This window comes from Streptomyces sp. NPDC058231 (genome assembly GCF_042882275.1).
Taxonomy (GTDB): domain Bacteria; phylum Actinomycetota; class Actinomycetes; order Streptomycetales; family Streptomycetaceae; genus Streptomyces.
Genome location: NZ_JBHVWN010000018.1, coordinates 1 through 114,011, shown reverse-complemented (window position 1 = coordinate 114,011; position 114,011 = coordinate 1). Strand labels below are relative to the sequence as shown.

The following is a 114,011-nucleotide window of genomic DNA, read 5'->3' as shown; positions in this document are numbered from 1 at the left end:
AGTCGCGGCTGCCACGGCAAGGCCGACTGCCATTTCAGCCCACCACATCGCCTGTGCCGGTCGAGTCGTCATGGCGTTGTTGTACATCGCGCATCTCGCTGCTGTACAGCAGCGAGGTACAGCAACCATCGCGACCGGAGTCAACCGCCAGCAGCCCCGCATGACCGTCGGACCAGGCGAGCAGACCTCAGTGACCGTGGCGCCCATACTTCGGGACGAAGATCATCAGAGGCCGGCGGATCGATGAAGCAGCCGTCCTCCACATCGAGCGCCAGGTCCACGATGTGCGGCGCGCCTGGGAGCGACCAGAGCTTCGCCGTTCATCGCGCGTCCACCACGACGTTGAAAACTTTCGCGAACAATGACCGATATGCGGCACCGATTTGATCAGATCGCGACCTGGCCAGCCTTGACGCGCACACGGGCAGTTGCAATCGTCAGCAACGGCGCTGCCGAATCGTGCGGCCGCCTTGAATTGACTGACTCTCACGCGAGGTTGTCGCTTTATGCCCGGCCCACTACTCACTCCTGCTTCGCCTACATGTGCAGCTCCGTCGGCACACCTCAGGCTCGCATACCGGAGCGGTTGCGCGCCAATCATTTTCTGACCCACCGAGGATCCGCACGTCCTGTCCGAGCGCTCGCGAACCGGCGCCCGGTCAACGCGGCCAAGAGTCCAGTCACTCACCGGATTTACGGGCCGACAGGCCCATATCACGAAAGGCCGGCTAACGGTGCTGCGTTACATCGCCCGCAAAGTAGTCGGCTGGTTTTTGATGATCACCATCGCGACCAATCTCACGTACTTCCTCGCTAACGCATTCCTCAAGCCTGCGTCGAATTACACCGCGTTGCGACCGCCTCGAACTCCAGCCCAGATCAACCATTCGCTGGCGCTTTACAACCTCAATCCAGACAGACCGATCATGGATCGGTGGTGGCACTGGATATCTCAGATCGTGACTCACTTCGATTGGGGCCAGTCGCCGACCGGGGGCAGCGTCAACGACGAGGTCTCCTACCGGATTTTCGTCAGCGGCCAGCTGGTCCTGGGCTCGACGATCCTGTCCATCATCATCGGAGTCGGGTTGGGCGTCTACACCGCGTCGCGCCAGTACAAGGCTGCCGACCGGGTGTGGCAGGGGCTCTCCGTGCTCTCCTTCAACACGCCCTCCGCGGTGGCCTCTCTTGCGGTGGTGCTCATGGCCATCGCGCTGAACCAGGCCCTGGGCAGCACGCTGCTGCCTGTCGCCGGAGCGCAGAGCCCCGACGTCGCCGGGTTCTGGTCAGTTCTCGGGTCCAGAGCGACGCACGCGATCCTGCCCACGGTCTCGCTCACGTTCATCTCCTATGCCGGATACCACCTGTTGCAGCGATCGCTGCTGCTGGACCACATCAACTCCGACTACGTCCGTACAGCACGGTCCAAGGGGTTGACGCGGAAGCAGGCCATCTACCGGCACGGGCTACGGACCTCGATCATTCCCGTCGCCACTCAGGTCGCGTTCGCGATGCCGGCGCTGTTCACCGGCGCGGTGATCACGGAGACGGTCTTCGCCTGGCACGGAATGGGTGAGTACTTCACCAAGACCATCAGCACGAACGACGTGCACGGCGTCGTCGCTGTCGCAGCCTTCGGTGCCCTCATGACGGCCATCGGTGCAATTCTCGCCGATCTCGTCGTCGTGGCCCTCGACCCCAGGATCAGGGTGAGCTGACGTGGCCATCAACATGCCCGGTGCCGGACCCGGCGCCGAAGAGGTGCGCCCCGTCAAGGCTGAAGCGCAGGAACCCGGGAAGGCCGGCCCCGGTGGCAAGCGCCTCTCCTCGTCCAAGCTCTACATGCGGCGCTTCGCGCGCAACAAGGCGGCGCTCGGCGGTCTGGTCCTCTTCGCCCTCCTCATGTTCTTCTCGCTGTTCGGCCGGTACCTGACCCACTGGGACTACGAGGAGGCGGACTTCACCGCGCTCACTGTCTCCCCGGGGGTCGACGGTCACCTGCTGGGCACCAACGGCGCGGGCAACGACGTCTACGCCCAGCTCGTGCACGGCCTCGGCAGGTCGCTGATCATCGCCGTGACGGTGTCGCTGCTGACCACCGCCATAGCCGGGCTGTTCGGCACCACCGCTGCCTACTTCGGCGGCAAGGTCGAGCGGGCGATGCTCGGTTTTGTTCACTTCCTGCTCATCCTGCCCTCGTTCCTCATCATCGCTCTGGTCGGTACGCACTACCGCGGCGATTGGCAGGTTCTGGTCGTGGTCCTCACGCTGTTCGGCTGGATGCTCACCGCCCGGGTGATCTGGTCCCTGGCCACCTCCCTGCGGGAGCGCGAGTACGTGATGGCGGCCCGCTTCATGGGGGTCAGCCCGATGCGCACCATCGTCCGCCACCTGGTACCGAACATCGGGTCCCTGCTGATCGTGACGTTCACCCTCGGTGTCGCCTCGACCGTGCAGGCCGAGACGGCGCTCTCCTTCATCGGTTTCGGCGTCAAGCAGCCCGATGTGTCGCTGGGTTCCATGCTCGCCGACGGGCAGAACACCCTGTCCACCGCTCCCTGGCTGTTCTACCTGCCCGCAGCCATGGTGGTGCTGCTCACCGTGGCGATGGCGCTCATCGGCGACGGTCTGCGGGACGCCCTCGACCCCACCTCGCACTCTGGAGGCCGCGCATGATCGAGCAGCGCGCTGTCACGACCGAGCACGACACCCAGCAGCCCCTGCTGTCCGTGCGTGACCTGAAGGTGGCCTTCCCGTCGGAAGCAGGCCGGGTGGACGCCGTCCGCGGCGTCTCCTTCGACCTGCACCGCGGCAAAACCCTGGGCATCGTGGGCGAATCGGGATCAGGCAAGTCCGTCACGTCCATGGCACTCATGGGGCTGCTGCCCGACTACGCCGCGGTCACCGGCGAAGTCACGCTCGACGGGGAGAACCTCCTCGACCTCGACGACCGACGGATGTCGAGGGTGCGCGGTCAGCGCTTCGGCATGATCTTCCAGGACCCGCTCTCGTCGCTCACTCCGATCTTCAGCATCGGAGCCCAGATCGTCGAGGCCCTCCAGATCCACCAGGACATCTCGTCCGCGGCCGCCTGGAAGCGGGCCGTCGAACTGCTGGACCTGGTCGGCATCCCCAACCCCGACCGCCGCGCCAAGGGGTTCCCGCACGAGTTCTCGGGCGGCATGCGGCAGCGGGCCGTCATCGCCATGGCGATCGCGAACGACCCCGACCTGATCATCGCCGACGAGCCCACGACCGCTCTCGACGTCACCGTGCAGGCGCAGATCCTCGATGTCCTCAAGACCGCCCAGCGCGAGACCGGGGCCGCGGTCATCATGATCACCCACGACCTCGGGGTGGTGGCCGGTTCTGCCGACGACGTCATGGTGATGTACGCCGGCCGCCCGGTCGAGCGTGCCGGGGTGGACGAACTCTTCTCGCGACCGCGCATGCCGTACACCATCGGCCTGATGAGTGCGATTCCCCGCCTGGACGACCGCGCCAGGGACGCCCTGATCCCGGTTCCGGGGACCCCGCCGCTCCTGGTGGATCTTCCCGACGCCTGTCCCTTCGCGGCCCGTTGCCCCGTGGTGCAGGACGCCTGCCGGGAGGCTGAACCGCCCCTGCTGGCAATCGCCGAGGGCGACAACGGCAACGAGCACTCGGCCGCCTGCCGGCGTGCCGAGGAGATCAACGACGGCGCCATCGGCGGCGAGCCGATCTACCCCGTCCCGGTCTCCAGAGAGAACAGAGCCACGGCCGTCCCCCGCGAGGACCGACCGAAGGTCCTGGAACTCTCCGGTGTCACCAAGACCTTCCCGCTCACCAGGGGCGGCCTGCTCAAACGCAAGGTGGGCACCGTCTTCGCCGTCAACGGCATCGACCTGGACATCCGCGAGGGGGAGACGCTCGGACTCGTCGGCGAATCGGGGTGCGGCAAGACCACCACGCTGCTGGAGGTCATGGGGCTGAAGGTGCCCGAGCAGGGCAGCATCGCCATCTGCGGCAAGGACACGGCGGACCTGAAGCGGAAGCAGGACATCCGCTCCGTCCGCCGCAACATCCAGATGATGTTCCAGGACCCCATGGGGGCGCTGGACCCCCGCATGACGGTCTTCGACATCCTCGCCGAGCCCCTCCGCGCGATCGGTGAACGCGACAGGAAGGCGCTCGGCACCCAGGTGGCGGAGCTCATGGAGCTGGTGGGACTCGACCCCGAGCACCGCGACCGCTTCCCCGCGGCGTTCTCCGGCGGGCAGCGGCAGCGCATCGGCATCGCCCGGGCGCTTGCCACGAAACCACAGCTGCTGGTTCTCGACGAGCCGGTCTCGGCTCTCGACGTCTCGGTGCAGGCCGGCGTCATAAACCTGCTCAACGACCTCAAGGCCGAGCTGGGCCTGTCCTACCTCTTCGTCGCCCACGACCTGTCGGTGGTGCGCCACATCTCCGACCGGGTGGCGGTGATGTACCTGGGGCGGATCGTCGAGATCGGCACCACCGACTCCGTCTTCGACGACCCCAGGCACCCCTACACCAGGGCGCTCCTCTCCGCGATCCCCCTGCCCGATCCGGTCGCGGAACGCACCCGGGAACGCGTCCTGCTCAAGGGCGACCTTCCCAGTCCAACCGACGATCAGCCGGGTTGCCGGTTCGTCACCAGGTGTCCGCTCCACTTGACGCTGTCGGAGCCGCAGAAGGAGCAGTGTCGCAGGGTCACTCCGCAGCTCACTGGGAGGGGAGACCGGGACCACCGCGACGCATGCCATTTCGCGGACACGATCACGTCTGTCGACAACTGAGCTGAAAGGCTGTCATGAGAAAAATTGCTCTGAGCGGGCTGGCGTTCGCCGCCGCCGCTTCCCTCGCCCTCTCCGGATGCAGCGGTGGAGACACCGACAAGTCCGGGCAGAAGCAGTCCAAGGGCGCCACCTCGGAGAACGAGGTGCTGACCTCGTACAACCCCCAGCCTGCGAGCAACCTGCAGCAGGGGGGCAAGATGACGCTTCCCATCGTGGAGATTCCCGATCAGCTCAACCCCCTGAACGGCAACGGATCGCTGTACACATCGAGGATCGCCTGGTTCTACCAGCCGCAGCTGTCCTTCAACGACCCCAAGGGCAACGTCACCTTCAACAAGGACTACCTCACCGACGTCAAGCAGACGACGGTGGACGGCAAGACTCAGGTCACCTACGACATCAACCCGAAGGCCAAGTGGAACGACGGCCAGGACATGGACTGGACGATGTTCCGGGACACCTGGAACGCGCTCAACGGGAAGGACAAGGACTACGTCGTCAGCTCCACCGACGGCTACTCCAGCATCGCCTCGGTCAAGAAGGGCAAGGACGCCAAGCAGGCGATCATCACCTTCGACGGCCCGTTCGTGTACTGGAAGTCCCTCTTCTCCCAGGTCGTCAACCCGCACATCGCCAAGTCCGATGCCTTCAACAAGGCTTACGTGAGCAAGCCCCACCCGGAGTGGGGTGCCGGCCCTTACGCCATCTCCAAGTTCGACGCCAAGGGTGGCACCGTCTCCTACACGCCCAACCCCAAGTGGTGGGGCGACAAGCCGCATCTGGACGAGTTCACCTACGTGCAGATGGAGGAGAGCGCATCCATCAACGCCTTCAAGAACGGCCAGATCGACGCGACGGACGCACAGGACGCCGAGCAGCTCAACCAGGTGAAGTCGGTGAAGGGGGCTGACCTTCGCCGCGGCACGACCACCTCCAACAACCTCATGGTCTTCAACAGCACCTCGCCGCAGTTGAAGGACCCGGCGGTGCGCAAGGCCCTGATGGAGGGGATCGACCGTTCTCAACTCGCAAAGATCGCGTTCCAGGGGCTCGACTACACCGAGCCGCTGCCTGGGTCCTTCAATCTCTACCCCTTCCAGAAGGGGTACCAGGACAACTTCGGCAAGCTCGTGAAGTTCAGTACTGCCGAGGCCAAGAAGGACCTGGACGCCGCAGGCTGGAAGGCCGGCTCGGACGGTGTGCGTGCCAAGGACGGCAAGAAGCTGGAACTGACCTTCCCCACCATCGGTGACAGGTCCACCACCAAGGCCCGTGCCACTGCTCTCGCCCAGATGATGAAGGACATCGGCGTCAAGCTGGACATCAAGGCGCACCCGTCCGCCGACTTCAACAAGGTGTTCACCCAGCGCGCCTTCGACATCTTCGGGATGGGCTTCACCTCGAGCGACCCGAACGGAATGCTCTACATCTGCCAGATGTACTGCTCCGACTCCACGCTCAACGTCTCCCGCTCGGTGCCGAAGAGCATGGACGAGGAGACCAAGGCCGTCACCAACCTGCCGACCTTGGACCAGCAGCTCGACGCGGGCAACAAGGTCGAGCTGAAAGCCATGGCGACCTACGGCATCATGCCGATCCACAACGGCCCCACCATCTGGGCCGTCAAGAAGGGTCTCGCCAACTTCGGGGCGGCCCAGTTCTACGGCAACTACGGTGTCATGGGCCCGCCCGAGCTGATCGGCTGGCAGAAGAAGTAAGCCGGCCTGCCGGGGGCTCCGCCACAGCGTCGATGCGGCGGAGCCCCCGGCCTGTGCTGCAGCCGTGAGCCGTATCGGGTGGGGCTGTAGCGCGTCGTCCTCGGTGCGACGACGGGCCGTGCGGTGCGACCAAGCTCAGAGCGCGAGTTCGATTCTCGTCACCCGCTCCATGCAAAAGCCCCAGGCCGACGGCCGGGGGCTTTTTCGTTGTGTATCGCTGTGGTGGCGGCGGCCGCCCTGGAGCTCGTGTGGAGGTGGGTCGACCGCCGCTTTCCCGCGTAAATCCGTTACGGGCCCCGCGTCTACGGGGCCATGGGCTACTTCACGTCGACGTAGTCACCCGCGGCGCTGACCGTCGCGGTGGACGCGATACCCACGTAGGTGAAGCGGTAATAGCCGTCGGTGGACGCCGTGACCGTGGTCTTCAGCGCGCCGCCCGTGGTCGACTTGATGCCCTTGACGTTGGTGTAGTTGGTGGTGCCCGCCTTGCGGAACTGCAGCACCACCGACTGGCCGCTGAGGCCCACGTACTTGTTCGATTCCCAGTCGGCACGGGTCAGCGCGCCGGTGACCGTGATGGTCTTGCCCTTCACCACCGGCTCCGGGGCCGCGTTGACCGTCAGCTTCGACATGCGCTGCAGGCTGAAGCCCTTGGCGTTGTCCTTCTGGACGTAGTCAGTGTCCGTGCCCTGAGCGATCGCCCAGACCTTCCAGCCGCCGGCCAGCTTGTTCAGCAGGTCGTGGTTGGCGTCGACGGTGAAGGTGTGCTTGCAGGTGGAGGTCGTGTCGTTGACCTTGGTGCAGACGGCCTCGTCCTCGTTGGGCACCGCGCCGCCGTCGAGGTTGTCGAAGGTCGAACCGTGCCACAGCACCGCGGTCGCCCACTCGATGCCCGAGTCGTCCGTGGCGGTGAAGCTGACCGTGAAGGTCTTCTTCGTGGTCGCGCCCATGACGACGGCCTTGCCGCCGTTCACGACCACGTTCGAGATCGTGGTGTCTCCGCTGACGTCGTCGGCCGGGTCGACCGCCGCGTCGGTCTCGACGCTCCGCGTGAACGAGGAGACGGTGTGGCTGTCATCCGCCTGCGCCGCCGGGACGGCGAGGGCGGAGAGGGCCAGGGCGCCTGTCACTGCGGCGACAGAGGCACGAATGCGCATGTGTTTCCCCACGTCTGAAAAAGGGGCGCACGGGACAGCTCTGTTGCATGCTTCCGCGGCGCCCGATCCAGTCAGTCTCTGAAGTCTGCTGACTCCAGTGATCAGACGTGGGGCACCAGTGAATGGTTGCGCGACTCCGTGAAAGTTTTTCGAGTACGCGTTTAAGCGGGCTATTACGGAGTCCGCTAGACATGGCCCTCAACCGACCGTGGGCAACGAATCGGGAATTACACATTGCGGGTTATGGAATACTGCACGTCGACTTGATGAACGTCGAGTTGCTGCACGTCCACGTGGCTCCTCGGCCAGCGATGCGATCCCCGGCGAGGACGTGGCGATCACCGAAGAGGCCCGCAAGGAAGCCCCGACCGAGCCCGGGACCGCGCTCGTCGGCCCTGTTGACCGCCGTTGACCGCACAGTTGGCGTATAACTACATATTGTGACCTGTCGCCTTTATTCGCGAGCCCATTGTTGATCTCTGAGCGGACCTCCACGATTACGTACTTCTTCGCGTCCACGGCGAAGTCGGCGACCATCGGCTCCTGCATCGCTTCACCCCAATTCGCCACCCACTGGCGCCTTTGCCGTCGGACGAAATCTTCGCCAGACCCTTTTCGTCGTGCTTCTGAAGGCGTACGAGTGCCTTCTCGACAACGGCCAGGGTTTCCTAGGACGGCCGCCCGGTCACGGACGGGTCGAGGCCATCCCTTCCGTCCTTGACGTGCGGAGGCGTGTGGTCGGCCGTGCACGCCCCGAGCAGCAGCGTCGCCGCTGCCACCGTGGCCGCCAGGAGCCCGCGCTCCCTGGCGATCAGTCTCTCGCGTCTCGTGCGGAGCGCCGCCGCCGAGACCGCGCCTGGAGGCGCTCAGCTGCGGGGTGGCATAGCGTTTCCGTGACGGGCCGGGGCCGACAGAAGTGATACGGAACGGCGGATCAGCAGTGGAGCGGCGCGAGAACAGGGCTTCCCGTCACGCGGATGACGGATGGTGGTCGGGCCATCTGCATGAGCTCTGGCGTGTCGCCGACACGGCGACGGACGTAACAGGGCTGGCCGATCCTCTTTACGGCATGCTGCTTCGCATGCCCGGTGTCCTGGCCGTCGTGGGCACCAGCTGGAGCGGCGGGCTGCTGCACTATCTGCGGAGTGTCACCCTGGCGGAGCCGACGCTTTCGTTCATGGAATTCGAACAGGATTTCGGCGAATCAGGCGCTGCCGGGACGCCGGACGGCGATCCGACTGTCACGGTTCACGAGGTGTCGGAGCTCGACGGCGCCATGCCGCATGTCCAGGTTCTGGCGGCAGCGGGCGTGCGGAGCGTGGCCGAGTGTGCCGTGCCGCTGGGGCAGGGCGGCTGGGCGTCGTTCATGGTCGGCACCGCAGACAGGGACGCGATCGATGCGACGCTGCGGACCCGGTTGAAGCAGGTGGCCGAGGTCGCCATGGTCTCGGACAGGCGCATCATGGCGCGGCGCGACGACGAGCTGCGTCAGGTGAGTGACGCCTTCCTGGCGGAGGCGTCGTTGCAGATGGATTCGAGCCTTGATGTGGAGAGGACCGTGCGCCGGGTGGCTCGCACGGCTGTTCCCGCCGTCGCCGAGGGGTGCGTCCTGCATCTGCTTCTTCCCGGCGGACTGACCCTCGTGTCCTCCGCACATATAAACGCGGGTGAACAGCAGTGGCTCGGCAGGATTGCGGCCGAGGACCTCTGGCTTACGGATGTGCTGCACCGAGTACTCGACAACGGCCAGGGGCTGGTGCTGAAAGGTGAGGGGCTGGAAGGGGGGCCCTTCGGGCCCGCCTCGTCCGGGGCGGGCCGTGCCGTGTGTGCGCTCACCGTGAATCCGCTCAAGGCTCGGGGCCGGGCCCTGGGCACCCTGACGTTTCTCTACCACCGGGCGATCATCGCCGACGGAGCCTCGCGGTTCCTTGCGAATCTCGCCGACCGGGCCGCGCTGGCCATCGACAGCAGCGCCCTGTACGAACAGCGGCACCGCCACGTGGTCTCTCTCCAGCGACATCTGCTCCCGAGGGAACTACCGCGGATTCCGGGGCTCACGCTGAGTTCGGCATACGAGGTGGGCGACGTCTCGCTCGATGTGGGCGGTGACTTCTACGACGCCGTCCCGGGGTCACAGGGTGGTGTGACCCTCCTCATCGGTGACGTCTGCGGTCGTGGGGCGGAGGCAGCGGCACTCACGGGACTGGCCCGCCATACCCTGCGCACCCTTCTCGACGACGGCAGTACGCCCGAGCACGCGCTGGGACGGTTGAATCAGGCCCTGGTCAGGGAGGGCACGTCCCGTTTCGTGACAGCGCTCGTGGCGGTGCTGGTGCCCGACGAGAAGGGATTCCGTCTGCGCTATTGGAGTGCCGGACATCCGGCGCCTTTGATACGGCGTGAGGACGGCACCGTGGAGGAGCTCCCGGCCCACGGGGATCTGCTGGGTGTGCTGGAGGACATCGAGTACGGATCCGGTACGGCGCACGTCGCACCGGGGGACACACTGGTGATGTTCACCGATGGAGTGACCGAGGCGAGAGCGGCCGACGGGACGTTCTTCGAATCACGTCTGCGCAACGCGGCGGCGCAGCAGGGCGCCGGTGAGGCACTGGGGTTCGCCGAGCGCCTGGCAGAGGCTGTTGTGGAATTCCGGGCGACGGGCGCCGACGACCTCGCCGTGCTCGCCGCACGGGTGGAGGTGATCGGATGAGCGGGGCTGCCGGGGGGCACAGGATCGATCACGACCTCGTCTGGGTGGTCGAGGATTCGCCGGAGGACACCGAGGCCATTGCGCGGGCGCTCGGTCGTACCCACCCCGGTCTGACACTGGAGTTCACCGACCGGGGAACCGGATTCGTCGGGCGGTTGCTGGAAGCCGCACGCCGACCGGGGCTCGTCCTCCTGGACCTGAACCTGCATGGTCTCAGTGGAGGCGCAGTGCTGCGATCGATCCGCTCCCGGTCCGAACTGAACGACGTGGCCGTGGTGGTCTTCACCTCGTCCACCGAACCGGACGAGGTGGACACGACCTACGCGGCAGGCGCCGACAGTTACATCTACAAGCCGGTCAACTTCGAACTCTTCCAAACGGTGCTGAAGGGGGCTGTGGACTACTGGCAGGGAAAGGCGAAGGGCGGGGACGAGGGCCCTGCCGCTCAGCCTCCTTCCTGACCCAGGGTGAAAAAGAAGGCAGTCCCGCGGCCCGGTTCGCTGTCGAGCCACAGCTCGCCGCCGTGCCGCTCGACGACCCGCTTGACGACCGCGAGTCCCACGCCGGTGCCGCCACCGCGCTCGCCCGGCCCGTGCAGTCTGCGGAACAGCTCGAACACCTCGTGCTGCTGGTCGGACGGGATGCCGATGCCGTTGTCGCGGACCACGACGGCCTGCTGCGGGTGCCCGCCCGACGGTGGACGGAGCATGTCAACCCGGACCTCGACCGTGCGATCGCCCTGGTCCGCAGCGTACTTGGCCGCATTCACCAGGAGGTTGACCAGGACTTCGTAGAGCCGGTCCTCGTCGGCGTACACCTCGGGCAGGTCATTTCTGACGACCCGCACGTGGGCCTCGGCCAGGCGTTCCCCGGCCACGTCGAGTGCGGAGTCCAGCACCCGGTCCAGTGGGACACGGGTGCGGTGCAGTCCGCCTCGGCCCAGTCGGGCGAAGTGCAGCAGCGAGTTGAGCAGCTCGTCCATCCGGCCGACCAGTCGCCGCATGGTGAGCATCCGGCGGACGGTGGTCGCGTCGAGCTCCGCTGCGGCGTCCTCGATGACGAAGGTCGCGGCGTTGGAGATGCCCCGTAGCGGCTCCTTGAGGTCGTGAGCCGCCGCATGGGCGAATGAGTCGAGGTCGGAGTTGGTGATGCGCAACTGTTCGTTCAACGCTGCCAGTTCTGCCTCGTGCCGGAGTACGAGTCCTGTCAGCGTGCGCCAGAGTTCCTGTGCGGTGGCGCGGTCGGTCGGCGTCCAGGGCAGGCTGCGTCCGCGTACCACCGCGCGGAAGACGGCACCTGAGCCGCGAGGGGTGAGCCGTTCGCCTCGCGGTCCGACCTGGACGGGCCTGGAAGGGTCGGTGGCCCATTGGCGGGCGGCCGGACGGGCCCTGCGGAACCAGGCGAGGAAGTCACCCGAGCGGCTCAGCGACACCATCAGAACCCCCGCCGGACCGCTTTCCGCCAGGTCGTCGGGTCGGTCCGGCTCCTCGGAGAGACGGTCCGTACTCCAGACCGTGCCGGGTGCCGGCCCAGCCGCTCGGGCCCGGAGGGTCTCCAGCAGAGCGGGTGGAACACTTATCCCGCTGATGGCGCTGCGACCGCCTCGGCAGAGCACCGCGCCATCGGCGTCCAGCAGTGTTCTGAGGGCGTCGTCGCCTGCCAGGAGCGAGTCCTCCAGGTCTGACGTCACCCGGGAGGTGATCCGACCGAGGCGCTCGCGGGATGCGGTGAGCGCCTCGGCCTGCTCTCGTTCCTCGATGACCGCGAGTTGGAGGGAGAAGGCCACGCCGAAGAACTCACATGCTGCCCGCAGTTCCGGAGGGATGGTGACGGCGTCGTAGCCATGACAGGCGATCAACCCCCAGAGCTCACCCTCCCGGAGGACGCTCACCGACATCGACGACTTCACACCGATGTTCCGCAGGTACTCCAGGTGAAAGCCGGACACGGTACGCAGCACAGAGTTCGACAGGTCCAGTGGCAGGCTCGAATCGGCTCGGAGCGGAGGGTGCAGGCCCACGCCGGCGTCGTCCACGTCGGCGATCGCCCGGATCCAGTTGTCGCGGTAGAGCCGCCTCGCCTGGGGCGGGATGTCACTGGCGGGGAACCATAGCCCCAGCCAGGGCTCGTGGCCGGCGGTGAGTTCCTCCGCGACCACCTCTCCCGGCCCGTTCTCTCCGTCGAAGCGGTAGGCGACCACCCGGTCGAAGCCGGTCAGCGCACGGATCTCATGGGTGGCCTCCTGGTAGCACTCAGCCGCTGTCCTCGAGGACCGCAGACGCGTCAGGGCCTGCCGGACTCCCTGGTAGAAGCGTGCGAAGTGCGGCGCCGCGGCGGCGCGCGGCTCGCACTCCAGGACCAGTAAGGGCCCCTGCCGGTGCGCGGTCACATCGAGCATCCGGGGGGCGCCCGCCACCTCGATGGCGAGAGGGAGAAGCAGGCTTGCCGCCTCATGCTGAGCGCCGATCTCGAGTGCCTCGGCCCACTGCTCGGGGGACAGCACTCGCGTGATGGGCCCCCCGACCAACTCCTCGGCCGCGATCCCCAGCAGGCAACCGGTGTTCAGGGCTGCGGTGTCCACGGTGCCGGTATCGGCCTCCACCGCGAGCAGGGTGCCGTGGGACTGGATCCTGCCCAGCCGGTGAATGGGCTCCTGGGCGCATTCACTGAGGTCGAAGCCGATGGCCGCTGCAGCCTCGGCCTCCCGTCCCGGGTCCGGAAGGGACATCTCTTCTCCCACGTTCCGAGTCCGCGATCCGGTCCAGTCGGCCCGACGGCTCGCCGTGATCCTTCCACGGCACCCCGCGGCGGAGGGGCTGTTGCGGGTACGTGTCGTCGCTCCCGGCGGCGGCCACCTGCCGCCGGGGGTGCCGGCCGACCCCCATCGTCACTCTCCGCTTGCGCTCGATACTTCTCTTCATGAGAGTATCTTGAACAGAAGCATCATGGGCTGTGCCGTGGAGGTGGACTGCCGTGAACGGATTTATCGGGCGCCGCACCGAACTCAGCCTTTTGGACGACCTGTTGGAGCCAGTGAAGACCGGCGGGCGCAGCGGACGGCCCGGGCGGGCCGTTTTGATCCGCGGACGCCGCCGGGTGGGCAAGTCCCGCCTGGTGGAGGAGTTCCTGGAGCAAGTCGGGCTGCCGCATGTGTTCTTCACCGCCGTCGGTGGCTCCCGCGAGGAGGATCTGGCGGGCTTCGCCGCCGAGGTGACGGCCTCCCGGCTACCCGACGCGGCGCGGTTCAGTGATTTCGCCGCCCCGCTGACCTGGGACGCCGCGCTGACCATGCTCGCCTCCGCGCTTCCCACCGACTCCCCCAGCGTGGTGGTCCTCGACGAGATGCCCTACCTCGTACGCGAGGACCCGAGCTTCGAGGGCGCACTGCAGAAGTCATTCGACCGGACGTTGTCGAAGCTGCCCGTTCTGCTCATCCTCATCGGCTCCGACATCGCCATGATGGAACAGCTCAATACCTACGGGCGGCCCTTCTACCAGCGGGGCACCGAAATGGTCGTGCCACCGTTGAATCCGGCGGAGGTCGCGTCGATGCTCGATCTGCCGCCTGCCGACGCCTTCGACGCCTACCTGGTCTCTGGGGGACTCCCGCTCATCCTGGAGGAATGGCCACAGGGCGCCGGACTGTGGGAGTACCTTGAAATGGCCCTGCGCAGACCGACCTCCGCCCTGTTGGTCAGCGGCGAGCGGTCCCTGGCTGCCGAGTTCCCCGTCGAGGCGCAGGCTCGCACCGTCCTGGGCGCCATCGGCCACGGCGAGCGCACCTTCACCCTGATCGGCAGAGCCGCCGGCGACCTCAACCCCAGTTCGGTATCCCGTTCGCTGGAACTCCTCACCTCCCGCCGCATGGTCGCCGCGGAACTACCCCTATCCGCAAGACCCAGCCGTGAGACCCGCTATCGCGTCGACGACCCGTACCTGCGCTTCTGGCTCTCCTTCATCGGCCCCGGCATCCCCGCGGTCGAACGTGGCCGTGGTGACCGCGTCCTCGACACCATCCGTGCCAGTTGGACGTCCTGGCGGGGCAGGGCCATCGAGCCCGTTATCCGCGAAGCCTTGTGGCGACTGGGTTCCGACGAAGGGCGGCTGCCCGCGGGCACCCATGCGATCGGCGGCTACTGGACCCGCACCAACGACCCGGAGATCGACATCGTCGGAGCCGACCGCTCCCCCATCGCCAAGAAGATCACGCTCGTGGGTTCGGTCAAGTGGCTGGAGAGGAAGCCCTTCGACAACCGCGACCTCGCCCGCCTCATCACCCACCGCTCTCAGCTTCCCGGCGCCGACGACACCACCCCCTTGCTCGCCGTCACCCGCAGCGGCTGCACCGCCGACGGCGTCCCCACCCTCACGCCCGAGGACCTCCACGACGCCTGGTCCTGAATCCGTGACCGGCCGTGCCACTACGTGCCGGTCGGGCGGTAGGCGGCGGTCAGCAACGGCCGCCCAAGGGGGCCGGAGATTTCGCGCATGGCCGTGCCTTCGCAGGTCGGACCGGACATCGACTCCGAGCACCGGTTGATTCCCAAGCTCGGAGCGCGACTCCTTGTCGTCCGGACCGGTTCAGGGGGCCCGCACCAGAAGACCCCTCTGAGCCACCTACCCGCCGACGGGCAGCGCCGATCGACCTGTACACACCTGATCGATCACCTAGGCCGCTCCTCGCCAGATCGTCAGGTCACCCTGGACGAAGCCGATATCCGGCACAGCGGTCGACTTCGTCGTGATCACGAACAGCCCGATGTCCCCCGAGGCGCCCTTGATGCAGATTTCGCTCCCGTTCGCCGCACCGGCGAGCGGGAGGCGGTGGTTCTTTACGTGCTTGAGCAGCTGACGGCACTCGTCGAGGGTGCCGCCCGGCTGGCCGTACAGCTGGAGGAACACACTCGTGTCGCTCTCCAGTTCGCAACCGACCGTCCGGCAGCCGAACCGGATGTCCCCCGTGCGCCCCTTCGCATCCTTGTCCGGGTTCTTGAGGTTCACCGAGTTCTCCGGGTGCAGCATTACCAAGGGGTACGGCTCGGGCCGCGGCTCCCTGGGCGAGGCCGAGGGGGACGACGAAGTCCCGGCCGCATCTTCACCGGTGCCCGGAGCCGCCGAGCCCGAGGAGCCCGACGAGGACCCTCGCGCGGAAGCCGACGACCGTGCGGCCGATTCCGTGGCGGACGCAGATGAGCCGCCGGTATCCCGGTGATCACTCCGGCTCTTCACGTCCAGTACCGTCCAGACCAGGGCCGTTACCAGTAGCGCACCCCAGGCCAGACCGGCGGCCGTGATCAGCACGGTGCGCCGCCTGCGAACCTTCCGCTCCGCCTGCGTCGGCCGCAGCGCCGCGGCCGGGGGCCGCGTATACCCGATCAGCGGCTGCGGCTGCACCGGGGTGAGGTCGGGCACCGGTGGCGGAACCACGACCTCCTGCCCGCCGATCTCCCGCCACACGGCCGGCGCCCCGCCCGCCGCGTCGGCATCCGTTCCCAACCGCTGCCGGCACCAATCCAGGACCTCTGCCGGAGTGGCCCGCTCCGCCGGATCGGCGGCCAGGCACCAGGCGAACAGCGGACGCAAGGGCTCGGGCAGCAGAGACAGATCGGGATCGGAGTGCACAATGTTGTACAGCACGTAGACACCCGGGCCGTCACCGTAGAGCGACCTGCCCAACACCGCGAACGCCGCCGTCTGGGCAAGGGCGAAGACATCGGTCGCCGCCGTGACCTCTTCACCGAACGCCTGCTCCGGGGCCATGTACGCAGGCGTGCCGACCGCGTGTCCCGCCGCCGTATAAGAGGTTCCGTCAGTTGCCACCGCGATGCCGAAATCGATCACGCGCGGCCCGTCGGCGGCCAGCAGCACGTTCGACGGCTTCAGGTCCCGGTGCACGATGCCCTCGGCATGGATGGCCTGCAAGGCCTCGGCCATCCCCGCCATCAGCCACAGCACGGCAGGCACCGACAGCGGACCGCGTCGGGCCACAGCCTCCGCCAGGGACGGCCCGGGCACGTACAGCGTGGCCAGCCAGGGTGGTTCACCATCCGCGTCGGCGTCGATCAACTCAGCGGTGTACGCCCCACGGACCCGCTGGGCGGCCCTGATCTCCCGGCCGAATCGCCGCTGGAAGTCCGGGTCGTCCGCCAGCTCCGGGCGTACGACTTTGATCGCCACCGGCCGGCCACCCGGCGTGTGCGAGAGGTAGACCCGGCCCATGCCACCCGCGCCCAGCCGGGCGACAAGCCGGTAGCCACCTACCACAGGCGGGTCGGCCGCCTGAAGTGGTTGGAAGACATCCGTCACATGACTCATCGGCCCGCTCCCCCACTCTGATGCATTGGCCAACGGCAGCAGCCTACGTGGTAGGGCCATGAAGTTGTGTGGTTACGGGGTCCGACTGCAAGCCGATGGCGATGATCCGGAAGTGCGCCCCCGCGGCGACGACAGGCCTCCCGCACGTAAGAGGTGATCTTGGCGAAATCACGTGATCCAGGCCACCGGTGCGCCGCCGTCTGCGGAGAGCGTGGAGCCGACCGGGACCAGAGCCCTGTGCGCCAGGAGGAACCCTTGAGGTAGAGGGCGAGGTAGCCCCTTTCGAACTCCGGCCGTTCCGCTCCACCGACCGTCAGTGTCGGCGTACCTCTGGCGCTGGAGTTCTGAAAGGCAGACTCGGATGCGTCGATGAACGCTTGGTACTTCATCGTCCGAACCGCTGTGTCGAAGCGTGGCCCGCGCAGGCCCTCGACGCGGGACGCCATCTTCAGGATGAAGTCGTCGGTGTAGCCGTCGACGGCTTCGTCCGGCTGGTGCGCGTAGAGGACTTGGTGGTACTCGACGAACTTGCCTTCTGCCAGTGCGGCGCGCAGCGCGTTCACGGCCTTCCTCGAACCGTTGCCGCCCAACCTGTCGTCGAGGAACGACGCAAGTGTGTAGTGAATCTGCACCGAACCGTGCTGAGCCAGGCTGTGAAGCTCGGCCCCGGCGCCCTGTGTCTCGAACTCCTCGCAGGCTGGGCAGCGCAGATCCTCGTAGAGCTGGACGGTGGTATCCGCACGCTCATCGCCGACCACTACGGTCACCCCGTCCGAACCGAGCGACTCCGGTATGTCAGCGTCGGTCGCATACCCCGTACGCGTTCCGCACGCCAGAAGGGACAGCCCTAGGACGGCAGCGATTGCCGCTCCCCGGATCCTGCGCTTCACCTGCATGAATGCCCCTCCCCAGTGGCGAATTGCCCGGAGTCTACGTGGCGGCCCGCGAGGCGGATCACCGGTTCCGGGGGCACGGGCGCGGACAGGATCGAGAGGCGCTGTTTCTCGTGGCCGGAGCCACCGGAACGCGCATCACGTCGCACCACCTCCGCACCATCTGCGGCGGACAAACGCGGTCGGCGGGGATGCCTGGTCATCCACTGCTTCGCGCCGAGCCGGTCGACGCCGGCCCCGACCTGAGCGCCGAGCGGATCGTCGATCGCGATTCGTGCTCGATCGAGGCCGACTTCGACGAGATCAAGACGGTGTCACGGGAGGGGCGGCGACGTCCCACCACGGTGCGCGACCACCACCCACCCTCATCCCCCACCCTTGCTTCACCTATCGATATTCGATAGATTCCCATCGCAACTCGATGGAAGGATGGGCCATGGGAAAGCTGACAGTGCGTGCGCTGCGCGCCGTGCTCGTGGTGGTGCTCGCCGGCACCGTGTTCGTACAGGCAGGGATGGTGTGGGCGTTGGTCAGTGGGAGCGACCCGGAGGACGGGACACTTCCGCTGACCCCGCTGCGCGTGATCACGATCCTGGGCATGGTGTCGGTCCAGGTCGCCCTGGTCTGTGTATGGCGGCTGGTGACGATGGTGCGACGCGGGACCGTGTTCTCCCACACCGCCTTCCGGTACGTGGACGGCGTGATCGGCGCCATCGTGGCGGCCTCCCTCGTGTGGTTCGCGGTCACGGCTGTCAACGCGCCGGGCCAGCGGGAAGACCCGGGTGTCACCGTCATCATGGGCGGGGTCGGCGTGGCCATCCTGGGGGTCGCGCTCATCGTGCTCGTCCTGCGGATGCTGCTCACCCAGGCCGTCGCGCGCGACGTCGAAGCGGCACAGATGCAGGCCGAGCTGGACGACGTGATCTGATGCCGATCGTCGTCGACATCGACGTGATGCTGGCCAGGCGGAAGATGTCCGTGGGCGAGCTCGCGGACCGCGTGGGGATCACGCCCGCCAACCTGGCGGTACTCAAGAACGGCCGCGCCAAGGCGGTGCGCTTCGCGACACTCGGCGCGCTCTGCGAGGCACTCGAGTGCCAGCCGGGCGACCTGCTGCGCTGGGAGGACGAGGACGGCGCAGACGAATGAGGTGCCCCGGACGGACGGGAAAACGCCTGTCGGAGGCGGGAAAGTCCGCCGCGCGCCGCTCCATGTCCCTCTGCCGGCGCCCGGGGGGCCTGGTTCGTGTCGGTTCGGGCGATCCTCATTCACCGCACGGGGAAGCCGAAGGAGTACCCCTGCTGCTTCAGCCAGGGCAGGATCTCGCGCAGAGCGGCCAAGGTCTGGGAGCGATCCCCTCCCGCGTCGTGGAAGAGGACGGTCGGCCCGTTGGAGATCTCTCTCTTGACGGTGGCGACCATGGTGTCCACACCGGGACGCTCGAAGTCTTTGGTATCGACGTTCCAGCCCAACGGCCGCATCCCCCGGGACGCGGCGAGCTGCCGGCTGTACGGGGTGAAAGCACCGCCCGGGGCCCGGTAGTACTGCGGCCGGACACCCCCGGACGCCTTGGTGATCATGCGTTCGGCATCCAGGATCTGCTGGGACTGGTAGGCCTCGGACCGGCTGTCCATGGTGGTGTCGTGCGAGACCGTGTGGTCACACAGCCGGTGCCCGGCCGCCACCACGTCCTTGACCAGGTCCGGGTACGCCTGGGCCTGCGTGCCCACCATGCAGAACGTGGCCTTCACACCGCTGTCCTTCAGCAGTTGCAGCACCTGCGGCGTCCAGACCGGGTCCGGTCCGTCGTCGATGGTGATGTTGACGCCCCGCGCGCCGCGGTCCGATGCGTGCGCGATGTCCGCCGCCACCTTGGCCACGGTCCCGTCCTGGTGCCGGGCGTCCGGCGCTGAGACGCGCGCCTGCGGCTGCCGGCCTCCAGCGGTGTCGGCCTGCGCGGTCCACACCGAGGTGGCGGCGGCCACCACTGTCACCCCGAGCGCCGCCGCGAAAAGCCGGCTGTGCCATCCCCTTCCCTTGTGCCTTGCCATGTCCCGCCCCTTTGCTGTCTCCGCCGATGCCCTGCCCTCATCAAGACATACGAACGCCCGCGCAAGATCCCCCTGTTACCAACCGCAGACGAATCCGCTGGGGACCGGCGACAAACGCCGGAGCTCCGGAACGGTTCCCGAGCGGAGGAAGCAAGGACTCGGCTGGTTCCGCCGCTCCGCAGGGTGACGTGCGCGGGGCCAAGGACGCTGGTGGGCCAGGACTGCGCGCGACATCGGGACTGCCCCTCGGCCGCGAGGAGGGTGCGAAAGCCCCAGACGTGATCGGCCGGACACGGCCGGAGGCGCCGGTCCACCCCCGCACGAGAGCTGCACCGGACGAGCACCGGAACGAGCGGTCGACCACGGTCACCGCCGGATCGCGGACATCGAAGCCGTCCTCCCGGGTCATCAGCTCCCGGCGCATCAGCTCCCGGGTGCCGGCTCCCCGTGTGCCGAAGGCTGTGGAATTGCAGCGCGGCCATGAGATCCGTGACCCCTCGATTCCCACCGTGCGACGGTCCTCACGTAGCCGTAGATCACTGAGGCCATCGCCAGCACGAGAAGTGGTCCGGACACCCACGGATGCCTCGCCATCTCCAACGGCAGATAGCGATAGGACACCAGGAGTGCGGCGAAGACGGTTGAGCCGCAAGCGACCAACTGGATCCCCGATCGATCCCAGCCGCGGTCGAACGAACGCAGAGCCGCCTCGATCGTGAGCGTGAACACCACGCCGGCGATGAGATCCGCGCCGTAGTGGTAGCCGAATCCCAGCGTTGCCGCGAGCGTGGCCATCAGCCAGAACGTGCCTGCGAACCGCAGGAATCGTGGGCCCTTCCGGGAGTGGATGAAGATCGCGGTAGCCCACGCCGTGTGCAGGCTGGGCATGCAGTTCCGGGGGGTGATCCCGTCGAATGGCATGTGGTGCGGGGCATCGATCGGCGGCGGCGTTCCCGGCCACAGGTCGGCTACCGCCCACTGCTCGCTGGGCGGCGCGTCCGACCACAGGCTGACCGTCGCCCAGTGCTCGGCGCCGGTGCCGTAGGCGAAGACCGGTCCGACCACCGGGAAGATCATGTAGATGGCGGGCCCGAGCATGCCGATGACCAGAAAGGTGCGCACCAGATGATGGACCGGGAAGCGGCGCTCGACCGCCACATGACGCAGCTGATACAGCGCGACGACGACTGCGGCCACCGCGAGTTGACCGTAGACGATGTCGAGAAAATTGAAGCCGATCGGGCCGGTGGCCGTGACGAGCCGGCCTACCAGCCACGACGGGTTGCCCAGCGCGTGATCGGCGGTTGCCACGTACTGGTCGAGCACCGATGGGCGGGCCTTGGATGTGATGAGCAGCCAGGTGTCGCCGGTCTTGCGGCCGGCCACCAGCAGCAGCCCCAGTCCGACGCCTTTCAGCAGCAGGACACGTTCCTGGCCGGTACGGCGAGTGAGAGCGATGACCGCATAGCCCAGAATCACCCACAACGCTCCGTTGCCGAAGGGGTGGCCGTCGGTCGTCCTGGCGTCGACCGCCCACCGGACCACGAAGAGGGCGACATCGATACCGATCGCGACACCAGCCGCGACGAACCGTTGCCGCCAGGTGAGCACCACCATCATCAACGCCATGCCGGCGTACAGCAGGAAGCCTGATTTGGGGGCGAATATCACCTCTCGCGCCTGGTTGGTGATCGGCCCCGGCAGGCCGTAGCGACGTGCGGCGATCTCCAGCGCGATGAGGAATCCGAGCGCCACGACACCCGCCACGGCCCAGAGTCTCGCCCGCGGCCGGCGCCACACGGAGAACGCGGTCCTGCTGGTTATTCGCGAAAAGACCCGCAATGGTGCATATCTCAATTTTCGGCCGATTTTCTAGATTTTGGTTGAAGGTCAGGGTGGGTTTCGCTCGCCCCCTTCCGGTCGGGTCCGCTTCTCCCCTCACCAGGAGCAGCCCGCCCGACGGGGGAAGACGGGAAGATCACAGTCCGGGTTCCGCCCCGTCCTTGTTGTGGCATGAACGTGTCGCCCAATTGTTCGCTCCGCCTCGGCGAGGCGAACACGGATCCTAAGCTGTCGAGGCCGGCGTCCCGCCGCCGGTACGTCCCTACGACCTCAGTGCGGGAATCGACCTGGATGACCGCGGCATCCGACGCCCGACCGGCTCGGGCCATCGGGAACGCGCCGGCCGCCCGTCCGATCTGTCCTCTCCGGAGGTGAACGCATGACCAGGTGCGGAAACGGCACGATCTGGCGAAACGGCGAGTGCCGGCTGACAGGAGCTACAGCGGCCTACACGTACTCCGTGACCCTGCTGCTCGGGATGGGCGCTGTCGCCGTGGGCATCCATCTTCGACGACGCATCAGGCAGGCCCCCGTTCCCGTCGGACGCGGGACGGACAGACATGGCCGCCGGGCGACTTACCGGATCATCGACAGGGCCACCCCCTACTTTTTGATCTTCTGGGGGTCCACTTTCCTCCTGGGCACCGTCATTGCCGTGATCGACCGGTGATCTTCCCAAGTGCGCAGCACCAGCACGGCGCTTGTGACGACAGTCGATGGCATCCGGGAGGGCAGGGTCCCGAGCGGCACGGCTCCCGACGCCCGCTCCGTGCCCGGTACGGATCCTCCCACCGGGGCTCAACCCGGAGTACCGGCTGCGGCGGACCGGTGCGGTGGCCCGAAGAGACCTTGCCCACATCGGGTCCGGGGCAGGGATGCCGGCGTGACGTCCCGACGTTGGCGACTGGAGGACCTGCCCGACCCGATGAACAGGACTTGATGTGACTGACGAGAATGCCGGACGCGCAGCAGACACTCTCTCGCGCCCGTTCGCGATCCGCGGACTGACCTCGCGCAACCGGATCGCCATGGCGCCCATGACCCGGCAGTTCTCTCCGAACGGTGTTCCCGGCCAGGACGTGGCGGACTACTACGCCCGCCGCGCGGCCGGTGGCGTGGGGCTGATCATCACCGAGGGCACCTACGTGGACCACCGCTCGGCCGGCACCAGTGGCAGGGTCCCCCGGTTCCACGGTGAGGACGCGCTCGCGGGCTGGGCAGGTGTCGCGGACTCCGTGCACCGGGCGGGCGGCACGATCGTCCCGCAGCTGTGGCACGTGGGTGTCACGCGCACGGAGGGTGCCCCGCCGGTGGCGGACGCGGAGCCGGTCGGCCCCTCCGGCGTGTCCCTGACGGGCGAGCCCAAGGGGCGCGCGATGACACAGCAGGACCTCGACGACGTCGTCACCGCTTTCGCCGACGCGGCGGCCGCCGCCGAGCGCCTCGGCTTCGACGGTGTCGAACTGCACGGTGCGCACGGCTACTTGATCGACCAGTTCCTGTGGTCCGGCAGCAACCGCCGCACCGATGCCTACGGCGGCAACATCGTCGCGCGGACCCGTTTCGCGGCCGAGATCGTGGCGGCTTGCCGCGCGGCCGTGTCCGACGCCTTCCCGCTCTTCTTCCGGATGTCCCAGTGGAAGATGGATGCCTACGAGGCGAAGCTCGCGCAGACGCCCGAGGAACTGGACGCGCTCCTCACGCCCTTGGCCGAAGCCGGCGTCGATGTGTTCCACGCGTCCACCCGCCGCTACTGGCTGCCCGAGTTCGAGGGTTCCGACCTGAACCTCGCCGGATGGGTGAAGAAGATCAGCGGCAGGCCGACGGTCACCGTCGGCTCGGTCGGCCTGGACAGTGACTTCTTCGACGCCTTCCAGGGCAAAGGCTCCTCGGTCACCGGCATCGATCAGCTGCTGGACCGGATGGAGCGCGACGAGTTCGACCTGGTCGCCATCGGCCGTGCGCTGATCGCAGACCCGGAGTGGGCGGCGAAGACCCTGAGCGGACGCGCCGAGGACATCACGCCGTTCGGCGCGGAGATGCTGAAGTCCCTGCGCTGACCAGGCCGTGGCGGTGGGCACGGCATCGTGCCCACCCCCGCGCCCACCGGATCGGGCACGGCGGTCCCGGCACGGGCGGCGGGGCGGCCTGGCCGCCCGCACGGCCCGGCCCGGCCCGGCCCGGCCGCAGCATTAAACCGCGGTCAGCGCTTGCTCAAGGCCGCCTTAAGGACCGTCCGTACGCCACCGACCAGTCCCTTCCGCGTCCGCGGCGGACCTAGGTTGGCGAGGTGACGATCGAGGCGGCCGAAAGCCGCAGCACCCTGCCCACGCCGCCACCGCGGATTTCGCCCCGGCTGCTCCGGGGCGCGGTCGCGGGCGGCGCCCTGGGAGTCGTTCTGCTGTGGGCCGTTCAGGCCGAACCATCGGCTCGCCTGGACGCGCTCTTCGCCACCGGCGCATACCTCAGTGGGCTGCTCGCCGGGTACGGCATCCTGGTCATGCTGCTGCTCATGGCGCGGGTGCCCGCGATCGAGCACGGCGTCGGCGCCGACCGGCTCGCCCGGTGGCACGCGCGGGGCGGCCGGCACGTCCTCGGCCTCTGCCTCGGGCACGCGCTGTTCGCCCTCTGCGGTTACGCCGCCCACACCGGCACCGATCTTTTCGAGGCCACCGCGGAGCTCCTCGGTTACGGCGGCATCGCGGCCGCCACAGCCGGATTCGGGCTGCTCGTCGCCGTCGGAGCCGCGTCCGCCCGGGCCGTACGCCGCCGGGTACGCCACGAGACCTGGCGGGCCGTGCATCTGCTCACCTACCTCGGCGCGGCACTCGCCTTCGCGCACCAGCTGTCCGGGCCCGACATCGCGGGCAGCGTCCTGGCCGGGTGGGTGTGGGCGATGCTGCACACGACCGTCGCCGTCCTGCTGCTCTGGTACCGGGGAGTCGTCCCCGTACGGCAGGCGCTGCGCCACGGTCTGCGCGTCGTGACGGTGCACCGGGAGGGCCCGGACGTCATCTCCGTCGTGATGCAGGGCACCGGGCTCGACGAACTCCACGCGGAGGCAGGCCAGTTCTTCCGCTGGCGGTTCCTGCAGCGCAGGCTGTGGCACACCGCCCTGCCGTTCTCGCTCTCCGCGCCCGTCCGCGACGACACCCTGCGCGTCACCGTCAGGACGGTCGGCGACCACACCCGCCGGATGCGTCGACTCCGGCCGGGCACACGGGTGTTGACCACCGGGCCGTTCGGGGCGATGACCGCGCACCGCCGCACCCGGCGCAAAGTGCTGCTGCTGGCGGGGGGCGTCGGGATCACGCCGCTGCGGGTGCTGTTCGAGGCGTTGCCCGGCGCCCCGGGGGACCTCACGCTCCTGTACCGCGCCGGAAGCGCCGCCCAGCTCGTGCTGCGCAGCGAGCTGGAGGAGATCGCCCGGGTCCGCGGAGCGGCGCTGCACTATCTGCTCGGCCCGTCCGACGCCGCCTTCGACCCGCTCGCCCCGCAGGCGCTGCGCCAACTCGTGCCCGGGCTCGCCGAACACGACGTGTATCTGTGCGGGCCGCCCGGCATGACGGAAACGACGACCGCTGCGCTGGTGCGGGCGGGGGTGCCGGAGAGCCGGATCCACAGCGAATGCTTCACGTTCGCCTGAGGGCCGGTCCGTGGCTCGGAGCTCCTCCCTTGTTCCGCGCGTCGCCGGCATCCCACACCAGTACTCCCAGGAGCCCACCCCGTGGCACGTCATCGCAGACCGAACCGCCGTACCGACGCAGAGGCCCGTCGCCGTCTTGCCGCCACCCTCGCCGTCGCGAGCGCGGTCGCCGCGACCCTGCTCACCGTGGTGGTCCGGCCGGCCGCCCCGCCCGCCCCCGACCGGACGGCCTCCGGCGGCACCACCGACCTGGCGCAGCCCGGCCGGAAATGACGGACGGCGCACGGGACTGACGGTGTGAGCGACGTCCGCCGCGCCGCGGAGGATCAAAGCCGTCGGCGCTCGTGCGAGTTGCCGTGCGGCGGGAGACGGCCGAGGCGGCGGCCCGCACCGGATCCGGGTCCGACGACGCCGGCCCGGGGGTCCGCGCGCCCGTCGCAGCCGCGGTGAGAAGTCCGTCACGCCCGCGCAATGAAATGTGCCGGAAACGCATGGGTGTTCATTTCGAAACGCGCCCCGGTCACCCTCACTGTCGCCGGATCCCCCACGCCGCCCCTAGGAGGGACTCCCTCTTGACCCCCGTGACCCTGTCCGCGGCACACCTCGACGCGGGCGACACCGCCTGGCTGCTCGTCGCCACCGCGCTCGTCCTGCTGATGACCCCCGGACTCGCCCTGTTCTACGGAGGCATGGTCCGTACGAAGAGCGTCCTCAACATGCTGATGATGAGCTTCGTGTCCATCGCGCTGGTCACCGTCGTCTGGCTGGGCGCCGGCTATTCGCTGGCCTTCGGCGACGACGTGTCCGCCGGTCTCATCGGCGACCTCCACCACCTGGGCATGGCGGGCATCGGTCCGGACTCCCTCACCGGCAGCGTCCCCACCCTGCTGTTCGCCACGTTCCAGCTCACCTTCGCCGTCATCGCGGCGGCGCTGATCAGCGGTGCGATCGCGGACCGCATGAAGTTCGCGGCCTGGCTGGTCTTCGTGCCGGTGTGGACCCTGCTCGTATACGTGCCCGTGGCGCACTGGGTCTGGGGACCCGGCGGCTGGATCACGCACTCCCTCGGCGCCCTGGACTTCGCCGGCGGCCTCGTGGTGGAGACGGCGTGCGGTGCGTCGGGCCTGGCACTCGCCCTGGTGGTGGGGCCGCGCGCCGGCTTCAAGAAGGACGCGATGCGTCCGCACAACCTGCCGATGGTGATGCTCGGCGCCGGTCTGCTCTGGTTCGGCTGGCTCGGCTTCAACGGCGGCTCGGCTCTCGGCGCCAACGGGCTGGCGGCTGCCTCGATCCTCAACACGCTCGTCGCCGGCTCCACCGGACTGCTCGGCTGGCTCTTCGTCGAGCACCGGCGCGACGGTCACCCGACCACCTTCGGCGCGGCGTCGGGTGCGGTCGCCGGCCTGGTGGCGATCACACCCGCATGCGGCACGGTCGACATCGCGGGCGGCGCCGCGGTCGGACTGACGGCGGGTGTCGTCTGCTCGTACGCGGTGGGGTGGAAGTTCCGCTTCGACTACGACGACTCACTGGACGTGGTCGGCGTGCACCTCGTCGGAGGCATCGTCGGCACGCTGCTCATCGGTCTGTTCGCGACGGCCACGATGACCGGTGGCACGGAGGGCCTCCTCCACGGCGGCGGACTCGGCCCGCTGGCCAGGCAGGCCGTCGCCGTGGTCGCCGTGGTCGCGTACACGTTCCTCATGACCTACGGAATCGGCAAGGCGATCGACCGGCTGATGGGGGTGCGGGCGTCCGCGGAGGAGGAACTCACCGGCCTGGACCGGACGGTGCACGCGGAGAGCGCCTACGATCACGGCACCCTGGGGCACGCCGCACAGCAGCCCCCGGGCCTCTCGACGTCTCTCTCCAAGGACAGGAGCCCTGCCGCATGAAGCTCATCACCGCGGTCGTCAAACCGTTCCGCCTCGACGAGGTGAAGACCGCGCTGCAGGAGCTCGGCGTGCACGGGCTGACCGTCACGGAAGCCAGCGGATTCGGGCGTCAGCGCGGGCACACCGAGGTGTACCGGGGCGCCGAGTACCGGGTCGACCTGGTGCCGAAGATACGCATCGAGGTCGTCGTCGAGGACGCGGACGCGGAACCGGTCATGGACGCGGTGGTCCGCGCCGCCCACACCGGCAGGATCGGCGACGGCAAGGTGTGGGCGGTGCCCGTGGAGACGGTGGTCCGGGTCCGTACGGGCGAGCGGGGCCCGGACGCGTTGTAGCGCGGCGCCCCGGCGGAAGGCGGTGTCGTCCGCCCCTCCGCCGGGACCCCTCGTGCTCGGTGTTCGCGCCGGCCGGCCTTCCGGCCGTGGTCAGCCGCCGACGTACTCCGCCAGGTGTTCGCCGGTGAGGGTGGAACGGGCGGCGACGAGGTCGGCGGGTGTGCCCTCGAAGACGATCCGGCCGCCGTCGTGGCCGGCGCCGGGACCGAGGTCGATGATCCAGTCGGCGTGTGCCATGACCGCCTGGTGGTGCTCGACGACGATGACGGACTTCCCGGAGTCGACGAGCCGGTCGAGCAGGCCGAGCAGCTGCTCGACGTCGGCGAGGTGCAGGCCGTTGGTGGGCTCGTCCAGTACGTAGACCCCGCCCTTCTCGGCCATGTGGGTGGCCAGCTTGAGCCGCTGGCGTTCGCCGCCGGACAGCGTGGTGAGCGGCTGGCCGAGGCTGAGGTAGCCGAGCCCGACATCGGCGAGCCGGTCGAGGATGCGGTGCGCGGCCGGTGTGTGCGCCTCGCCCGAGCCGAAGAACTCCTCGGCCTCGGACACCGACATCGCCAGCACCTCGCTGATGTCGCGGCCACCGAGGTGGTACTCCAGCACCGACGAGTCGAACCGCCTCCCCTCGCAGTCCTCGCAGGTGACGGCGACCCCGGCCATCATCGCCAGGTCGGTGTAGATGACGCCCACGCCGTTGCAGGTGGGGCAGGCTCCCTCGGAATTGGCGCTGAACAGCGCCGGCTTCACGCCGTTGGCCTTGGCGAAGGCCTTACGGATCGGGTCGAGCAGTCCGGTGTACGTCGCCGGATTGCTGCGTCGCGAGCCGCGGATCGGGCTCTGGTCGACCGACACCACACCCTCACCGGCAGGGATCGACCCGTGCACCAGCGAGCTCTTGCCTGAGCCGGCGACGCCGGTGACGACGGCAAGCACTCCGAGCGGGATGTCGACGTCGACGTCGTGCAGGTTGTTCGCCGCCGCGCCGCGGATCTCCAGCGTGCCGGTGGGCTTCCGCAGGGTCTCCTTGAGGGAGGCCCGGTCGTCGAAGTGACGGCCCGTGACGGTGCCGCCGGTGCGCAGCCCCTCGACGGTGCCCTCGAAGCACACCGCGCCGCCCGCCGCACCGGCGCCCGGGCCGAGGTCGACGACGTGGTCGGCGATCGCGATCGTCTCCGGCTTGTGCTCCACGACGAGCACCGTGTTGCCCTTGTCCCGCAGCCGCAGCAGCAGGCCGTTCATCCGCTGGATGTCGTGCGGGTGCAGTCCCGCGGTGGGCTCGTCGAAGACGTAGGTGGTGTCGGTGAGTGAGGAGCCGAGGTGGCGGATCATCTTCACGCGCTGCGCCTCGCCGCCCGACAACGTGCCCGCCGGCCGGTCGAGCGCGAGATAGCCGAGGCCGATCTCCACGAACGAGTCGAGGGTCCGTTGCAGCGCGGTGAGCAGCGGCGCGACCGACGGCTCGTCGAGACCGCGGACCCACGCGGCCAGGTCGCTGATCTGCATCGCGCAGGCGTCGGCGATGCTGATCCGCTTGATCTTCGACGAACGCGCCCCCTCGCTGAGCCGGGTGCCGTCGCACTCGGGGCAGGTGGTGAAGGTGACCGCTCGCTCGACGAACGCCCGGATGTGCGGCTGCAGCGCTTCCTTGTCCTTGGACAGGAACGACTTCTGGATCTTGGGGATGAGCCCCTCGTAGGTGAGGTTCACGCCCTCGACCTTCACCTTGGTCGGCTCCCGGTGGAGGAAGTCGTGCATCTCCTTCTTGGTGTACTTGCGGATCGGCTTGTCCGGGTCGAGGAGACCGGATTCGGCGTAGACCCGTACGGTCCAGAAGCTGTCCGACTTCCAGCCGGGGATGGTGAACGCGCCCTCGGCGAGCGACTTGGAGTCGTCGTAGAGCTGGGTGAGGTCGATGTCGGAGACGGTGCCGCGGCCCTCGCAGCGCGTGCACATGCCGCCGGTGCGGCTGAAGGTCGCCTTCACCGCCTTCTTGGCACCGCGCTCGACGGTGATGGCGCCGCTCGCCCGGACCGAGGGGACGTTGAAGGCGTACGCGCCGGGCGGGCCGATGTGCGGCTTGCCGAGCCGACTGAAGAGGATGCGCAGCATCGCGTTGGCGTCGGTGGCGGTGCCGACCGTGGAGCGGGGGTCCGCGCCCATCCGCTGCTGGTCGACGATGATCGCGGTCGTCAGTCCTTCGAGTACGTCGACCTCGGGCCGCGACGGTGTCGGCATGAAGCCCTGCACGAAGGCGCTGTAGGTCTCGTTGATCAGCCGCTGCGACTCCGCGGCGATCGTGCCGAACACCAGAGAGCTCTTGCCGGAGCCGGAGACCCCGGTGAACACCGTCAGCCGGCGCTTCGGGAGCTCGACACTGACGTCCTTGAGGTTGTTCACACGCGCGCCGTGCACGCGGATCAGTTCGTGGCTGTCTGCGGCGTGCTGCGACTGCGTGTTCTTCCTCGTGGCCATGCTCTGCGTGTCTCCATCTGTTGGGCGGCGGCCGCCTACGCGGTCTCCGTCGGTGTCACCCGGCTCGGTCCGACAGCCTTCGGGTCAGCGCCTCCGGTTCTCGTCCGCTGCGGCGCGCCGGCCCGCAGCGGGCATCCCGTTCACCTCGCACCCGGCGTCCGGGGTGCGAGGTGAACGGGATGATACGGAACCGGCGGTACGGCGCGTGGCGAACCGGTCACCCGCGGGGCGCGGAGCGGGAGGCCGGCGCTCACCGGTCCTGGAGCAGCCCGAGGACGTTGCCGTCGGCGTCGGTGAAGGTGGCCACCAGGCGGCCGCCACCGACGTCGTGTGCGGGCTCCTTCACGGTGGCGCCCGCGGCGGTCACCTCGGCCAGCTTCGCCTCGATGTCCGGCACGTGCCAGTAGGCCACCGGCGCGGACATGCCCTGCGGTCCGCCGCCCGGCACCAGCCCGATGTGCTGGCCCTCGGCCTCGAAGCCGACGTAGTAGTCCGAGTCGGCCTGCGGCTCCACGCCGAGCAGGGCGGCGTACACCGCCTTGGCCTTCGCGAGGTCCGACACGGGATGCAGCACGGTCTTGATGCCCTGGGTGGAAGAGCCGGTCATGGTCGCTCCTGAATTCGTGGGGTCTGGCAGTGATCGTCCGCCCGGAGGCGAACGGGGTCCGGCAGATCGGCAGAGCGATCGCCCCGGAGGGGGATTCCGCCGCCGGCCGTCCCTCCCGACCGGGACCGGCCCGCGGGAGGATCACCGGGACCACCTCCGGGCGGTTACGGGAGGAGGCCGGGGATGCGTCCGGGGTGTCGCGAGGGGAAGCTCGCGTGACCGGCGACATCCATGGCGGCAACGCTAGCCGCGGCCCGGGGGGTCGCGCTTCTCGAATCCTGATCGGTCCGTCCTCCCCCCGCCGGGCCGCGCCGCCGGACGGTCGTCCCTGTTTCTCCCCGCCGGTCGCGCACGCTGTGGGAAAATGACCGGGTGAGAAGCCAGGACCTCGACGACCTCGTCAGGCTGCGGCGGACCCGCGACCGGATGGACCGCGACTACGCCGAGCCGCTCGACGTGCCGGCGTTGGCCCGCGACGCCCTGATGTCGTCGGGTCACTTCTCCCGCAGTTTCCGTGCCGCCTTCGGCGAGACGCCGTACAGCTACCTGATGACCCGCCGCATCGAGCGGGCCAAGGCACTGCTGCGGCGTGGCGACCTGTCGGTGACCGAGGTCTGTTTCGCGGTGGGCTGCACCTCGCTGGGGTCGTTCAGCTCGCGCTTCACCCAGCTGGTCGGCGAGAGCCCGAGCGCCTACCGGGCCCGGAGCCACGACGACGGCGCCGCCGTCCCCCCGTACATGGCGAAGATCTACACGCGGCCGGTCAGGAACAGGGGGGCGGGCCCCACCGCCCGGCCGTAGCGTGGCCGGCATGGACATCAGGCTTTCCCAGTGCTTCATCGCCGTCGACGACCACGACAAGGCGATCGCCTTCTACCGGGACGTGCTCGGCCTCGAGGTGCGCAACGACGTCGGGTTCGAGGGGATGCGCTGGGTGACCGTCGGGGCGCCCTCGCAGCCGGACGTGAACATCGTCCTGGAACCGCCGCTCGCCGACCCGAACGCCTCACCGGCCGACAGAGAGGCCATGGCGGTGCTGATGGCCAAGGGCATGCTGCGGGGCGTCATCTTCGCGACGGACGACTGCGACGGCGTCTTCGCGCGCATCAGCACCGCGGGCGGCGATGTGCTCCAGGAGCCGATGGACCAGGCGTACGGCGTCCGCGACTGCGCGTTCCGCGACCCGGCCGGCAACCTGCTGCGTTTCACCCAGGTCCTCGGGAAGAAGTGAGCCCGTGCCGGGCCCGGACGGCGCCCGCCGGATCACCGTCGTGGGGCGGACCGATCCGTCCCGCGCCGGATTCCACCCCGACGTGTGAAGGGGGCGCCCGCGGCCCCCTTGCGGGAGCGGGACCACACGGCGAAACGGTCGCCTGTCTGCACTAACCCGGCGCGCGCGGCGCCGCTGCTGCCGCAAAGCTGTCGGCGTACGTGCTCCCGCCGTCACCTCGGCGAAAGACGAGGAAGGTCTCCCGTGCGTCTGTACCGAACAGCTCTGTGGCTCACGGCCCCCCTGGGCGCCGCGCTGGTAGCGGCGCCGGCCGGGGTGACGACGGCCGGTGGCGTCGCCGGGACGATGCCCGGGAGCCCCCTTTCGGTGTGGACGGCGGGAGCCGCCCCCGAGACGACGGTCGTCGACGCCTCCCGGCCGTTCCCCGTCCTCAGGGTGATGACGGTGGCCCTCCCGCATGCGGCGCCCAGGCCCACCATCGTGTCGCGCACGCAGTGGCGGGCCGACGAGACCAAGCGTGACCCCCACGCCCACTACGCGAACGGGGTGACGGCGATCTTCATCCATCACACCGACACCCCGAACGACTACGACTGCGCCGACGTCCCGCGCACCCTCCGCAATCTGTACACCGGCCAGACCCGGGACCGGGGGTGGGGCGACCTCGGCTACAACTTCCTCGTCGACAAGTGCGGCACCATCTACGAAGGCCGCGCCGGCGGCACCGACCGCGCCGTGGTCGGCTCCCACACCGTCGGGTTCAACCAGGGCACGACGGGGATCGCGGCGATCGGCACCTACGGGCCGGGAGTGAAGGTGCCGGCGGCCATGGAACACGCGATCGCCGCCCTCGCCGCCTGGAAGCTCGGCCTGCTCGGCATCGACGCCGCCGGCAAGGTACGGCTCACATCAACGAACGACAAGAGCCGCTACGCGAAAGGCACTTCGGCCGTCTTCGACGCGATCTCCGGCCACCGTGACGCCTATATGACCAACTGTCCCGGGGATGCGCTGTTCAACCGGCTCCCCTCGATCCGGGCCATGGCCGCCGCCCTCCAGGGCAGGACCGCACAGGCCCCCTCCGTCACCGCCGTCCCCACGGCCTTGAGCAGCCTCCCCCCGACCACCCACTGACTCCGTCGTGGTGCGGCGCGCGGCGGCCGGGAAGCGGCTTGAACAGGCGGCCGCGTACGGTCTGGCCGATGATGGAAGCTCCGAGCGATGTTCGGGGGCTGACCCATGGCTGTCTGGCATGTCCGGGATTTCACCCCGGACGATCTCGAAGCGGTGGTACGGCTCGATGCCGAGAGCGCCACCACCGACCGGCCCGCCGTCTTCCGCCTGTCCGAGGTGGTCGCCGCGCTGCAGGCGCAGAACCCCAGTGTCGTCGCGGTGGCCGACGGACATCTGGTCGGCGCGGCGGTGGGGCGGGTGGACGGCGACCGGGCCTGGGTGCTCCGCATCGCCCTGCACCCCGCCTGGCGGAATCTCGGGCTGGGCACCGCGCTGCTCTCCGGCCTGGAGCACCGGCTGCAGGGCGTCGGAGCCAAGGTCGTCGCGGCGGTGCTGCCGGACGAGGAGACGGGCGCCACGGCGCTCGGCAACTGCGGCTTCCGGCAGCACCGGGGGCTGACGTACTTCGAGAAGGTGCAGCCGGTGACCGCGCAGGGTTCCGCGGTCCTGTCCTCGCTCGGGGCGACGGTGCCGGCGGCCGGTCTCTGGGACACGCTCTCCGGGATGGCGCAGGAGAAGCGGCTCGTCGAGCGCCGGCTGGTGCTGCCGCTGGCCAACCCCGAGCTCGCCGACCGGCACGGTGTCGAACCGCCGCAGGCCGTCGTGCTGTTCGGCCCCCCGGGGACGGGCAAGAGCACCTTCGCCAAGGCTGTGGCCAGCCGGCTCGGCTGGCCGTTCGTCGAGCTCTTTCCCTCCCGGCTCGCGCTGGAGGAGGGGCTGGCGAACGGGCTCAGCCGCCGTTTCGAGGAGATCGCGCAACTCGATCACGTGCTGGTCTTCATCGACGAGGTCGAGGAGGTCGCAGGCACCCGTAACCTCGCCGACCCGACCTCGGTCGGCGTGGTCAATGAGCTCCTCAAGTCGATCGTGCGGTTCCGCGACCGTGACGGCAGACTGCTGATCTGCGCCACCAACACGGTCGCCGCCCTGGATCCGGCGTTCCTGCGCCACGGCCGGTTCGATTACGTCCTGCCTGTCGGGCCCCCCGACCACGAGGCCCGCAAGGCCCTGTGGGCCAGCTACATCGCCAGGGCCGGGGCCGAGGCCGACACGGCCGTCCTGGCCGATGCCAGCGAGGGGTTCACCCCCGCCGACATCAAGCAGGCCGCCCGTACGGTCGCCCAGGCGGTCTTCGAGCGCACCCTCGACACCGGGGAGCGGGCCCGGCCCACCACCGAGGAATTCCTCCACACGATCAGGCGCACCCGCCCCACCGTCACCGACGACATGGCGCTGGAGTTCGCGGACCACACCACGCGGTACGGCCGCACCTGAACTCCCGTCGCCGCCGGCCCGGTCCGGGCCGGCGCGGGACCGGCCTCAGGAACCGCCGCTCGCGTTCTCCTGGAGGATCGCGGCGACTTCGGCCACATCGTTCCCGATGGCCAGGACGCCGTTGATGCCGGGTGCGGAGGCACCGTTCACCCCGACGAAGAACACGTCGTAACGCCCCTTGGCCGTCTCCAGGTATCCGGCGGCGGTCTCCGCGCCCACGGCCAGCCGGTTGTTCACGAGGTCGCCGCCCGCAACGGTGCCCGTCTTGGCGGAGACCCGTCCGCGGGCCGGGCAGCTGCGGCAGTTGTCCGCGAGGCTGCCGTCGACACCCAGGGTGGGCAGCGCCTCGCGGAAACGGTCCGCGTCGGCGGTGTGCTGCCAGTACGTCAGCATCTGGGTGACGGCGCGCGGGGTGACGCGGTCGGCCGGGTTCCCGCCGCGGCCGTCGGCGAGCTGTACCGCCCGGGGGTCCACCTTCGCACTGCCCAGGAACTTCGCCAGTACCGGAAATCCGTCCGGACACTGGTGACTTCCGGTGCTGACGGCCATGAGGCAGATCCCCAGGTTCGCGCCGAGGTTGTGGCTCACCTTGAAGATGAGCCGGGCGTACTGCTCGTACGGCGGGGAGGTGTACTTGGCCACCGTGGGCGCGCTCCGGTAGGAGCCGGGGAGCCGGCCGGCCGGGTTGGGACCGGTGGCGGCCGCGGTGACCTCGACCCCGGCACGTTTCAGTGCCTCGATCAGGGCGGTACGGCCGAAGGCGTTCGGGTCCCGGATCGGCGTCACCCGCAGCACCGGGTCGGAACCCGCGGCGATGGTGCCGGTGATCCGGATGCGGGTGCCGTCGGCGGAGGGGGTCACCTTGATGTCGGTGGGCTTGCCGGCCGCGACGGTACGGACGGCGGACGTGACGCTGTACGGGGCCACCTGCGGGCGCCAGTCCAGCCGGGCGGGCGAGCCCGCTCCCGACCCCGGGGTGGTGAGCAGATCGATGAGGTTGTCGTTGATGATCAGTGGTGACGGGGCCGGATCGAGGTCCCGGTCGGTGGCGAACAGCCGTGCGTCCACGATCACGTCGCCGTCCACCTTGGTGATCCCGGAGGCACGCACCTGCTGGGCCAGTTCGTCGATCCCGGCGAGCGGGTTCTGCGGGGTGAGGGTCGCTCCGGGGATGTCGTCGGCGTAGGTGTGGTCGATGTTCGTGAAGGCGACGGTGCCGTCGGGGCGCGTACGGCCGCCGAGGGTCAGGTCGCCCTGCGCCACGAGGTCCAGGTCGCCCGCGAGGGTCGAGCCCCGGCGCTCCCCGACGGCGTGCACCGGTGTGACGAAGCGGTGCTCGCTGCCCAGGGTGTGCCAGGCGCCGCTGACACCGAAGAGTTTCGCCACGGACCCGGGGACGAAGAACTGGTCGGGGTAGGTCGACTGCACCACATCGCCGTTCTCCGGGTTCTGCTGCAGCAGTCCCCACTGGGCATGCGGGTAGTCGGGCTTGTGCATGATCGAGGCGATACGCGGGTCGAGCTCGCCCGGGTCCTTCGACGGGGTCACCCAGGCGATGCCGAACGTGGCGACCGCGGCGGCCAGCAGGAGACCGAGGAGCGTGAGGACGCGCCGCCGGTTCCGGCTCGGATTCGGGTTCTTCGGGACGGCTGGCGACATGCGGACTCCACCGGTGGTGTGCGGTGCGCGGGACCGGAAAAGGGCGATTTGAGGGTACGGCTCCCGGTGTGCGGAGACGGGCGCAGAGGTGCGGCGTGGCGGGCAGGTCCCCCCGGACGGTGGCGGGGGAGCGCCGAGACGGGCGCCGGAGCCGGGGCGCCGGAGCCGGGGCGGGAGCGGGCCGGCCGGCGCTCGGCGGCCGGGGCCCCGGCTCAGCGGTCCAGGAGGAGCCCCGGGAGGTCGGCGAAGGAGTCGAGGACGTGGTCCGGGGTGCCGGTGGCGGAGCGGTGCGTCACCGGCTGGTACTTGCCGGTTCTGACGAGTACGCCCGTGATACCGAACCGCTGGGCGGCCAGGACGTCGGTCTCGATGTCGTCGCCCACCATCACCGTCGCGGACGCGGCGGCGCCGAGCCGGGCCAGCGCGGTGGCCCAGAACGCCTCGGCGGGCTTGCCGGTGATCTCCGCCTCGGTCCGGGCGGCCTGTTCCAGCCCCGGCAGGAAGGCCCCCGTGTCCAGGGCGAGCCCTTCGGCCGTACGCCAGTAGAGGTTGCGGTGCATGGCCACCAGCCGGGCGCCGCGCTGGAGGTCGCGGAAGGCCGCGTTCAGCGCCGCGTAGTCGAACGCGTCGCCCGCCCCTCCCACGACGACCACATCCGCCGGATCGCTCGCCCCCGCCTCGACGAGTGTCACGCCCGCCAGGTCCGCGCGGATGTCGCCGCTGTTGAGCAGTGCGCACCGGGCGTGCGGATGATGTGCCCGCAGATGGGCGGCGGTGACGGCGGGCGCGGTGAGGATGTCGTCCTCGTCGACGGGGAAGCCGGCCCCCGACAGCTCGGCGGCGATCCGGGCGCGGGTGCGTGAGGTGGTGTTGGTGACCAGCGCCAGCGGGAGCCCGGCCGCACGCAGCCGTTCCATTGCCGCCACCGTGCCGGGCAGCGGCTGCCGGTCCACCGTGAGCACGCCGTCGATGTCGATGAGGACCGCGCCGATCTCTTCCATGCCCTCGACCGTCGCCGACTTGCGCGAACGCCGCAAATGGGGTTGCTTCGAAGTAGGTGTCGGCGAGGTCTCCGTCTCCCCTGGGCCGGGGGTGAATCCCTGTGCAGTTCACCGATCGCGCGGATGCGGGCGAGCGGCTCGCCGAAGCGCTGGAACACCTCCGGGGGGAGAGTCCGGTCGTTCTGGGACTGCCCCGTGGCGGGGTCCCGGTCGCCGCGGCGGTGGCCACGGCGCTCGGCGCGCCCCTCGACGTGATCGTGGTCCGCAAGCTGGGCGTCCCGTACCACCGTGAGCTGGCGTTCGGTGCCATCGGTGAGGGTGGAGTACGGGTCATCAACGACGACGTCGTCCGGCGGGGCGGGGTGAGTCCTGGGGACATCGCCTCCGTCGAGCGCGCCGAAACGGCTGAACTCGCGCGGCGGGCCGCACGGTTCCGGGGCGACCGGCCCCGGTTGGAGCTGGCCGGCCGCACCGCGATCGTGGTCGACGACGGGATCGCCACCGGCGCCACGGCCTCGGCCGCCTGCGAGGTCGTGCGGGCGCAGGGCGCGGCCCGCGTCGTGCTGGCCGTGCCGGTGGCTCCCGAGGACGCGGTCGCCCGACTGCGTACGCAGGTGGACGAGGTGGTCTGCCTGTCGACGCCGGTCCTGTTCTCGGCCGTCGGCGAGTGGTACCGCGACTTCTCCCAGACGCCCGACGAGGAGGTCGTCGCCCTGCTGAAGGGCTGAGGACCGCCGGGAGGAGCCGGAGCGCGCCCCGCACCGGGTCAGCGGCGCTCCCCGCCGAACCGCAGCTTCCAGGGCGCCAGCGCCGACTCGATCTGGACCCGCACTCCGAGCTTCGACTCGCCGTCGACCCGCTCCTCGAATCTGATCGGGACCTCGACGATTCCCAGTCCGCGCGCGACCGTGCGGTAGTTCATCTCCACCTGAAAGGAATATCCGTTGCTGCGCACGGAGGGCAGATCGATGGCCTTCAGAGTGTCCGCCCGCCACGCCTTGAACCCGGCCGTGGCGTCCTTCACGCGCAGTCGCAGAATCGCGTTGACATAGAAATTCGCCCAGCCGGAGAGCGCCTTGCGGTGCCACGGCCACTCGGCGGCCACCGAACCGCCTTCCACATAACGGGATCCGATCACGACACCGGCGTTACCGGCGAACAGTTGCTCGATCATGGCCGGAACCGCCGAGGCCGGGTGGGAGAGATCGGCATCCATCTGAATGACGACTTCCGCTTCTTCCTCGAGCGCCCGCGTCATACCTGCCACATAGGCACGCCCCAGTCCGTCCTTCTCACCCCGGTGCAGTACGCCGACCAGATCCGGGGTCCCGGCCGCGAGGCGGTCGGCGACCTCACCCGTACCGTCGGGCGAATTGTCGTCCACCACCAGAATGTGCAGGTTCGGTACGTTCAGATGCATAAGCATTCCTACCAGGACGGGAAGATTCGCCCGTTCGTTGTACGTCGGGACGACCACCACGATCTTCGGGGGAGTCTTCTCCACGGTCACTCCTTTGCGCTCGCGGATGTTCCCGGGTGCTCTCCGGTGTTCCCTCATGTTTCACGGCAGAGATCCACGCGAACCCGACGGCGGTCCCCGGCGACCGCCTCGGCGCGACGTAATTACCCGTTTCTCCCCTCCCCCGTTCCCGGGAGGTGGGTACGCTGACGGGCGGATCCCCGGAAGCCGGTGGAACTCTTTCCGACGCCGAATCGGAGCCGCGCCATCGACCATCCGCAGAATCCGGCCGCTCTGCGTGAAGCACCGCGCCGGGTGGGCCTTTTCGGACCGTATCCGAAACAGGGCGCGGAACGACCCGGCCGGTACCTGTACAGGTGGGCGCCCGCGCTGCTGGCCCTGCTGATGGGCCTCTGGGGCATCCGCCGCGAGAATTCCATGTGGCGCGACGAGTCGGTGACGTACCAGGTCTCGCACCGCACCCTCCCCGAGATCTGGAACCTGCTCGGCAACGCCGACGCGGTGCACGGGCTCTACTACTTCTTCATGCACGCCCTGTTCGCCGTCGGGGGCGGCGGGCTGCCGGCGCTCCGGCTGCCGTCGGTGCTCGCGACCGCGGCGGCCGCCGCCGTGGTGACGGCGACCGGGACCCGGCTCGCGGGCCCACGGGCCGGACTCCTCGGCGGCGTCGCCTTCGCCCTGATCCCCGCCGTCCAGATGTACGCGCAGGAGGGCCGTTCGTACGCCATGGTGTGCGCGCTGGTCGCCCTCGCCACGCATCTGTTCGTCGTCGCCGTCGAGAACCCCACCCGTCGCCGCTGGGCCGCGTACGCACTCACCTTCACCCTGGCCGGATGGCTCCACGAACTCGCGCTGCTGGCCTTGGCCTCACACGGTCTGACGCTGTGCATCCCGGGTCCGGGACGCCGGATGCTGCGGTCCTGGGCGGGGGCCGCGGCGCTGCCCGTGGTCGCGGTGGCACCGGCGGCCCTGCTCTCCGCACGCCAGTCGGCCCAGGTGTCCTGGATCGGGTGGCCGCGTCCCGGCGAGTGGCTCATGATCGCGTTCGCCGTCCTTCTCGGGGTGGCCTGCGCCGCGTACGGGACCCGGCGGGGCGGCCCGGAGCGGCATCCGGCCGCGCTCCGGCTGGTTCGGCTGGCCCTCCCGCTGCTGATCCTTCCCACGGCGGCGCTGCTCCTCGTCTCGCTCCACAGACCCATGTACGTGGACCGGTACGTCCTCTACTCCCAGTTCGCCCTGGCGCTGCTCATCGGTCTCGGCGCCGACAGGCTGTGGGACGCCGCCGCGCGGGCCGTCCGCCCGCGTCCGGTGCCGTTCGTCGCCGCGGCGGTGGGTCTCGTCCTCGCGCTCCTCCCCGTGACGCTCCGGATGCGCACCCCCGACAGCCGCAAGGACGACGTCACCGCCATCGCCGCGCACGTACGGGACATGGGCTCGGCCGGCGCCGGTGTGCTCTTCATGCCGTCACGGCGCAGGGAGTGGGCCCTCTCCTACCCCGACGACTTCCGGGGCCTGACGGACCTGGCGCTCGCGCGGAGTCCGGTCGCCGACAACTCCCTGGAGGGCAGCGAGGCTTCGGCGGCCACGATCCGCGGACGCATGCGTGCCTTCGGCCGCATCGTGGCGCTGAGCGATCCGCCCGGCCAGCCCGAGGACGTGTTCCCCGGGGAGGCGGTCAAGCGGGACGTCCTGCGGGAGGACTTCGTCGTGTGCCGCCGCGCACGGGCCAAGGGGGGCCTGGTCACGCTGTATGCGCGGCCCGGCAGATGCTGACCGGGCCGCCGGGACACGCCCGCGCCGGGCGGGGCGTGCGGGCGGGCGATACCCTGGTGCGAGCAGGGACTGGTGACGGTTGCTGCGCGGCGGTGGGGCCCGCCGTACCCGAACCGCGGCAGCAGAGCCGCCAACGGTCCCTACTTGCGGTGAGCGTGCTCGCGTCCGGGCACCCGGCAGGTAGGAGACGTGTGTCGATGGGAGCCCAGCAGCCCCGAGCGGCCTCGGTGGCGAACGAGCCCGGCGGCGCCGTGCCGGTACCCCGGCAGCGGAGCGGACGGTCCGGAGGGCAGTGGCCCGTCGTCGCAGTCGTCGCCCTCGGCGGCGCGACCGGTGCGTGCGCGCGCTACGGCGCTTCGCTGATCTGGACCACCCCGACGGGCGCGTTCCCCTGGACGACGCTGGTGGTGAATGCCGTCGGCTGCGCGGTGATCGGCGTGTTCATGGTGGTGATCAGCGAGGCCTGGCCGGCGCATCGGCTGGTGCGCCCCTTCTTCGGTACGGGGGTGCTGGGCGGCTTCACCACCTTCTCGACGTACGCCGTGGACATCGAGCGGCTGGTGGAGGACGGCCGGGCCCGGACCGGCATCGCGTATCTCGGGCTGACCCTGCTGGCGGCGCTCGCCGCGGTGTGGAGTGCGGTGTGGGTGACGCGCCGCGTGCTGGCGTGGAGGCAGCCATGACGAGGGAGACGAACGCCGCCCCGGCGACCGGGCGGGGCCTGCGCCTGACGGTACTGGTCGGGGAGTCGGACGGCTGGCACCACCGGCCGGTCTACGCGGAGATCGTGCACCGGGCCCACCGGGCGGGCCTGGCGGGCGCGAGTGTGTTCCGGGGCATCGAAGGGTTCGGCGCGTCGTCGCGGATCCACACCCAGCGGCTGCTGTCGCTGAGCGAGGACCTGCCGGTGGCGGTCGTGATCGTGGACACCGAGAAGCGGATCCGCGCGTTCCTGCCGCTCGTCGACGAGTTGCTCGGGGACGGCGTCGCCGTCCTGGACGCGTGCGAGATCGTCCGGGGCCGTACCCGGGAGGAGAACCGGTGAACTGGCTGCTGGTGATCGTCGGGGCCGCTATCGGCGCCCCGCTCCGCTATCTGACCGACCGGGCGGTCCAGTCCAGGCACGACACGGTCTTCCCCTGGGGGACGTTCGCGGTGAATGTGGCGGGCTCCCTGGTGCTGGGTCTGCTGACCGGCGCGGTGGCGGCCGGTGCCACGTCGTCGCAGGTCCAGCTGTTCATCGGCACCGGGCTGTGCGGCGCGCTGACCACGTACTCGACGTTCAGCTACGAGACGCTGCGACTGGCCGAGGGCGGGGCGAAGTGCTACGCGGCGGCCAATGTCGTGGCGAGCGTGGCGGCGGCGCTGGGCGCGGCGTTCGTGGGGGTCGCGCTCGCCGGTGCGATCTGGACCTGACCGGGCGCCCCGGCCCTCCGTGCCGGCACCACGGAAAAGGGGCGGGGCCGGAACTCCCGTTCCGGCCCCGCCCCTTCCGTCGGTCAGACGGCCGTGGTCGACCCGAGCATGGCCGCCGCGTTCTCCAGCGGCGTCCGCGCGGCCGCCGGAGCGGGCACCTCCGCGGTACGGCAGGTGAAGCCGAGCCGGGACAGCGCACGGGTCACCTCACCCGAGGTGAAGTCACGGCGGTCCTGACGGGTGATCACTTCGCCGACCTGCTTGACCGGGTAGACCCGGCGGCTGATGATCACCGACTCACCCGTGACGGGTTCGGGCTTGATGCCCTTCATCGATGCCTCGACCTCACTCTTGAACAGGTCGAAGGGGAAGCGGGCGATGACGCAGCGCATGGGACCTCAACAGGGTGGAAGAGAAGAACGGATGAGCACGGGAGCCGTCAGGCGGCCCGGTTCCCGGAGGACGTGCGGCGCGCCTGCGAAGGGCGGCGGTTGCGCCGGCCGCGGGACGGTCCTCCGCCCGTGGCGCGCTCCGATACCGGCGCCGTGATGGTGACGGGGACGCCCGAGGGAGCCTGCGCCCCGGTGATCCGGCTCAGCTCCGCCTCACCGGAACGGACCTGAGCGATCTTCGGGACGATCCCAGCGTCCGCCATCAGCCGCGTCATCTCGCGGCGCTGGCCCGGCAGGACCAGCGTGACGACGGAACCGGACTCGCCGGCGCGCGCGGTACGGCCGCCCCGGTGCAGGTAGTCCTTGTGGTCGCTCGGCGGGTCGACGTTGACGACGAGGTCGAGGTTGTCGACGTGGATGCCGCGGGCCGCGACGTTGGTGGCGACCAGCACCGTGACGTGTCCGGTCTTGAACCGGGTCAGGGTGCGGGTGCGCTGCGGCTGCGACTTGCCGCCGTGCAGCGCGGCCGCCCGCACACCGCTGTTCAGCAGGTGGTCGGTGAGCTTGTCCACGGCGTGCTTGGTGTCCAGGAACATGATCACCCGGCCGTCGCGCGCCGCGATCTCCGTCGTGGTGGCGTACTTGTCGGCGCCCTGGACGTAGAGCACATGGTGCTCCATCGTCGTCACCGCGCCGGCCGCCGGGTCGACGGAGTGCACGACCGGGTCGTGCAGGTAGCGGCGGACCAGCAGGTCGACATTGCGGTCCAGGGTGGCCGAGAACAGCATCCGCTGGCCCTCCGACTGCACCTGGTCGAGCAACTCGGTGACCTGCGGCATGAACCCCATGTCGGCCATCTGGTCGGCCTCGTCGAGGACGGTGATGGCGACCTGGTCCAGTCGGCAGTCGCCGCGCTCGATGAGGTCCTTGAGCCGGCCGGGGGTGGCGACGACGACTTCGGCGCCACTGCGCAGCGCGCCGGCCTGCCGGCCGATCGACATACCGCCGACGACGGTGGCCATCCGCAGCCGCAGCGAGCGGGCGTACGGGGTGAGCGCGTCGGTGACCTGCTGGGCGAGTTCCCGGGTGGGGACGAGGACCAGGGCCAGAGGCTGGCGGGCCTCGGCGCGGCGGCCCATCGTCCGGGCCAGCAGGGCGAGGCCGAAGGCGAGCGTCTTGCCGGATCCGGTACGTCCGCGGCCGAGCACGTCGCGCCCGGCGAGCGAGTTCGGCAGGGTGGCCGCCTGGATCGGGAACGGCACGGTCACGCCCTCGGCGGCGAGCGCCGCCAGCAGAGGTGCGGGCAGGTCCAGTTCGGCGAAGGCCTCGACGGCCGGCAGTGCCGGGGTGATGGTCTTCGGCAGGGCGAACTCGCCCTGCTTGGCGGCGGGACGGCGGCCATGGCCGCCGGAGCCGGAACGGTATCCGGAACCGGATCCACCACCGGAACCGGAACGGTAACCGGAACCCGAACCCGAACCGGAGCGGTAGCCAGAACCGGAACCAGCGGGTCCGCCACTGCGCGTGCGGGAGTAACGGTCGTTCGTACGGACTGAGCGGTTCATGCAGAACCCTTCCTCGATATGGCGCGTATCGAGGAATTCAGGGCGGCAGTGACGCGGCGCAGGAATCGCAAGAACGGGCCGATGAAATGCGTGGACGAAGCCCGGCTGCGAAGAGCCGTGTCCGACACGGCCGAACCGTGTCCGTCACAGGGACTTGGGCCGATCGCCTGACGGCGCGCCCGGAAAAACAACGAGCTGGGGCCCGCACCCAAGGTGCGGGCCCCAGCTGTGCAAGTGCGTCTCAGCGCGTCAGGCGCCGGAGCATCCGCCGGATCAGGCAGGGGTGATGTTCTCCGCCTGCGGGCCCTTCTGGCCCTGCGTGACGTCGAAGTTCACCTTCTGGCCTTCCTGCAGCTCACGGAAGCCGCTGGCGGCGATGTTCGAGTAGTGGGCGAAGACGTCAGCGCCGCCGCCATCCTGCTCGATGAAGCCGAAGCCCTTTTCCGCGTTGAACCACTTGACAGTGCCAGTAGCCATTTTCATCTCCTTCTGGGGCAGAGCCCGGGGATCCGCACTGTGCGTATCCCGCGTCGCCGCGATGATTACCCCGTCCGGAATCAAGATGCCGGAAATACAAAAGCGCACCGATCAGCCCATTGAGCCGACAAGAACACTTGGAGTTTTGGGAACCACAACTGCAACTGGTATCCACCGTAGCACGATGGAACCGACCGTGCGCGGCAGGTAATTACACTCCGCCCGGTGCGCCATAAACCCTCACCGGGCATTGCCTGAAATTCTGCCGCTGCGGCATCAGATATTCACCCGGGGACGGCGGCGCCCCCTGCGGTGCCCCGGCCCTCAGGACCCCGAGTCCGCTGTCGGCCGGCGCAGCTCGGCGTTGAGGCGCAGCGCCTCTTCGAGCTGGTCCTCCAGGATGACGATGCGACAGGCGGCCTCGATCGGCGTGCCGCCGTCGACGAGTTCGCGGGCGCGGGCCGCAACACGCAGCTGGTAGCGGGAGTAGCGGCGGTGGCCGCCCTCGGACCGCAGGGGCGTGATCAGTCGGGCCTCGCCGATCGCCCGGAGGAAGCCGGGCGTGGCGCCGATCATCTCCGCGGCGCGCCCCATGGTGAAGGCGGGGTAGTCGTCGTCATCGAGGCGGTCGGCGGCGTGCGGAGGGGTCTCTGGGGGCATTTGCACCTCTTCCGGGCCCGCTGCGAGACATGGGAAGTTTCGCGGATTTCGTTGACCGAAAAAGAAACTCTCAGGGTGCGAGCCATCATCTCTATGATAGCCACGACAGATTTCCCGGGCCCGGCAGGGAAAACAATCTGCGTCGTACCGCGTCCCGACCGGCCATCGAACGTACGAACGGCCCAGTCGTGGCGGCCGCACACTGATCGGCCGGTCAGTTGATGACGGCCTGGTCTGCGGCCATAATGAACGCGTAGCCCTTCACGCATCCCCCGTCGTGAAGGGCTACAACTCGTCACGGGCCGGTTCGGGCCGGGGCGCGACGGCGCCGGCGCGCGACCACGACTCATGGGCAAGGGACTCCCCTCGTGGTCCCTTGCCCATGTTTTTTCGAGTTAACAGTGACGTAGAGTGTTTGCGCAAGCCCAATCCTGGCACCGGATCAAGATGTTCCGCTTTGTCTCGCCCGCCATCCCGAGCCGCGGCCCCCACCCGTGGGTTGGTTACAGTACGAGCCCGTTGACCGGATCGAGCAGGCGCAGCGCCGGACGGGCGTGCGGGCAGCGGACGTGAACGTGGGGGCCCCGATGGACAACGGCGAAGAGCAGACGCCGGAGCTGCGGACGCTGCAGCAGAAGGTCGAGTACATGGTGGAGGAGACCTTCCCCGGCCAGAAGATCTCGGGGCGGGTCTTCGCGGACCTGGTCAAGGAGCGCGGCGGATCGCTGTCGCACAGCTACTTCTCCAACATCCTCGCCGGGAAGGTCACCCAGCCGTCCGAGGACATCCTCAAGGCCCTCGGGCTGGGATTCGGGGTGGACTGGCGCTTCTTCAAGGAGGAGTCCGAGGTCGTCGACGACGTCGTCGCGGGGCTGCGGTTCCTCGCGAAGCGGCGTACCGGCGAGATCAGCGGACTGGCCGGCCGGGGCCTCGATGCCGACGGTCTCCCGCCGGAGCTGCTGCAGTTCGCGCTCGCGCTCCTGGAGGACGCGAAGGAACGGGGGAGCGCCCCGGCCGACGGCGGCGCCACCGACGGACGCCCGGCGCAGTAGTTCCCCATGTCCCTGCGAAAGCTGCGAAGAGAGTGCGAGGCCGGGCTGGCCGACCTTCCGATACCCGCCCCGTTCTCGATCGACGGTCTGGTGGCGAACATGGAAGCGGCCCGCGGACGCACCATCGTGCTGCACGAGATGCCCGACCGACTGGCGCACGTCAACGCCGCCTGCGGGCTGCGGCTCGCCTCCGGGGCGACCAGCCACGTGCTCTACCGGCGGCGTCCGACCGCGTACCAGACCCAGCACGTCATTTTGCACGAGCTGTGCCACGAGTGGTTCGACCACGGCACCTCGCTCGACGCGGACCAGCTCCAGCGGCTGCTGCCCGTCTTCGACACGTCGCTGATCTCCCGGGTCCTCGGCCCGGGCGGCACCGACGCACTGCGCACGGGAGCCTCCACCGTCCAGGCCCGCGCCCAGTACGACACCCACGACGAACGGATCGCCGAGTTCGGCGCCTCACTCATCCCCCGCATGGCCAGGGACGTGAACAGCGACGACATGATGGGACGCCTCGCCGACTCGCTGTCCAGTCCGGTCGCGCACCGCCGCCGCGGGCTGTTCCGCCGCGGCTGACCGCCCCGCGTCTCTCCCCCCTTCCCCCGCACCGGAGGCATTCCGCCGTGACCCCGCTCGACCTCGCCGGCTACCTCATAGCCGGCCTGATGACGGCCGTGGCCGTCTGGCGCATGCCGGCCGCCCTGTGGGGCGACGAGGACGACAAGCGCCGCCGCGCCCTGTGGGGGTGCTACGCCGGATTCGCCGTCGCCCTGTGGACCAAGACCCGGATCATCCGGATCGGACTGAACAGCAGCCCGGTCACCGACCTGTCGGTCCTGATCAAGCACTACACCGCGACCATCGCGATCCTGGCGATCCTCAGCTACATCGTCGCCATCTACGGCCAGTACCCCGCCGCCGGGGACGTCCCGCGCCACGTCCGCTTCGCCCGGACGATCCAGCAGGTGGCGGCCAAGGCGTCCGTCGCCACGCTGGTCCTGCTGACGGTGCTCTTCTTCACCGTCGTCGACCGGTCCGTACCGTCGGACCGTTTCGTCGCCGACCATGCCGGCCAGTGGGGCGCCACGCTGTACATGAGCGTGTTCTACCTCTACCTGGGCGCCGCGTCCGCCGTCTGCGCGTACCAGTGGGCCCTGGCCACCGCCGACGCCGGGATACGCCATCTACGGGTGGGGCTCGCGATGATGACGTGCGCGATGTTCATCGGGGTCGGCTACACCGTCAGCCGCACGCTGTTCCTGTGGGTGAGCGTCATCGACCGGCCGAGCGCCGCCTTCGCCCTGGAGTTCGACGAGGTCACCGAGGCCGCACAGGTCGTGCTGTTCGCGTTCTTCGCGGTGGGCGCGTCCGTCCCCGCCCTCAGCAAGGGCCTGCGCCGGGCGAAACTGTGGCGGGCCCAGACCCGGCTGCACGTGCTCTGGTACGAGTTGATGACCGCGTTCCCCGAGCAGCCGTTCGAGCCGCCGCAGTCGCTGCGCCGTGAACTGACCCGTTTCGACACCCCCGCGGATCTCCGGATCGACCGGTGGGCCGCCGACATCGCGGACGCGGTGGAGAAGCTGCGCCACTACGTGCCGGACAGCCTGCTCCCGGCCGCCGCCGCGGCCGCGGCGGCGGCCACCCCTGACCCGGCGAAGGCCGGTCCGCTCGCCGACGCCCACTGGATCAAGGCCGCCCTCACCGCCAGGAACACCGGCGCCCCCGCCGGGAACGCGGCGGCGGTCGGCACCCAGCAGGCCACCGACCAGGACGGCGAAGTGGCGTGGCTGGTGCAGGTGGCCACGGCGTACCGCGCGATCACCGAGGACCGGACCCGGGACATCCTGGCCTCCGCAACGGCCATGGAGAAGGAGAGGACGGCATGACCACCGACACCCTGACCGACGACACGGCGACGCCGACCGCACGCAGGGTCACGGACGTCCTGCAGCCCCGCAACGTCCTGCTGGTCGGCATGCTCGCCATCGGCCTGGCGGCCTCCGGCCACTGGACCGGCCTGCTGTGGGGGCTGCTCGGCGCCCTGTGCGCCGGGCTCGTCCCGGCCGGGTACATCGAGTGGGAGCGAGGGCGCGGCACCTGGGGCGACCGGCATGTCGTCGACCGTACGAAGCGCGCGCCGATCTTCTTCGTCATCCTCGGTTCGATCGGTGCGGGTTCGCTCGTCATGGTCCTCGGGCACGCGCCCGGCGGAATCCTGGTGTCGATGCTGGCGCTGTGGGCGATGACGGTCGTCCTGCTCGCCGTCAACACCGTCTGGAAGATCTCGGTGGACGCGTCGGTCGCCTCGGCGGTCGTGGCGCTGCTCGCCGCGGTCCACTCGCCGTGGTGGCTGCTGGCGTACGCGATGACGGCCGCGGTCTGCTGGTCGCGGGTGGCGCTCGGGTACCACAGCGTCGCGCAGACGGTGGCGGGCGCCTCGCTGGGTGCGGCGACGGCGGCCGCTTTCCTCCTGGTCTGACCGCCGGCCGGCCGCGGCGACGCCGATGGAGCGGCGGCGCCCACTTCTTACGCTCCGGTGACGTACCCGCCCGGCGCCGGGGCGGAGCGGGTGCGGCGATCTAACGTTGCGTCATGCGCGTACTGCTCACCGGCGGAGCCGGGTTCGTCGGAGGACACATCGCCGAGGCGCTTGCGGCGCGGGGGCACGAGGCGGTGGTGTTCGACGCGTTCCTGGAGTCGGCACACGGTGCGGGGGCCGGTGGCGGCCGGGACGGGCTGATCGTGGCCGACGTCCGGGACCGGGCGGCGGTGGCCGCCGCGCTGCGGGGCGTCGACGCGGTCTGCCACCAGGCGGCCATGGTCGGTCTGGGGAAGGACTTCGCGGACGCCCCCGCGTACGTCGGCTGCAACGACCTGGGGACGGCGGTCCTGCTGGCGGAGATGGCCGCGGCCGGGGTGTCGGAACTGGTGCTCGCCGGTTCGATGGTCGTCTACGGCGAGGGACGGTACGACTGCCCGCGGCACGGCCGGGTCAGGCCCGGCCCGCGGTCGGTGGACGACCTGGCGGCGGGCCGGTTCGAGCCGCGCTGCCCGGACTGCGGCGTGGCGCTGACACCGGGTCTGGTCGACGAGGACGCACCCACCGACCCGCGCAACGTGTACGCCGCGACCAAGCTCGCCCAGGAACATCTGGCCGCCGCGTGGGCGCGGGCGACGGGCGGACGGGCGGTGGCCCTGCGCTACCACAACGTGTACGGACCGGGGATGCCGCGCGACACCCCGTACGCGGGGGTCGCGTCCTTCTTCCGCTCGTCGCTGGAGCGGGGCGATCCGCCGCAGGTGTTCGAGGACGGCGGCCAGCGACGGGACTTCGTCCATGTGCGGGATGTGGCGGCCGCGAACGCCACCGCGCTGGAGGCCGTGGCGGAACGGGCACCCGGGAGTTTCGCCGCGTACAACACGGGGAGCGGGGAGCCGCACACGATCGGGGAGATGGCGGCGGCGCTGGCCTCGGCGTACGGCGGTCCGGCGCCCGAGATCACCGGCGGGTACCGGCTGGGGGACGTACGCCATGTGACGGCGGACTCGCGCCGGATCCGTGCGGAGCTGGGCTGGCTCCCGGAGGTCGGGTTCGCGGAGGGGATGAAGGAGTTCGCGGGCGCGGCGCTGAGGAGCACGGCGGCCACCCGCTGACCGGCGGCGCACACCGCCGGGAGGCCCGGCCCAACTACCGGCTATCGGCTATCGGCTATCGGCTGACCGTCGGTGGCCGCTCCGGCTCCGGACGGCCCGTCCGGTCGCCGGCCAGCGGCAGCACCACCTCGAAGCAGCAGCCGCCCGTCACGTTGCGTACCGCCGCCCGCCCCTCGTGCGCCTCCACGATGCCCCGCACGATGGCGAGCCCCAGTCCCGCCCCGGCCGGAGGTGTCCGGGCGTGGCTGCCGCGCCAGCCCGTGTCGAAGACCCGTGGCAGGTCCTCCTCCGGAATACCTCCGCAGCCGTCCGTCACCGACAGCACCACCCCGCCGTCGGCGCGGTGCGCGGCCACCGCGACCGTGCCGTCGGCCGGGGTGCGGCGGATCGCGTTGATCAGCAGGTTGCCCAGGACCCGGCTCATCTCCTTGCTGTCGACCTCCACCGGTACGGCGTCGATCCGGGCGCCGACCAGCCGTACCCCGTGCTCGCGCGCCAGCGGGTCCGCACCCGCGAGCGCGTCGCCGACCAGGTCGTACACGGAGATGCGGGCAGGCGTCAGGGCGAGCGATCCGGCGTGGATCCGGGAGAGTTCGAAGAGGTCGCCCACCATGTCGTTCATCCGTTCCACCTCGGTACGTATCTGCCGCAGGTAACGGCCGGAGTCGGCGGCCATGCCGTCCTCCAGCGCCTCGGACATGGCCCGCAGCCCGGCGAGCGGGGTCCGCAGATCGTGCGAGATCCAGGCGACGAGTTCGCGGCGCGAGGTCTCCAGCGCCCGCTCGCGCTCCCGGGAGACGTCGAGCTTGGCGCTGGTCGCCGCCAGCTCCCCGGCCAGCGAGGCGAGTTCGGCGGTCGCCCGCGCCTCGGGGGCGGCGAACGTACCGCCGTCACCGAACGAACGCGCCGCGAGCGTCAGATCCCTGCTCCTGGCCGCGACCCACCGCCCCAGCAGCATCGCGGTGGCGAGCGACACCACGGCCGCCATCGCGACGACGGTCGTGACCACGGTGAGGTCGTGCGGCGACAGGAACATCGCCCAGGCGACGGCGAGGGTCCCGGCGAGCATCGCCGTCACGGCGACGGAGGCGACGACGGTCAGCGACACGACGAGCGAACGGTGCCGGATCAGCCGCAGGGCCACCGCCCCGAGCGCTCCCGCCGCCGCTGCGCCCAGAAACGCGAGGAGGGCGATGAGGAGGAGGTCGGTCATGAGCCGTCCGCACCGCCCGCCGCGCCCTGCGCCGTCGCGCCTCCGGCCGCCGTGCCCCCGGCCGGATCCAGGCGGTAGCCGACACCCCACACCGTCTGGATGAGCCGCGGACGGCCCGGGTCCGCCTCGACCTTGCCGCGCAGCCGCCGCACATGGACCGTCACCGTGGACAGGTCCCCGAAGTCCCAGCCCCAGACCTCACGCATCAGCTCCTCCCGGGTGAACGCCCGCCCGGGGTGCCGCAGCAGGAACGCCAGCAGGTCGAACTCCCGCAGGGTCAGGGCCAGCTCCCGGCCATGTCGTGTCGCACGGCGGGCCGCCGGGTCGAGACGGAGTCCGGCGCCCTGCACCGGAGGCGGGGCATGGCCCCTGGCGGGCGGCGCGGACCGGCGCAGCACGGAGTCGACGCGCAGTACGAGTTCGCGCGGACTGAACGGCTTGGTGACGTAGTCGTCGGCGCCGGTCTCCAGACCCAGGATGCGGTCGTCCTCGTCCCCACGCGCCGTCAGCATGATGACCGGCACGGGACCGTGCTCCCGCATCCGCCGGCAGACCTCGAAACCGTCCATCCCGGGCAGCATCAGATCGAGGACGACCAGATCGGGACGGCGTCCCGCGAAGCACTCCAGCGCCGCCGGCCCGTCACCGGCCCGCCGGACGTCGTAACCCGCCCGGTCGAGATAGCCGACGACCACCTCGGCGACCGTCGGATCGTCGTCGACGACGAGGACATGGCCGCGCGGTCCGCCGGGGGCGTGCCCGGGACCCGGGGCGTCCGGGATGCTCTCCATGGGGCCACCATGGCACCCCCGGCCCCGGGGTCGGGCAGTCGGCGGTCCGCCGAAGGGTCGACGTCCGTCTTTCGTAAGAACCTGAAGCCCGAAATGCCGGTTTTCGCTCCGTAGTGTGAGCGAGGTGACCGACTCCTCCCCCACCCCCACCCCCACCCCGTACGCCGACGTGGTCCTGCCCTGTCTGGACGAGGCCGCCGCACTGCCCCGGGTGCTGGGCAGCATCCCGCCCGGCTGGCGGGCGATCGTGGTCGACAACGGCTCCACCGACGGTTCGGCGGAGCTCGCCCGTTCACTCGGGGCGACCGTCGTGCACGAGCCGCGACGCGGCTTCGGCGCCGCCTGCCACGCCGGGCTGCTCGCCGCCCAGGCGGAGTTCGTCTGCTTCTGCGACTGCGACGGCTCCCTCGACCCCGGGCTGCTGCCCGGCTTCGTGCGCCGGATCGCCGACGGGCAGACCGATCTGCTGCTGGGCCGACGGCGCCCCCGGGGCCGCGGCGCCTGGCCGCTGCACGCCCGCGCCGGGAACCTGGCACTGGCCCGGATGGTGCGCCGTCGGACCGGGCTGCGGCTGCACGACCTCGGCCCGATGCGGGCCGGACGCCGGACGGACCTGCTGGCGCTGGGCCTCACCGACCGGCGCAGCGGCTACCCGCTGGAGATGGTGGTGCGCGCCTCGGACGCCGGACTGCGGGTCACCGAGACGGACGTCCCGTACCTGCCGCGCACCGGCAGGTCCAAGGTGACCGGCACCTGGCGGGGGACCTGGCAGGCGGTACGGGACATGCGCGCGGTCCTGCACCGGCCCCCGGAGCGGACCGCCACGGGAACGGCACGACGGGAGGCGTCCCTGTGAGCACCTCCGGGCCGACCACCCTCCTCGTCATCGCCAAGGAACCGCTGCCCGGACGCGTCAAGACCCGGCTCACCCCACCCTTCACCCCCGCCGAGGCCGCGGAGCTCGCCGAGGCGGCGCTCCGGGACACACTGTGCACCCTGCTCGCGGTGCCGGCCCGGCGGCGCGTCCTCGTACTCGACGGGCGCCCAGGACCCTGGCTGCCCACCGGCATCGAGGTGGTGGCACAGAGCGCCGGCGGGCTCGACGAGCGGCTCGCGGCGGCGTTCGGCGGCTGCACCGGACCGGCGCTGCTCATCGGCATGGACACTCCGCAGATCACCGCGGCCCATCTGGCGCCGGTGCTCTCCCCCGACGCCTGGGACGGCTGCGACGCCTGGTTCGGGCCCGCCGACGACGGGGGCTTCTGGGCACTCGGGCTGGCCGCCCCCGACCCGGAACTCGTGCGCGGGGTTCCGATGTCCGTCCCGCGGACCGGGGCGGTCCAGCGTCGGCGCCTGGTCGACGCCGGGCTGACCGTGCGCGACCTGCCGGCGCTCCGTGACGTGGACGACGCGGCGGACGCCGCGCTCGTCGCCGCCGCGGCGCCGGACGGGCAGTTCGCCGCGGCGCTGGCCCGGCTGACCGGGGCGGCGTCCCGATGAGCGGCACGGCTCCGGACCGCGGAGCCACGAGCACGGCCCACCCCGACCGGGGTCCTGCCCTGCCCGGCCCGGCAGGACCCGGCGGCGAAGCGCACGCCCCGTGGTCCACCGACCCGTACGCCGACGCGCTGCGCAACGGTCACGGCCCGCTGTTCCTGCGCCGCACGGACGGCTGGCTGCTGCCCCTGGACGTCGAGCGCTGGTGCGCGGAAGCGGACGCGGCCGATCTGTCGGCGCTGCGCCGCTGCGAAGAACCGGTCCTCGACATCGGGTGCGGTCCCGGCCGGCTCGTCGCCGAACTGACCGCCCGCGGCCACCGCGCGCTCGGCATCGACGTCAGCGCGGCCGCCGTCGCCCGCACGCTCCGGACCGGCGGCTCGGCACTCCACCGTTCCGTCTTCGACCCGCTCCCCGGCGAGGGGCGCTGGGGCACCGTCCTGCTCATCGACGGAAACATCGGTATCGGCGGCGACCCGCAGGGACTGCTCCTGCGGGTCGCCGACCTCCTCGCCCCCGGTGGGCTGCTCATCGCGGAGACCGCCACGCCGGACATCGACGAACGGGTCCAGGTCCGGCTGTACGACGGACGCCCCGCGCCCGAACACGGCTGCGAGGAGGACCGGACCGGCTCCGGCGGCGCACTCTTCCCCTGGGCCCGGCTCGGCGCCCCGGCCCTGCTCCGGTACGCGCAGCCGCTCGGCTGGCGGACCGGCGCTCAGTGGGAGTCGGACGGCCGCGCCTTCATCGCCCTGCGCCGCAGCCGCAGGGTCCGCAGGCCGAGCCAGAGCGCCGACACCGCGAACAGCCCTGCCGTGATCAGCAGCCAGTTCCCGAGGAAGACGTCGGGGGACAGCCCGCTCACCGGCTCGTAGTGCGTCGCCATCCTGCTGATGAGCGGAAACCACATCAGCAGCAGCAGACCGGAGAGGAAGGCCGGTACGCGGACGAAGTTGACCAGGCCGGAGCGCGGTCCCAGCACCGCGCGCACGGCCCGGTCCGCCGTCGCGTACACCGGCAGCAGCACCAGGTCGTGCACGAGCGCCGAGCCGGCGAACCACACCGCGACGCCGAACGTGTCCCCGCCCAGCAGCCGCACCCCCGCATATCCCGCGAGCGCGAACGTGGCCGCCAGCAGCGCGAGATGCAGCGGACCCTCCCCGTACCAGCGCCTGAGGACCGCTCCGGGCCGCGGCCCGCCCGTCTTCCGCATCACGGCTCTCCTCACAGCTCCCCGAACGTCAGCCGGGTCACCCATTTGGTGTTCAGCACGCCGGGGGCGGCCGGGACGATGATCCGGGCCGGGTACCCGTGATCCGGCGACAGCGTCTCGCCGTTGACCTCCAGTGCCAGCAGCGAGCGCGGGTCGCGCACCTGGTTGTCGCGGAGGGCGGCTCTGCGGAACGACCCGCTGCGCTGCACGGATTCGACGAACACCCCGGGCGGCCGGTCCGGATACCCGGCGAGTGCCGCCAGGTCCCGCAGCCGTACCCCGCGCCACCACTGGTCGGCGGTCGACCAGCCCTCCACGCACGCGATCGGCAGCGCCGCGCTGAACTGGGCCATCGCCAGCAGCTGTTCGCGGGTGAAGGCGAACCTCCCGGCGGGACCGACGACGGTCAGCCGCCACCGGTCGCCCGTGTCGGCCGGGGTGATCCGGACGGACGCGGCCGTCTTGTTGATCTGGAATCCGTTCGGCCCCGTCCCCGGGTCGGCGACGCCACGCGGGGTGAGCAAGGCGGTGCTGCGCAGCGCGTCGAAGCTCCGGCCCACCGAGGTGGCCAGCAGGAGCAGCGACCCGGCGCCCACCATGGCGAAGGCGCCGCGCCGGGAGATGGTCGGCGTGTCGGGGGCGGGGGAGGCCAGCTCGTCCTCCTGCCGGAGCGGTTCACCGCCGCGCAGCACCCGTACGGCTCGCGGGAACTTCAGCCCGACATGGGCGACGAACCCGGCGAAGAACACCCACGCCCCGTAGAAGTGCAGCGGGTAGAAGGACCCGGGGAACACGTACTCCAGCTGGATGTTGAGCAGTCCCGTGATGAACTCGAACAGCACCCCGCCGACGAGCAGCAGCAACGACAGCCGCTCCAGCGCATGCCCCACCGACCGGGCCGGTGGCAGCGCGAACAGCTTCGGGATCACCGACCACAGCTTCGCCAGCAGAACCGGTACGAGCACGATGCCGCCCGTGACGTGCAGTCCCTGCGTCAGCCGGTACAGCCAGTGCGGTCCGGTCGGCCAGGCGAAGAGGTAGAACCCCAGCAGACCCTTGTCCGGCGTCTTGTCGTTGACCGCCGCGAGATCCGGGTTGTACGCGGCGTACGACAGCAGCCCGGTCACGAAGACCGCGGTCAGCCCGACGAGCAGGACCATCCCGAGCACCGCCGTGAACCGCACGCCGCGCACGGGGCTGCGCCAGAACCCGGGGGAGGAAGGCAGCCGCTCCGAGGTCCGGAGCCGTTCCGTGGAACGCCCTCCACCGGGCGGCCCGGCGCCGCCCGCGGCGCCGGAACGGAACGGGAACCGGAACGCTCTGTCGTCATGCCTGTCGCCCATGTCCCGACGCTAAGCCCGGCCTGCCCGCCCTTACCGGGTACGACTCCTGACGAAACTCTGACATCACTCCCGTGACGGCCGACCGGGCCAATATCTGACGGTTCGGTGACGCGCCCCGGTGGCACCGCCCGTATCCGCCCCGCCCTGCATAGCGTGCCTGCGTGACAACCGTGGAACACGAGAAGCACGAACAGGACGAGCAGCGCACCGGCGGCCGGCGCACCACCGGCCGGTGGTGCGACATGATCGCCGCCGCCGCGGGCGTGCTGCTGGTCACCGCCGCCGTACTGATCGGCCGGGCGGTCCAGAACGCCGACGGAAGTCTCGTCGTCCACTGGCCGCCCCTGCTGGCGTCCTGGTATCCGCACGCCGGCCCCGGAACTCCCGCCGCCGTCGCCGTGGCGGCGGCCGTCATCGCCTACGGTCCGGCGCTCGCCGGCCGGCTTCCCTGGCGGGCTCTGCTCGCCACCGCATGGGCCGCCTGCCTCGCCTGGATCTTCTCTCTGGCGATGATCGACGGCTGGGGCCGGGGGATCGCCGAACGGCTCACCACGAAACATGAATACCTGCAGGTCATCAGCCGCTTCGACGACATCGGCGCGGCGCTGCGCGGATTCGACACGCACATTCTGATCGGCCCGCCGGGCAACTGGCCCGCCCATGTCGCCGGTCATCCACCGGGCGCCACGCTCACCTTCGTCCTGCTGGACCGGATCGGACTGGGCGGCGGCGGGTGGGCCGGTGTCTGGTGCATCGTGCTCGGCGGCTCCGCGGTCGTCGCCGCCCTCGTCACGGTGCGCACCCTCGCCGGTGAGGGACTCGCCCGGCGCGCCGCGCCGTTCCTCGTCCTCGCGCCGATGGCGGTCTGGACCGGCGCCTCGGCGGATGCCTGGTTCTGCGCGGTGGCCGCGTGGTCGGTCGCCCTCCTCGCCCTGGCCGCCGCCCATCGCGACTGCCCGGGCCGGGCCGCCGGGGCCGCCCTCGGCTCCGGGCTGCTCTACGGCCTCACCTGCTACCTCTCGTACGGTCTGACGCTGGTCGCGCTCCTGCTCCTCGCCGTCCTCCTGCTCACCCGCACCGCCCGTCCGCTGCCGTTCCTCCTGCTGGGGGCAGTCGTCGTCCCGGTCGCGTTCACCCTGGCCGGCTTCAACTGGTGGGAGGCGTACCGGCTGCTGGTCGAGCGCTACCACCAGGGGGCGGGCGGGATCCGCCCCTACGCCTACTGGGTCTGGGGAAACCTCGCGGCCACCACGATCTCCGCCGGTCTCGCCACCGTCGCCGGTCTCCGCCGGGCCGCGGCCGGTGCCCCCACCGCCGTACGCGCCCTGCGCACCGGCACCACCACCGCATCCGGACGGCTGGGCCTCCTCGCCCTGACCGCGCTCCTCGCCCTGCTCGTCGCGGACCTCTCCGGGATGAGCAAGGCGGAGACGGAACGCATCTGGCAGCCGTTCGTCCTCTGGCTGCTGCCCGCCGCCGCACTGCTGCCCCGGGACACCCGCCGCGGCTGGCTGACCGCCCAGGCCGTCGTCGCCCTGCTCGTCAACCACTTGCTCTGGACGGGTTGGTGACGCCGCGCCGTATGTGGAACCGGTCCATCACCGGGTACAGGTTGTCCCGTGCCGACATTCGAGATCACCGCAGCGAGCGCCGACGACATCGACATGCTGGGCGAGTGGGCCCACGCCGAGGGCTGGAACCCGGGCCGCACCGACAGTCACGCCTTCTTCGCCGCCGATCCGCGCGGCTTCCTGATCGGCAGACTCGACGGTGAGCCCGTCTCCTCCGTCTCCGTCGTCCGTTACGGCTCCGGCCACGGCTTCCTCGGCTTCTACCTCACCCGCCCCGAACTCCGCGGCCGGGGTTACGGCATCCGGGTCTGGCGCGCCGGGATGGACCGGCTCGCCGGGCGCAACGTCGGACTCGACGGAGTCGTCGCCCAACAGCCCAACTACCGTAAGTCCGGGTTCCTTCCGGCGTGGACGAACATGCGCTGGGCCGGCCGGCCGGCGGCCGGCGTCACCACCCCGCCCGGCGTCCGTCTGGTCGACGGCCGCTCGCTCCCCTTCGACCGGCTGGCCGGCTACGACCGTCGCTTCTTCCCCGCCGAGCGCGACAGCTTCCTCGCCCCGTGGATCTCCGCACCCCGGAGCGCCGCCCTCGCCGCCGTCAGCGACGGGGAGTTGTGCGGATTCGCCGTGCTCCGCCCGTGCCGCACCGCGTCACGCATCGGGCCGCTGCACGCCGCCTCCCCGGAGGTGGCCGCCGCGCTGGTGAGCGCTCTCGCGGCCACCGCACCGGACGCGGAGATCGCGATCGACGTGCCCGACATCAATCCGCCGGCGGTCCGCCTGGCCGAACAGCTCGGCCTCACCCCGTCGTTCGAGACCGCCCGCATGTACACCGGCCCGGTGCCCGACGTCGATCACACCGGGCTGTTCGGCATCACCAGCCTGGAGCTCGGCTGAGCGGGGAACCGCCGCTACCCCCGGAGTCCGTCCAACACCCGGGCGCGGAGCAGCTCGTACTCCTCGCGCAGCCGTACGATCTCCGCCGGCCGGGGTACCACCGTGCCGCCCGAGACGATTTCCTCCGGCCCGAACTGCTCACGTGTGAGGTCGATCTCCACGCCCATGCCCAGCCGGTTCCACCAGTGGTAGTCCGTGCGCACCCCGTCGACGGTGACCTCGCCGCGGATCAGCTCACCGCCGAGCAGGTCGTTGAGCACCATGGCGGTGACCCCGCACTGGTCCCTGGCCGGATTGTCCGGCGTCCAGTGCGGCCGGTGGGCGGGCGTGGCCGTGTCGGCGCCCCAGCCGGCCCGGACGGCGGCCTCGATGTCGGCGAGAAGGAAAGGCTGTGTGTGCTCCATGCCACCGATCGTCGCAGCCCCCACTGACACCGGGCCCTCCGCGGGCGGTCCCGCGGTCCGGAGGCGACGGCCTACGGTCCGTCCGCCCCCGTACCCGGCCGCCGGATCCTGATCCGCGAGGCCAGCACCGCGATGTCGTCCTCCGCGCCGGCACCGAACCTCTCCAGCACGTTGTCCAGCAGGTCGTCGAGGCTCCCGCTCTCCGGCAGGGTGAGCTCCGCCAGCCGCCGCACCGACACGTCGATGTCCTCACCCCGCCGTTCCACCAGACCGTCGGTGTACATGAACAGCACCGTCTCCGGACCGCACTCGACCGCCGTCGTCGCATAACCGCCGAACCCGGTACCGAGCGGCGGCCCCGCCAGCACATGACCGAACCGGGTCCCCGCCGTGCCCTTGTCGATGAAGACCGGCGGCAGATGGCCCGCGCTCGCCACGTTGCACACCCCGTCGAACCGGTCGACGACGGCCAGCAGACAGGTCGCCGCCCGGTCGAGCCCGGACCGTTCCACCATCTTGTCGAGCTGCTCCAGAATGAGGTGCGGCGGCTTCTCGTCGTCGGCGAGCAGCCGCAGCAGGGAGCGGTAGTGGCTCATCGCGACTGCCGCCTCCACCCCGTGACCCATCACGTCGCCGATCGCCTTCAGATGGCGGCCGTCCCGCAGCGGGATCACGTCGAACCAGTCGCCCCCGACCATCGAGCTCCGGTCGGCCGGCAGATACCGGGTGGCGACCTCGATGTGCGGGTGCGGCAGCCGCGGCTCGGAGAGCAGGGACCGCTGCAGCTCCAGGGCGATCGCCTGCTCGTGCGCGTAACGGCGGGCGTGGTCGAGATCGACGGCGGCCCGCCCGGCGAGTTCCCGGGCGACGACCACGTCCTCGTCCGAGAAGACCGGCGAGTCGCCCGCCCGGACCAGACCGAGGACTCCGAGCGGCCGGCTCCGTACCGTCAGCGGGACGATGACCGTCGAATGCATGCCCAGCGCCCGGTAGGCCGCGACCCGTTCGGGGTTGGCGACGGAGTTGCCGAGTTGCCTGTCACCGGCCATGTTGTCGACGACGGACTGGTTCGTCGCCAGGCAGCGCTGCACGGCCGCACCCTCCTGGTAGTCGATGTACTCACCGGTCAGCCCGAACTCCGCCGTCTCCTCCTTCAGCCCGGCCACCGCCGCCATCGCCGCCCGGCGAAGCCGCAGTACGCCGGGCGGCGACGGCCGCACGGGCGGCGCCACCTCCGGCGGGAAGACCTCGACCGTCGCCAGGTCCGCCAGCGCGGGAACGACGAGATCGACGAGTTCCGCGCAGGTGGTGTCCATGTCGAGCGTGGTGCCGATCCGGGTACCCGCGGAGTCGAGGAGGACGAGGTGGCGCCGCGCCTGTTCCAGTTCGCGCTGCTCCTCGTCCGTGGACATCGTCTCCATGATGATCGCGGCGACCCCCACCACGTGCCCGTCGTGCTCCATCCGGTGGTACGTGCCGTGCCAGTACCTGCGGGTCCTGCCGGGCCGCGCGGGCGTCCGCCCGCTGGACGTGATCTCGCGGGGCTTCCCGTCGGCGAGGATCGCCCGCATCATGTCCTCCCGCGCGTCGACGTAGGGCAGGACGTCGGAGACGGTACGGCCGATGTGTTCGGCTGCGGGGATGCCGTTGAGCCGTTCGAGTGCCGGGTTCACGTACAGGTAACGCAGCTGGGTGTCGAGGACGGCCACGCCCGCCGTGGTGCCGTCGAGCAGCGTCGCCAGCGACTCGTGGTCGAACGGCGGCGGATTGTCAGCGTGCGCATCGGCCTGCAACGGAACCTCCTGGGGCGGGGCGCGGACCGCCCTGCTGCCCGGCATTTCATCGTCGTCCGCAACGCCCCGGCGCGCATCCGCAGCGGTGGCCGCATACCGCTGTGCGGACGGAGACCGAACCGGCTGCCGTCCCTCCCCGTCGCCCTCTTCCTCTCCGTCCCCATGACGAGGGCCGCGCACCTGCTCCGCGCCCCCGCCGCCGGGCGCCGGGTCGCTGTCGCGGGCCGGTGCCCGTCACGGCACGTCCCGCCGGCCGGCCACCGCGGCCACGAACTCCGCGGGCGGCAGGTAACGGTGCGCCTCGACGTAGTGGGCGACCAACTCCGGTGCGGCGTACTCCACTCCGTCGCCCAGGACCCGGATCTCCGCGCTGCCGCGCGGACATGCGGCGCGCGCCCGTTCCCCGGCCGAGCGTTCCAGGAGCGCGTCGACGCACCAGGGACAGAGGTGGAAGCCGCGGGTCTGGTGCACGCGTTCCGTGGCGACCAGGCGTTTCAGCGCGTCGATGAGCGCGTACGGCGGATCGTCCGCGTCGTACGCGGAGTACTCCTGTCCCGGCTCCAGCCAGCCCACGTTGATCTCGGCCGGCCCTTCCGGCGTGCCGGGCTCCGGCTGCCCCGCTGCGTGGCCGTACGTGTACGGGGTGAGGTCCGCGAAGTACGTCATGGGCGGGTCCCTGCCGGTGCCTCGCCCGCGGCGCGCCGCAGCCGGTCGTAGTCCACCGTGCCGTCCGCCGCCGGGGCGGACGGCGGGAGCCGCAGGGCGGCGTCGACCGCCGCCGGAAGTGCGGACAGCCCCAGCAGCGCCGTCACCAGTCCGGTCGTCGCCGTGTGCCACACCCGGGCCCGGCGGAGCATCGCATGGTCGCTGGCGCGGATCGTCACCAGACACGACCGGGCGCCCGCCCGGCGGGCGCGGGTGGCGAAGGACCGGGAGGCCTCCGGGCTGGTCACACGGTCCCGGGTGCTGTGCAGAAGTACGACGTCCCGGCCGGCGAGCTGGCTGACCGGCTCGTCGGGCGGACACCACGGGGCGAGGCCGACCACCCCCCGTACCAACGGGTGCCCGGCTGCGCGGAGGGCGGCGCGGGCACCCATCGAGTGCCCGACGAGCACGACCGGGATCCCGCCGAACTCGCCCTGCACGTCGTCCAGCGCACGCACGGCGTCGTGCAGCGGATCCGCGCGGGACCCGTTCCACCCGCGGTGGCCGTACCGCACCTCATGCACCCGTACGTCCACGGGCCCGTCGCGGGTGGCCCGGGCCAGGGACCGGGCGAACGGCCGCATCCGCAGCGCCGCGAGGTTCAGCGGCCCGGCCGGGGGTGGTGTCAGACCCGTCTCGCCGCCGCCGTGCAGGAGGAGCACCGCCGCCGATGCCGGTGGCCGCCGGTCCGCCATACGTACCTCCTGCGCGCGGGAGGCACCACCGTACCGAGCATGCTGTACCGGAGCATCGCCGAAAACCGCACCCGTGTCGCACACAAGGGGACCCACCATGGGATCGTCACCACAACTCGGTCAGCCCGTCCCGGACTTCACGCTGCCGGGCGGAACGCTCGACGGAGAGACGTTCGAACGCCGCGACTACACACTGTCGGACGCCCGCGGCCGCACCGTCGTGCTCGCCTTCTATCCGGGCGACAACACGGCAGTCTGCACCAAGCAGCTCTGCTCGTACTCCTCCGGCATGGAGACCTTCACGGGGCTCGACGCGGAGGTCTGGGGAATCAGTCCACAGGGTGTGGACAGCCATGAGTCGTTCGCCCGCACGCACGGTCTGCGGATGCCGCTGCTGGCGGACACCGGGCGGGAGATCGCCCGGGCGTACGGCATCACCGCCCCGGGGATCGGGCTGCGCCGCGCCGTGTTCCTGATCGGGCCGGACGGCGTGCTGCGGTGGAAGCACGTGGCGGTCCTCGGGGCCACCTTCCAGTCGCTGGACACGCTCGCCGGCCGCATCTCCGAGATCAAGAACGAGTAGAACCGGCCGAGGATGCCGCGCCGGCCGGAAGTCGTGGTTCCGCCCGGAATCGCCCACCCCTCACCTGATCCAAGTCTCCGGTTAAGGTAATGGAAGGTTAAAGAGATCGCCAAGTGCGTCGCCGAGCCGCCGCGCTCCTCGGGAGGAAGCCATGGGAACCCACCGGACCACGCTGCCCGGAGTCGGTGTGCAGTACGACTACATCACCGAGTCGGGACAGCACATCTCGGTCGTCGTCCACCACGACGGGCGGCGGTTCATCGGGTTCTACGAGCGCGACGATCCCGATTCGTGCCGGCTCTCCGTGGCTCTGACGCCGCAGGAGGCCACCGGGCTCGCCCATCTCATCGACTCCGCGCCCATCGACGCCGTACGGACCGAGGGCATCGACCTCGTCACCGAGCACATACCGCTCGGGACGCGCTCCCCGTACGGCGGTCGGCTGCTCGGGGAGACCCGGGCCCGGACGCGGACCGGCGCGTCGATCGTGGCCGTGCTGCGAACGCACAGTGCGCATCCGTCGCCGGGTCCGGACTTCCGGCTGGCCATCGGGGACACGCTGGTCGTCGTCGGTACGCGTGAGGGCGTCGACGCGCTCTCCGAGATCATTGCGGAGGGCTGACCGTGCACGACACGACCGCACTGCTGGTGGAGCTCGGCTCCGTCATTCTGGGGCTCGGGATCATCGGACGGTTCGCCGGGCGGATCGGGCTCTCGCCGATTCCGCTCTATCTGCTGGCCGGGCTGGCGTTCGGGCACGGTGGGCTGCTGCCCCTCGGCGCCAGTGAGGAGTTCACCGCCGTCGGCGCCGAGATCGGTGTCATTCTGCTGCTGCTCCTGCTGGGGCTGGAGTACAGCGCGTCCGAGCTGGTGACGAGCCTGAAGACGCAGTACCCGTCCGGAGCCGTCGACTTCGTGCTCAACGCGACCCCCGGCGCGGTGGCCGCGCTGCTGCTCGGGTGGGGGCCCGTCGGAGCCGTCGCGCTGGCCGGGGTCACCTGGATCTCCTCCTCCGGTGTCATCGCGAAGGTGCTGGCGGATCTGGGGCGGCTGGGGAACCGGGAGACGCCCGTCGTCCTCGGCGTGCTCGTCATCGAGGACCTGTCGATGGCCGTCTACCTGCCGCTGCTCACCGCGATGCTCGCCGGTGCCGGACTGGCCGGGGGCAGTATCGCCCTGCTGGTCGCGCTCGGAACCGTCGGGCTGGTCCTCTATGTGGCGCTGCGGCACGGTCGGCTGATCAGCCGGGCCGTGTCCTCCGACAATCCGGAGATGCTGCTCCTCGTCGTTCTCGGACTGACCGTCCTGGTGGCCGGTGTGGCGCAGCACTGGCAGGTCTCCGCGGCGGTCGGGGCGTTCCTGGTCGGGATCGCGCTCTCGGGGGAGGTGGCGGAGGGGGCCCGCAAACTGCTGACGCCGTTGCGTGACCTCTTCGCCGCGGTCTTCTTCGTGTTCTTCGGCCTCTCCACCGATCCGGCCGCGATACCCCCCGTACTGCTGCCGGCCCTGATGCTGGCCGTCGTCACCGTCTTCACCAAGATCGGCACCGGGTGGTACGCCGCCCGGCGCGCCGGGATCGGGTCACGCGGGCGGTGGCGGGCCGGAGGCACGCTCGTGGCACGCGGTGAGTTCTCCATCGTCATCGCCGGGCTGGCCGTGGCCACCGAGCCGCGCATCGGACCGATCGCCACGGCGTACGTCCTGATTCTCGTCATCGTCGGTCCGCTCACCGCCCGTTGGACCCAGCCCGTGTTGGCCGGTGTCCAGCGACGGCGGAGCCGCGGGGGCAGTACTCCTGGGGGCGGTGCTCCCCGGAGGCGGGGCGCCGGCCGGGCACGAGGAGCTTCCGGTCGTGCAGCGCGCCTCGGCCGCCGACTGACCTGCGTCGGAGCGGGGTTGCCGCGTACAGGATCCACACCGGTTTCACCGTCGCGTTCAGCGACGAGAGCGCGGACACCGTGGTTCCGGCGGTGGCCACCGGCCCCATCGGGGCGACACGGGCGGACGACGACGGCCAGGGCCCGGCCGGAGGTGCCGGATCCAGGAGCGCGGCGACCGGCGCGGTACGGGGGCCGGCGCCCTGACCCGGCCGCCCCTCCGACCGCCGGGAACATCCCACGGTCCGACCGACCGCCGGACCCCGTCCCGGCCGGACCGGGGACTCACCGCTCCCCCCTGGTGAGTCCCCGGCCGCACCCTTCCCGCCTCACCCGTGTCTCAAGGGGCGGGCTCGTTCCTCCCGGTTGGCGACATGGCGTCATGATGGGCATGCAGGCAGCCACATCGAGGAGAGACAATCATGTCCGAATGCCCCGGAACGGATGGTCCCGAACCTCTTGAACCCGTTCCGGCCGGACCGTACTTCGTCCCCGTCCGGCCGGGCCCCGGCGGTATCTCCCGTTGTACGGCACGGTTCTTCCGTACCCCTCTCGGCCAGCGCACCGCCGTCGGGTTCACGTCCGCACGGCAGCTGACCGCCACCCTCGGCGCCGGTCAGCGCTGGATCAGGCTCTCCGAACCGGCCCTGCGTGCCCTCGCCGCTCCACTCGGCATCACCGTGCTCACCGTCGATCCGCAGCTGACCGCCCAGCCCGCGTCCTGCTCCCCCGAAGCGCGCCGGCGGAGCACGTATCCGCGAGAGGCACCGACCACCCTCACGTCACCGGGGCGTTGACGAGAAGCGGCCGGCCCGGCTGGACGCCGGGTGCGGGACCGGCCGGGGGAGACCGGCGGGGCGGGCGGCGCGTTCAGACCCGTACCGGGGCCGCTTCCTCCACCACCTGCGGCACCGGCGCGCCCCGGCGGTACATGACCAGCGTGACCAGCAGCCCCACGACGAAGAATCCCGCCGACCACCAGTAGGCGGTCGAATAGCTCTCCAGCTGGGCCCGGGCGACATCGGCGGGGGTCGGTGGCCGTCCGGCGAGGTAGCGCGCGGCGGCGCCGGCGGCGAGGGTGTTGAGCAGCGCCGTACCGATGGAACCGCCCACCTGCTGGCTGGTGCTGACCATCGCCGAGGCCACCCCCGCGTCGCGGACCGCTACCCCGTAGGTGGCCAGGTTCATCACCGTGGCGAACACGGCGCCGAGGCCCAGGCCGAGTACGAGCAGGGCCGGCAGCACATGGGTGGGGTAGCTGCTCGTCGCGTCCAGGCTCGTCATCCACACCATGGCGGCCGCGGCGATGCCCATACCGAGCGGCACGATCGGTTTCGCGCCGTACCGCGGCACCAGCACATTGGTCGTCGTCATCGACGTCGTGATCATCACGCAGACCATCGGGATGAAGGCGAGACCGGTGCTGACCGGCGAATAGTCCAGCGTCCTCTGCAAGTAGTACGTGAGGAACAGGAAGACGCCGAACATGCCGCCTCCTGAGATGAACATCGCCAGGTACGACGCCCCGCGGTTCCGGTCCAGCACCACCCGCAGGGGCAGCAGCGGATGCGCGGCCCGCGTCAGCCACCAGGCGAACACTGCCAGGAGCACACCGCCCGCCAGCAGGAACCCCCAGGTGTCCGGTGAACCCCACGGGTGCGACTCGGCGTCGGAGAAGCCGTACACGATGCAGAAGAGCCCGGACGAGACCAGGACGATGCCCCGCACGTCGAGCCCGGGACGGTCGGCGGGGATGCCCGCGGCCAGCAGCCGGGCACCGCCGACGAAGGCGGCCAGGGCGAACAGCAGATTCACGTACAGGCACCAGCGCCAGTTCAGGTACTCGGTGAGCACCCCGCCGAGCAGCAGCCCCACCGCGCCGCCCGTGCCCGCGATGGCCCCGTAGATGCCGAACGCCTTGGCGCGCTCCTTCTGGACGGTGAACGTGGTGGTGAGGAGGGAGAGAGCCGCGGGGGCGAGCAGTGCGGCGAACATGCCCTGGAGCGCGCGGGCGAGGACGAGGACGTCGAAACCAGGTGCGGCGCCGCCGATCGCGGATGCCACCGCGAAGCCGGTCAGACCGGTCAGGAAGGCGATCTTGCGGCCCACCAGGTCCGCGATCCGGCCGCCGAGCAGCAGCAGCGAACCGAATGCGAGGGCGTACGCCGTCACGATCCACTGGCGGTTGCCGTCGGAGAAGCCGAGGTCCTGCTGGGCGGAGGGCAGGGCGATGTTCACGATGGTCGCGTCCAGCACCACCATCAGCTGGGCCAGGCCGATCACCGCGAGCACCCACCACCGGTGGGGGAGGGTGGCCCTTGGCGTGCCGCCCCCGGCGGTCCCACCCGCACCGACGTCGGATCGCGTCCCGTGGAACGGCTCCCGCGCGGGACGTGAGTGACGAGCCATGGTCCGGGTCTCCCTCGGTGCGCACCCCGAAATCCCCCGCCCCTCACGCTAGAGGCAGGTCAGGCTCCCCGCACGTGGGGTGTGGTGCCGTCGGGTCAGAGCTCCTTCGCGGGCCACTCCAGCAGCCGTGCGCCGATCACCGCGGTCTGCAACGTGTAGCGGTGCATCGGGTCCGACGGGTCGGACCCGGTCAGCTGATGTATGCGTTCCAGCCGGTAGGTGAGCGCTCGGACGCTCAATGCCAGCCGGCGCGCCGTCTCGGCGGCCACGCAGCCCGTGTCGAAGTACTCGGAGAGCGTCTTCAGCAGCGGCTCCGCGCCGCCACGGGCGCCCAGGAGCGGGCCCAGCTGACTGCGCACCAGATCGGCCATGGCCTGCCGGTCCCGGGCCAGTACCGGGTAGACCAGCAGGTCGGCGGCGTACAGAACCGGATCCTGGAGCTCCATCCGGTCCGCCAGGTCGAGTGCGGCCAGCGCCTCGTCGTACGACTGGACGACACCGCCCGGGCCGCGGTGCGGACGGCCGACCGCGACCCGGCCGCCGTCCGTCGCCGCGTACGACTGCTTGACGAAATAGTTCAGGACGTCCGGCTGGGAGGCCGGGGCGACACAGACCATCCGCCCGTCCTTCGTCGCGAGGAGGATCTCCCGGCCGTCGAAACGGGCGAGCAGCGCCGCCTCCACACTGCGCGGCGCCACGTCCTTCTCGGTGTACGCCTGCGGCCCCGTCGCCACCGCGACCGCGTGGGCGCGCGACAGCCGCAGCCCGAAGCGGGTGGCCCGCTCGGCGAGCCGGCCCAGGTCGCTGCGCCCGTACAGCAGGTCGTCGACGAACTCCCGGCGCGCCGCCTCCTCCAGCCGAACGGTGATCCGCTGGGCGCGCTCGAACCCGTCGGCGAACGCGTCGACGGCCTGCTCGACCGCGGCCAGCACACAGTCGGCGGACCCGGGGTCGCCTGCGGTGACGTGGGGCCACGCGGCACGGGTCGCCGCCAGATGGAGACCGACCAGGGCACGCAGCTGGAATCCGGCCTCGGCCGCCCTCCCGCCGAGCGCGCGGCGGGCGTCCAGTTCACCCCGGGTCAGCCGCCGGCCGGTCGCGGCGACGTCGCCCAGGGTGCGGGTGTAGTCCTCCAGATACTCGTCGGGAATTGCGGACTCCGGCACGCCCCTGCCTCCATTTTTGATGCGTCACTGACACCCACTCAACGCAGCGGGGTACGTGCCGGTGCCCGGCATCAAGGGCGCGCGAAGATTGCCGGATTCCGGCAGTGCGGTACGACGGCGTCGGCTGTCATGATCGGGCTCAGCACCAACCGGGGGAACACGGGGGAAATCGCGGGGGACGGGGGAAGGCCCGGCAGCCGCGGCGTGGCACGACCGGACGCCGCGGCACCGGGGTCACCCCCTGCTGTCCCGCCCTCCGCACCCCACTCGCACGCAGGGGGGAGTGGACCGATGCAGGAATTCCTGGACGCCGCACTCTCCTTCCCCGCGGTCCTCTTCGGTGCCGCGCTGATCGTGGTCGTCTGCTTCTGGCTGCTGGTGCTGGCCGGCGCCGCAGACCACCACTCCTTCGAGACGAACCTCGGCGCCGGACCGGCCGGGCACGGTGGTGTGCCGGCCGCCGTCCCGGTCTCCCTGATGGTGGCCGTCGCCTGGTTCACCGGCCTGACCGGCACGGTCCTGCTGCACCGCAGCGCCGCCACCGACACCGCACGGACCGCGATCGGCTGGGGAGTCCTCGCCGGGGCGCTGGTGGTCTCCTGGGCCCTGGCCCGGATCCTCGTGCTCCGCTACCGCCGACACTTCCCCGCCGAACCCCCGCCGTCCCGGCGGGACTTCATCGGCCGGGTCTGCACGATCCGTACCGGCTCCGTCAGCTCCGACTTCGGGCAGGCCGAGGTCGCGGCAGCCGACGGCTCGACCGCGATCGTGCAGGTCAGGCAGTTGCCGCAGCCCGGCGAAGCGGTGTTCACGGCGGGCAGCGCCGGGCTGCTGTACGCGTATGACGACGAGGGCGAGTTCTTCTGGGTCTCGCCGTACGACGTGACGCTCGACCCGGGACCGCCGAAGCCGCTGCCGCGCGCCCGGACGCGGCGCACCCGCTGAGCCGTCCGCCGTACCCGGCGGGCCGGGCGCCGGCCGTGCCCGGATCCGTGGTCCGGTGCGCCCGGCCCCGTCGCCCCGGCCGCCTCTCCGCCTCTCACCTTCCTCACCACCCGCCAAGGACTGTCATGGACGCCATCTCCCTGGGCTTCGGTGTGCTCGTCGCCGTGGTCCTGCTCATCGCGATCGCTCTGCTGCTCGTCGTCAGCCGGCTCTTCCGCAAGGTCGAGCAGGGCAAGGCCCTGATCATCTCCAAGACCAAGAAGGTCGACGTGACCTTCACCGGCGCCGTCGTCCTGCCGGTGCTGCACAAGGCCGAGTACATGGACATCTCGGTGAAGACGATCGAGCTCCGCCGCACCGGGCGCGAGGGCCTGATCTGCCAGGACAACATCCGCGCCGACATCCACATCAACTTTTTCGTACGGGTCAACAAGACCGTCGAGGACGTCATCAAGGTCGCCCAGTCCATCGGCACCGAGCGGGCCAGCGACAAGGCCGCCATCCAGGAGTTCTTCGCCGCCAAGTTCGCCGAGGCGCTCAAGACCGTCGGCAAGCAGCTGGACTTCGTGGATCTCTACACCAAGCGCGAGGAGTTCAGGGACCGCATCATCCGGGTCATCGGCACCGACCTGAACGGCTACCACCTCGACGACGCGGCCATCGACCATCTGGAACAGACACCGATGGCCCAGCTGGACAACGCCAACATCCTCGACGCGCAGGGCATCCGCAAGATCACCGAGCTGACCGCGATCGAGCATGTGCGCACCAACGAGTACCAGCGCACCGAACAGAAGGAGATCACCCGGCAGAACGTCGACGCCCGCGAGACCATTCTGGAGCTGGAGCGCCGGCAGGCCGAGGCCGAGATCAAGCAGCGGCGCGAGGTGGAGACGCTGCGGGCCCGCGAGGAGTCGGCGACCGCCCGGGTCCAGGAGGAGGAACGGCTGGGCGCGCAGACGGCGTTCATCCGCACCGAGGAGCAGCTCGGCATCCAGCGCGAGAACCAGGCCCGGGAGATCGCCGTCGCGCAGAAGAACCGTGAGCGGGTCATCGCGGTGGAGAACGAGCGCATCGAGAAGGACCGGCTGCTGGAGGTCATCGGGCGTGAGCGGCAGACCGAGCTCAACCGGATCGCGGCGACGAAGGAGGTCGAGGCCGAGCGCCGCGAGGTCGCCGATGTGATCCGGGAGCGGATCGCGGTGGACCGTACGGTGGCCGAGCAGGAGGAGTCCATCAAGACGCTGCGCGCCGTCGAGGAGTCGGAGCGCACCCGCAAGTCGGTGATCATCGCCGCCGAGGCCGAGGCCCAGGAGAAGCTGGTCAAGGACATCAAGGCGGCGGAGGCCGCCGAGGCGGCCGCCACCCACCGGGCGGCCGAGCAGCTGACGCTCGCCGAGGCCCGGCTCAAGAGCGCGGACCTGGACGCGCAGGCGAAGCTGCGGCTCGCCGAGGGGGTCCAGGCGGAGTCCGCGGCGCCCGGCCTCGCCGAGGTGCAGGTGCGGGAGGCGGCGGCCGATGTCATCGAGAAGACCGGTCTCGCCGAGGCCGAGGCCACGTCCGCCCGGCTCCGGGCCGAGGCGGAGGGGTCGAGGCTGAAGGCCCTCGCAACGGCGGAGGGTACGCAGGCACAGGCCACCGCGGACGCGGCGATGATCGGCGAGAAGCTGAAGGCCGAAGCGGCCGGGCTCACGGAGAAGGCGGCCGCCATGGCGGCGCTGGACGACGCGTCGCGCGGGCACGAGGAGTACCGGCTGCGGCTCGCCGCCGAGAAGGAGATCCGGCTGGCCGGACTCGATGTGCAGCGGCAGGTCGCCGAGGCACAGGCGACGGTCCTGGCGACCGGTCTGGAGAACGCCGACATCGACATCGTCGGCGGGGACTCGGTCTTCCTCGACCGGCTCGTCCAGTCGATCTCGCTGGGCAAGGGCGTGGACGCGTTCGTGGCGAACTCGGACACGGCGAAGGCACTCGCCGGACCCTGGCTCGACGGCACGTCGTCGTTCACGGACGACCTGACCCGGGTGCTGGGATCGGTGACGTCGGGCGATGTGCAGAACCTGACGGTGTCGGCGCTGCTGATGCGGATGATGGGCGCGCCGGGAGCGGGGGACCGGGCCGGTCAGGTCCAGCAACTCCTGGAATCGGCCCGGAAGCTCGGCCTGGCTGACCTGCCGGTCGGGGCGCTGACGAACGTCCCGGCGTCGCGGAACGGATCGCCGGTGGCGTAGTCGGGAAGGGTCCGGGCCCGCCCTGTGCCCGGACCGACCGGCGACGTCCGCCCGGGCCCGCCCACCGCGCGCGCCGGGACCGACCGGGCCGCGGCGCTGCCCGCGGACGGACGGGTCCGCAGGCCGCGCAAGCCGAACCAGCAGATTCGCAGGAGCCGTACGCATGGACACCGAAGCCACCCCGACCGTCGACGCGGGCACCTACGACGTGCTGCGGCGCCGCCTCACCGGGCAGGCCGCCGAGCTCGCCCGACGCGCCGAGGCGCTCAACGCCCGTCGCACCGAGGAGTTCGGCTCGGAGGTGATGCGTCTGCTGGCCACCGAGCGGATCCGCACGGAACAGCCGTCCGTACCACGTGATCTGACCGCGGTGGGTGGGCAGTTGCTGTTCGGTTTCACGCGCGGGCCGGGGGCCCGTGGTGAGGCGGCGGTCGGCGACGTGCTCGCGCTGTACGGTCCGGACCTCGCCGGGAGCGGCGACGGGACCCTCCTGGCCGACGAGGCGTTCGTGCGCGAATTCACCGGCCTGCACCGCTACTACCGCGATGCCGCCCTGGTCCGGCTGCGCCGGGTGGACGGCCGGCTCCTCGCCGTGTTCCGTACCGGTGAGAACGCCGACGACATCCGGGTGCTGCGCTGGGCGCTCGCCCCGGACGGCTCCCCCGGCGCGTTCCTCGACGCACGCGGCGACCGCGACCACGTCTTCCCACCGTCGCACGACTTCACCTGGACCGTCACGGGCCGCGAGTCGCACGTCCCCGGACGCCACCCGCACATCGCGATCGGCGACAGCGGCGCCCTCTTCGTCGACACACTCGGCGGCACCCTGACCGTCAAGACGACCGACGACACCGACACCCCGGACGGGATCTACCAGGAGCCGGTCACCGAGCCCCTCCAATCCCTCGCCGACGCCGATGTCGAGTACGCCGAGACCGGGTCGCTGATCCTGCTGCGGATCCGCCCGTACAACGAGGACTCCTGGCGCCACCTGGTCTTCAACACGCTGCTCGGTACCGTGCGGCGTCTGGACGCCATCGGTCCCGCCTGCCACCGGCTCCCCGAGGACCAGGGGATCATCTTTCCCGGCGGCATCCACCTGACCACCGGCACCACCAGGACCTTCGACATCGCCGAGCCGCTCGCCGACCCGGTCTTCGAAGGGGCGGTCCGCTCGCCGGGCGGCGAGGACGTGCTGTACGTCTTCCGCTCCCGGGACGGGAGCCGCGGCCTGCTGCTGCCCTACGACCTGATCCGCCAGGAGGTCACCACTCCGCTGCTCTGCCGTGGCCACGCCCTGCTCGACGACGGCACACTCGTCCTCCTCAAGGACTCCGCGGCGGCCGAACCGGCCCGGGTGCACGCGGTCCAGCGCTGGCAGACCCCGTACGTCTCCGACACCTACGCAGCGGCCCGGCCCGCCGGAACGGGTCCGCTCGCCCGGGTCGGCAACGCGGACCTCGTCCGCGCCGTCTCCGACTGCCTCGCCCTGGCGAACAGCGCGTCGCAGACCACGCCGACCACGGCGGTGTACGCGCGCCTGATCGACGACTGCACCCGCGCCACCGACCGCTACCACTGGCTCGACGATCCCGAACTCGGCGCGCTGGGCACCCCGCTGACCGAGCTCCGGGACACCGCGCAGCAGGTGCTCACCGAGTTCGAAACGGTGCGGGAGCTGACCCGGCAGGCCACCGACGCACTCACCGATTCCGCGGACCGGCTCACCACCCTGGTCCGCCGCATCCGCGGCGAGGCACCGCGCACCGCCGCCGCCTGGGTCGCCCAGCTCACCGAACTGAGGCGCGCGCACGGTCATTTGTCGACGCTCGCCGAGATGCGGTATGCGGACACCGACCGGATCGCCGAGCTCGGCGCCGCCACCGCCGCCGACCTCGATTCCGCGGCGAGACGCGCGATCGCCTTCCTGAGCCGGGACGACGCGTTCGCCGGCTACCACCAGGACGTCGCCCGGCTCACCGCCGACGCGTCGGCGATGACCACCGTCGCCGGGGCCGCCGAGCTCGGCAGCCGGCTGACGGAGATGACGGACGGGCTGGCGACGGTCACCGACGTGGTCGCCGGGCTCGACATCGGTGACGCGACCGTCCGCACCTCGATCCTGGAGCGGATCGCCGAGGTGCTCGGCGGCGTCAACCGGGCCCGCGCCACACTCGACGCGCGCCGCCGCGAACTCATCGACCAGGAAGGGCGGGCAGAGTTCGCCGCCGAGTTCGCGCTGCTCGGGCAGGCGGTCACCGGCGCACTGGCGGCCGCCGACTCCCCCGAGTCGTGCGACGACCACCTGGGGCGTCTGCTGCTCCAGTTGGAGAACCTGGAGTCCCGGTTCTCCGAGTTCGACGACTTCCTCGCCGAGCTGGCCGGGCGGCGGGCCGAGGTGTACGAGGCGTTCTCGGCCCGCAAGCAGACACTGCAGGACGCCCGTGCCCGCCGCGCCGAGCGGCTGGCGGAGTCGGCGGCAAGGGTCCTGGAGACGGTCTCCCGGCGAGTCTCCGCCCTCCCCGACCTGGACGCCGTCCACACCTATTTCGCCTCCGACCCGATGGTCGCCAAGGTCCGCCGGACCGCGGAGGAGCTGCGCGAGCTCGGCGACCCGGTGCGGGCCGAGGAGCTGGACGGGCGCCTCAAGGCGGCACGCCAGGAAGCAGGACGGGCGCTGCGCGACCGCAGCGAGCTGTTCGCGGACGGCGGGGCGACGGTCCGGCTCGGCCGGCACCGGTTCGCCGTGAACACCCAGCCGTTCGATCTGACGCTCGTGCCGTCCGGGGACCGGCTCGTGTTCGCCGTCACCGGAACCGACTACCGGGCGCCGGTCACCGACCCCGGTTTCGAGGCCACCCACCCGTACTGGGACCAGCTGCTGCCGTCCGAGTCCCCGTCCGTCTACCGCGCCGAACACCTCGCCGCCCGGCTCCTCGACGAGCACGGCGCGGAAGCGCTGTCCGCCCGGGAGCCGGACGAACTCACGTCGCTGGTCAGGGAGTCGGCGGCAGCCGCGTACGACGAGGGGTACCAGCGGGGTGTCCACGACGAGGACGCCACCGCCATCCTGACCGCGCTGCTGCGGCTGCACGCCGGGGCCGGCCTGCTGCGCGTCCCGCCGTCGGTGCGGTCAGCGGCGCAGCTCTTCTGGACGTACGGCGCGGACGACGCCCTGCGCACGTCGTGGACGCGCCGGGCCACCTCGCTGGCCCGGGCGCGTGAGACGTTCGGACCGACGCCCGCGATCGGCACGCTCAGGGAGGAGTGGGCGGCCCGGATCGCGACGGACGACGCGGACGCCGTCGCCGCGTACCTGTTCGAGGAGCTGACCTCCGGACCCGCCGGATTCGTCACCAGCGCCGCCGCCCGCACCTTCCTGGACAAGTTCCGCCGCACGACCGGCACACCGGCCTACGACGAGGACCTCGCCGCTCTCCGCGACGACCTTCCCGCACGCCGCCAGCTCGTCGAGGGCTGGCTGGCCTCGTACGCCGCCGCGAGCGGCGCGGAGATCTCCGGCGGCGATCTGGCGGAGGCGGTCGCCGTGGAGCTCTGCCCGGAACCGGAGCTCGCCCGTTATGACTGCGAGGCGCCGCTCACCGTGGCGGTGGGCGGGCTGCTCGGCAGTCACCCACGCATCGACCGCGGCCGGCTGACCGTACGCCTGGACGAACTCCTGGCCCGCACCGCACGGTTCCGCACGGAGACCGTGCCCGCCTTCCGCGCCTACCAGCGGCAGCGCACCGCCCTCGTCGCCGCCGAACGGGCCCGGCTCCGCCTCGACGACCACCGGCCGCGCGTGATGTCCGCGTTCGTCCGCAACCAGCTCCTCGACGAGGTGTACCTGCCGCTGATCGGCGACAGCCTCGCCAAGCAGCTCTCCACCGCGGACGCCGGCCGGCGCACCGACTCGCAGGGCCTGCTGCTGCTCGTCTCGCCGCCCGGCTACGGCAAGACGACGCTCATGGAGTACGTCGCCGACCGGCTCGGCCTGGTCCTCGTCAAGGTCAGCGGACCGTCACTCGGCCGGGAGGTGAACTCCCTCGACCCGGCGCAGGCGCGCGGCGCGACCGCCCGCCGCGAGGTCGAGAAGATCAACTTCGCGCTGGAGTCGGGCAACAACACACTTCTCTACCTCGACGACATCCAGCACACCTCGCCGGAGCTGCTGCAGAAATTCATTCCGCTCTGCGACGCCACCCGTCGTGTCGAGGGCGTGCGGGACGGCGAACCACGCTCCTACGACCTGCGCGGAAAGCGGTTCGCGGTGTGCATGGCGGGCAATCCGTACACCGAGTCCGGGGAGCAGTTCCGGATCCCGGACATGCTCGCCAACCGGGCCGACGTCTGGAACCTGGGCGAGGTGCTGAGCGGCCGCGAGGACGTCTTCGCGCTGAGCTTCGTCGAGAACGCGCTGGCCGCCAACCCGGTGCTGGCCCCGCTCGCCGGACGCTCACGGGAGGACCTCGCGGTGTTCGTACGGCTGGCCTCCGGCACCCACACCTCGCCGGGCGCCCGCACGAACCGCCTCGACCACCCCTACGCAGCGGCCGAGGTCGACAGCATCGTCTCCGTGCTGCGCCACCTCCTGCGCGCCCGCGACACGGTGCTCGCGGTGAACGCCGCGTACATCGCCTCGGCCGCGCAGACCGACGCGACGCGCACCGAACCGCCGTTCCGGCTGCAGGGTTCGTACCGCGACATGAACAAGATCGCCGAGCGGATCGTGCCGGTGATGAACGACGCGGAACTGGCCGCCGTCATCGACGACCACTACGCGGGCGAGGCCCAGACGCTCACCACCGGCGCCGAGGCCAACCTGCTGAAACTCGCCGCCCTGCGCGGCACCCTCACCCCCGCACAGGCCGAGCGCCGGGCGGCCGTCACCGCCTCGTACGTACGCGCCCAGGCACTCGGCGGCCCGGACGGCGACCCCATGACGCGCGCGGTCGCCGCGCTGGGCCTGCTCTCCGACCGGATCGCGGCGGTCGAGTCGGCGATCGTCCGGGCGTCGGACCCTCGGCACACACCCGCGGGCGCCCGGCACGCGGCGTCTTCCGGCACCACCGCACACGAAGATCACTGAGCGGCCCGCATCGGCCGGACACCGGGGAGGGAGCAAGGCATGCTGGGGTTCGTGTCCACACTTCCCCAGCAGGCCCAACGCTCCCCCTTCAGCGGCCACATGGTCGTCTGCGGCGACGACGCGCTCGCCCGGCGGCTGGCGGTGGAGCTGCGGTACGTCTACGGGGAGCGGGTCACGCTGCTGCTCCCGCCGGGGCGTGACCCGCGCCGGCCGGAATTGCCACTGACCCAACAGGGGCGCGCCACCACGCTGTTCGGCCGCATGTCGGCGGCGATGAACCGCAACCTGGCGAACGGCGGCAACGGCGCCGCCGACAGCTCCGACACCGCCGCCGGGGTCGACGCCGTCCGCATCCTGGAGGCGGCCGAACCCTCCGACGAGGCCTTCGAGGAGGCGGGCGTCGACACCGCCGCCGCGCTCGCGCTCGTCTACGACGACGACGAACGCAACATCCGTGCGGCCTTGACCGCCCGTCGCCTCAACCCGCGCCTCCGGCTGGTCATCCGGCTCTACAACCGCAAGCTCGGCCAGTACCTGGAGACCCTCCTCGACCAGGCTGCCGCGGTGGCCGCCCCCGGACTCGACCCGTCGGCACTGGACGCGTCCACCACCGTCCTCTCCGACGCCGACACCGCAGCCCCCGCACTCGCCGCGACCGCGCTCACCGGTTCCAGCAAGGTGGTCCAGGCGGAAGGACTGCTCCTGCGAGCCGTCGAAAGGACCCCGCCCCGGGCCGGCGAGGTCGCCGACCCCGGCCTGTGCACCCTCGCCCTGCTCTCCTCCACCACCCACGACCCGGCAGGCGCCGAGGGCTCGGAGGTCAGCGGCTCCGAAGGGCCCCAACTCCTGCCCGGCCACGAGCAGGTGGCCGCCGCGACCGGTCGTCGCACGGTGGTCCTGGAAACGGTCCGGGAGGCCGGACCGGGCGATCCGACGCTGCGCATGAGGGGCCGCGGCGCTCCGCTGAGCCAGATCTTCTCGCGCCGTCTGCGCTGGTCGGCGCTGGGTGTCGGCTCGGCGGTACTGGCCCTCGCCGTGGCCTCCACCCTCACCACGGGCGACCATCCCCTGCACGCCGCGTACCTGACCCTGCTCGACCTCTTCGGGATGGGTGACCCGGCGATCGGCGACTCCACCGCCCGGCAGGTCATCCAACTGCTGTCCGGAGTCGCCGGGTTGATGCTGCTGCCGCTGCTGGTCGCGGGCGTCCTCGAAGCGTTCGGCTCGCTGCGCACGGCCTCGTCGCTGCGCCGCCCGCCGCGCGGGCTCTCCGGCCATGTGGTGCTGCTGGGACTCGGCAAGATCGGTACGAGGGTGCTGGTCCGGCTGCGCGAGCTGGAGATCCCCGTGGTGTGCGTGGAGGACGACCCGGCGGCGCGCGGCATACCCGTCGCCCGGCGGCTGCACGTACCGGTGGTCCTCGGGGACGTCACTCAGGAGGGCGTCCTGGAAGCGGCAAAGATCCAGCGCTCCCGGGCCCTGCTGGCGCTGACCAGCGCCGACACCACCAATCTGGAGGCCGCCCTCTACGCCCGCTCGGTCAAGCCCGACCTGCGGGTGGCGCTGCGGCTCTTCGACGACGAGTTCGCCACCGCCGTCTACCGCACCCTGCGCACCGCCCACCCGCAGGCGGTGACCCGGTCCCGGTCCGTCTCCCACCTGGCGGCCCCGTCCTTCGCCGTCGCGATGATGGGCCGGCAGATCCTGGGCGCCATCCCGGTCGAACGGAAGGTGATGCTGTTCGCCGCGATCGAGGTGGGCGGCCACCCGCAACTGGAGGGCAGGACGGTCGAGCAGGCGTTCCGGGCGGGGGCGTGGCGGGTGCTGGCCCTGGACACCACCCCGCGCGAGGACCGCCGCCCCGGCCCGGCCGGAGCCGCGGCCGGCGCCGAGGACCGCCCTTCGGGCCTGGCCTGGAACCTGCACCCCGGGTACGTGCTCCGCGCCGAGGACCGTGTGGTGATCGCGGCCACCCGGCGCGGACTCGCCGAACTGCTGCGCAGGCGGGGCTCGATGACGTACCGCTGAGACATGCCGCGCAGACGTGTCGCCCCGGCGCACTGCTCCGACGTGTCGCTCCGGCGTCCGGCGAGACGTGTCGCCGCTACGTGTCGCGCCGGTGCTTCGCGCATCGTGCGAGGCCGGCGCCGGCGATCCTGCCGCGGCAGCCGGGTCACCTCGCGGCCGGCTGCCGCACGGCGCCCCGGGCTTCCGGACGGTCCGCGGAGCGCTCGGTGAGCAGCATGACGGCGGTCAGCAGGACGACCGATGCCGCCGATATGTGCACGCTGAGCGCCGTGGTGAGCGATCCGCCGTGGGTGAGGACCGCGAGTGCGTCGCCGAGCGGAAGGATCGCGTCGATCAGCACCACCCATCCCAGCGTCCGGCGCTGACCGCGGGCGAGCAGCAGGAACACGGTGGCCGCCACGGCGAGATCGCGTACGCCCTTGACGACGAAGTAGCCCGCCGCGTTTCCCTGTGGCCAGGGCTCGATACCGAAGCCGTCGGGTGCCCCGTCGGGGTTCAGCAGGAAGTTGAGTCCGAAGAACAGCACGGCGGCGCCGGTCAGCAGAGCGAGCGACGTGGTGATGTGACGCTTCGTCATGTTTCCCCCAACAAGTTTGTGCGGCAGACGAGTTCACCGCTTCTAGCAACGCTAGCCTTCAGCTCGATGCTAGACCTGTCGGCGCTCTAATGTCTAGCACCGCTAGCAATCGTGGCGGCCGTGGCCGTCGAGGGGTTCGGCGAACTCGCCGACGCGCTGCGGGCGGCCCGCGTCGCGCGGTCCGCACCGCGCGACGCGCTGCACGGGATCGCCACACTCACCGACGGCAACAGGCTGCGCCCCGGGGCCCACCGCGCACGTGTGGACCTGCTGATCGAGATGGCGGTGGCCGGCACCTGACGCCCGGCGAGGAGCGGGTGCCGGCCGGTCTAGAGCACTCCCCCCATCACCTCCCGCACTTCCGCCAGCGTGGCCTCGGCCACGGCGTCGGCCCGCTCGTTCCCGGCCCGCAGCACCGACCGTACGTACGCCAGGTCCCGCGCGTACTCCGCCCGGCGGGTCCGCACCGGCGCCAGGCGACCGTTGACGGCGTCCGTCACCGTCCGTTTGAGCACGGCGCCGCCGCCGTCACCGATCTCCTCGGCGACCTCGTGCGGGTCCCGGTCGAGACAGAGCGCGGCGAGCAGCACGAGACTCGACACCTCGGGCCGGGTCTCCGGTTCGTACGTGATGCGCCGGTCGGCGTCCGTCCTCGCCCCACGGATCAGGCGCGCCGTCTCGTCCGCGGTGGCACGGAGCGCGATGGAGTTCCCGCGGCTCTTGCTCATCTTGGTGCCGTCCGTACCGAGCAGGAGCGGCGCGGCGGAGAGCAGGGCGTCCGGCTCCGGGAAGACTTCCCCGTAACGCTCGTTGAAGCGGCGGGCGACGGTGCGCGTCACTTCGAGGTGCGGCAGCTGGTCCTGTCCGACCGGCACCAGGTTGCCCTTGCAGAAGAGGATGTCGGCTGCCTGGTGCACGGGATACGTGAACATCAGCCCGCTGACGGCGGACTGCCGGGAGTGCGCGATCTCGTCCTTGACCGTGGGATTGCGGTTGAGCTCGGCGACGGATACGAGGCTGAGGAACGGCAGCATCAGCTGGTTCAGCGCGGGCACGGCGCTGTGGTTGAAGACCGTGGTGCGGGCGGGGTCGATACCGATGGCCAGATAGTCCAGCAGCATGCCCTCCATGTGCTCGCCCAGCCGGTCGGCGACGTCCCGGTCGGTCAGCACCTGGTAGTCGGCGATGATCACGAACACGTCCACACCGAGGTCCTGCAGCCGGACCCGGTTGTGCAGGGTGCCGAAGTAGTGCCCCAGGTGCAGCGCCCCGGTGGGCCGGTCCCCGGTCATCACCCGGAACCTCCCGGGATCCTGCTGGATCCGCTGCTCCAGCTCGGCGCTGCGACGCCGGGCGGCGGCGGTGGCGGTGATGGCAGGTGCGGTGACGGTGGTCATGGGTCTCTCCTCGCGAGTGCTGGTTGCGTGGAGGACGGCCCGCCGGGATCGACATCCGTACCCGTAGGAGGGCAGAGAGAAGGGCCGTCCATATCGAACGGCCCTGGATCCGTGCAGATGAGGCGGCCGCTCCTAGGAGGAGCGCCACCAGTTCCGGCACGGTGCGGAGGTCATGGGCCGAGTCTAACGCGGGCCGGCCGGACCGTCGCGGCACATTTCCTCGGCTCGCCCCGGATCGGATCCACCCGGAGGGCGTCACCCGTGGGCGAGATCGCCGCCATGGAAGAGCAGGTGGACCCGCCTCCCGGTCCGGCGCCGTACGCCGCCCGACAGGAGCACGCAGCGTCGCGCGCCCTCCCCCGGGCGCCGGAATAGGGAGCGGGGGTGACCCGTTGTAGGGTGGGACCAAATAGTTCAAGGTTCAACCATTAGCTCACGGAGGCGGGCGCCATGCAGTTCGGGATCTTCACCGTCGGAGACGTCACCACCGACCCCACGACCGGCCGGACGCCGAGCGAGCACGAGCGGATCAAGGCGACCCTCGCGATCGCCCTGAAGGCCGAGGAGGTGGGCCTGGACGTCTTCGCCACCGGCGAGCACCACAACCCGCCGTTCGTCCCGTCCTCGCCGACGACCACGCTCGGCTACATCGCCGCCCGCACCGAGAACCTGATCCTGTCCACGTCCACGACGCTGATCACCACCAATGACCCGGTGAAGATCGCCGAGGACTACGCGACCCTGCAGCACCTGGCGGACGGCCGGATCGACCTGATGATGGGACGCGGCAACACCGGCCCGGTCTACCCGTGGTTCGGCAAGGACATCCGCCAGGGCATCCCGCTCGCCGTCGAGAACTACGCCCTGCTGCACAAGCTGTGGCGTGAGGACGTCGTCGACTGGGAGGGCAGGTTCCGTACGCCGCTGCAGTCCTTCACCGCGACCCCGCGACCGCTCGACGGCGTACCACCGTTCGTCTGGCACGGCTCGATCCGCTCCCCGGAGATCGCCGAGCAGGCCGCTTACTACGGCGACGGCTTCTTCCACAACAACATCTTCTGGCCCATCGAGCACACCCAGAAGATGGTGGACCTCTACCGACGGCGCTACGCGCACTACGGGCACGGCACCGCCGAGCAGGCCATCGTGGGCCTCGGCGGCCAGGTCTTCATGCGGAAGAACTCGCAGGACGCGGTACGGGAGTTCCGCCCGTACTTCGACAACGCCCCGGTCTACGGACACGGGCCCTCCCTGGAGGACTTCTCGCGGCAGACCCCGCTGACCGTCGGGTCCCCGCAGGAGGTCATCGAGCGGACCCTGTCGTTCCGTGACGCCGTGGGCGACTACCAGCGCCAGCTGTTCCTGATGGACCACGCGGGCCTCCCGCTGAAGACGGTCCTGGAGCAGCTCGACATCCTCGGCGAGGAGGTCGTACCGGTGCTGCGCAAGGAGTTCGCCGCCCTGCGGCCGGCCGGAGTGCCGGAATCCGCCCCCGTCCACCCGGCCGTCGCCGCCCGCACGAAGGAGATCTGACCAGCCATGCAGACCGAGGCCCTGAAGATCGTCGCCGTATCCGCCGGACTGAGCCGGCCGTCCTCGACCCGACTGCTGGCCGACCGACTGGCGGCCGCCGCCCGGGACGGGCTGGCGCAGGCGCAGGACCGCCCGGTGGAGATCCGCGTGATCGAGCTGCGCGACCTGGCCGTCGACATCGCCAACCACCTGGTGACGGGGTTCGCCCCGCCGCCGCTGGACGAGGCGATCGACGCGGTCACGGAGGCGGACGGCCTGATAGCCGTGTCGCCGGTCTTCACCGCCTCGTACAGCGGGCTGTTCAAATCGTTCCTCGACCTGATCGACAACACGGCGCTGACCGGCAAGCCCGTGCTGATCGCCGCCACCGGTGGCACCCCCCGTCACTCGCTGGTCCTGGAGCACGCGATGCGGCCGCTCTTCGCCTACCTGAGGGCCACCGTCGTGCCGACGTCCGTGTACGCGGCCTCGGAGGACTGGGGCTCGTCCGGCGACGAGTTCACCGAGGGGCTGCCGTCCCGGATCCGGCGGGCGGGCGGCGAGCTCGCGGGGATGCTCACGGGCGGTCGGGCGGTCTCCGGGGCGTCGCGGGCACCGGGCCTCGACGACGAGGTGGTGCCGTTCGAGCAGCAGCTCGCCGGCCTGGGGGCGAACTGACCGGGGCGGCGCGGGACGGGATCGCCTGCCCCTCGACACTCTGTCCGCTTTGATTACAGTTACCCGCAAAGATGCACTGTGGGATGTATGCACAGATATGGGATGAACTGAGGTGGAGGCAGAGATGGGCAGGATCGTGGTGGGCGTGGACGGCTCCGAGTCGTCGATCAAGGCACTGCACTGGGCCGTGCGCCAGGGCGAGCTGACCGGGGACTCGGTCGAGGCCGTCAACAGCTGGGAGTACCCCGCGACCAGTTGGGCGTCCATGATGCCGGGCATGCCGGAGGACTTCGACCCGCAGGCCCTCGCCATCATCTCGCTCACCGAGGCGCTGGAGGAGGCACTCGGCGCGGAGGGCGCCGCCGCCATCAGCAAGATCGTGGTGATCGGCAACCCGGCGGAAGCCCTGCTGGACCGCGCGAAGGGCGCGAACCTGCTGGTCGTCGGGGCACGTGGCTACAGCGGGTTCAAGGCCACCCTGCTCGGCTCGGTCAGCCTCCACGTCACCCAGCACGCGTCGTGCCCGGTGACCGTCGTCCGCAACTGACGAGCACCGACGGAAGCGGCCCCGCGCGACGGTGCGCGGGGCCGCCCCTTCCGGACGAACGCGGAGGGACTCGGTCGCCCGTCGACCGTTCAGTCGCCCGTCATGTTGTAGAACACGTAGAAGGCGCACACCCACATGGCCCCCGCGGTGATCAGACCGAGTACGGACGCCGCGAGCACGCTCTTGTCGGACAGGCTGTACAGGAAGCCGACCGTGCCGCCGAACAGCACGCCGTACGCAGTGGCCCTGGTCCCCACGGGCAGCCGCTTCTGCACCCGGCCGAGGCCGTAGCAGAGCGCCGCCAGCACGGCGCCTGTGATCAGGCCGAGCGCGAGCTGCGTGCCGGTGAGCACACCACCGCCGCGCACGATGGACGTCGCCCACCAGCCCGCGATCACACCCAGGGTGAGAGGCATCGCCCAGCTCAGCGTGGAGGGGCGGTGGGTACGCGCCTGCGTGGCGCGTCGCGTCGGCATCGAAGCATGTGTGGCCATCGCCGAGAGCTCCTTCCGTCGCCCCCTGTTTCACTCCAGGGCACACCCGGTCGCGCCGCCCGGCAACTCGAATGGCGCACGGCCCGGAGCGCGGCGGCGCCGTCCGGGATTCCCTTGAGAGGTGCGCACCTCTCTCTCGGCGGCTCTGGCGGCGGTACTCCTCGTACTGCTGGCCGTGCTCGTCCCGCTCAGCGCACTCGCCGCCTGGGTGGATCTGGAGATCGACAACACGGATCGGTACGTCGCCGCGGTCGAGCCGCTCGCCTCCGACCCCGACGTGCAGGACATCGTGTCCGACCTGATCACCGACAAGGCCATGAAGCAGATCGACGCCGGTCCGCTCCAGGACACCGTGCGGAATTTCCTGCACGAGGCGGTGCAGTCCTTCACCACCACGGATGCCTTCCGTACAGCGTGGAACGCCGCCAACCGCACGGCCCACAAGGCGGTCACCGCCGCGCTGAACGGTGACGGCGGCAAGGCCGTGGACATCGACCTGGCGCCGGTGACCGAGCAGATCAGGCGGCAGCTGCTGGACAGCGGGGTCCCGTTCGCCGACGGAATCCCGGTCCAGCACACCGACATCACCCTGCTCTCCGCCGACCACGCGGACCAGCTGCGCCACACCTTCCGGTGGCTGCGGGCCGGCAGCATCTGGCCCGCCGTCGGCACCGTGCTGTTCGCGGTCGCGGCCGTCATCGTCGCGGCGGTGCGCGGAGGGCCCGGCCGGGCGGGCGCCGTCCGCTCCGGGCTGACGGCCACCGCGGTCGTCGGGCTGGGCTTCGCACTCGGCGCGCTGGTGCTGCGCGCGGTGATCGCGATCGCCCGGAACCGGGTGCTGGCCGGGGTGCCGGGCAGCGACCACGACGCGGCGGCGGCAGTGTACGACGCGCTGACGGCCTCACTCCGTACGACGGCGTGGGTCGTCCTCGGCACGGGGGTGGCGGTGGCGCTGTGCGCGGTGTTCGCGCGCATGTGGGCGGGGCGGGGATCGTCCGTCCGGACCTGACCCGGCCCGGCCCGCATCGCATCGCATCGCATCGCATCGCATCGGGGAGGATGCGGTCTCCCTCTGTCGGTCACTGCGAGAGGCCCGGACCTGTGGAGAGCACCGAACCGGCCGGTACCGGTACGCGCGGACGCCCGGAGACGTCCGGCCCGAGCGGTACCGGCGGTGGGGACGGACACCCCGGCACTGCCAGGCGCGTCGCGCTCCTGGGTGCGGCTGTCGCGCTGGCGGCGGTGAGCGTCGTCGTCGGGTTCCGGCTGGCGGACGCCGACGGTCCGACACCCGTGCCGCAGGCCCTCGCCTTCCTGCCCTGGCTGCTGGTGCCGGGCGGGGCCGCCCTCCTGCTGGCGGCGCTGGCCCGATGGCGTACCGGGATGGCGTGGGCGGTGGCCGTACTCGCCCTGACCGTGTGGTTCCTGCGTCCGTACGGGACCGGCGCGACCGGCGCACACGGCCCGGTCGTCGCCCGGTTGAGCGTGCTCACCTCCAATGTGGAGTTCGGCGGCGCCACGGACTCGCTGATCACCGCGGTCCGCCGGGAGCGGCCCGACGTGGTCTTCGTCGAGGAGTGCGACTTCCGCTGCGCGGACGCCCTCGCCGCCCGGGTCCCGCGCGCCTCCTATCCGTATCGCGACGTCGCACGGCTCGACGGTTCACGCGGGTCGGCCCTCCTCAGCCGCTACCCGCTGCGCGCGGCGGGCCGGATCGACGGGGCGATGGCGATGCCCGGTTCGGTCGCCGTCGTGGCGGGCAGGGACGTCCGGCTGCAGCTGGCACATCCGATGCCGCCGCTCCCCGGCGGTGTCGGCACCTGGCGCGCGGAACTCGGCCGGGTCCGGGAGTTCGCCGCCGGGGCGAAGGGGGAGCGCACCGTCCTGGCGGGCGACTTCAACGCCTCCCAGGACCATGCCGCCTTCCGCGCCGTCCTCGACGCGGGCGGGCTCCACGACAGCGCGCGGATCGCCGGTGCGTCCCGTACGTACTCCTGGCCCGCGGACCGCACCGTGCCGCTGCGTACCCAGATCGACCATGTGCTGGTCAGCGACGACTTCGCGGTACGGTCCGCCCGGTTTCTGCACCTCGACGGCACCGACCACCGCGCGCTTCTCGTGGCGCTCGAACTCCACGGGGGCTGACGGCCGGACGGCCGCGGTCACCACTCACCTCACGGCCCGGGTCACCCGGACGGCGGGCACCCGAACGGCTGCGTCCGGGCTCGACGTGCGGCCCCGCGCGGGCCGGGGAAGAGTGGGGTCTGGGGGACCGTGTGACCGCCGGGGGCGACTGAAAGGTCGATCCGTATGCGAGCCGTAGTCGTCAGCGCGTTCCGGGCCGAACCCGCACTGGTCCAGCTTCCCAAGCCGGACCCCGAGGCCGGCGAGGTGCGTGTCAGGATCGAGTACGCCGCGCTCAACCCGTGCGACTGGCAGCTCGCGGACGAGGACCCCGATGCGGTCGCGCCGCCGGTGTTCCCCCTGGTCGTCGGCGTGGACTACGCGGGCCGGGTGGACATGATCGGCCGCGGCGACAACCGCTTCCGGGTGGGCGACTGCGTCTTCGGCCGGGTCGGTGGGACTCCGGCCGGCGGGGGCACGTACTGCGACTTCGTCTCCGTCCCGCAGGACTCCGCGATCACCCTGGTACCGGAGGGCCTTCCGCTCCGGACAGCTGCGGCGCTGCCGTCCGCCGGCATGGCCGCGGCGCAACTCCTGGAGACCGCGGTGCTGCGCGGCCACGAAAGCCTGCTGATCATCGGGGCCGCGGGCGGCGTCGGCAGCTATCTGACGCAGCTCGCGTCGGCCCGGGATCTGCGCGTCCTCGCGGCGGTGCGTGGCGACGAGGAACACCGGATGAGGGCGCTCGGCGCCGCCGTCACGATCGACACGACGGTCCGTCCACTCGAAGCGGCGGTGCGGGATGCCTGCCCCGAGGGCGTCGACGCGCTCGTCGACCTGGTGTCCGCCACCCCGGAGGCATTCGCCGCCCATGCGGCGCTGGTACGCGACGGCGGCATCGCCGTCACCACCCGGGGAGTCGCAGGCCCGGCCGCGCTCCCCACGGGTGTCGGAGGGATCGACTTCCGCCTCGAACCGACACCTGTCCTGCTCGACGTCCTGGCGGCGGGGGCCGCGGAGGGCGTGCTGCAGGTGCCCGTCGACATCGAACTACCCCTGGAGAAGGCCCCACAGGCTCTTGACCGGAACCGTGCGGGCGGCGCCCGCGGCAAGACCCTGTTCGTGCTCTGACCAGACATCCGAGACGAATGGAGGCGTCATGGACGACCGGGAGATCATCGACAACATCGGCGGACTGGTGTCCGAGGAGCGCGCGCTGCGCGACCGCTCCACCCCGGACACGGGCCTCACTCCGGACGAGAGATCGCGCCTGCGTACCGTGGAAGCCCAGCTCGAACAGTACTGGGACCTGCTGCGGCAGCGGCGCGCGCTCAACGAGTTCGGTGCGGACCCGTCCGGGGCAAGGGTCCGCCCGGCCACGGAAGTAGAGGGATACCAGAGCTGATCACACGTCAGGGACGTTTGCCGACGGAGGCCGAGTCGGGGCGGAGACGGTCCGCGCCACCGGGCTGGCTGCTGAACGGGCTGCGCCCGCTGCCCGCCCCCGTACCGTGGGCCGCCGTGGTCCGTGCCTCCGTCGCACTGGCCGTACCGCTCGCCGTCGGCCTCGCACTCGACCGCCCGGCCTTCGGCGCGCTCGTCTCCATGGGCGCGCTCTCCGGCGTCATCGGCGACACCGCCGACGCGTACCGGATGCGGATCCTCAACATCGCCGTGCCGCAACTGTTCGGCGCCCTCGGCATCACGCTCGGCACGCTGGTGTACGGCACCGGATGGGCGTCCGTCGCGGTGCTGACCGTCGTCGCCCTGGTCTCGGGGATGATCTCGACGATCGGCGCGGTCGCCTCCGCGTCCGGACTGGTGCTCCTGCTCAACTCGGTCGTCGGTGCCGGGCTGCCGCTGCCGCAGCCCTGGTGGGTGGCGCCGCTGCTGCTGTTGGTCGGCGGACTGCTCGTGCTCGCGCTGACACTGCTGGCGTGGCCGATGCGACGGAAGCTGCCGGAGCGGGTCGCGGTCGCGGACACGTACCTCACGGTCGCCGATCTGCTGGCCGCCGCGGGCACCGACGGGTACGAGAAGCAGCGGCACGCCGTCACCCAGTCGCTGAACACCGCGTACGACCTGATCCTGGCTCGACGGGCCCGGTACCACGGCCGCAGCGACACGATGGTGCGGCTGCTCGCCCAGCTCAATGTGGTCATCCCGCTCACCGAGGCGGCGCCCGCGGTGCATGTCCGGCGGATCCGGCTGCCCACCGCCGTGCCCGCGGCCGTACGGGAGCTGGCGGCGGCGGTGGGGGAGAGCCGCACCGGCGGCATCGAACCGGATCTGCCCGCACCCGACTCGGCCGCCACCCGGGCGGTGGACAGCGCCCTGCGTCACGCGGCGGCCGTCGTGCACCGGCCCGGCCTCGATCCGTACAGCCTGGACGACCGGCTGGGCCGTCCCGCCTCGCTGCGGGTACGGATGCGGCGCGCGACCCGCACCATGCTGTTCTCCAGGACGTCGTGGCGGTACGGCCTGCGGCTGGCCCTCTGCATCGGCCTGGCCCAGTCACTGACCGTGGTGGTCGCCGTGGACCGCTCCTACTGGGTGGCGCTCACCGTCACCTTCGTGCTCAAGCCTGACTTCGGCTCGGTCTTCTCCCGTGCCGTGCTGCGCGCGGTGGGCACGGCGGCCGGTCTCGTCATCGCCGCACCGGTCCTCGCCGCGGTACCGGACGGCTGGTGGGACGTGCCGGTGATGGCGGTACTGGCCGCACTGATCCCGGCCTTCACGGCGAAGGGGTACGCGTTCCAGACGGCGGCCATCACACCGGTGATCCTGCTCCTGTCCGAACTGCTGAACCACCGAGGGGTGGATCTGGTCCGGCCGCGCCTGGTGGACAGCCTCATCGGCTGCGCGATCGTGCTGGTGGCGGGCTATCTGCTGTGGCCCGAGAGCTGGCACACCCGGATCGGGCACCGGCTCGCGGACGCGGTGACGGACGTCGCCGACTACGTGACGTACGCGTTCGGCGCGGGTGACGAGGGCGGCGTGGGCGGGAGCGGCCCGGGCGGGCACGTCTCCGCCGCCGACCAGTCGGAGCGGGTCCGGGCGCGGCGCAGGATCTACCGCGACCTGTCATACGTACGGTCCGAGTTCCAGCGTGCCCTGACAGAACCTCCGCCGGTCGGCACACGGGCCGCCGCCTGGTGGCCGCTGGTCGTCGCCGTCGAGCGGATCGTGGACGCGACGACGGCCGCCCGGGTCAGGGTCGACCACGGTGCTCCGGAACCGGCCCCCGCCGAGGTGGCCGAGGTCCAGCAGCAGCTGCGGGAGCTGGCGGAACGGCTACGGACGAGCGAGGACCTGGTGGCGGTGCGGACCGAATTGCCGGGCGACGAGGAAGGGGTTCTGGCGCCGCTGCGCCAGGAGGTGGCTTCGGCGCGGGCGATCGCCTCGCCGTAGCCGCGCAGGCTCCGCAGTCGCAGAGGCACTCGTGGGGGCTTGACCGGCTCAGGCGGGCCGGTTCCCGGAGCCGTGGTGGTGGAGGCGCTCCATCTCACGGCGGTCGCGCTTGGTCGGGCGGCCCGTGCCACGGTCACGGACCGGTACCTGGATCACGGCTTCGCGCGGCGGCGGGGGCGGGCTGTTGTCGATGAGGCACTCGGCCGCCACCGGAGGACCGACCCGCTTCTTGACGATCCGCTGCACGACGACGATCCGGTCCCGGCCGTCGTGCCGGAGCCGTACCTCGTCCCCCACGCGCAGAGTCTGCGCCGGCTTGGCCCGGTCGCCGTTGACCTTGACGTGTCCCGCGCGGCAGGCGGCAGCGGCCTGCGAGCGGGTCTTGGTCAGCCGTACCGACCAGATCCAGCTGTCGACGCGGACGCTTCCCTCCGCCTGCGGTGCCTCACCCGAAACCATGTCTCCGACTGTAGGGCTTCTTCGCACGCCGCGGGCCTCCTGAGGAGTTCGGCCGCGCGACGACCCGACCGGGCGCCGTATGCAGCACCGTGCCGACCGGGCCCGGGGCATCGACACCGGGACCTTCCCCGTGCCGTCCGCACATCGGCGGCGAGACTCAACCGTGTGGTGGATGGGACTTCGGATGCACATGGAGTGAAGTAGGGGCCACCGCACCCCGATTGACACGGGGGCGGGCCGCACCACCGAACGGCCGGATCCGGCCGCTAACCTTACGTATCCGCCCTGGCCAGGGATCAATTCCCGCAGTACGGACATTCATCGCACTCAACTCATGCGAAAGGCCTCGCCCATGGGCATTCGGAGCTTGCTGCGCAAGGTGTTCGGCCGTGACCGCACGGAGCAGGACGAGCCGACCACCGCCACGGTCCCGCCCCAGACGGAGCGCACCGTGTCCACGGAGTCGGAGCCGGTCGAGGTGACGGCCGACGAGCCGGCGCTCACGTCCGCCCCGGCCGCCAAGGCTTCGGTGCCCGCACCTGCCTCGCCCCGATCCTCCTCGGGTGGGAGCGGTTTGGCGGCGGACCTGGTGGCGGAGGCCTTCGACAAGGCATCCACGCCGAGCCCGAAGCCCACGGTCCCGGCCCAGGGCTCGGCCCCGAAGCCGGGCGTCACCGAGACGAAGTCGGAGCTGGTTGCCGCTGAGGCCGAGGCCGAGCCCGCCGCCGTCGAGTCGGAGCCGGTCGCCGCTGAGATCGAGCCCGCCGCCGAGCCGGAACCGGTTGCCGCCGAGGCCGAGGTCCAGCCCGCCGACGAGCCGGAACCGGTCACCGCCGAGGTTGAGCCGGAGCCGGTCGCCGTTGCGGTCGAGCCGGTCACCGCCGCCGAGCCCGAGCCGGTCGTTGCCCAGGTTGAGCCGGTCACCGCCGAGGCCGAGCCCGCCGACGAGCCGGAACCGGTCACCGCCGAGGTTGAGCCGGAGCCGGTCGCCGTTGCGGTCGAGCCGGTCACCGCCGCCGAGCCGGAACCGGTCGTTGCCCAGGTTGAGCCGGTCACCGCCGAAGCCGAGCAGGCTGCCGCCGAGGCCGAGCCCGCCGCCGAGGCACTGCCTGCGCCGATCACCATCGACCTGGACCCCGAGCCGGAGCCGGAGCCCGCCGTCGCGGCCGAGGCCGCACACGCGCCGGTGGCCGAGACCGCACCGGAACCCGGCACCGAGGCGTCCGCGACGTCGCTCGCCCAGGTCGAGTCCCGGGCGCCGGGGCTCGCCGCCCCGTACCGGGCCGCTGAGGCCGCGCTGGAGGCACACGGGCTGACCGGGCGCCGCGCCGCCGTCTACCTGGTGCTCGACCGCTCCGGCTCCATGCGGCCGTTCTACAAGGACGGCAGCGCCCAGCACCTGGGCGACCGCACGCTCGCCCTCGCCGCGCACCTGGACGAGAGCGCCACCGTGCCCGTCGTGTTCTTCTCGACCGACATCGACGGCACCGGCACGGTCGACCTCACCGCCCACGAGGGCCGGATCGACGAGCTGCACGCGGGGCTCGGCCGCCTGGGCCGTACGAGCTACCACCGCGCCGTCGAGGAGGTCGTGGCGCACTACGAGAAGTCGGAAGCCACCGGCCCCGCGCTGGTGATCTTCCAGACGGACGGCCCGCCGGACGCCAAGGTGCCCGCCAAGCAGGCGCTCGCCGAGGCGGCAGGGCTGCCGCTGTTCTTCCAGTTCGTCGCGTTCGGCGACGAGGACGCGAAGGGCTTCGACTTCCTGCGGAAGCTGGACGCCCCGAACGCCGCGTTCTTCCACGCGGGCCCCGCCCCGCGCGAGGTGCCGGACGCCACGCTCTACCAGGAGATCCTCGCCGCGTTCCCCGCCTGGCTCGAGTCCCGCGAGAGCGCCGACAACAGCTGAAGCGCCCGGCGCCGTACGGTCACGGCGCCCCGCCCCGGGGTCGGGGCGCCGTGACCGTCCGTCCGCGCCTCCGCACGCACGATCGAAGGGCCGGGTCCCGGGCACCGGTCGTCCGTGCGAGTGGATCACCCACGGGCCGTTAGGATTTCGACCATGGCGGCCACTGGATCCGAGAAGCAGGGGGCGACGGCGTTCTACGTCTCGACCCCCATTTACTACGTCAACGACGCTCCTCACCTGGGCCACGCCTACACGACCGTCGCAGGCGACGTGCTCACCCGCTGGCACCGCCAGCGTGGCGAGAAGGTGTGGTACCTCACCGGCACGGACGAGCACGGTCAGAAGATCATGCGCACTGCCGAGGCGAACGACGTCACGCCCCAGGAGTGGTGCGACAAGCTCGTGGAGGAGGCCTGGAAGCCCCTCTGGGAGCACCTGAACATCGCGAACGACGACTTCATCCGTACGACGGAGAAGCGGCACACCGACCGGGTGCAGGAGTTCGTACAGGACCTGTACGACAAGGGTGAGATCTACAAGGGCGGATACGAGGGCCCGTACTGCGTGGGCTGCGAGGAGTACAAGCTCCCCGGCGACCTCATCGAGGCGGAGGACGGCACGAAGCTCTGTGCGGTCCACAAGAAGCCGGTGGAGATCCTCAAGGAGGAGAACTACTTCTTCAAGCTGAGCGAGTACGGCCCGAAGCTGCTGGAGTTCTACGCGGCCAACCCCGGTTTCATCCAGCCCGAGTCGGCGCGCAACGAGGTGCTGAACTTCGTCAAGCAGGGTCTGCAGGACCTGTCGATCTCACGCTCCACGTTCGACTGGGGCGTTCCGGTCCCGTGGGACGCCGAGCACGTCATCTACGTGTGGGTCGACGCGCTGCTCAACTACGCGACGGCGGTCGGCTACGGTGCCAACCAGGAGAAGTTCGACGGGACGTTCCCGGCCGACGTGCACCTGGTCGGCAAGGACATCCTCCGGTTCCACGCGGTCATCTGGCCCGCGATGCTGATGGCGCAAGGTCTGCCGCTGCCCGGCAAGATCGCGGCCAACGGCTGGCTGATGGTCGGCGGCGAGAAGATGTCGAAGTCGAACCTGACCGGCATCAAGCCGCAGGACCTGACCTCGCACTTCGGCGTGGACGCGTACCGCTGGTACTTCCTGCGGGCGATCGCGTTCGGCAGCGACGGCTCGTTCTCCTGGGAGGACTTCACCGCCCGCTACACCTCGGAGCTGGCCAACGACTACGGCAACCTCGCCTCGCGCGTCGCCGCCATGGTCGGCAAGTACTTCGGCGGGGCGCTCCCGGAGGCCACGGCCGACGGTGCGGCCGAGCAGGCGGTCCGTGACGGGCTGGCCAAGGCTGTCGCCGCGGCCGACCGGAAGATCGGCGAGGAGCTGGACTTCCAGGCCGGCATCCTGGCGATCTTCGAGTTCGTGAAGCAGGTCAACGGCTACATCACGGAGCAGGAGCCCTGGAAGGTCGCCAAGGACGAGTCCCCGGAGGGCCGGGCCCGCCTCGCGACGATCCTCTACACGGCCGCCGAGGCACTGCGTGGTGTCGCGGTGCTGCTGAACCCGGTGATGCCGGAGACGTCACAGAAGCTGTGGGAATCCCTCGGCGCCGAACCGTCCCTGGGCGCGCTGCCCGACCAGCGCGTGCAGGACGCGGGCAACTGGGGACAGCTGCCGGCGGGTGCGACGGTGACGAAGGGCGCGGTGCTGTTCCCGCGCCTGGAGGAGAAGCCGGCCTAGGACCGACCGGCAATGACGTCGCCCTCCCATTGCCGGTCGGTCCAGGGTCTTCCGCTCGGAGCAGGCCGGAGCCCAGCCTGATCCGGACGAGGGGCCTAGGTCGCACGGACACACCGCGAAGGGCCGGGACCGCACATGGGGTCCCGGCCCTTCGCCGTGCTCGCCGGCCCCGCACCCGGCGCACCCGGTTCGTGAACGGTGTCCGGCTCGATGCTCACCGGTGGGGCATCCGACGCTCTTCTCCACGGCGCGGTCATCATCCGCCGTACCGCACGGACCCGACGCCGGGCCCGTACCTGCCTCACTGTTCCAGTGCCTCCGCGTCCCCCATCACGACGACCGGCCTCTTCGCCGGGTCGAGGAGCTGCAGCAGCTCCCTCATCCGGTCCTCGGGGAGCGAGATGCAGCCCTGGGTCGGGCCGTGGTGATCCACATGGATCCAGATGCCGCCGCCCCGCTCCTTGCCGAGCGGGCGCTCCGGGTCCAGAGGCGAGGCACCGGGGATCCGGTTGTAGTCGACGGCGACGACGTAGTCGAAGGAACCGTCCAGCGGCTCCCCTTCCAGGCCCTCGCCACTCACGGCGAACGCCGGGCTCTGGTTGTACGGGAGCAGCGTGCCGGGCGGATCGAGCAGGCCACCCGCGGACGTCAGTCCGTAGACGCCGGTCGGGGTGCGGAGATCTCCCTCCCGGTGGTCGTCCGTCCAGCCGTACAGCGCGTTGCGGGCCGGCCAGATGTCCGTGGCGGCACGCCAGCCCAGGGCGGGGTCGTCACGGGTGTACAGGACCGCGGTGGACAGGCTGGAGTTGTAGCCGTCCCCGGTGACGATGAGCGCCTGGCTCGAATCCGACGGGATCGCGGACCGGGCTCGCAGCCCGAGGGCGGGGATCTCGCCGGGCTGGATGCGCGCCGCGTCCGGCCGGGGGGCGGCCCGTCCCCGTGCCCCGTCGGCCTGTGGGCCCGGGTCACCGGCGGAAGCCGCGGCGGGCCGCCGGACCGCCCGGGGGCCGGCGGTGGAGCCGGAGGGGCCGGCACAGGCGGTGAGCAGCAGGATCGCGGTGGCACATGTTCCGGCGCGGACGGCGTACGAGGGACGCCGGACGGCCGACGGACGGGACGCGGACACGGGTACTCCTCAGCGGTCGTGGGTGACGCGGCCCGGGCGAGCTCCCCGTCACGCCTCGTCCCGCTGAATCCAGTTAACGCCGTGCCACGCGAGCGCGAATCCGCACGAGGGCCATACGGCTGTATCGCCCGCGGAAGGGCCCGGAACCGATTTGGGGTACAGGTTCCGGGCCCTTCAACTACGCGGGGTTACAGCGGACTCTGAGGGCAGGTCAGAGGTCCGTTCCGTCGTGCGTCCCGTCCGGGTCCACACCCATCGTGATCGAGCCGACGACGCCACGGGCCATGTGGTTCTTGCGGTACGAGAGCTTCATCAGCCCGCCCGTGACGCCGCTCTGGTCGTAGATCGTGTCCTCGGTGAGGGTCGTACGCGTGGTGGTGCTGGTCGAGTACGGCGCGATCTTCGCCGAGTCGAGGACCGCGGACTCCGCGAAGAAGAACTGCCCGGTGTGGCAGGTGTGTCCGCCCTCGTACCCGGCGTCGGTCATCTTCCCGCCGACGTGCACCTTGGCGTGGATGTGGACGCAACGGCCCTGGTACCAGCCCGGGAAGACCGTCCTGAACTCCACGTATCCGTGCTTGTCGGTGAGCTGGGTGCCGCGGAGGTAGCGCTCGTCGTCGGTCGGCTCGGCGTGGCCTCCACCACCGCCGCCGGGACCGCCGGTCGGGGGCGGACCCGTCGGGGTGTCGGTGGGAACGCCGGTGGGGGCGTCCGTCGGGGCACCGCTCGGAGGCGTCCCGCCGCCGCCCGGGCCGCCCGAGCTCATGGACTCGTAACCGGAGTAGACGCCCAGCGCGTCGCAGTGCCAGATGTCGACCGCGGCGTGGGCCACCGGTTTACAGGTGTCCGAGTCGATCACCTTGAGGCGGAGCGTCATGGGGATTCCCTCCTTGCCCTCGGTGATGTCCCGCCGGATCTTGTCGGCGTCGATGTAGTACGGCCCCTCCGTGGTCTCCGAGGTGAGGCGGTAACACTCCTCGCGCTGCCCGCCGGTGGCCTTCCTCCCGGCGCTGCCGCCGTCAGCCTCGTCCGCCGACGCGCCGGTGACGATGCCCGTCCCGATCCCGGCGGCGATGATGGCCGCACCACCGGCCAGGACAGCCCGGCGACGCGTCATGTCCTTCTTGTGCGCTGGTCCCTCAGTCTCAGTCATGGAGAGTGAGGCTAGGCAGCGCAGCTGGGCAGGGCATGGGTGTGAGCTGTGCGTAGCTGTGAGAGCGGCCGGCACCGGGACCGCGGGCGGGAGTGGACACGGAACAGCCCCCGGCCGGACGGCCAGGGGCTGTTTCACGTGGAACAGAAGCGGATCCCGATGGTCCGGGACCGGCTACTTCTCCGTCTTGTCCTTCGGGGCCGCGACCGGCTTGCGGAGCTGGATGTTCAGCTCACGCAGACGGCTCTCGTCCAGCTCGGTCGGCGCGCCCATCATCAGGTCCTGCGCGTTGCCGTTGAGCGGGAAGGCGATCGTCTCGCGGATGTTCGGCTCGTCGGCCAGCAGCATCACGATGCGGTCGACACCGGGGGCGATGCCACCGTGCGGCGGGGCGCCGAGCCGGAACGCGCGGAGCATGCCGGCGAACTCGTGCTCGACGGTCTCGCGGTCGTAACCGGCGATCTCGAACGCCTTGAGCATCAGCTCGGGCTCGTGGTTACGGATGGCGCCGGAGGACAGCTCGATACCGTTGCAGACGATGTCGTACTGCCAGGCGAGGATGTCCAGCGGGTCCTTCGTCTCCAGGTCCTCCAGGCCACCCTGGGGCATGGAGAACGGGTTGTGCGAGAAGTCGATCTTGCCGGTCTCCTCGTCCTTCTCGTACATCGGGAAGTCGACGATCCAGCAGAACCGGAAGACGCCCTCCTCGAAGTGGCCCGCCCGCTTGGCGGCCTCGACGCGGACGGCCGACATGATCTTGGAGACCTCGTCGAACTCACCGGCGCCGAAGAAGACGGCGTGGCCCGGGACGAGCGAGAGACGCTCGGTGAGGGTCTTGATGTCCGCCTCGGTGAGGAACTTCGCGATCGGGCCGGCGAGCGTGCCGTCCTCGCCGACACGGACCCAGGCGAGGCCCTTGGCGCCGTGCTCGACGGCGTACTCACCCAGACCGTCGAAGAACTTGCGGGACTGGCCGGCCGTGTCCGGCACCGGAAGGGCGCGGACGTGCTTGCCGGCGAACGCCTTGAACTCCGAGTCCGCGAAGACGTCGGAGATGTCGACGAGCTCCAGCTTGGCGCGGAGGTCCGGCTTGTCGTTGCCGTACTTCAGCATCGACTCGCGGAACGGGATCCGCGGGAACGGCGACGTGACGTGGCGGCCGTTGCCGAACTCCTCGAAGAGCTCGGTCATCAGCTTCTCGATCGGCCGGAAGACGTCCTCCTGCTCGACGAACGACATCTCGACGTCGAGCTGGTAGAACTCGCCGGGCGAGCGGTCGGCGCGGGCGTCCTCGTCGCGGAAGCACGGCGCGATCTGGAAGTAGCGGTCGAAGCCCGAGATCATGAGCAGCTGCTTGAACTGCTGCGGCGCCTGCGGCAGCGCGTAGAACTTGCCGGGGTTCAGGCGGGACGGGACCACGAAGTCGCGGGCGCCCTCGGGGGACGTCGCGGTCAGGATCGGGGTCGCCATCTCGTTGAAGCCGAGAGCCACCATCTTGGAGCGGATGGAGGCGATGACGGCGGAGCGCAGCATGATGTTGCGGTGCATGCGCTCGCGGCGCAGGTCGAGGAAGCGGTACTCCAGGCGCCGCTCCTCGTTGACCCCGTCCTCGGCGTTGATCGTGAAGGGCAGCGGGGCGGCCTCGCCCAGCACCTCGACCTCGGTGACCTCGATCTCGATCTCACCGGTCGGGAGCTCCGGGTTGACGTTGTCGGCTCCGCGCGCGGAGACCTTGCCGTCGATCCGGACGACGGTCTCCTTGGTGAGCTTCGACAGGGCGTCGTTGCCGGGCGTGCCGGGGCGGGCGACTAGCTGCACCAGACCGTAGTGATCGCGCAGATCGATGAAGAGGATGCCGCCCAGGTCTCGGCGATTGTGCAGCCAGCCGCTCAGCCGGACGTCGGTGCCGACGTCAGAGGCGCGGAGCTCGCCGCAGGTGTGGGACCTGTACCGATGCATCGTCGTTCATCCAGTCTTCGCGGTTGGGGTGGATTCAGCCTCCCCAGGCTACCGCCCGCGACCGCACCACTTCATTGCCATAACCCCATCCAAGATCATCCGGAACGTCCGGACGGGGCCGGCGGCGGCTCTCCGGCCCCGTCACCCCCGCCCGCCTTCGGTGGCGTCCGTCGAGCACATCTTCATAAAGTGGGGCAATGCGCACCGAGGAAGTCCTGGCCGCGACTGCGACCGGCCTGTGGCGCTGGGACAACGGAGCCGGCACGGTCACGCTCGATGCGGAGGCGGCCCGGCTGCTCGAGCTGCCCGCAGCAGCCGGAGTCTTCAACGAGGCCGCGGTGCGTTCGCGCTTCCACCCGGTCGACTGGAACGAGATCTACGGGGTGGTGACCCTCGCGGTCGCCGAGGGAACGCTGGCCGAGGCCCGGCTGCGGATCGTGGACGGCGACGGCCGGGTGCTCCGTACCGTGCGCAGCCGGTCAAGACCGCTGCCCGCCGACCCTCCCGGCAGCGAGAACTACGCACTGGTCGGCACGCTCCAGGAGGTCGCCGAACCGCAGCCCGGATCCACCGGGGCGCCCACCCCCATCACCGGGGACTGGCGCCGCTCCCGGGAGGCCTTTCTGCTGGACGCGGGGCGGGCACTGGCCGAGGCCCGGTCGACCACCGAGGTGCTGCGGGTCGCCGCCTCGCTCTCCATGCCCGGATTCTCGCCCGACGGGCTCGCCGTCTTCGGTGTCGAGGGCGACCGGCTGACGATCATCGGCCACCACGGGCAGAGCGTGGGCGACGAGGACCCGTTCACCGAGATGACGCTGGAGACGGACTACCCGGCCGCCGAGGTCGTACGGTCCGGGCGGGCGGTCTATCTGCCGTCACCGGAGGAGTACCGCCGCCGCTTCCCGGCCACCTGGACGCTCGCCAGCCGGTTCGGGCGCCGCTCCTGGGCCTTCCTGCCGCTGATCGTTTCGGGCCGCACGATGGGCGCCTGGATGGCGGGGTTCCGGCACCCGGTGTCGTTCTCGCCGGACGAGCGTTCCGTGCTGACGACCGTCGCCCGGATGCTCGCGCAGGCGCTCGCACGGGCCGGGGAGGCCGAGACCGAGCGCGAACTCTCGCTCGGCCTCCAGCGGTCGATGATGCCGTCCCTGGGCCCCGAGATCCCGGGCATGACGGTCGCCGCCCGCTACGTGCCCACCGGTGGCGGGCTCCAGGTGGGCGGCGACTGGTACGACATGATCCCGCTGCCCAACGGCCGGATCGCCCTGGTCATCGGTGACGTCCAGGGTCATGACGTGCGGGCGGCCGGGCTGATGGGGCAGCTGCGGATAGCCCTGCGTGCGTACGCCTCCGAAGGGCACCGCCCCGACGCGGTGCTCTCCCGCGCGTCCCGCTTCCTCTGCGGTCTCGCCGGTGCGCACGGCGACGAGAAGGACACCGGCGCGCGCTTCGCGACCTGTCTGTACGCGGAGGCCGACCCCGAGACCGGCACGCTGGACATCGCCCGGGCCGGACACCCCGACCCGGTGGTGATCAGCGCCGACGGGACGGCGGTGATCCGGCAGACCGCGGGTGGACTGCCGCTCGGAGTCGAGACGGACGCCGACTATCCGACGACCCAGGTCGTCCTGGAGGACGGCGAAACGATCATGCTGTGCACGGACGGGCTGATCGAGACCGGCGGTCACGACATGGCCACCGGCTGGGTGCGGCTCCGGCCGGTCCTGGAGCAGCACTCGGGCGATCTGGAGAAACTCGCCGACGCCCTGGTGCAGGCCGTGCACGGCCCGACGTCGCACTACACGACCGGTCCGCTCGCCGACCGGCGTGAGGACGACATCGCCGTACTGCTGCTGCGCCGCGAGGTGGGCATCCCGCGGCTGGCGCCGCCCCGCCGCAGCGTGCTGACCATCGCGCAGGCCGAACCCGAGCGGATCGCGGCGGCCCGGCATCAGCTGCGCGAACTGCTCCACGACTGGGTGGACCCGGAGCAGGTCGACGCGGCGGTGCTGATGATCTCCGAGATGGCCACCAACGTGCTCGTCCACACCGACGGGGACGCCCTGCTGGTCGCCGAGGCGACCGGGGAGCGCGGCGAGCGGCGGCTGCGGGTGGAGGTGACGGACAGCAGCGACGAGCTTCCGCACCGGCGGTGTCCCGGTGAGATGGCTTCCAGCGGGCGGGGGCTGGTGCTGATGGAGGGGCTGGCCGACGCGTGGGGGGTCGATCCGCGGGGGTCGGGGAAGTCGATCTGGTTCGAGCTGTACGAGTCCGGGGAGCCGGCCGAGCCGTCGCGTCCGGTGGCCGCGGACACCGCATAGGGCCCGCGCCGCTCCTGTTCCTGGTGCGCCGGGCCCGTGCGCACCGCTCAGCGGCACCGCGCCGCCGTCCCGCTCCTCACGCGCCGGACGGACTCGTCCGCGCCGGGGGCTCGTCGGAGCCGTGCTCCTCGCGGATCACGCCGAGGATGCCGAACGCCGCCGCGCACGCCGGTACCGCAATCAGCATGCCGAGCAGACCGGCCACGCTCGCCCCCGCGGTCAGCGCAATCATGATCATGGCGGGATGCATCTGGACCGTGCGGCTCTGGATCACCGGCTGGAGCACATGCCCCTCCAGCACCTGGACGGCCAGCACCACCCCGAGCACCCAGAGCGCGATCACGAAACCCCGGTCGGCGAGCGCCACCAGGACGGCGACGGCGCCCGAGATGAACGCCCCGAGGTACGGGATGTACGCGCCCACGAAGACCAGTGCCCCCAGCCCCACCGCCCCCGGCACCCGCAGGATCAGCAGACCGACGGTGATGCAGACGGCGTCGATCAACGCGATGAACGTCGTACCACGCATGAAGCCCTCGACCGCCTCGAACGCCCGCCGTCCCATCGCTTCGACCAGGTCACCGGTGCCGCGCGGGGCGACGGAGTGCGCGAGCTGTGCGGCCCGGTCGGAGTCGCGCAGGAAGAAGAAGGTCAGCAGCAGGGCCAGGACACCGGTCGCGATCAGTGTGCCGATCAGACTGAGCCCGCTGATCAGGCCGCCGGCAGCGCTCGCGCCGAACTTCTCGACGAGCTTCTGCGCGTTGGCGGCGATGTCGTCCAGGTTCGTGGCGTCGCCGATCCCGAAGTGGTCGGCGACCCACCGGCCGGTGTCCTTCAGCGACCGGACGATCTGGCCTCCGGTGTCGATGAGCGCGGTGACGACGATGTACCCCGCGCCGCCGCCCACCGCGACGAGCAGGACGCAGGTGAGCCCGGCGGCCACCGACCGGTTCACCCCGTGGCCGGCCAGCCAGCGGTGGACGGGACCGAGCAGTGCCGTACCGAGCAGCGCCAGCAGCACCGGGGTGACGGCGGTCTTGAGCATGATGCACAGCCAGATGGCGACCGCGGCGACTCCGGTGACCAGCAGAAGTACGGCACACCAGGCAGCTGTTCGCCGTGCGGCGTCGGGCAGGAGGGGCTTCCGGGTAGGCACCCTCCCACCCGATCACGGCGCGGGAGCCGTGTCCCCCCTGCGACGCCGAATGAGTGACGGGCCGTCAGGACGGTCCGTCACTCGGATCACTCACCCATGCCGTGGACGGCGGGCACGGTACCGAGACGGCCGGCCTGGAAGTCCTCGAACGCCTGCTTGAGTTCGGCCTGGCTGTTCATGACGAACGGACCGTAGTGCGCCATCGGCTCCCGGATCGGACGGCCGCCGAGGAGCACGACCTCCAGGTCGGGGGTGTTGCCGTCCTGCTTCTCGTCCGCGCGGACGGTCAGCGAGGAACCGGCACCGAAGACCGCGGTCTGGCCCATCCGGACCGGGCGGCGCTCCTGGCCGACCGTGCCGCGCCCGGCCATGACGTAGGCGAGTCCGTTGAAGTCCTCGCGCCACGGCAGGGTCACCTCGGCACCGGGGCGCACGGTGGCGTGGATCATCGTGATCGGGGTGTGGGTGACTCCCGGGCCCTCGTGCCCGTCGAGCTCACCGGCGATCACGCGGAGCAGCGCGCCGCCGTCCGGGGAGGCGAGGAGCTGGACCTGGCCGCCGCGGATGTCCTGGTAGCGGGGGGCCATCATCTTGTCGGCCTTGGGCAGGTTCACCCAGAGCTGCAGCCCGTGGAAGAGGCCGCCCGACATCACGAGGGACTCCGGCGGCGCCTCGATGTGGAGCAGACCGGAACCGGCCGTCATCCACTGGGTGTCGCCGTTGCGGATGGTGCCGCCGCCGCCGTTGCTGTCCTGGTGGATGAAGGTGCCGTCGATCAGGTAGGTGACGGTCTCGAAGCCGCGGTGCGGGTGCCAGGGGGTGCCCTTCGGCTCACCCGGCTGGTACTCCACCTCTCCCATCTGGTCCATCATGATGAACGGGTCGAGGTACTTGTAGTTGATCCCGGCGAACGCGCGGCGAACCGGGAAGCCTTCGCCCTCGAACCCGGTCGGCGCCGTGGTGACGGTGAGCACGGGACGGGCCGTGGCGTCGCCCGAGGCGGCGACCTTGGGCAGGGTCAGCGGATTTTCGACGGTCACTGCAGGCATGGGAGCCACCTCCGGGATTGTCCTGATCTCAATTTAGTTGAACAGTGAACATCTTGCAACCACCGCCGCATTCCCGCGCCGCCACGACCGCCCCGGGCACCGGAACCGGACAACGAAAAAGGTCCGTACCGAACCGGTACGGACCCCTGCGCAACGACGACGCCCGGAGTCTTCCGCCCCGATCGTGCCGGGCACGCGAGCCCGGCACGACCCAGACGAGAGGTCCTAGCCGTACATGCGGCGCATCGCGAAGTCGACCATCTGCTCCACGGCCTTGGCATCGAAGACCATGCGGTGCTCACCCTCCATGTCGAGGACGAAGCCGTAGCCGGTCGGCAGCAGGTCGATCACCTCGGCGCCGGTGATCACGAAGTACTTGGACTCCTTGCCCGCGTACAGCCGCAGCTCCTTGAGCGTGGTGAACATGGGGATCACCGGCTGCTGGGTGTTGTGCAGGGCGAGGAAGCCGGGGTTGTCGCCGCGCGGGCAGTAGACCTTCGACGACGCGAAGATCTGCTGGAAGTCCTCGGCCGACAGCGAACCCGTGGTGAAGGCCCGTACCGCGTCACCGAGGGAAGGCGGCGAGGGCTCCGGATACAGCGGCTGCTCGCCGTAGCCGCCACCCATCTGCTGCTGTGCGCCCTGGTTCTGGTCGTAGCCGTACATGCCTCAAAGAGTAATCGGCCACATCGACCCCTTGAGGGGTTGCGTCTTATTACTGACGGGTAGCATCATCTTGAGGTCAGCTGATATATCCACGTCCAGCTCGTCGCCCGCCCGGCCCTCGCGCCTTCCCGGGGCGCTGTGCGCCGCTGCTATTGATTACGGAGCCTTCCCATGGGGCACTACAAGTCGAATCTCCGCGACATCGAGTTCAACCTCTTCGAGGTCCTCGGGCGCGACAAGCTGTACGGCACCGGACCGTTCGCGGAGATGGACGTCGAGACCGCTAAGAGCATCCTCGACGAGGTCAACCGGCTCGCCCAGAACGAGCTCGCCGACTCCTTCGCCGACACCGACCGCAACCCGCCGGTCTTCGACCCGGAGACCAACACCGCCCCGATCCCGGCGACGTTCAAGAAGTCGTACCAGGCGTACATGGAATCCGAGTACTGGCGCCTGGGCCTGCCCGAGGAGATCGGCGGCACGACCTCGCCGCGCTCCCTGATCTGGGCCTACGCGGAGCTGGTGCTCGGCTCGAACCCGGCCGTCTGGATGTACTCCTCGGGCCCGGCCTTCGCCGGCATCCTCTTCGAGGAGGGCAACGAGACGCAGAAGAAGATCGCCGAGATCGCCGTGGAGAAGCAGTGGGGCTCGACGATGGTGCTGACCGAGCCGGACGCCGGTTCGGACGTCGGCGCCGGCCGCACCAAGGCCGTCGAGCAGGAGGACGGCTCCTGGCACATCGAGGGCGTGAAGCGCTTCATCACCTCGGGCGAGCACGACATGTCCGAGAACATCATTCACTACGTGCTGGCCCGTCCCGAGGGTGCGGGACCGGGCACGAAGGGCCTGTCGCTCTTCATGGTCCCGAAGTTCCACTTCGACTGGACCACCGGTGAGCTGGGCGAGCGCAACGGCGTGTACGCGACGAACGTCGAGCACAAGATGGGCCTCAAGGCGTCCAACACGTGCGAGATGACCTTCGGCGACCAGCACCCCGCCAAGGGTTGGCTGATCGGTGACAAGCACGACGGCATCCGCCAGATGTTCCGCATCATCGAGTTCGCCCGCATGATGGTCGGCTCGAAGGCCATCGCCACCCTCTCGACGGGGTACCTCAACGCGCTGGAGTACGCCAAGGAGCGCGTCCAGGGCACCGACCTGGCCAACTTCATGGACAAGGTCGCACCCAAGGTCACCATCACGCACCACCCCGACGTGCGCCGCGCGCTGATGACGCAGAAGGCGTACGCGGAGGGCATGCGCTCCCTCGTGCTGTACACCGCCTCCGTCCAGGACGCGATCCAGGAGAAGGAGGCCGCGGGCGAGGACGCGAAGGCGCTGCACGGCCTCAACGACCTGCTGCTGCCGATCGTGAAGGGCTACGGCTCCGAGAAGTCGTACGAGCAGCTGGCGCAGTCGCTCCAGACGTTCGGCGGCTCCGGGTACCTCCAGGAGTACCCGATCGAGCAGTACATCCGGGACGCCAAGATCGACACCCTCTACGAGGGCACCACGGCCATCCAGGGCCAGGACTTCTTCTTCCGGAAGATCGTCCGTGACCAGGGCGCCTCGCTCAACGCGCTCTCCGAGGAGATCAAGAAGTTCCTCGCGGGCGCCCAGGGCAACGAGGAGCTGTCCGGTGCGCTGGACTCCCTCGCCAAGGCCGCCGTGGACCTGGAGGCGATCGTCGGCACGATGATCACCGACCTCACCGCGACCGGCGAGGACGTCAAGAACATCTACAAGGTGGGCCTCAACACCACCCGCCTGCTGCTGGCCTCCGGCGACGTCGTCGTCGGCTACCTGCTGCTGAAGGGCGCGGCCGTGGCGGCCGAGAAGCTGCCGACCGCCTCCGCGAAGGACGTCGCCTTCTACCAGGGCAAGATCGCCGCCGCGAAGTTCTTCGCCGCGAACATCCTGCCGGGCGTCTCGGCCGAGCGTGCGCTCGCGGAGTCGGTCGACGGTTCGCTGATGGAGCTGGGCGAGGCCGCGTTCTAAGGTCTCCCGTCCGGATCAGGCCGGCGAGCCCGGCATGATCCGGACGAGATTCCCCCGGGCCCCGGCCCGCGGCATCGGTCGGCCGGGCGCCGTCATCCGGATTCTTCCGGGTGGCGGCGCTTCCGTCTCATGTCAGGACGCCGGTACCCCGGATTTCTCCGGCACGGACGTCGATACAGTGAAGAACATGAGTTCTTCCCTCCGCTTCGACCGCGGTCACACCGACGATCTGATGGCCTTCCTGATGGCCAGCCCCTCCCCGTACCACGCCGTGGCCAGCGCCGCGGCCCGGCTGGAGAAGGCCGGATTCCGGCAGGTCGAGGAGACCGCGGCCTGGGACGCCTCCACCGGCGGGAAGTACGTGCTGCGCGGTGGCGCGATCGTCGCCTGGTACGTGCCGGAAGGCGCCGGTGCGCACACCCCCTTCCGGATCGCCGGGGCGCACACCGACTCGCCGAACCTCCGCGTGAAGCCGCTGCCCGACACCGGTTCGTACGGCTGGCGGCAGGTCGCCGTCGAGATCTACGGCGGGACGCTCCTCAACACCTGGCTGGACCGGGACCTCGGTCTCGCGGGCCGGATCAGCCTGCGGGACGGCACGCACCGGCTGGTCAACATCGACCGGCCGCTGCTGCGCGTGCCCCAGCTGGCCGTGCATCTGGACCGCTCGGTCAACCCCGACGGACTCAAGCTCGACCGGCAGAAGCACATGCAGCCGATCTGGGGGCTGGGGGACGTCGAGGAGGGCGACCTGATCCGGTTCGTCGCCGGGGAGGCGGGCGTCGACGCCGCGGACGTGACCGGCTGGGACCTGATGCCGCACCCCGTGGAGCCCCCGGCCTACCTGGGACGGGACCGCGAGCTGGTGGCCGGGCCGCGGATGGACAACCTGCTCTCCGTGCACGCGGCGACCGCCGCGCTCGCCGCTGTCGCCGGACAGCCGGACGAGAAGCTCCCGTACATCCCGGTGCTGGCCGCGTTCGACCACGAGGAGAACGGTTCGCAGTCCGACACCGGTGCGGACGGCCCGCTGCTCGGCACCGTGCTGGAGCGCTCCGTCTTCGCCCGCGGCGGTTCGTACGAGGACCGTGCCCGGGCGTTCGCGGGAACCGTCTGTCTCTCCTCCGACACCGGTCACGCGATCCACCCCAACTACGGTGAGCGCCACGACCCCACGCACCACCCGGTGGCGAACGGCGGGCCGATCCTCAAGGTCAACGTCAACATGCGGTACGCCACGGACGGCAGCGGACGGGCCGTGTTCGCGGCGGCGTGCGAGAAGGCGGGCGTGCCGTGGCAGACGTTCGTCTCCAACAACTCGATGCCGTGCGGCACGACGATCGGTCCGATCACCGCGGCCCGGCACGGCATCCAGACCGTGGACATCGGCGTCGCGATCCTCTCGATGCACAGCGCGCGTGAACTGTGCGGCGCGGACGACCCGCATCTGCTGGCGACCGCGTTGGCGGCGTTCCTGGCGGGCTGACCGGCCGGTCCCCTCGGCAGGGCGGCTTCCCGGCGGACCCTGCCGAGCTCCCGCGGGAACGGGCGCTGCCTGCCGGGGCGGCTCCTCCGAATCCGCCCTGCGGACATGGTTGTTGCCGGGCCGGGTACGCGATCCCTACAACGGTCCGGAGCCTCCGGGCCGCCAAGGAGGCGTGACCATGGGACTCGGAGGATGCATCATCCTCATCGCCGTCGGGGCGATACTCACCTTCGCCACCGACTGGAAGCTGGACACCGTCAATGTCGACCTGGTCGGCTGGATCATGATGATCGTCGGCGTTGTCGGAGTCTTCGTCTACGCGAGCATCGCGCGGCGCCGTCGGGTGGTCGTACCGCCCAGCACCACGGTCGTGTCCGAGGAGGAGCGCCACGGTCTCTGAACCGATTTCCGGGCTCTTCGCCGCTGTGGCGCCGCGCGGTCCGACGGGACCGCGAGCCGGCCGCCGCTGCCGTACTCATCCCCCGTCGCCCCCGCCTACGCGCCGGTGAAGCTGCCGGACGGCGGGGTCGACGGGCCCGTGACCGCTTTTTCGGTGACGCTCACCGGGAGCGGCGGACCGGACGCCGTGCAGGCGCCCGGCAACCGGAACATCGCCGCCGACCCCGCGAAGCGGGCGACGGGCCGCCGGACGTACGAGCTCCGCAACGGCGCCGTCGACTTCTGAGCCCGCCGTCCCGTCAGGCCTGTTCGTCCATTCCGGCGAGCACGAGCGGCAGCCGCGGTGTCCCCTGCGCACCGACGCGGACCGGGACGCCCCAGTCCTGCTGGTGGACGTGGCAGGCCGGGTACTCGTTCTCCGGGTCGTCGTCGCAGGACGCCGCCATCGCGGACACGTGCAGGACGCCTTCGGTGATGTCGTCGGCGAGGACCAGGTCACGGAAGAGATCGGTGCCGGGTCCCGCGCCCTCCGCCAGCAGCTCGGGCGGGGTCGACGAGACCAGCAGCCGCGTCGAGGGACCGTACCGGGTGTCGAGCTTCTGCCCGGCGGGCGCCTGGAAGACGACGTCGAGCCGGAGCGTGCCGGGGGCGATCTCGGTGGCCGCGCGCTGGGTGCGGTGCGCCTGGTCGGCGACGCGCACGGCCTCCTCGGGCAGCCGGAGCCGGGTCAGCCGGTGCCGGGCGGATTCGACGACGACGAGATCGCCTTCGACGAGCACCGCGTCGCTCGGCTCACGCAGGTCCGTGGCGAGCGTGGTGACCTCGTCGGCGGCCGGGTCGTAACGGCGCAGGGCGTGGTTGTACGTGTCGCTGACGGCGACGGAACCGTCCGGCAACGCGGTGACGCCCAGCGGGTGCTGGAACAGTGCCTGGCCGGCGGCACCGTCGCGGTGACCGAAATCGAAGAGGCCGGTGCCCACAGCGGTGTGCACGCCGCCGTCCCGGTCCACGTACCGCAGCGCGGACGTCTCCGAGTCGGCGACCCAGAGCCGCTCGCCGTCGACCGAGGCCGCGAGTCCGGAGGGCTGGGCGAACCATGCCTCGTCACCCGGGCCGTCGACCAGGCCCTCATTGGTCGTGCCCGCGGCAACCCGCACGGTCCCGGAACCGGGGTCGTACGACCACAGCTGGTGCACGCCCGCCATGGCGATCCACAGCCGGTCGGCGAACCAGGCGACGTCCCACGGGGAGGAGAGGTCGACCTCGCGGGCCGGACCGGTCGTCGGGGAGCCCTGCCACCACTGGCGTCCGGTGCCGGCGAGGGTCGTGGTCACCCCGCTCGTGAGGTCCAGGGCCCGGACGGCGTGGTTGACGGTGTCGGCGACCGCGATCCGGCCGTCCGGCAGCACGGCGAGCCCCTGCGGCTCGCTGAACCGGACCTCGTCGGGTCCGCCGTCCACGAGCCCCCGGTCGCCGGTGCCGAAGTGGCGGCGCACCGTCTCACCGTCCGGGTCGATCTCGACCAGGCGGTGGCGGGTGGTGTCGGAGACCAGGAAGCCGCCGTCGGGCAGCAGCAGGGCCTTGCCGGGGAAGCGCAGATGCGTGGCGACCGGCTCGGGCGCCACGTACGGGCCGTCGCCCCGGCGCAGCGTGCCCTTCGCGGCGTGCTCGGCCTCCAGTTCCTCGACCAGCTTCTCGATGGCGTGCGCATGGCCTTCGCCCGCGTGCTGGGCGACGACATAGCCCTCGGGGTCGATGACGACCAGCGTCGGCCAGGCCCGTACGGCGTACTGCTTCCAGGTGGCGAGCTCGGGGTCGTCGAGGACGGGGTGGTGGACCTCGTAACGCTCGACGGCATCGACGACGGCCTGGTGCTCGGCCTCGTGGACGAACTTCGGTGAGTGCACACCGATGATCACCACGGTGTCGCGGTGCTTCTCCTCCAGCTCACGCAACTCGTCGAGGACATGCAGACAGTTCACACAGCAGAACGTCCAAAAATCCAGAATGACGATGCGTCCCCGCAGGTCAGCAAGGGTGTACTGCTTGTCGCCGGTATTGAGCCAGCCGCCCTTGCCGACCAGCTCGGGGGCTCTTACGCGCGCACGTGTTGCCATGTCAACAGTCAACATCACCGTGACCCGTCCGCATTCCGGAGGGTCTCCGTCGCCCCGGAGCCGTCGCGCGTCCGGGGAGTCTCACGTATTCCGGAGGCTTCCCGGGGGAACCTGTCAGCCATGAGATTCCTGGTGCGTGAACGGCTGTTCGCTGTCGGCGACGACTACTGGATCGAGGACACGGACGGACGCAAGGTCTTCCTCGTCGACGGCAAGGCGATGCGGGTGCGCGACACCTTCGAGCTGAAGGACGCGCAGGGCCGGATCCTGGTCGAGATCCGGCAGAAGCTCCTCAGCCTGCGGGACACGATGCTCATCGAACGGGACGGCGAACAGCTCGCCAAGGTCAAACGGAAGCGGCTCTCACTGCTGCGCAACCACTACCGGGTCACGCTGACCGACGGCACCGAGCTCGATGTCAGCGGCAAGATCCTGGACCGCGAGTTCGCCATCGACTACGACGGTGAACTCCTGGCCCAGATCTCACGGCGCCGGCTGACCGTGCGGGACACCTACGGCCTCGATGTCGTACGCGAGGACGCCGACGCGGCCCTGCTCATCGCCGTATCGGTGTGCGTCATCGTGCTGGCGGACAAGGAGCGCGAGGACTGACCGGGGCGTTGGCTGACCGACCGGGACGTTTCACGTGAAACAGGGACCGCCCCGGCCCGGCAGCACCCCGCCAGGCGGCGTCAGCGGCCGTCGGACGGCGGGGCGAGGCCCAGTCGCCGGTCCTTCAGCGCCGGGAACTGCTCGCGGGTGGCAGCGACCTTCGCCGGGTCGAACTCCACGGTGAGCACCTCCTCGCCGGCGCCCGCCTCGGCGAGGACCTCGCCCCACGGGTCGACGGCGATGCTGTGCCCGGCCTGCTCGACCCCGGCGTGGGTGCCGGCGGAGCCCACCGCCAGGACATAGGCCTGGTTCTCCACGGCGCGCGCCTGGGCGAGCAGCGTCCAGTGGGCGCGACGGCGCTCCGGCCAGCCCGCGGGAACGACGAGCGTCTGCGCGCCCGCGTCGACGAGGCCACGGAACAGTTCGGGGAAGCGCAGGTCGTAACAGGTGGCGAGGCCGATCGTGGTCTGCGGCAGGGCCACCGTCACGATGTCCTCGCCGGCGCCCATCATCACCGCCTCGCCCTTGTCGAAGCCGAAGCGGTGGATCTTGCGGTAGGCAGCTGCGCGCTCGCCCCCGGGTGTGAAGACCAGCGAGGTGTTGTAGAGCGTTCCGTCCTCGGCGCGCTCCACGAAGGAACCTGCGTGCAGCCAGACACCGGCGTCGGCCGCGGCCTTGGCCATCAGGTCGTGGGTGGGTCCGAGCAGCGGTTCCGCCTCGTCGGCGAAGGCGGTGTACGCGAACGCGCCGACCGGCCAGAGCTCGGGAAGGACCACCAGATCCGCGCCGCGCTGGTCCGCGACCAGCGAAGCCACGCGGTCCCTGCGGGAATTGACGGATTCGTCCGGGTCTACTGCGATCTGGATGAGGGAGGCGCGCACACTACCACCGTCCTGGCATTCGAGTCGTCAACACGGGCCTACGATCGTCACACGAAAGCACTGCCGGGGTGCCTGCTCGCAGCGTAACTTAGCGACCGAACCTCCCACGCAGCCCGCCGACCGCGCCAGCAGTCCAGCCCATGCACCGCAGAACCGCACGAGGGGTCCCGTGACCGTCCATCCCAGCCTCCAGACCTATGCCGATGCCTGGACCCACTCCGTCGAGTCGATAGCCGAACTGGTGACGCCGCTCGCCGAGGGGGAGTGGAACAGCCGTACACCGTGCCCCGGTTGGTCGGTGCGCGACATCGTCTCGCACATCATCGGCATGGAGTGCGAGCAGCTCGGGGATCCGCGGCCGATCCACACGCTGCCGCGCGATCTCTACCACGTACAGAACGACTTCACCCGCTACATGGAGATGCAGGTCGATGTGCGGCGTCATCACACCGCACCCGAGATGACCTCCGAGCTGGAGTACACGATCATCCGCCGCTCCCGTCAGCTGCGGAACGAGACGCGTGATCCGGAGACCATGACCCGCGCGCCGCTCGGCGCCGAGCAGACCCTCGAGCTGGCTCTGCGGATGCGTGCCTTCGACGTCTGGGTGCACGAGCAGGATCTGCGCACCACGCTCGGCAAGCCCGGCAACCTGGACTCCCCCGGCGCCACCATCGCCCGGGACACGCTTCTCGCCGCGCTGCCGAAGGTCGTCGCCAAGGACGCAGGCGCACCGCCCAATTCGGCGGTGGTGCTCGATGTGCACGGCCCGCTGGAGTTCCTGCGCACGGTCAGGGTGGACGCGGACGGACGTGGTTCGGTGGACGGCTCGCCGTCGCTGGGACCCGCGGTGACGCTCGCGATGGACTGGGAGACTTACGTCCGGCTGGCCTGCGGGCGGGTGCGCCCGGCCCCGGTCGCGGACCGGATCAAGATCGAGGGCGACCAGGAGCTGGCGACGGCGATCCTGCAGAACTTCGCCGTGACGCCGTAGCGGCACGGTCGGCGGCGCCCGCCTTTCGTCACGTGAAGGGACGGGCGCGCCGCCGGACCGGCCGGAGCGGGCGTCATGCAGGTACGTGCACGGCTTCCACCCGGCTGACCACGTGGTGGTTCCGTTCCCGGAGCGTGGCGCGGGCGTGCAGCCGCAGGATCTGTGCGGCTCCGAGCGCTTCCAGCACGAAGACCGAGGCGAACGCGATGCGGTAGTTGTCCCCTGTCGCGTCGAGCAGCACACCGACGGCGAACAGCGTGGTCATCGAGGCGACGAAGCCGCCCATGTTGACGATCCCCGACGCGGTGCCCTGGCGCTCGGGCGGGTTGGCCGGCCGCGCGAAGTCGAAGCCGATCATCGAAGCCGGACCACAGGCTCCGAGCACCACGCAGAGGGTGATCAGCAGCCACATCGGCGCATGGTCGCCCGGGTACACGATCACCGATGCCCACAGGACGGCGGTAGTCGCCGCCGTACCGAGGGCCAGCGGGGCGCGCGCCGCGTGATGGCGGGCGATGATCTGCCCGTAGACGAGGCCGACGGCCATGTTGGAGAGCACCACCAGGGTCAGCAGCTCACCGGCGGTGGGCCGGTCCAGCCCCTGTGCCTCCACCAGGAACGGCATCCCCCACAGCAGCAGGAAGACCATCGCCGGGAACTGCGTGGTGAAGTGGACCCACATCCCCAGCCGGGTGCCGGGCTCCCGCCACGCGGCGGCGATCTGCCGGCGTACGTAAGCGGAGCCCGCGTGCTCGACGGGCGGCGGCTCGTACCCCTCGGGGTGGTCCTTCAGGAAGAGCAGGAGCAGCACGAGAACCACGACGCCGGCGGCCGCGCTGCCCGCGAACGTGGTGGTCCAGCCGAAGCCGTTCAGCGCGCGGGCGATGAAGAGCGTCGAGACGAGGTTGCCCGCCATGCCGAAGAGCGCGGCGACCTGCCCGATCAGCGGTCCGCGCCGGGCCGGGAACCAGCGGGCGCCCAGCCGCAGCACGCTGATGAAGGTCATCGCGTCGCCGCAGCCGAGCAGCGCCCGGGACGCCAGCGCCATGCCGTACGTGGAGGAGAGCGCGAAGCAGAGCTGTCCGGCGGTGAACAGCACGGCCCCGATGGTGAGGACCTTCTTGGTGCCGAGCCGGTCGACCATCAGCCCGACGGGTATCTGCATGCCCGCGTAGACGAGCAGCTGGAGGATGGAGAACGTCGACAGTGCGGAGGCGTTGACGTGGAACCGGTCGGCGGCGTCCAGGCCGGCGACGCCGAGGCTCGTACGGAAGATGATGGCGACGAAGTAGACGGCGACACCGATGCCCCAGACCCGGGCGGCGCGCCGGCCGCCGGGCGGATCACCGGGCAGGGACAGGCTGGGCGCGGCGGCAGAACTCACCGGCCCTCACCCCGGACCAGCACCTTGACCCGGCTGACGTGGCGCCGTACGACCTGCGCGGCGATGTCCGGATCGCCGGCCCTGATCGCCTCCAGCAGCTCGGTGTGCTCCGTGATGTTGGCGGCGATCCGGTCGGGATGCGCCTCCATCACGGCGACGCCCATCCGCAGCTGCCGGTCCCGCAACTGGTCGTAGAGGCGCGACAGGATCTCGTTGCCCGCGTTGCGCACGATCTCCGCGTGGAAGCAGCGGTCCGCGACCGACACGGCAGCCAGGTCCCCGGCCGCTCCATGCTGCCGCTGCTCGTCGAGGAGCTCCTCCAGACGGGCGATCAGCTTCGCCGGGGCCGGAACGGCCTTGCGGGCGGCGAACTCCTCGACGAGCAGCCGCGTCTCCACCACGTCCTCGATCTCCTGCGCCGAGACGGCGAGCACCAGAGCCCCCCTCTTCGGGTAGAGCTTGATCAGCCCTTCCACCTCCAGGCGCAGCAGCGCCTCGCGCACCGGTGTACGGGAGACGCCGACGGCCTCCGCGAGGTCGCCCTCGGTGAGAAGCGTGCCCCCTTCGTAGCTGCGGTCGAGGACCGCCTGCTTGATGTGGGTGTAGACGCGTTCGGCCGCGGGCGGCTGCTTGACGGGCGGGGTGGTCACGGCTGGAGGGGCGACAGGCATGGACACAGCATAGATACAACATGGACACATGAGGGGGAGCGTCCGGGATCTGGACGGTGAAATCCCCTCCGGCTCCGCCGAGATGAGCCCCGGTCGCCTCGGAACGGAGCCCTCCGGACGTTCCGGACCACCCGCTCCGACGGAGGCGGCCGCCCGATCCGGCCGGCGCGGCCGGGGGCCGTACGCGACGCGTTTCCGTCGAACCCACGCGCTACGAACGAACGCGGCAACGCGCCCCGATATCGCTCCAAAATCTCCCCGAAAAACGGCACATCCATCTGCCCGTCTCATGAGTCTCACCACCGAGCGGCACCCTCTTGTAGCCGCATTCCAGGGGCATTTGGAGCGTTCAAGTTGAAAATCCGCATTAAGGGCATAAACCGCGTTTCCGCCACTGCCACCGTGGCTCTCACCGCGGGTGCCGTCATCGCGGGCAGCGTCTTCGCCTCCGCGGCGCAGGCTGCCACGCCGCCCACTCCCACGATCGGAGCCAAGGGCGGCTACGTGATGGACAACGGGACCGCGAAGACCCTCTACTCGAAGGCTGCGGACACCCGTCGCTCCACCGGTTCGACCACCAAGATCATGACGGCCAAGGTGGTGCTGGCACAGAAGAACCTCAACCTGGATTCGAAGGTCACGATCCAGAAGGCGTACAGCGACTACATCGTCTCCAAGGGCGCTTCGTCGGCGCATCTGATCGTCGGCGACAAGGTCACCGTCCGCCAGCTCCTCTACGGTCTGATGCTGCCGTCCGGCTGCGACGCCGCGTACGCGCTCGCCGACAAGTACGGCTCCGGCACCACCCGCGCGGCCCGGGTGAAGTCGTTCATCGGCAAGATGAACACCTCCGCCAAGGACCTCGGCCTGAAGAACACGCACTTCGACTCGTTCGACGGCATAGGGAACGGCTCGAACTACTCGACGCCGCGCGACCTGACGAAGATCGCCAGCAGCGCGATGAAGAACTCCACCTTCCGCTCGGTCGTGAAGACCAAGTCGACCAAGCAGAAGGTCACCACGAAGAGCGGTGGCTACCGCTACATGTCGTGGTCCAACACCAACACGATGCTCAGCAGCTACAGCGGCGCGATCGGCGTGAAGACCGGCTCCGGCCCGACGGCCAAGTACTGCCTGGTCTTTGCCGCGACCCGGAACGGCAGGACGGTCATCGGCACCGTACTCGCCTCCACGAGCGCGACCGCCCGGACCTCGGACATGAAGAAGATCATGGACTACTCGTTCAAGAAGTAGCCCTCCGCCCCCGTTCCCGGGGGCGCGCGCGAGGGGCCCGCCATGCGGTACGGCGGGCCCCTTCCCGTACCCCGCCGCGGGACTCCAGAGAAGCGGGGGGGGGGGGGGGGGGGCGGCGGCCGGCGGGCGCCCCCGGGGGGCCGCCGGGCGGCGAGGGC

99 protein-coding genes and 2 pseudogenes (1 of these 101 running past the window's edge) are annotated in these 114,011 nt (G+C 70.8%); 62 read left to right on the top strand and 39 right to left on the bottom strand.

Features of this window, described 5'->3' with window-relative positions; translation table 11 throughout:
• Window positions 1–87 carry the 5' portion of a hypothetical protein gene (locus ACFVXE_RS15805; protein WP_389671709.1) on the bottom strand. The gene continues 174 nt to the left of window position 1, outside the view, so the window shows 87 of its 261 coding nt (coding positions 1–87); the start codon lies at window positions 85–87; the stop codon falls past the left edge of the window.
• A gap of 872 nt (window positions 88–959) precedes the next feature.
• Here ACFVXE_RS15805 and ACFVXE_RS15800 point away from each other — a divergent pair.
• Genes ACFVXE_RS15800 through ACFVXE_RS15785 form a run of 4 tightly spaced genes read left to right on the top strand, consistent with a single transcriptional unit; the run spans window position 960 to window position 6,517 of the window.
• On the top strand, window positions 960–1,718 hold the full coding sequence (locus ACFVXE_RS15800) for an ABC transporter permease (protein WP_389671708.1): 759 nt from the start codon (window positions 960–962) through the stop codon (window positions 1,716–1,718).
• 1 nt (window position 1,719) lies between these two features.
• A complete protein-coding gene (locus ACFVXE_RS15795; protein WP_389671707.1) occupies window positions 1,720–2,676 on the top strand; it encodes an ABC transporter permease in 957 nt (318 codons plus the stop codon).
• Window positions 2,673–4,799 (top strand): dipeptide ABC transporter ATP-binding protein, encoded by a 2,127-nt coding sequence (locus ACFVXE_RS15790; RefSeq protein ID WP_389671706.1) that lies wholly within the window; start codon window positions 2,673–2,675, stop codon window positions 4,797–4,799. Before ACFVXE_RS15795 ends, ACFVXE_RS15790 begins: the two co-directional genes overlap by 4 nt.
• Before the next feature lie 14 nt (window positions 4,800–4,813).
• Window positions 4,814–6,517 (top strand): ABC transporter family substrate-binding protein, encoded by a 1,704-nt coding sequence (locus tag ACFVXE_RS15785; RefSeq protein ID WP_389671705.1) that lies wholly within the window; start codon window positions 4,814–4,816, stop codon window positions 6,515–6,517.
• A gap of 317 nt (window positions 6,518–6,834) precedes the next feature.
• On the opposite strand, the gene ACFVXE_RS15780 is transcribed toward ACFVXE_RS15785, so the two are convergent.
• A complete protein-coding gene (locus tag ACFVXE_RS15780) occupies window positions 6,835–7,674 on the bottom strand; it encodes a DUF5707 domain-containing protein (RefSeq protein ID WP_389671704.1) in 840 nt (279 codons plus the stop codon).
• A gap of 1,081 nt (window positions 7,675–8,755) precedes the next feature.
• Between ACFVXE_RS15780 and ACFVXE_RS15775 the strand changes: the two genes are divergently transcribed.
• Together ACFVXE_RS15775 and ACFVXE_RS15770 are read left to right on the top strand one after the other, a co-directional pair.
• Window positions 8,756–10,387 carry a PP2C family protein-serine/threonine phosphatase gene (locus ACFVXE_RS15775; RefSeq protein ID WP_389671703.1) on the top strand — a complete coding sequence of 544 codons (1,632 nt, stop codon included), beginning with the start codon at window positions 8,756–8,758 and terminating at the stop codon, window positions 10,385–10,387.
• Window positions 10,384–10,848: a response regulator gene (locus ACFVXE_RS15770; protein WP_389671702.1), complete on the top strand. Its 465-nt coding sequence runs from the start codon at window positions 10,384–10,386 to the stop codon at window positions 10,846–10,848. Before ACFVXE_RS15775 ends, ACFVXE_RS15770 begins: the two co-directional genes overlap by 4 nt.
• On the opposite strand, the gene ACFVXE_RS15765 is transcribed toward ACFVXE_RS15770, so the two are convergent.
• A complete protein-coding gene (locus ACFVXE_RS15765; RefSeq protein ID WP_389671701.1) occupies window positions 10,833–13,115 on the bottom strand; it encodes an ATP-binding protein in 2,283 nt (760 codons plus the stop codon). The genes ACFVXE_RS15770 and ACFVXE_RS15765 overlap by 16 nt on opposite strands.
• A gap of 245 nt (window positions 13,116–13,360) precedes the next feature.
• On the opposite strand from ACFVXE_RS15765, the gene ACFVXE_RS15760 reads away from it, so the two are divergent.
• Window positions 13,361–14,788, top strand: a complete 1,428-nt coding sequence (locus ACFVXE_RS15760; RefSeq protein WP_389671700.1) for an ATP-binding protein — start codon at window positions 13,361–13,363, stop codon at window positions 14,786–14,788.
• 267 nt (window positions 14,789–15,055) lie between these two features.
• Here the strand turns inward: ACFVXE_RS15760 and ACFVXE_RS15755 are convergent, their stop codons facing one another.
• Together ACFVXE_RS15755 and ACFVXE_RS15750 are read right to left on the bottom strand one after the other, a co-directional pair.
• Window positions 15,056–16,702, bottom strand: coding sequence for a serine/threonine-protein kinase (locus ACFVXE_RS15755; protein ID WP_389671699.1), 1,647 nt, complete (start codon window positions 16,700–16,702; stop codon window positions 15,056–15,058).
• Window positions 16,699–17,598 carry a DsbA family protein gene (locus tag ACFVXE_RS15750; RefSeq protein ID WP_389671698.1) on the bottom strand — a complete coding sequence of 300 codons (900 nt, stop codon included), beginning with the start codon at window positions 17,596–17,598 and terminating at the stop codon, window positions 16,699–16,701. The genes ACFVXE_RS15755 and ACFVXE_RS15750 overlap by 4 nt, the downstream gene beginning before the upstream one ends.
• 38 nt (window positions 17,599–17,636) lie before the next feature.
• Between ACFVXE_RS15750 and ACFVXE_RS15745 the strand changes: the two genes are divergently transcribed.
• Genes ACFVXE_RS15745 through ACFVXE_RS15735 form a run of 3 tightly spaced genes read left to right on the top strand, consistent with a single transcriptional unit; the run spans window position 17,637 to window position 18,744 of the window.
• Window positions 17,637–17,999 (top strand): hypothetical protein, encoded by a 363-nt coding sequence (locus tag ACFVXE_RS15745; RefSeq protein WP_389671697.1) that lies wholly within the window; start codon window positions 17,637–17,639, stop codon window positions 17,997–17,999.
• A 32-nt stretch (window positions 18,000–18,031) separates the two neighbouring features.
• A complete protein-coding gene (locus ACFVXE_RS15740; protein WP_389671696.1) occupies window positions 18,032–18,523 on the top strand; it encodes a DUF2975 domain-containing protein in 492 nt (163 codons plus the stop codon).
• Window positions 18,523–18,744, top strand: a complete 222-nt coding sequence (locus ACFVXE_RS15735; protein ID WP_389671695.1) for a helix-turn-helix domain-containing protein — start codon at window positions 18,523–18,525, stop codon at window positions 18,742–18,744. The genes ACFVXE_RS15740 and ACFVXE_RS15735 overlap by 1 nt, the downstream gene beginning before the upstream one ends.
• A gap of 119 nt (window positions 18,745–18,863) precedes the next feature.
• Here the strand turns inward: ACFVXE_RS15735 and ACFVXE_RS15730 are convergent, their stop codons facing one another.
• Together ACFVXE_RS15730 and ACFVXE_RS15725 are read right to left on the bottom strand one after the other, a co-directional pair.
• Window positions 18,864–19,646 carry a polysaccharide deacetylase family protein gene (locus ACFVXE_RS15730; protein WP_389671694.1) on the bottom strand — a complete coding sequence of 261 codons (783 nt, stop codon included), beginning with the start codon at window positions 19,644–19,646 and terminating at the stop codon, window positions 18,864–18,866.
• Between the two features lie 423 nt (window positions 19,647–20,069).
• A complete protein-coding gene (locus ACFVXE_RS15725) occupies window positions 20,070–21,446 on the bottom strand; it encodes a phosphatase PAP2 family protein (protein ID WP_389671693.1) in 1,377 nt (458 codons plus the stop codon).
• A 502-nt stretch (window positions 21,447–21,948) separates the two neighbouring features.
• On the opposite strand from ACFVXE_RS15725, the gene ACFVXE_RS15720 reads away from it, so the two are divergent.
• The 6 genes from ACFVXE_RS15720 to ACFVXE_RS15695 all read left to right on the top strand — a co-directional run bounded on the left by ACFVXE_RS15720 (window position 21,949) and on the right by ACFVXE_RS15695 (window position 27,364).
• A complete protein-coding gene (locus tag ACFVXE_RS15720; RefSeq protein WP_389671692.1) occupies window positions 21,949–22,158 on the top strand; it encodes a hypothetical protein in 210 nt (69 codons plus the stop codon).
• A 271-nt stretch (window positions 22,159–22,429) separates the two neighbouring features.
• Window positions 22,430–23,548 (top strand): NADH:flavin oxidoreductase, encoded by a 1,119-nt coding sequence (locus tag ACFVXE_RS15715; RefSeq protein ID WP_389671691.1) that lies wholly within the window; start codon window positions 22,430–22,432, stop codon window positions 23,546–23,548.
• A 230-nt stretch (window positions 23,549–23,778) separates the two neighbouring features.
• Complete coding sequence (locus ACFVXE_RS15710; RefSeq protein ID WP_389671690.1) at window positions 23,779–25,134, top strand: ferric reductase-like transmembrane domain-containing protein; 1,356 nt, start codon at window positions 23,779–23,781, stop codon at window positions 25,132–25,134.
• Between the two features lie 81 nt (window positions 25,135–25,215).
• Complete coding sequence (locus tag ACFVXE_RS15705) at window positions 25,216–25,407, top strand: hypothetical protein (protein ID WP_389671689.1); 192 nt, start codon at window positions 25,216–25,218, stop codon at window positions 25,405–25,407.
• 299 nt (window positions 25,408–25,706) lie between these two features.
• Window positions 25,707–27,029, top strand: coding sequence for an ammonium transporter (locus ACFVXE_RS15700; RefSeq protein WP_389671688.1), 1,323 nt, complete (start codon window positions 25,707–25,709; stop codon window positions 27,027–27,029).
• A complete protein-coding gene (locus tag ACFVXE_RS15695; protein WP_389671687.1) occupies window positions 27,026–27,364 on the top strand; it encodes a P-II family nitrogen regulator in 339 nt (112 codons plus the stop codon). The genes ACFVXE_RS15700 and ACFVXE_RS15695 overlap by 4 nt, the downstream gene beginning before the upstream one ends.
• A 90-nt stretch (window positions 27,365–27,454) precedes the next feature.
• Here the strand turns inward: ACFVXE_RS15695 and ACFVXE_RS15690 are convergent, their stop codons facing one another.
• Both ACFVXE_RS15690 and ACFVXE_RS15685 read right to left on the bottom strand, forming a co-directional pair.
• Complete coding sequence (locus tag ACFVXE_RS15690; protein WP_389671686.1) at window positions 27,455–29,833, bottom strand: ATP-binding cassette domain-containing protein; 2,379 nt, start codon at window positions 29,831–29,833, stop codon at window positions 27,455–27,457.
• A gap of 250 nt (window positions 29,834–30,083) precedes the next feature.
• Window positions 30,084–30,440 (bottom strand): VOC family protein, encoded by a 357-nt coding sequence (locus ACFVXE_RS15685; protein WP_389671685.1) that lies wholly within the window; start codon window positions 30,438–30,440, stop codon window positions 30,084–30,086.
• A 426-nt stretch (window positions 30,441–30,866) separates the two neighbouring features.
• Here ACFVXE_RS15685 and ACFVXE_RS15680 point away from each other — a divergent pair, with 426 nt between their 5' ends.
• From ACFVXE_RS15680 to ACFVXE_RS15665, 4 genes are all read left to right on the top strand, one after another.
• Window positions 30,867–31,241: a helix-turn-helix transcriptional regulator gene (locus ACFVXE_RS15680; protein WP_389671717.1), complete on the top strand. Its 375-nt coding sequence runs from the start codon at window positions 30,867–30,869 to the stop codon at window positions 31,239–31,241.
• Between the two features lie 10 nt (window positions 31,242–31,251).
• Window positions 31,252–31,671 carry a VOC family protein gene (locus ACFVXE_RS15675; protein ID WP_389671684.1) on the top strand — a complete coding sequence of 140 codons (420 nt, stop codon included), beginning with the start codon at window positions 31,252–31,254 and terminating at the stop codon, window positions 31,669–31,671.
• 243 nt (window positions 31,672–31,914) lie between these two features.
• Complete coding sequence (locus tag ACFVXE_RS15670; RefSeq protein ID WP_389671683.1) at window positions 31,915–32,805, top strand: peptidoglycan recognition protein; 891 nt, start codon at window positions 31,915–31,917, stop codon at window positions 32,803–32,805.
• Between the two features lie 105 nt (window positions 32,806–32,910).
• Window positions 32,911–34,179 (top strand): ATP-binding protein, encoded by a 1,269-nt coding sequence (locus tag ACFVXE_RS15665; protein WP_389671682.1) that lies wholly within the window; start codon window positions 32,911–32,913, stop codon window positions 34,177–34,179.
• Window positions 34,180–34,224: 45 nt separating this feature from the next.
• On the opposite strand, the gene dacB is transcribed toward ACFVXE_RS15665, so the two are convergent.
• Together dacB and ACFVXE_RS15655 are read right to left on the bottom strand one after the other, a co-directional pair.
• On the bottom strand, window positions 34,225–35,838 hold the full coding sequence (gene dacB / locus ACFVXE_RS15660; RefSeq protein WP_389671681.1) for a D-alanyl-D-alanine carboxypeptidase/D-alanyl-D-alanine-endopeptidase: 1,614 nt from the start codon (window positions 35,836–35,838) through the stop codon (window positions 34,225–34,227).
• A 212-nt stretch (window positions 35,839–36,050) separates the two neighbouring features.
• On the bottom strand, window positions 36,051–36,839 hold the full coding sequence (locus ACFVXE_RS15655) for an HAD-IIA family hydrolase (RefSeq protein ID WP_389671680.1): 789 nt from the start codon (window positions 36,837–36,839) through the stop codon (window positions 36,051–36,053).
• 101 nt (window positions 36,840–36,940) lie between these two features.
• Here ACFVXE_RS15655 and ACFVXE_RS15650 point away from each other — a divergent pair.
• Window positions 36,941–37,558 (top strand): annotated as a pseudogene (locus tag ACFVXE_RS15650) (phosphoribosyltransferase); the annotation flags it as partial.
• 47 nt (window positions 37,559–37,605) lie between these two features.
• Here the strand turns inward: ACFVXE_RS15650 and ACFVXE_RS15645 are convergent.
• Complete coding sequence (locus ACFVXE_RS15645) at window positions 37,606–38,343, bottom strand: polyprenol monophosphomannose synthase (RefSeq protein ID WP_389671679.1); 738 nt, start codon at window positions 38,341–38,343, stop codon at window positions 37,606–37,608.
• 270 nt (window positions 38,344–38,613) lie between these two features.
• Between ACFVXE_RS15645 and ACFVXE_RS15640 the strand changes: the two genes are divergently transcribed.
• The 4 genes from ACFVXE_RS15640 to crcB (ACFVXE_RS15625) all read left to right on the top strand — a co-directional run bounded on the left by ACFVXE_RS15640 (window position 38,614) and on the right by crcB (ACFVXE_RS15625) (window position 41,508).
• Window positions 38,614–40,092 (top strand): glycosyltransferase family 39 protein, encoded by a 1,479-nt coding sequence (locus tag ACFVXE_RS15640; protein ID WP_389671678.1) that lies wholly within the window; start codon window positions 38,614–38,616, stop codon window positions 40,090–40,092.
• Between the two features lie 197 nt (window positions 40,093–40,289).
• The gene (gene crcB, locus ACFVXE_RS15635; RefSeq protein ID WP_389671677.1) at window positions 40,290–40,775 is read left to right on the top strand and encodes a fluoride efflux transporter CrcB; all 486 of its coding nucleotides are present in this window, start codon (window positions 40,290–40,292) and stop codon (window positions 40,773–40,775) included.
• Window positions 40,772–41,137 carry a DUF190 domain-containing protein gene (locus tag ACFVXE_RS15630; protein WP_389671676.1) on the top strand — a complete coding sequence of 122 codons (366 nt, stop codon included), beginning with the start codon at window positions 40,772–40,774 and terminating at the stop codon, window positions 41,135–41,137. The genes crcB (ACFVXE_RS15635) and ACFVXE_RS15630 overlap by 4 nt, the downstream gene beginning before the upstream one ends.
• Complete coding sequence (gene crcB, locus ACFVXE_RS15625; RefSeq protein WP_389671675.1) at window positions 41,134–41,508, top strand: fluoride efflux transporter CrcB; 375 nt, start codon at window positions 41,134–41,136, stop codon at window positions 41,506–41,508. The genes ACFVXE_RS15630 and crcB (ACFVXE_RS15625) overlap by 4 nt, the downstream gene beginning before the upstream one ends.
• Window positions 41,509–41,591: 83 nt before the next feature.
• Here crcB (ACFVXE_RS15625) and ACFVXE_RS15620 read toward each other — a convergent pair whose 3' ends face one another.
• The 4 genes from ACFVXE_RS15620 to ACFVXE_RS15605 all read right to left on the bottom strand — a co-directional run bounded on the left by ACFVXE_RS15620 (window position 41,592) and on the right by ACFVXE_RS15605 (window position 44,602).
• Entirely contained in the window at window positions 41,592–41,900 is a 309-nt protein-coding gene (locus ACFVXE_RS15620) for an SCO5918 family protein (RefSeq protein ID WP_389671674.1), read from the bottom strand.
• 47 nt (window positions 41,901–41,947) lie between these two features.
• Window positions 41,948–43,465, bottom strand: a complete 1,518-nt coding sequence (locus ACFVXE_RS15615; protein WP_389671673.1) for a DEAD/DEAH box helicase — start codon at window positions 43,463–43,465, stop codon at window positions 41,948–41,950.
• A gap of 273 nt (window positions 43,466–43,738) precedes the next feature.
• Window positions 43,739–43,942 carry a cold-shock protein gene (locus ACFVXE_RS15610; RefSeq protein WP_015609674.1) on the bottom strand — a complete coding sequence of 68 codons (204 nt, stop codon included), beginning with the start codon at window positions 43,940–43,942 and terminating at the stop codon, window positions 43,739–43,741.
• A 324-nt stretch (window positions 43,943–44,266) separates the two neighbouring features.
• Window positions 44,267–44,602: a MerR family transcriptional regulator gene (locus tag ACFVXE_RS15605; protein ID WP_389671672.1), complete on the bottom strand. Its 336-nt coding sequence runs from the start codon at window positions 44,600–44,602 to the stop codon at window positions 44,267–44,269.
• A gap of 587 nt (window positions 44,603–45,189) precedes the next feature.
• On the opposite strand from ACFVXE_RS15605, the gene ACFVXE_RS15600 reads away from it, so the two are divergent.
• From ACFVXE_RS15600 to ACFVXE_RS15580, 5 genes are all read left to right on the top strand, one after another.
• Window positions 45,190–45,654 (top strand): hypothetical protein, encoded by a 465-nt coding sequence (locus ACFVXE_RS15600; RefSeq protein ID WP_389671671.1) that lies wholly within the window; start codon window positions 45,190–45,192, stop codon window positions 45,652–45,654.
• A 6-nt stretch (window positions 45,655–45,660) separates the two neighbouring features.
• On the top strand, window positions 45,661–46,233 hold the full coding sequence (locus ACFVXE_RS15595; protein ID WP_389671670.1) for a toxin: 573 nt from the start codon (window positions 45,661–45,663) through the stop codon (window positions 46,231–46,233).
• Between the two features lie 47 nt (window positions 46,234–46,280).
• The gene (locus ACFVXE_RS15590) at window positions 46,281–47,543 is read left to right on the top strand and encodes an MAB_1171c family putative transporter (protein ID WP_389671669.1); all 1,263 of its coding nucleotides are present in this window, start codon (window positions 46,281–46,283) and stop codon (window positions 47,541–47,543) included.
• A complete protein-coding gene (locus ACFVXE_RS15585) occupies window positions 47,540–48,136 on the top strand; it encodes a hypothetical protein (protein ID WP_389671668.1) in 597 nt (198 codons plus the stop codon). Before ACFVXE_RS15590 ends, ACFVXE_RS15585 begins: the two co-directional genes overlap by 4 nt.
• A 113-nt stretch (window positions 48,137–48,249) precedes the next feature.
• A complete protein-coding gene (locus ACFVXE_RS15580; protein ID WP_389671667.1) occupies window positions 48,250–49,311 on the top strand; it encodes an NAD-dependent epimerase/dehydratase family protein in 1,062 nt (353 codons plus the stop codon).
• Window positions 49,312–49,366: 55 nt separating this feature from the next.
• On the opposite strand, the gene ACFVXE_RS15575 is transcribed toward ACFVXE_RS15580, so the two are convergent.
• Window positions 49,367–50,524: a sensor histidine kinase gene (locus ACFVXE_RS15575; RefSeq protein WP_389671666.1), complete on the bottom strand. Its 1,158-nt coding sequence runs from the start codon at window positions 50,522–50,524 to the stop codon at window positions 49,367–49,369.
• Window positions 50,521–51,315, bottom strand: coding sequence for a response regulator transcription factor (locus ACFVXE_RS15570; RefSeq protein WP_389671665.1), 795 nt, complete (start codon window positions 51,313–51,315; stop codon window positions 50,521–50,523). Before ACFVXE_RS15570 ends, ACFVXE_RS15575 begins: the two co-directional genes overlap by 4 nt.
• A gap of 124 nt (window positions 51,316–51,439) precedes the next feature.
• Here ACFVXE_RS15570 and ACFVXE_RS15565 point away from each other — a divergent pair, with 124 nt between their 5' ends.
• Genes ACFVXE_RS15565 through ACFVXE_RS15555 form a run of 3 tightly spaced genes read left to right on the top strand, consistent with a single transcriptional unit; the run spans window position 51,440 to window position 53,687 of the window.
• Window positions 51,440–52,171, top strand: coding sequence for a glycosyltransferase family 2 protein (locus ACFVXE_RS15565; protein ID WP_389671716.1), 732 nt, complete (start codon window positions 51,440–51,442; stop codon window positions 52,169–52,171).
• Window positions 52,168–52,815, top strand: coding sequence for a DUF2064 domain-containing protein (locus ACFVXE_RS15560; RefSeq protein WP_389671664.1), 648 nt, complete (start codon window positions 52,168–52,170; stop codon window positions 52,813–52,815). The genes ACFVXE_RS15565 and ACFVXE_RS15560 overlap by 4 nt, the downstream gene beginning before the upstream one ends.
• A complete protein-coding gene (locus tag ACFVXE_RS15555) occupies window positions 52,812–53,687 on the top strand; it encodes a class I SAM-dependent methyltransferase (RefSeq protein ID WP_389671663.1) in 876 nt (291 codons plus the stop codon). The genes ACFVXE_RS15560 and ACFVXE_RS15555 overlap by 4 nt, the downstream gene beginning before the upstream one ends.
• 349 nt (window positions 53,688–54,036) lie before the next feature.
• Here ACFVXE_RS15555 and ACFVXE_RS15550 read toward each other — a convergent pair whose 3' ends face one another.
• Window positions 54,037–55,368 (bottom strand): molybdopterin-dependent oxidoreductase, encoded by a 1,332-nt coding sequence (locus ACFVXE_RS15550; protein WP_389671662.1) that lies wholly within the window; start codon window positions 55,366–55,368, stop codon window positions 54,037–54,039.
• 242 nt (window positions 55,369–55,610) lie between these two features.
• Here ACFVXE_RS15550 and ACFVXE_RS15545 point away from each other — a divergent pair, with 242 nt between their 5' ends.
• Complete coding sequence (locus ACFVXE_RS15545; protein WP_389671715.1) at window positions 55,611–56,939, top strand: hypothetical protein; 1,329 nt, start codon at window positions 55,611–55,613, stop codon at window positions 56,937–56,939.
• A gap of 48 nt (window positions 56,940–56,987) precedes the next feature.
• Window positions 56,988–57,836: a GNAT family N-acetyltransferase gene (locus ACFVXE_RS15540; protein ID WP_389671661.1), complete on the top strand. Its 849-nt coding sequence runs from the start codon at window positions 56,988–56,990 to the stop codon at window positions 57,834–57,836.
• A gap of 14 nt (window positions 57,837–57,850) precedes the next feature.
• Here ACFVXE_RS15540 and ACFVXE_RS15535 read toward each other — a convergent pair whose 3' ends face one another.
• From ACFVXE_RS15535 to ACFVXE_RS15520, 4 genes are all read right to left on the bottom strand, one after another.
• Window positions 57,851–58,240: a hypothetical protein gene (locus tag ACFVXE_RS15535; protein ID WP_389671660.1), complete on the bottom strand. Its 390-nt coding sequence runs from the start codon at window positions 58,238–58,240 to the stop codon at window positions 57,851–57,853.
• A 71-nt stretch (window positions 58,241–58,311) separates the two neighbouring features.
• Window positions 58,312–60,078, bottom strand: coding sequence for a SpoIIE family protein phosphatase (locus ACFVXE_RS15530; RefSeq protein ID WP_389671659.1), 1,767 nt, complete (start codon window positions 60,076–60,078; stop codon window positions 58,312–58,314).
• 189 nt (window positions 60,079–60,267) lie between these two features.
• The gene (locus ACFVXE_RS15525; protein WP_389671658.1) at window positions 60,268–60,699 is read right to left on the bottom strand and encodes a hypothetical protein; all 432 of its coding nucleotides are present in this window, start codon (window positions 60,697–60,699) and stop codon (window positions 60,268–60,270) included.
• Window positions 60,696–61,433, bottom strand: a complete 738-nt coding sequence (locus ACFVXE_RS15520) for an alpha/beta fold hydrolase (protein WP_389671657.1) — start codon at window positions 61,431–61,433, stop codon at window positions 60,696–60,698. The genes ACFVXE_RS15525 and ACFVXE_RS15520 overlap by 4 nt, the downstream gene beginning before the upstream one ends.
• 97 nt (window positions 61,434–61,530) lie before the next feature.
• Between ACFVXE_RS15520 and ACFVXE_RS15515 the strand changes: the two genes are divergently transcribed.
• From ACFVXE_RS15515 to ACFVXE_RS15500, 4 genes and pseudogenes are all read left to right on the top strand, one after another.
• Complete coding sequence (locus ACFVXE_RS15515) at window positions 61,531–62,016, top strand: peroxiredoxin (protein ID WP_389671656.1); 486 nt, start codon at window positions 61,531–61,533, stop codon at window positions 62,014–62,016.
• Window positions 62,017–62,167: 151 nt separating this feature from the next.
• Window positions 62,168–62,638 carry a cation:proton antiporter regulatory subunit gene (locus ACFVXE_RS15510; protein WP_389671655.1) on the top strand — a complete coding sequence of 157 codons (471 nt, stop codon included), beginning with the start codon at window positions 62,168–62,170 and terminating at the stop codon, window positions 62,636–62,638.
• A 2-nt stretch (window positions 62,639–62,640) separates the two neighbouring features.
• Window positions 62,641–63,828, top strand: a pseudogene (locus ACFVXE_RS15505) (cation:proton antiporter); the annotation flags it as partial.
• A 487-nt stretch (window positions 63,829–64,315) separates the two neighbouring features.
• Complete coding sequence (locus ACFVXE_RS15500; RefSeq protein WP_389671654.1) at window positions 64,316–64,690, top strand: SAV_915 family protein; 375 nt, start codon at window positions 64,316–64,318, stop codon at window positions 64,688–64,690.
• Between the two features lie 73 nt (window positions 64,691–64,763).
• On the opposite strand, the gene ACFVXE_RS15495 is transcribed toward ACFVXE_RS15500, so the two are convergent.
• Window positions 64,764–66,302: an MFS transporter gene (locus tag ACFVXE_RS15495; protein WP_389671653.1), complete on the bottom strand. Its 1,539-nt coding sequence runs from the start codon at window positions 66,300–66,302 to the stop codon at window positions 64,764–64,766.
• A 95-nt stretch (window positions 66,303–66,397) separates the two neighbouring features.
• Complete coding sequence (locus ACFVXE_RS15490) at window positions 66,398–67,468, bottom strand: PucR family transcriptional regulator (RefSeq protein WP_389671652.1); 1,071 nt, start codon at window positions 67,466–67,468, stop codon at window positions 66,398–66,400.
• Between the two features lie 291 nt (window positions 67,469–67,759).
• Between ACFVXE_RS15490 and ACFVXE_RS15485 the strand changes: the two genes are divergently transcribed.
• From ACFVXE_RS15485 to ACFVXE_RS15470, 4 genes are all read left to right on the top strand, one after another.
• Window positions 67,760–68,413 (top strand): hypothetical protein, encoded by a 654-nt coding sequence (locus ACFVXE_RS15485; protein ID WP_389671651.1) that lies wholly within the window; start codon window positions 67,760–67,762, stop codon window positions 68,411–68,413.
• A 125-nt stretch (window positions 68,414–68,538) separates the two neighbouring features.
• Window positions 68,539–70,644, top strand: a complete 2,106-nt coding sequence (locus ACFVXE_RS15480) for a flotillin family protein (protein ID WP_389671650.1) — start codon at window positions 68,539–68,541, stop codon at window positions 70,642–70,644.
• A 163-nt stretch (window positions 70,645–70,807) separates the two neighbouring features.
• Complete coding sequence (locus ACFVXE_RS15475) at window positions 70,808–75,733, top strand: DNA repair ATPase (protein WP_389671649.1); 4,926 nt, start codon at window positions 70,808–70,810, stop codon at window positions 75,731–75,733.
• Between the two features lie 39 nt (window positions 75,734–75,772).
• The gene (locus ACFVXE_RS15470; protein ID WP_389671648.1) at window positions 75,773–77,761 is read left to right on the top strand and encodes an NAD-binding protein; all 1,989 of its coding nucleotides are present in this window, start codon (window positions 75,773–75,775) and stop codon (window positions 77,759–77,761) included.
• Window positions 77,762–77,906: 145 nt separating this feature from the next.
• Here the strand turns inward: ACFVXE_RS15470 and ACFVXE_RS15465 are convergent, their stop codons facing one another.
• The gene (locus tag ACFVXE_RS15465; RefSeq protein WP_389671647.1) at window positions 77,907–78,338 is read right to left on the bottom strand and encodes a DUF4267 domain-containing protein; all 432 of its coding nucleotides are present in this window, start codon (window positions 78,336–78,338) and stop codon (window positions 77,907–77,909) included.
• A 120-nt stretch (window positions 78,339–78,458) separates the two neighbouring features.
• On the opposite strand from ACFVXE_RS15465, the gene ACFVXE_RS15460 reads away from it, so the two are divergent.
• A complete protein-coding gene (locus tag ACFVXE_RS15460; protein ID WP_389671646.1) occupies window positions 78,459–78,638 on the top strand; it encodes a hypothetical protein in 180 nt (59 codons plus the stop codon).
• 29 nt (window positions 78,639–78,667) lie between these two features.
• Here the strand turns inward: ACFVXE_RS15460 and trpS are convergent, their stop codons facing one another.
• A complete protein-coding gene (gene trpS / locus ACFVXE_RS15455) occupies window positions 78,668–79,735 on the bottom strand; it encodes a tryptophan--tRNA ligase (protein ID WP_389671645.1) in 1,068 nt (355 codons plus the stop codon).
• 450 nt (window positions 79,736–80,185) lie between these two features.
• Between trpS and ACFVXE_RS15450 the strand changes: the two genes are divergently transcribed.
• The 3 genes from ACFVXE_RS15450 to ACFVXE_RS15440 all read left to right on the top strand — a co-directional run bounded on the left by ACFVXE_RS15450 (window position 80,186) and on the right by ACFVXE_RS15440 (window position 82,472).
• Window positions 80,186–81,268, top strand: coding sequence for an LLM class flavin-dependent oxidoreductase (locus tag ACFVXE_RS15450; protein ID WP_389671644.1), 1,083 nt, complete (start codon window positions 80,186–80,188; stop codon window positions 81,266–81,268).
• A 6-nt stretch (window positions 81,269–81,274) separates the two neighbouring features.
• The gene (locus ACFVXE_RS15445) at window positions 81,275–81,925 is read left to right on the top strand and encodes an FMN reductase (RefSeq protein ID WP_389671643.1); all 651 of its coding nucleotides are present in this window, start codon (window positions 81,275–81,277) and stop codon (window positions 81,923–81,925) included.
• A gap of 124 nt (window positions 81,926–82,049) precedes the next feature.
• Complete coding sequence (locus tag ACFVXE_RS15440) at window positions 82,050–82,472, top strand: universal stress protein (RefSeq protein ID WP_389671642.1); 423 nt, start codon at window positions 82,050–82,052, stop codon at window positions 82,470–82,472.
• Between the two features lie 89 nt (window positions 82,473–82,561).
• Here the strand turns inward: ACFVXE_RS15440 and ACFVXE_RS15435 are convergent, their stop codons facing one another.
• Window positions 82,562–82,966, bottom strand: coding sequence for a hypothetical protein (locus ACFVXE_RS15435; RefSeq protein WP_389671641.1), 405 nt, complete (start codon window positions 82,964–82,966; stop codon window positions 82,562–82,564).
• Window positions 82,967–83,087: 121 nt separating this feature from the next.
• Here ACFVXE_RS15435 and ACFVXE_RS15430 point away from each other — a divergent pair, with 121 nt between their 5' ends.
• From ACFVXE_RS15430 to ACFVXE_RS15410, 5 genes are all read left to right on the top strand, one after another.
• Window positions 83,088–83,975 (top strand): hypothetical protein, encoded by an 888-nt coding sequence (locus tag ACFVXE_RS15430; protein WP_389671640.1) that lies wholly within the window; start codon window positions 83,088–83,090, stop codon window positions 83,973–83,975.
• Window positions 83,976–84,067: 92 nt separating this feature from the next.
• Window positions 84,068–85,111, top strand: a complete 1,044-nt coding sequence (locus ACFVXE_RS15425) for an endonuclease/exonuclease/phosphatase family protein (protein ID WP_389671639.1) — start codon at window positions 84,068–84,070, stop codon at window positions 85,109–85,111.
• 165 nt (window positions 85,112–85,276) lie between these two features.
• Entirely contained in the window at window positions 85,277–86,221 is a 945-nt protein-coding gene (locus ACFVXE_RS15420; protein WP_389671638.1) for an NADP-dependent oxidoreductase, read from the top strand.
• 28 nt (window positions 86,222–86,249) lie between these two features.
• Entirely contained in the window at window positions 86,250–86,495 is a 246-nt protein-coding gene (locus tag ACFVXE_RS15415) for a DUF2630 family protein (protein ID WP_389671637.1), read from the top strand.
• A 17-nt stretch (window positions 86,496–86,512) separates the two neighbouring features.
• Window positions 86,513–88,501 (top strand): FUSC family protein, encoded by a 1,989-nt coding sequence (locus ACFVXE_RS15410; protein WP_389671636.1) that lies wholly within the window; start codon window positions 86,513–86,515, stop codon window positions 88,499–88,501.
• A 48-nt stretch (window positions 88,502–88,549) separates the two neighbouring features.
• Here ACFVXE_RS15410 and ACFVXE_RS15405 read toward each other — a convergent pair whose 3' ends face one another.
• On the bottom strand, window positions 88,550–88,960 hold the full coding sequence (locus ACFVXE_RS15405; RefSeq protein WP_389671635.1) for an RNA-binding S4 domain-containing protein: 411 nt from the start codon (window positions 88,958–88,960) through the stop codon (window positions 88,550–88,552).
• Between the two features lie 352 nt (window positions 88,961–89,312).
• On the opposite strand from ACFVXE_RS15405, the gene ACFVXE_RS15400 reads away from it, so the two are divergent.
• Both ACFVXE_RS15400 and metG read left to right on the top strand, forming a co-directional pair.
• Window positions 89,313–90,869, top strand: a complete 1,557-nt coding sequence (locus ACFVXE_RS15400) for a VWA domain-containing protein (protein ID WP_389671634.1) — start codon at window positions 89,313–89,315, stop codon at window positions 90,867–90,869.
• Window positions 90,870–91,022: 153 nt separating this feature from the next.
• Window positions 91,023–92,627: a methionine--tRNA ligase gene (metG, locus tag ACFVXE_RS15395; RefSeq protein ID WP_389671633.1), complete on the top strand. Its 1,605-nt coding sequence runs from the start codon at window positions 91,023–91,025 to the stop codon at window positions 92,625–92,627.
• Window positions 92,628–92,928: 301 nt separating this feature from the next.
• On the opposite strand, the gene ACFVXE_RS15390 is transcribed toward metG, so the two are convergent.
• The 3 genes from ACFVXE_RS15390 to aspS all read right to left on the bottom strand — a co-directional run bounded on the left by ACFVXE_RS15390 (window position 92,929) and on the right by aspS (window position 96,865).
• On the bottom strand, window positions 92,929–93,753 hold the full coding sequence (locus ACFVXE_RS15390) for a L,D-transpeptidase family protein (protein ID WP_389671632.1): 825 nt from the start codon (window positions 93,751–93,753) through the stop codon (window positions 92,929–92,931).
• A gap of 211 nt (window positions 93,754–93,964) precedes the next feature.
• Window positions 93,965–94,906 (bottom strand): intradiol ring-cleavage dioxygenase, encoded by a 942-nt coding sequence (locus ACFVXE_RS15385; protein ID WP_389671631.1) that lies wholly within the window; start codon window positions 94,904–94,906, stop codon window positions 93,965–93,967.
• A gap of 174 nt (window positions 94,907–95,080) precedes the next feature.
• Window positions 95,081–96,865 (bottom strand): aspartate--tRNA ligase, encoded by a 1,785-nt coding sequence (gene aspS, locus ACFVXE_RS15380; protein WP_389671630.1) that lies wholly within the window; start codon window positions 96,863–96,865, stop codon window positions 95,081–95,083.
• A 197-nt stretch (window positions 96,866–97,062) separates the two neighbouring features.
• On the opposite strand from aspS, the gene ACFVXE_RS15375 reads away from it, so the two are divergent.
• Window positions 97,063–99,186 (top strand): SpoIIE family protein phosphatase, encoded by a 2,124-nt coding sequence (locus ACFVXE_RS15375; protein WP_389671629.1) that lies wholly within the window; start codon window positions 97,063–97,065, stop codon window positions 99,184–99,186.
• 76 nt (window positions 99,187–99,262) lie between these two features.
• On the opposite strand, the gene ACFVXE_RS15370 is transcribed toward ACFVXE_RS15375, so the two are convergent.
• From ACFVXE_RS15370 to ACFVXE_RS15360, 3 genes are all read right to left on the bottom strand, one after another.
• Complete coding sequence (locus ACFVXE_RS15370; protein WP_389671628.1) at window positions 99,263–100,342, bottom strand: AI-2E family transporter; 1,080 nt, start codon at window positions 100,340–100,342, stop codon at window positions 99,263–99,265.
• An 86-nt stretch (window positions 100,343–100,428) separates the two neighbouring features.
• Window positions 100,429–101,391 (bottom strand): pirin family protein, encoded by a 963-nt coding sequence (locus ACFVXE_RS15365; RefSeq protein ID WP_389671627.1) that lies wholly within the window; start codon window positions 101,389–101,391, stop codon window positions 100,429–100,431.
• A gap of 225 nt (window positions 101,392–101,616) precedes the next feature.
• Window positions 101,617–102,057, bottom strand: coding sequence for an SseB family protein (locus tag ACFVXE_RS15360; protein WP_037701899.1), 441 nt, complete (start codon window positions 102,055–102,057; stop codon window positions 101,617–101,619).
• Window positions 102,058–102,228: 171 nt separating this feature from the next.
• On the opposite strand from ACFVXE_RS15360, the gene ACFVXE_RS15355 reads away from it, so the two are divergent.
• The 4 genes from ACFVXE_RS15355 to ACFVXE_RS15340 all read left to right on the top strand — a co-directional run bounded on the left by ACFVXE_RS15355 (window position 102,229) and on the right by ACFVXE_RS15340 (window position 106,226).
• Window positions 102,229–104,055 carry an acyl-CoA dehydrogenase gene (locus tag ACFVXE_RS15355; RefSeq protein ID WP_389671626.1) on the top strand — a complete coding sequence of 609 codons (1,827 nt, stop codon included), beginning with the start codon at window positions 102,229–102,231 and terminating at the stop codon, window positions 104,053–104,055.
• A 187-nt stretch (window positions 104,056–104,242) separates the two neighbouring features.
• Window positions 104,243–105,541, top strand: coding sequence for a M18 family aminopeptidase (locus tag ACFVXE_RS15350; RefSeq protein WP_389671625.1), 1,299 nt, complete (start codon window positions 104,243–104,245; stop codon window positions 105,539–105,541).
• Between the two features lie 178 nt (window positions 105,542–105,719).
• Window positions 105,720–105,941, top strand: coding sequence for a DUF6458 family protein (locus tag ACFVXE_RS15345; RefSeq protein ID WP_389671624.1), 222 nt, complete (start codon window positions 105,720–105,722; stop codon window positions 105,939–105,941).
• A 138-nt stretch (window positions 105,942–106,079) separates the two neighbouring features.
• Window positions 106,080–106,226 carry a hypothetical protein gene (locus ACFVXE_RS15340; RefSeq protein WP_389671623.1) on the top strand — a complete coding sequence of 49 codons (147 nt, stop codon included), beginning with the start codon at window positions 106,080–106,082 and terminating at the stop codon, window positions 106,224–106,226.
• Between the two features lie 13 nt (window positions 106,227–106,239).
• Here ACFVXE_RS15340 and ACFVXE_RS15335 read toward each other — a convergent pair whose 3' ends face one another.
• Window positions 106,240–108,057 (bottom strand): NHL domain-containing thioredoxin family protein, encoded by a 1,818-nt coding sequence (locus ACFVXE_RS15335; RefSeq protein WP_389671622.1) that lies wholly within the window; start codon window positions 108,055–108,057, stop codon window positions 106,240–106,242.
• Window positions 108,058–108,177: 120 nt separating this feature from the next.
• Here ACFVXE_RS15335 and ACFVXE_RS15330 point away from each other — a divergent pair, with 120 nt between their 5' ends.
• Window positions 108,178–108,669: an LURP-one-related/scramblase family protein gene (locus ACFVXE_RS15330; RefSeq protein ID WP_389671621.1), complete on the top strand. Its 492-nt coding sequence runs from the start codon at window positions 108,178–108,180 to the stop codon at window positions 108,667–108,669.
• A gap of 80 nt (window positions 108,670–108,749) precedes the next feature.
• On the opposite strand, the gene ACFVXE_RS15325 is transcribed toward ACFVXE_RS15330, so the two are convergent.
• The gene (locus ACFVXE_RS15325) at window positions 108,750–109,550 is read right to left on the bottom strand and encodes a carbon-nitrogen family hydrolase (RefSeq protein WP_389671620.1); all 801 of its coding nucleotides are present in this window, start codon (window positions 109,548–109,550) and stop codon (window positions 108,750–108,752) included.
• 169 nt (window positions 109,551–109,719) lie between these two features.
• Here ACFVXE_RS15325 and ACFVXE_RS15320 point away from each other — a divergent pair, with 169 nt between their 5' ends.
• Window positions 109,720–110,544 carry a maleylpyruvate isomerase family mycothiol-dependent enzyme gene (locus ACFVXE_RS15320; protein ID WP_389671619.1) on the top strand — a complete coding sequence of 275 codons (825 nt, stop codon included), beginning with the start codon at window positions 109,720–109,722 and terminating at the stop codon, window positions 110,542–110,544.
• A gap of 73 nt (window positions 110,545–110,617) precedes the next feature.
• On the opposite strand, the gene ACFVXE_RS15315 is transcribed toward ACFVXE_RS15320, so the two are convergent.
• Together ACFVXE_RS15315 and ACFVXE_RS15310 are read right to left on the bottom strand one after the other, a co-directional pair.
• Window positions 110,618–111,928, bottom strand: a complete 1,311-nt coding sequence (locus ACFVXE_RS15315; protein ID WP_389671618.1) for a nitrate/nitrite transporter — start codon at window positions 111,926–111,928, stop codon at window positions 110,618–110,620.
• A complete protein-coding gene (locus ACFVXE_RS15310; protein ID WP_389671617.1) occupies window positions 111,925–112,599 on the bottom strand; it encodes a GntR family transcriptional regulator in 675 nt (224 codons plus the stop codon). The genes ACFVXE_RS15315 and ACFVXE_RS15310 overlap by 4 nt, the downstream gene beginning before the upstream one ends.
• A 354-nt stretch (window positions 112,600–112,953) precedes the next feature.
• Here ACFVXE_RS15310 and ACFVXE_RS15305 point away from each other — a divergent pair, with 354 nt between their 5' ends.
• Window positions 112,954–113,853 (top strand): D-alanyl-D-alanine carboxypeptidase family protein, encoded by a 900-nt coding sequence (locus ACFVXE_RS15305; RefSeq protein ID WP_389671616.1) that lies wholly within the window; start codon window positions 112,954–112,956, stop codon window positions 113,851–113,853.
• Window positions 113,854–114,011: the final 158 nt, after the last annotated feature.

Excerpts from the sequence above, each read along its gene's own strand:
- ACFVXE_RS15615 (WP_389671673.1), bottom strand. The coding sequence starts at position 43,465 with ATGAACCGCTCAGTCCGTACGAACGACCGTTACTCCCGCACGCGCAGT.
- ACFVXE_RS15605 (WP_389671672.1), bottom strand. The coding sequence starts at position 44,602 with ATGCCCCCAGAGACCCCTCCGCACGCCGCCGACCGCCTCGATGACGAC.
- ACFVXE_RS15445 (WP_389671643.1), top strand. The coding sequence starts at position 81,275 with ATGCAGACCGAGGCCCTGAAGATCGTCGCCGTATCCGCCGGACTGAGC.
- ACFVXE_RS15730 (WP_389671694.1), bottom strand. The coding sequence starts at position 19,646 with ATGGCAAGGCACAAGGGAAGGGGATGGCACAGCCGGCTTTTCGCGGCG.
- ACFVXE_RS15450 (WP_389671644.1), top strand. The coding sequence starts at position 80,186 with ATGCAGTTCGGGATCTTCACCGTCGGAGACGTCACCACCGACCCCACG.
- ACFVXE_RS15400 (WP_389671634.1), top strand. The coding sequence starts at position 89,313 with ATGGGCATTCGGAGCTTGCTGCGCAAGGTGTTCGGCCGTGACCGCACG.
- ACFVXE_RS15310 (WP_389671617.1), bottom strand. The coding sequence starts at position 112,599 with ATGCCTGTCGCCCCTCCAGCCGTGACCACCCCGCCCGTCAAGCAGCCG.
- ACFVXE_RS15365 (WP_389671627.1), bottom strand. The coding sequence starts at position 101,391 with ATGCCTGCAGTGACCGTCGAAAATCCGCTGACCCTGCCCAAGGTCGCC.
- crcB (WP_389671677.1), top strand. The coding sequence starts at position 40,290 with ATGGGAGCCCAGCAGCCCCGAGCGGCCTCGGTGGCGAACGAGCCCGGC.
- ACFVXE_RS15585 (WP_389671668.1), top strand. The coding sequence starts at position 47,540 with ATGACCACCGACACCCTGACCGACGACACGGCGACGCCGACCGCACGC.
- ACFVXE_RS15740 (WP_389671696.1), top strand. The coding sequence starts at position 18,032 with ATGGGAAAGCTGACAGTGCGTGCGCTGCGCGCCGTGCTCGTGGTGGTG.
- ACFVXE_RS15470 (WP_389671648.1), top strand. The coding sequence starts at position 75,773 with ATGCTGGGGTTCGTGTCCACACTTCCCCAGCAGGCCCAACGCTCCCCC.
- ACFVXE_RS15790 (WP_389671706.1), top strand. The coding sequence starts at position 2,673 with ATGATCGAGCAGCGCGCTGTCACGACCGAGCACGACACCCAGCAGCCC.
- ACFVXE_RS15750 (WP_389671698.1), bottom strand. The coding sequence starts at position 17,598 with ATGCAGGTGAAGCGCAGGATCCGGGGAGCGGCAATCGCTGCCGTCCTA.
- ACFVXE_RS15485 (WP_389671651.1), top strand. The coding sequence starts at position 67,760 with ATGCAGGAATTCCTGGACGCCGCACTCTCCTTCCCCGCGGTCCTCTTC.
- ACFVXE_RS15405 (WP_389671635.1), bottom strand. The coding sequence starts at position 88,960 with ATGGTTTCGGGTGAGGCACCGCAGGCGGAGGGAAGCGTCCGCGTCGAC.
- ACFVXE_RS15620 (WP_389671674.1), bottom strand. The coding sequence starts at position 41,900 with ATGCGCTGCGTCATCGCCCGCTTCCCCTTCGACCTGTTCAAGAGTGAG.
- ACFVXE_RS15375 (WP_389671629.1), top strand. The coding sequence starts at position 97,063 with ATGCGCACCGAGGAAGTCCTGGCCGCGACTGCGACCGGCCTGTGGCGC.
- ACFVXE_RS15535 (WP_389671660.1), bottom strand. The coding sequence starts at position 58,240 with ATGGAGCACACACAGCCTTTCCTTCTCGCCGACATCGAGGCCGCCGTC.
- ACFVXE_RS15330 (WP_389671621.1), top strand. The coding sequence starts at position 108,178 with ATGAGATTCCTGGTGCGTGAACGGCTGTTCGCTGTCGGCGACGACTAC.
- ACFVXE_RS15755 (WP_389671699.1), bottom strand. The coding sequence starts at position 16,702 with ATGAGTCATGTGACGGATGTCTTCCAACCACTTCAGGCGGCCGACCCG.
- ACFVXE_RS15360 (WP_037701899.1), bottom strand. The coding sequence starts at position 102,057 with ATGTACGGCTACGACCAGAACCAGGGCGCACAGCAGCAGATGGGTGGC.
- ACFVXE_RS15335 (WP_389671622.1), bottom strand. The coding sequence starts at position 108,057 with ATGGCAACACGTGCGCGCGTAAGAGCCCCCGAGCTGGTCGGCAAGGGC.
- aspS (WP_389671630.1), bottom strand. The coding sequence starts at position 96,865 with ATGCATCGGTACAGGTCCCACACCTGCGGCGAGCTCCGCGCCTCTGAC.
- ACFVXE_RS15675 (WP_389671684.1), top strand. The coding sequence starts at position 31,252 with ATGGACATCAGGCTTTCCCAGTGCTTCATCGCCGTCGACGACCACGAC.
- ACFVXE_RS15495 (WP_389671653.1), bottom strand. The coding sequence starts at position 66,302 with ATGGCTCGTCACTCACGTCCCGCGCGGGAGCCGTTCCACGGGACGCGA.
- ACFVXE_RS15570 (WP_389671665.1), bottom strand. The coding sequence starts at position 51,315 with ATGGAGAGCATCCCGGACGCCCCGGGTCCCGGGCACGCCCCCGGCGGA.
- ACFVXE_RS15610 (WP_015609674.1), bottom strand. The coding sequence starts at position 43,942 with ATGGCTACTGGCACTGTCAAGTGGTTCAACGCGGAAAAGGGCTTCGGC.
- dacB (WP_389671681.1), bottom strand. The coding sequence starts at position 35,838 with ATGTCGCCAGCCGTCCCGAAGAACCCGAATCCGAGCCGGAACCGGCGG.
- ACFVXE_RS15545 (WP_389671715.1), top strand. The coding sequence starts at position 55,611 with ATGATCGCCGCCGCCGCGGGCGTGCTGCTGGTCACCGCCGCCGTACTG.
- ACFVXE_RS15780 (WP_389671704.1), bottom strand. The coding sequence starts at position 7,674 with ATGCGCATTCGTGCCTCTGTCGCCGCAGTGACAGGCGCCCTGGCCCTC.
- ACFVXE_RS15655 (WP_389671680.1), bottom strand. The coding sequence starts at position 36,839 with ATGGAAGAGATCGGCGCGGTCCTCATCGACATCGACGGCGTGCTCACG.
- ACFVXE_RS15785 (WP_389671705.1), top strand. The coding sequence starts at position 4,814 with ATGAGAAAAATTGCTCTGAGCGGGCTGGCGTTCGCCGCCGCCGCTTCC.
- ACFVXE_RS15690 (WP_389671686.1), bottom strand. The coding sequence starts at position 29,833 with ATGGCCACGAGGAAGAACACGCAGTCGCAGCACGCCGCAGACAGCCAC.
- ACFVXE_RS15685 (WP_389671685.1), bottom strand. The coding sequence starts at position 30,440 with ATGACCGGCTCTTCCACCCAGGGCATCAAGACCGTGCTGCATCCCGTG.
- ACFVXE_RS15480 (WP_389671650.1), top strand. The coding sequence starts at position 68,539 with ATGGACGCCATCTCCCTGGGCTTCGGTGTGCTCGTCGCCGTGGTCCTG.
- ACFVXE_RS15695 (WP_389671687.1), top strand. The coding sequence starts at position 27,026 with ATGAAGCTCATCACCGCGGTCGTCAAACCGTTCCGCCTCGACGAGGTG.
- ACFVXE_RS15420 (WP_389671638.1), top strand. The coding sequence starts at position 85,277 with ATGCGAGCCGTAGTCGTCAGCGCGTTCCGGGCCGAACCCGCACTGGTC.
- ACFVXE_RS15770 (WP_389671702.1), top strand. The coding sequence starts at position 10,384 with ATGAGCGGGGCTGCCGGGGGGCACAGGATCGATCACGACCTCGTCTGG.
- ACFVXE_RS15580 (WP_389671667.1), top strand. The coding sequence starts at position 48,250 with ATGCGCGTACTGCTCACCGGCGGAGCCGGGTTCGTCGGAGGACACATC.
- ACFVXE_RS15735 (WP_389671695.1), top strand. The coding sequence starts at position 18,523 with ATGCCGATCGTCGTCGACATCGACGTGATGCTGGCCAGGCGGAAGATG.
- ACFVXE_RS15465 (WP_389671647.1), bottom strand. The coding sequence starts at position 78,338 with ATGACGAAGCGTCACATCACCACGTCGCTCGCTCTGCTGACCGGCGCC.
- ACFVXE_RS15680 (WP_389671717.1), top strand. The coding sequence starts at position 30,867 with ATGGACCGCGACTACGCCGAGCCGCTCGACGTGCCGGCGTTGGCCCGC.
- ACFVXE_RS15475 (WP_389671649.1), top strand. The coding sequence starts at position 70,808 with ATGGACACCGAAGCCACCCCGACCGTCGACGCGGGCACCTACGACGTG.
- ACFVXE_RS15350 (WP_389671625.1), top strand. The coding sequence starts at position 104,243 with ATGAGTTCTTCCCTCCGCTTCGACCGCGGTCACACCGACGATCTGATG.
- ACFVXE_RS15550 (WP_389671662.1), bottom strand. The coding sequence starts at position 55,368 with ATGGGCGACAGGCATGACGACAGAGCGTTCCGGTTCCCGTTCCGTTCC.
- ACFVXE_RS15525 (WP_389671658.1), bottom strand. The coding sequence starts at position 60,699 with ATGACGTACTTCGCGGACCTCACCCCGTACACGTACGGCCACGCAGCG.
- ACFVXE_RS15515 (WP_389671656.1), top strand. The coding sequence starts at position 61,531 with ATGGGATCGTCACCACAACTCGGTCAGCCCGTCCCGGACTTCACGCTG.
- ACFVXE_RS15530 (WP_389671659.1), bottom strand. The coding sequence starts at position 60,078 with ATGCCGGGCAGCAGGGCGGTCCGCGCCCCGCCCCAGGAGGTTCCGTTG.
- ACFVXE_RS15555 (WP_389671663.1), top strand. The coding sequence starts at position 52,812 with ATGAGCGGCACGGCTCCGGACCGCGGAGCCACGAGCACGGCCCACCCC.
- ACFVXE_RS15440 (WP_389671642.1), top strand. The coding sequence starts at position 82,050 with ATGGGCAGGATCGTGGTGGGCGTGGACGGCTCCGAGTCGTCGATCAAG.
- ACFVXE_RS15765 (WP_389671701.1), bottom strand. The coding sequence starts at position 13,115 with ATGTCCCTTCCGGACCCGGGACGGGAGGCCGAGGCTGCAGCGGCCATC.
- ACFVXE_RS15510 (WP_389671655.1), top strand. The coding sequence starts at position 62,168 with ATGGGAACCCACCGGACCACGCTGCCCGGAGTCGGTGTGCAGTACGAC.
- ACFVXE_RS15575 (WP_389671666.1), bottom strand. The coding sequence starts at position 50,524 with ATGACCGACCTCCTCCTCATCGCCCTCCTCGCGTTTCTGGGCGCAGCG.
- ACFVXE_RS15630 (WP_389671676.1), top strand. The coding sequence starts at position 40,772 with ATGACGAGGGAGACGAACGCCGCCCCGGCGACCGGGCGGGGCCTGCGC.
- ACFVXE_RS15435 (WP_389671641.1), bottom strand. The coding sequence starts at position 82,966 with ATGGCCACACATGCTTCGATGCCGACGCGACGCGCCACGCAGGCGCGT.
- ACFVXE_RS15520 (WP_389671657.1), bottom strand. The coding sequence starts at position 61,433 with ATGGCGGACCGGCGGCCACCGGCATCGGCGGCGGTGCTCCTCCTGCAC.
- trpS (WP_389671645.1), bottom strand. The coding sequence starts at position 79,735 with ATGACCACCGTCACCGCACCTGCCATCACCGCCACCGCCGCCGCCCGG.
- ACFVXE_RS15415 (WP_389671637.1), top strand. The coding sequence starts at position 86,250 with ATGGACGACCGGGAGATCATCGACAACATCGGCGGACTGGTGTCCGAG.
- ACFVXE_RS15385 (WP_389671631.1), bottom strand. The coding sequence starts at position 94,906 with ATGACTGAGACTGAGGGACCAGCGCACAAGAAGGACATGACGCGTCGC.
- ACFVXE_RS15345 (WP_389671624.1), top strand. The coding sequence starts at position 105,720 with ATGGGACTCGGAGGATGCATCATCCTCATCGCCGTCGGGGCGATACTC.
- ACFVXE_RS15595 (WP_389671670.1), top strand. The coding sequence starts at position 45,661 with ATGTCCCTGCGAAAGCTGCGAAGAGAGTGCGAGGCCGGGCTGGCCGAC.
- ACFVXE_RS15665 (WP_389671682.1), top strand. The coding sequence starts at position 32,911 with ATGGCTGTCTGGCATGTCCGGGATTTCACCCCGGACGATCTCGAAGCG.
- ACFVXE_RS15600 (WP_389671671.1), top strand. The coding sequence starts at position 45,190 with ATGGACAACGGCGAAGAGCAGACGCCGGAGCTGCGGACGCTGCAGCAG.
- ACFVXE_RS15355 (WP_389671626.1), top strand. The coding sequence starts at position 102,229 with ATGGGGCACTACAAGTCGAATCTCCGCGACATCGAGTTCAACCTCTTC.
- ACFVXE_RS15500 (WP_389671654.1), top strand. The coding sequence starts at position 64,316 with ATGTCCGAATGCCCCGGAACGGATGGTCCCGAACCTCTTGAACCCGTT.
- ACFVXE_RS15775 (WP_389671703.1), top strand. The coding sequence starts at position 8,756 with ATGCCCGGTGTCCTGGCCGTCGTGGGCACCAGCTGGAGCGGCGGGCTG.
- metG (WP_389671633.1), top strand. The coding sequence starts at position 91,023 with ATGGCGGCCACTGGATCCGAGAAGCAGGGGGCGACGGCGTTCTACGTC.